Annotated in this window: 98 protein-coding genes, 4 tRNA genes and 6 pseudogenes (1 of these 108 only partly in view); 69 read left to right on the forward strand and 39 right to left on the reverse strand. The window is 44.3% G+C overall.

Annotation, left to right across the window (positions count from 1 at the left end):
- Nucleotides 1-1,843: the 5' portion of a tetracycline resistance ribosomal protection protein Tet(Q) gene (gene tet(Q) / locus EJL04_RS02020; protein WP_125103931.1), read on the reverse strand. Its footprint begins 83 nt before the window's first position; the window shows 1,843 of its 1,926 coding nt (coding positions 1-1,843); the start codon lies at nt 1,841-1,843; its stop codon lies off the left edge, out of view.
- A 409-nt stretch (nt 1,844-2,252) separates the two neighbouring features.
- Here tet(Q) and EJL04_RS02025 point away from each other — a divergent pair, with 409 nt between their 5' ends.
- From EJL04_RS02025 to EJL04_RS02080, 11 genes and pseudogenes are all read left to right on the forward strand, one after another.
- A complete protein-coding gene (locus EJL04_RS02025) occupies nt 2,253-3,509 on the forward strand; it encodes a transposase (RefSeq protein WP_071149385.1) in 1,257 nt (418 codons plus the stop codon).
- A gap of 72 nt (nt 3,510-3,581) precedes the next feature.
- Nucleotides 3,582-3,797: pseudogene (locus EJL04_RS16535) on the forward strand (helix-turn-helix transcriptional regulator).
- Nucleotides 3,794-5,428: an RNA-binding domain-containing protein gene (locus EJL04_RS02035; RefSeq protein ID WP_125103932.1), complete on the forward strand. Its 1,635-nt coding sequence runs from the start codon at nt 3,794-3,796 to the stop codon at nt 5,426-5,428. The pseudogene EJL04_RS16535 and the gene EJL04_RS02035 overlap by 4 nt, the downstream one beginning before the upstream one ends.
- Before the next feature lie 7 nt (nt 5,429-5,435).
- Nucleotides 5,436-6,566, forward strand: a complete 1,131-nt coding sequence (locus EJL04_RS16540) for an AraC family transcriptional regulator (RefSeq protein ID WP_077154754.1) — start codon at nt 5,436-5,438, stop codon at nt 6,564-6,566.
- Between the two features lie 167 nt (nt 6,567-6,733).
- Nucleotides 6,734-6,979 (forward strand): hypothetical protein, encoded by a 246-nt coding sequence (locus EJL04_RS02050; protein WP_077155865.1) that lies wholly within the window; start codon nt 6,734-6,736, stop codon nt 6,977-6,979.
- An 87-nt stretch (nt 6,980-7,066) separates the two neighbouring features.
- Nucleotides 7,067-8,293, forward strand: a complete 1,227-nt coding sequence (locus EJL04_RS02055) for an OmpA family protein (protein ID WP_125103933.1) — start codon at nt 7,067-7,069, stop codon at nt 8,291-8,293.
- Between the two features lie 56 nt (nt 8,294-8,349).
- On the forward strand, nt 8,350-9,207 hold the full coding sequence (locus EJL04_RS02060) for a FimB/Mfa2 family fimbrial subunit (RefSeq protein ID WP_241209928.1): 858 nt from the start codon (nt 8,350-8,352) through the stop codon (nt 9,205-9,207).
- A gap of 25 nt (nt 9,208-9,232) precedes the next feature.
- On the forward strand, nt 9,233-10,126 hold the full coding sequence (locus tag EJL04_RS02065; RefSeq protein WP_125103935.1) for a fimbrillin family protein: 894 nt from the start codon (nt 9,233-9,235) through the stop codon (nt 10,124-10,126).
- A 23-nt stretch (nt 10,127-10,149) separates the two neighbouring features.
- The gene (locus EJL04_RS02070) at nt 10,150-11,091 is read left to right on the forward strand and encodes a fimbrillin family protein (protein ID WP_125103936.1); all 942 of its coding nucleotides are present in this window, start codon (nt 10,150-10,152) and stop codon (nt 11,089-11,091) included.
- Between the two features lie 83 nt (nt 11,092-11,174).
- Entirely contained in the window at nt 11,175-12,086 is a 912-nt protein-coding gene (locus EJL04_RS02075; protein WP_071122457.1) for a fimbrillin family protein, read from the forward strand.
- 3 nt (nt 12,087-12,089) lie between these two features.
- Nucleotides 12,090-13,472 carry a leucine-rich repeat domain-containing protein gene (locus tag EJL04_RS02080; protein ID WP_077154750.1) on the forward strand — a complete coding sequence of 461 codons (1,383 nt, stop codon included), beginning with the start codon at nt 12,090-12,092 and terminating at the stop codon, nt 13,470-13,472.
- Nucleotides 13,473-14,215: 743 nt separating this feature from the next.
- On the opposite strand, the gene EJL04_RS02090 is transcribed toward EJL04_RS02080, so the two are convergent.
- From EJL04_RS02090 to EJL04_RS02100, 3 genes are all read right to left on the reverse strand, one after another.
- On the reverse strand, nt 14,216-14,644 hold the full coding sequence (locus EJL04_RS02090) for a hypothetical protein (RefSeq protein ID WP_071122454.1): 429 nt from the start codon (nt 14,642-14,644) through the stop codon (nt 14,216-14,218).
- A 118-nt stretch (nt 14,645-14,762) separates the two neighbouring features.
- A complete protein-coding gene (locus EJL04_RS02095; RefSeq protein WP_071122453.1) occupies nt 14,763-15,629 on the reverse strand; it encodes a hypothetical protein in 867 nt (288 codons plus the stop codon).
- A gap of 121 nt (nt 15,630-15,750) precedes the next feature.
- Entirely contained in the window at nt 15,751-16,389 is a 639-nt protein-coding gene (locus EJL04_RS02100) for a glucosaminidase domain-containing protein (protein WP_071122452.1), read from the reverse strand.
- 90 nt (nt 16,390-16,479) lie between these two features.
- On the opposite strand from EJL04_RS02100, the gene EJL04_RS02105 reads away from it, so the two are divergent.
- From EJL04_RS02105 to EJL04_RS02150, 10 genes are all read left to right on the forward strand, one after another.
- Complete coding sequence (locus tag EJL04_RS02105; RefSeq protein ID WP_071122451.1) at nt 16,480-17,256, forward strand: DUF4099 domain-containing protein; 777 nt, start codon at nt 16,480-16,482, stop codon at nt 17,254-17,256.
- A 12-nt stretch (nt 17,257-17,268) separates the two neighbouring features.
- Nucleotides 17,269-18,558: a MutS N-terminal domain-containing protein gene (locus EJL04_RS02110; RefSeq protein WP_071122450.1), complete on the forward strand. Its 1,290-nt coding sequence runs from the start codon at nt 17,269-17,271 to the stop codon at nt 18,556-18,558.
- A 53-nt stretch (nt 18,559-18,611) separates the two neighbouring features.
- Nucleotides 18,612-18,842 carry a hypothetical protein gene (locus tag EJL04_RS02115; protein ID WP_005938397.1) on the forward strand — a complete coding sequence of 77 codons (231 nt, stop codon included), beginning with the start codon at nt 18,612-18,614 and terminating at the stop codon, nt 18,840-18,842.
- Nucleotides 18,826-20,151, forward strand: coding sequence for an ArdC family protein (locus tag EJL04_RS02120; protein ID WP_071122449.1), 1,326 nt, complete (start codon nt 18,826-18,828; stop codon nt 20,149-20,151). Before EJL04_RS02115 ends, EJL04_RS02120 begins: the two co-directional genes overlap by 17 nt.
- Before the next feature lie 30 nt (nt 20,152-20,181).
- Nucleotides 20,182-21,366: a DUF3991 and TOPRIM domain-containing protein gene (locus EJL04_RS02125; RefSeq protein ID WP_071122448.1), complete on the forward strand. Its 1,185-nt coding sequence runs from the start codon at nt 20,182-20,184 to the stop codon at nt 21,364-21,366.
- Nucleotides 21,367-21,370: 4 nt separating this feature from the next.
- Nucleotides 21,371-22,111 carry a hypothetical protein gene (locus EJL04_RS02130; protein WP_071122447.1) on the forward strand — a complete coding sequence of 247 codons (741 nt, stop codon included), beginning with the start codon at nt 21,371-21,373 and terminating at the stop codon, nt 22,109-22,111.
- 124 nt (nt 22,112-22,235) lie between these two features.
- The gene (locus EJL04_RS02135; RefSeq protein WP_071122446.1) at nt 22,236-22,775 is read left to right on the forward strand and encodes a topoisomerase C-terminal repeat-containing protein; all 540 of its coding nucleotides are present in this window, start codon (nt 22,236-22,238) and stop codon (nt 22,773-22,775) included.
- Nucleotides 22,772-23,332: a hypothetical protein gene (locus EJL04_RS02140; RefSeq protein ID WP_071122445.1), complete on the forward strand. Its 561-nt coding sequence runs from the start codon at nt 22,772-22,774 to the stop codon at nt 23,330-23,332. Before EJL04_RS02135 ends, EJL04_RS02140 begins: the two co-directional genes overlap by 4 nt.
- The gene (locus EJL04_RS02145) at nt 23,329-23,997 is read left to right on the forward strand and encodes an Lcl C-terminal domain-containing protein (protein ID WP_071122444.1); all 669 of its coding nucleotides are present in this window, start codon (nt 23,329-23,331) and stop codon (nt 23,995-23,997) included. Before EJL04_RS02140 ends, EJL04_RS02145 begins: the two co-directional genes overlap by 4 nt.
- A gap of 27 nt (nt 23,998-24,024) precedes the next feature.
- Nucleotides 24,025-24,201: a histone H1 gene (locus EJL04_RS02150; RefSeq protein WP_071122443.1), complete on the forward strand. Its 177-nt coding sequence runs from the start codon at nt 24,025-24,027 to the stop codon at nt 24,199-24,201.
- A 94-nt stretch (nt 24,202-24,295) separates the two neighbouring features.
- Here the strand turns inward: EJL04_RS02150 and EJL04_RS02155 are convergent, their stop codons facing one another.
- Nucleotides 24,296-24,580 (reverse strand): hypothetical protein, encoded by a 285-nt coding sequence (locus EJL04_RS02155; protein WP_071122442.1) that lies wholly within the window; start codon nt 24,578-24,580, stop codon nt 24,296-24,298.
- Nucleotides 24,581-24,977: 397 nt separating this feature from the next.
- Between EJL04_RS02155 and EJL04_RS02165 the strand changes: the two genes are divergently transcribed.
- From EJL04_RS02165 to EJL04_RS02215, 11 genes are all read left to right on the forward strand, one after another.
- Nucleotides 24,978-25,280 (forward strand): hypothetical protein, encoded by a 303-nt coding sequence (locus EJL04_RS02165; protein WP_071122441.1) that lies wholly within the window; start codon nt 24,978-24,980, stop codon nt 25,278-25,280.
- Between the two features lie 32 nt (nt 25,281-25,312).
- Nucleotides 25,313-25,549, forward strand: a complete 237-nt coding sequence (locus tag EJL04_RS02170; protein WP_071122440.1) for a DUF6926 domain-containing protein — start codon at nt 25,313-25,315, stop codon at nt 25,547-25,549.
- A gap of 50 nt (nt 25,550-25,599) precedes the next feature.
- On the forward strand, nt 25,600-26,031 hold the full coding sequence (locus EJL04_RS02175; RefSeq protein WP_071122439.1) for a PcfK-like family protein: 432 nt from the start codon (nt 25,600-25,602) through the stop codon (nt 26,029-26,031).
- Complete coding sequence (locus tag EJL04_RS02180; protein ID WP_071122438.1) at nt 26,028-27,302, forward strand: PcfJ domain-containing protein; 1,275 nt, start codon at nt 26,028-26,030, stop codon at nt 27,300-27,302. The genes EJL04_RS02175 and EJL04_RS02180 overlap by 4 nt, the downstream gene beginning before the upstream one ends.
- A gap of 351 nt (nt 27,303-27,653) precedes the next feature.
- Nucleotides 27,654-28,418: a ParA family protein gene (locus EJL04_RS02185; protein WP_071122437.1), complete on the forward strand. Its 765-nt coding sequence runs from the start codon at nt 27,654-27,656 to the stop codon at nt 28,416-28,418.
- Nucleotides 28,419-28,495: 77 nt separating this feature from the next.
- Nucleotides 28,496-28,969 (forward strand): hypothetical protein, encoded by a 474-nt coding sequence (locus tag EJL04_RS02190; RefSeq protein ID WP_071122436.1) that lies wholly within the window; start codon nt 28,496-28,498, stop codon nt 28,967-28,969.
- A 273-nt stretch (nt 28,970-29,242) separates the two neighbouring features.
- On the forward strand, nt 29,243-30,277 hold the full coding sequence (locus tag EJL04_RS02195; protein WP_071122435.1) for a Fic family protein: 1,035 nt from the start codon (nt 29,243-29,245) through the stop codon (nt 30,275-30,277).
- Nucleotides 30,278-31,507: 1,230 nt separating this feature from the next.
- Nucleotides 31,508-31,822: a sulfide:quinone reductase gene (locus EJL04_RS02200; protein ID WP_070613100.1), complete on the forward strand. Its 315-nt coding sequence runs from the start codon at nt 31,508-31,510 to the stop codon at nt 31,820-31,822.
- A gap of 7 nt (nt 31,823-31,829) precedes the next feature.
- Entirely contained in the window at nt 31,830-31,997 is a 168-nt protein-coding gene (locus tag EJL04_RS02205) for a glyoxalase (RefSeq protein WP_070613098.1), read from the forward strand.
- Nucleotide 31,998: 1 nt separating this feature from the next.
- Nucleotides 31,999-32,361 carry a hypothetical protein gene (locus tag EJL04_RS02210; protein WP_032839926.1) on the forward strand — a complete coding sequence of 121 codons (363 nt, stop codon included), beginning with the start codon at nt 31,999-32,001 and terminating at the stop codon, nt 32,359-32,361.
- Nucleotides 32,362-32,438: 77 nt separating this feature from the next.
- A complete protein-coding gene (locus tag EJL04_RS02215; protein WP_071122433.1) occupies nt 32,439-32,816 on the forward strand; it encodes a hypothetical protein in 378 nt (125 codons plus the stop codon).
- A gap of 34 nt (nt 32,817-32,850) precedes the next feature.
- On the opposite strand, the gene EJL04_RS02220 is transcribed toward EJL04_RS02215, so the two are convergent.
- Nucleotides 32,851-33,108, reverse strand: a complete 258-nt coding sequence (locus tag EJL04_RS02220; RefSeq protein ID WP_032839925.1) for a helix-turn-helix domain-containing protein — start codon at nt 33,106-33,108, stop codon at nt 32,851-32,853.
- 444 nt (nt 33,109-33,552) lie between these two features.
- Here EJL04_RS02220 and EJL04_RS02225 point away from each other — a divergent pair.
- The 3 genes and pseudogenes from EJL04_RS02225 to EJL04_RS02235 all read left to right on the forward strand — a co-directional run.
- Nucleotides 33,553-34,098: pseudogene (locus tag EJL04_RS02225) on the forward strand (phosphoribosyltransferase); the annotation flags it as partial.
- A 7-nt stretch (nt 34,099-34,105) separates the two neighbouring features.
- Nucleotides 34,106-34,594: an SLOG family protein gene (locus tag EJL04_RS02230; RefSeq protein ID WP_071122432.1), complete on the forward strand. Its 489-nt coding sequence runs from the start codon at nt 34,106-34,108 to the stop codon at nt 34,592-34,594.
- 129 nt (nt 34,595-34,723) lie between these two features.
- Nucleotides 34,724-36,088, forward strand: a complete 1,365-nt coding sequence (locus tag EJL04_RS02235; protein ID WP_071122431.1) for an ATP-binding protein — start codon at nt 34,724-34,726, stop codon at nt 36,086-36,088.
- A gap of 150 nt (nt 36,089-36,238) precedes the next feature.
- On the opposite strand, the gene EJL04_RS02240 is transcribed toward EJL04_RS02235, so the two are convergent.
- From EJL04_RS02240 to EJL04_RS02255, 4 genes are read right to left on the reverse strand one after another with little or no spacing between them, the layout of a single operon-like run.
- Nucleotides 36,239-36,442, reverse strand: coding sequence for a helix-turn-helix domain-containing protein (locus EJL04_RS02240; protein WP_070613127.1), 204 nt, complete (start codon nt 36,440-36,442; stop codon nt 36,239-36,241).
- A gap of 43 nt (nt 36,443-36,485) precedes the next feature.
- Nucleotides 36,486-38,513 carry a bifunctional DNA primase/helicase gene (locus tag EJL04_RS02245; protein ID WP_071122430.1) on the reverse strand — a complete coding sequence of 676 codons (2,028 nt, stop codon included), beginning with the start codon at nt 38,511-38,513 and terminating at the stop codon, nt 36,486-36,488.
- Nucleotides 38,510-38,881 carry a DNA-binding protein gene (locus EJL04_RS02250; protein WP_070613087.1) on the reverse strand — a complete coding sequence of 124 codons (372 nt, stop codon included), beginning with the start codon at nt 38,879-38,881 and terminating at the stop codon, nt 38,510-38,512. The genes EJL04_RS02245 and EJL04_RS02250 overlap by 4 nt, the downstream gene beginning before the upstream one ends.
- 1 nt (nt 38,882) lies before the next feature.
- On the reverse strand, nt 38,883-39,383 hold the full coding sequence (locus EJL04_RS02255; protein ID WP_164511712.1) for a helix-turn-helix domain-containing protein: 501 nt from the start codon (nt 39,381-39,383) through the stop codon (nt 38,883-38,885).
- Nucleotides 39,384-40,046: 663 nt separating this feature from the next.
- On the opposite strand from EJL04_RS02255, the gene EJL04_RS02260 reads away from it, so the two are divergent.
- Nucleotides 40,047-40,502, forward strand: a complete 456-nt coding sequence (locus EJL04_RS02260) for a GNAT family N-acetyltransferase (RefSeq protein WP_125103937.1) — start codon at nt 40,047-40,049, stop codon at nt 40,500-40,502.
- Nucleotides 40,503-40,640: 138 nt separating this feature from the next.
- Here EJL04_RS02260 and EJL04_RS02265 read toward each other — a convergent pair whose 3' ends face one another.
- From EJL04_RS02265 to EJL04_RS16545, 5 genes and pseudogenes are all read right to left on the reverse strand, one after another.
- Nucleotides 40,641-41,693 (reverse strand): HNH endonuclease, encoded by a 1,053-nt coding sequence (locus EJL04_RS02265; protein WP_125103938.1) that lies wholly within the window; start codon nt 41,691-41,693, stop codon nt 40,641-40,643.
- On the reverse strand, nt 41,674-43,812 hold the full coding sequence (locus EJL04_RS02270; RefSeq protein ID WP_164511713.1) for an AAA family ATPase: 2,139 nt from the start codon (nt 43,810-43,812) through the stop codon (nt 41,674-41,676). Before EJL04_RS02270 ends, EJL04_RS02265 begins: the two co-directional genes overlap by 20 nt.
- A 191-nt stretch (nt 43,813-44,003) precedes the next feature.
- A pseudogene (locus tag EJL04_RS02275) lies at nt 44,004-44,249 on the reverse strand (TraQ conjugal transfer family protein); the annotation flags it as partial.
- On the reverse strand, nt 44,222-44,647 hold the full coding sequence (locus tag EJL04_RS02280; RefSeq protein ID WP_241209929.1) for a DUF2867 domain-containing protein: 426 nt from the start codon (nt 44,645-44,647) through the stop codon (nt 44,222-44,224). The pseudogene EJL04_RS02275 and the gene EJL04_RS02280, both read right to left, overlap by 28 nt.
- Before the next feature lie 21 nt (nt 44,648-44,668).
- Nucleotides 44,669-45,104 (reverse strand): annotated as a pseudogene (locus EJL04_RS16545) (hypothetical protein).
- Between the two features lie 271 nt (nt 45,105-45,375).
- Between EJL04_RS16545 and EJL04_RS02290 the strand changes: the two are divergent.
- From EJL04_RS02290 to fucP, 3 genes are all read left to right on the forward strand, one after another.
- On the forward strand, nt 45,376-46,092 hold the full coding sequence (locus tag EJL04_RS02290; protein ID WP_125103942.1) for a DUF169 domain-containing protein: 717 nt from the start codon (nt 45,376-45,378) through the stop codon (nt 46,090-46,092).
- The gene (locus tag EJL04_RS02295; RefSeq protein WP_125103943.1) at nt 46,089-46,766 is read left to right on the forward strand and encodes an AlkZ-related protein; all 678 of its coding nucleotides are present in this window, start codon (nt 46,089-46,091) and stop codon (nt 46,764-46,766) included. Before EJL04_RS02290 ends, EJL04_RS02295 begins: the two co-directional genes overlap by 4 nt.
- A 363-nt stretch (nt 46,767-47,129) precedes the next feature.
- Nucleotides 47,130-48,446 (forward strand): L-fucose:H+ symporter permease, encoded by a 1,317-nt coding sequence (gene fucP, locus EJL04_RS02300; RefSeq protein WP_125103944.1) that lies wholly within the window; start codon nt 47,130-47,132, stop codon nt 48,444-48,446.
- 737 nt (nt 48,447-49,183) lie between these two features.
- On the opposite strand, the gene EJL04_RS02305 is transcribed toward fucP, so the two are convergent.
- The gene (locus tag EJL04_RS02305) at nt 49,184-49,801 is read right to left on the reverse strand and encodes a TetR/AcrR family transcriptional regulator (protein WP_418874902.1); all 618 of its coding nucleotides are present in this window, start codon (nt 49,799-49,801) and stop codon (nt 49,184-49,186) included.
- Between the two features lie 386 nt (nt 49,802-50,187).
- A complete protein-coding gene (locus EJL04_RS02310; protein ID WP_125103946.1) occupies nt 50,188-51,225 on the reverse strand; it encodes a sugar kinase in 1,038 nt (345 codons plus the stop codon).
- Between the two features lie 371 nt (nt 51,226-51,596).
- Here EJL04_RS02310 and EJL04_RS02315 point away from each other — a divergent pair, with 371 nt between their 5' ends.
- On the forward strand, nt 51,597-52,430 hold the full coding sequence (locus EJL04_RS02315; RefSeq protein ID WP_125103947.1) for an AraC family transcriptional regulator: 834 nt from the start codon (nt 51,597-51,599) through the stop codon (nt 52,428-52,430).
- Between the two features lie 6 nt (nt 52,431-52,436).
- Here EJL04_RS02315 and ftsH read toward each other — a convergent pair whose 3' ends face one another.
- The 3 genes from ftsH to EJL04_RS02330 form a co-directional block, all read right to left on the reverse strand.
- Nucleotides 52,437-54,305: an ATP-dependent zinc metalloprotease FtsH gene (ftsH, locus tag EJL04_RS02320; RefSeq protein WP_125103948.1), complete on the reverse strand. Its 1,869-nt coding sequence runs from the start codon at nt 54,303-54,305 to the stop codon at nt 52,437-52,439.
- 494 nt (nt 54,306-54,799) lie between these two features.
- Nucleotides 54,800-57,256, reverse strand: coding sequence for an FAD-dependent oxidoreductase (locus EJL04_RS02325; RefSeq protein ID WP_125103949.1), 2,457 nt, complete (start codon nt 57,254-57,256; stop codon nt 54,800-54,802).
- 15 nt (nt 57,257-57,271) lie between these two features.
- Nucleotides 57,272-57,667, reverse strand: a complete 396-nt coding sequence (locus EJL04_RS02330) for a MarR family winged helix-turn-helix transcriptional regulator (protein ID WP_125103950.1) — start codon at nt 57,665-57,667, stop codon at nt 57,272-57,274.
- Between the two features lie 176 nt (nt 57,668-57,843).
- Here EJL04_RS02330 and EJL04_RS02335 point away from each other — a divergent pair, with 176 nt between their 5' ends.
- Nucleotides 57,844-58,032: a hypothetical protein gene (locus EJL04_RS02335; protein ID WP_125103951.1), complete on the forward strand. Its 189-nt coding sequence runs from the start codon at nt 57,844-57,846 to the stop codon at nt 58,030-58,032.
- Between the two features lie 294 nt (nt 58,033-58,326).
- On the opposite strand, the gene EJL04_RS02340 is transcribed toward EJL04_RS02335, so the two are convergent.
- On the reverse strand, nt 58,327-59,202 hold the full coding sequence (locus tag EJL04_RS02340) for a mechanosensitive ion channel family protein (RefSeq protein WP_021854783.1): 876 nt from the start codon (nt 59,200-59,202) through the stop codon (nt 58,327-58,329).
- Nucleotides 59,203-59,503: 301 nt separating this feature from the next.
- Between EJL04_RS02340 and EJL04_RS02345 the strand changes: the two genes are divergently transcribed.
- Entirely contained in the window at nt 59,504-59,950 is a 447-nt protein-coding gene (locus EJL04_RS02345) for a DUF4186 domain-containing protein (RefSeq protein ID WP_125103952.1), read from the forward strand.
- 154 nt (nt 59,951-60,104) lie between these two features.
- Here the strand turns inward: EJL04_RS02345 and EJL04_RS02350 are convergent, their stop codons facing one another.
- The gene (locus tag EJL04_RS02350; RefSeq protein WP_125103953.1) at nt 60,105-61,448 is read right to left on the reverse strand and encodes an NAD(P)-dependent oxidoreductase; all 1,344 of its coding nucleotides are present in this window, start codon (nt 61,446-61,448) and stop codon (nt 60,105-60,107) included.
- A gap of 235 nt (nt 61,449-61,683) precedes the next feature.
- Between EJL04_RS02350 and EJL04_RS02355 the strand changes: the two genes are divergently transcribed.
- The gene (locus EJL04_RS02355) at nt 61,684-63,084 is read left to right on the forward strand and encodes an exopolysaccharide biosynthesis polyprenyl glycosylphosphotransferase (protein WP_125103954.1); all 1,401 of its coding nucleotides are present in this window, start codon (nt 61,684-61,686) and stop codon (nt 63,082-63,084) included.
- A 429-nt stretch (nt 63,085-63,513) separates the two neighbouring features.
- Here EJL04_RS02355 and EJL04_RS02360 read toward each other — a convergent pair whose 3' ends face one another.
- Complete coding sequence (locus tag EJL04_RS02360) at nt 63,514-64,932, reverse strand: glycoside hydrolase family 28 protein (protein ID WP_125103955.1); 1,419 nt, start codon at nt 64,930-64,932, stop codon at nt 63,514-63,516.
- Nucleotides 64,933-65,348: 416 nt separating this feature from the next.
- Here EJL04_RS02360 and EJL04_RS02365 point away from each other — a divergent pair.
- Together EJL04_RS02365 and EJL04_RS02370 are read left to right on the forward strand one after the other, a co-directional pair.
- Nucleotides 65,349-65,421 (forward strand) — tRNA-Lys (locus EJL04_RS02365).
- A 217-nt stretch (nt 65,422-65,638) separates the two neighbouring features.
- Nucleotides 65,639-66,631, forward strand: a pseudogene (locus EJL04_RS02370) (ISAon1 family transposase).
- Between the two features lie 93 nt (nt 66,632-66,724).
- On the opposite strand, the gene EJL04_RS02375 reads toward EJL04_RS02370, so the two are convergent.
- Nucleotides 66,725-66,798: transfer RNA gene (locus EJL04_RS02375), tRNA-Arg, on the reverse strand.
- A 475-nt stretch (nt 66,799-67,273) separates the two neighbouring features.
- On the opposite strand from EJL04_RS02375, the gene EJL04_RS16300 reads away from it, so the two are divergent.
- Nucleotides 67,274-67,344 (forward strand) — tRNA-Cys (locus EJL04_RS16300).
- A gap of 308 nt (nt 67,345-67,652) precedes the next feature.
- Here the strand turns inward: EJL04_RS16300 and EJL04_RS02380 are convergent.
- The 6 genes from EJL04_RS02380 to sppA all read right to left on the reverse strand — a co-directional run bounded on the left by EJL04_RS02380 (nt 67,653) and on the right by sppA (nt 74,274).
- Nucleotides 67,653-67,725, reverse strand: a tRNA-Phe gene (locus EJL04_RS02380).
- 235 nt (nt 67,726-67,960) lie between these two features.
- The gene (locus EJL04_RS02385; protein WP_164511714.1) at nt 67,961-68,671 is read right to left on the reverse strand and encodes a porin family protein; all 711 of its coding nucleotides are present in this window, start codon (nt 68,669-68,671) and stop codon (nt 67,961-67,963) included.
- A gap of 702 nt (nt 68,672-69,373) precedes the next feature.
- Entirely contained in the window at nt 69,374-70,444 is a 1,071-nt protein-coding gene (thiL, locus tag EJL04_RS02390) for a thiamine-phosphate kinase (protein WP_125103957.1), read from the reverse strand.
- Between the two features lie 107 nt (nt 70,445-70,551).
- On the reverse strand, nt 70,552-71,361 hold the full coding sequence (locus EJL04_RS02395) for a purine-nucleoside phosphorylase (protein WP_082335186.1): 810 nt from the start codon (nt 71,359-71,361) through the stop codon (nt 70,552-70,554).
- Nucleotides 71,246-72,421, reverse strand: a complete 1,176-nt coding sequence (gene lpxK / locus EJL04_RS02400; RefSeq protein WP_125103958.1) for a tetraacyldisaccharide 4'-kinase — start codon at nt 72,419-72,421, stop codon at nt 71,246-71,248. Before lpxK ends, EJL04_RS02395 begins: the two co-directional genes overlap by 116 nt.
- A gap of 80 nt (nt 72,422-72,501) precedes the next feature.
- Nucleotides 72,502-74,274 (reverse strand): signal peptide peptidase SppA, encoded by a 1,773-nt coding sequence (gene sppA / locus EJL04_RS02405; RefSeq protein WP_021854017.1) that lies wholly within the window; start codon nt 74,272-74,274, stop codon nt 72,502-72,504.
- A gap of 196 nt (nt 74,275-74,470) precedes the next feature.
- On the opposite strand from sppA, the gene EJL04_RS02410 reads away from it, so the two are divergent.
- The 19 genes from EJL04_RS02410 (at nt 74,471) to EJL04_RS02505 (ending at nt 98,633) form a co-directional block, all read left to right on the forward strand.
- Nucleotides 74,471-75,208: an SDR family NAD(P)-dependent oxidoreductase gene (locus tag EJL04_RS02410; RefSeq protein ID WP_125105280.1), complete on the forward strand. Its 738-nt coding sequence runs from the start codon at nt 74,471-74,473 to the stop codon at nt 75,206-75,208.
- A 6-nt stretch (nt 75,209-75,214) separates the two neighbouring features.
- The gene (locus tag EJL04_RS02415; RefSeq protein WP_125103959.1) at nt 75,215-76,543 is read left to right on the forward strand and encodes a rhamnogalacturonidase; all 1,329 of its coding nucleotides are present in this window, start codon (nt 75,215-75,217) and stop codon (nt 76,541-76,543) included.
- 848 nt (nt 76,544-77,391) lie between these two features.
- Nucleotides 77,392-77,664 carry a co-chaperone GroES gene (locus tag EJL04_RS02425; protein WP_021854014.1) on the forward strand — a complete coding sequence of 91 codons (273 nt, stop codon included), beginning with the start codon at nt 77,392-77,394 and terminating at the stop codon, nt 77,662-77,664.
- A gap of 115 nt (nt 77,665-77,779) precedes the next feature.
- On the forward strand, nt 77,780-79,408 hold the full coding sequence (groL, locus tag EJL04_RS02430; protein ID WP_021854013.1) for a chaperonin GroEL: 1,629 nt from the start codon (nt 77,780-77,782) through the stop codon (nt 79,406-79,408).
- Between the two features lie 499 nt (nt 79,409-79,907).
- Nucleotides 79,908-80,099, forward strand: coding sequence for a hypothetical protein (locus EJL04_RS02435; RefSeq protein WP_021854012.1), 192 nt, complete (start codon nt 79,908-79,910; stop codon nt 80,097-80,099).
- Between the two features lie 4 nt (nt 80,100-80,103).
- Entirely contained in the window at nt 80,104-81,642 is a 1,539-nt protein-coding gene (locus tag EJL04_RS02440; protein ID WP_053398184.1) for a RapZ C-terminal domain-containing protein, read from the forward strand.
- Between the two features lie 27 nt (nt 81,643-81,669).
- Nucleotides 81,670-82,398, forward strand: coding sequence for a nucleotidyltransferase family protein (locus EJL04_RS02445; RefSeq protein ID WP_125105281.1), 729 nt, complete (start codon nt 81,670-81,672; stop codon nt 82,396-82,398).
- Nucleotides 82,399-82,402: 4 nt separating this feature from the next.
- Complete coding sequence (guaA, locus tag EJL04_RS02450) at nt 82,403-83,947, forward strand: glutamine-hydrolyzing GMP synthase (protein ID WP_053398132.1); 1,545 nt, start codon at nt 82,403-82,405, stop codon at nt 83,945-83,947.
- A 1,223-nt stretch (nt 83,948-85,170) separates the two neighbouring features.
- Nucleotides 85,171-85,524, forward strand: coding sequence for a hypothetical protein (locus EJL04_RS02455; protein WP_241209930.1), 354 nt, complete (start codon nt 85,171-85,173; stop codon nt 85,522-85,524).
- Between the two features lie 371 nt (nt 85,525-85,895).
- Nucleotides 85,896-87,761, forward strand: coding sequence for a dynamin family protein (locus EJL04_RS02460; protein ID WP_125103961.1), 1,866 nt, complete (start codon nt 85,896-85,898; stop codon nt 87,759-87,761).
- Nucleotides 87,751-88,158: a hypothetical protein gene (locus tag EJL04_RS02465; protein ID WP_021963909.1), complete on the forward strand. Its 408-nt coding sequence runs from the start codon at nt 87,751-87,753 to the stop codon at nt 88,156-88,158. Before EJL04_RS02460 ends, EJL04_RS02465 begins: the two co-directional genes overlap by 11 nt.
- A gap of 5 nt (nt 88,159-88,163) precedes the next feature.
- Nucleotides 88,164-88,475, forward strand: a complete 312-nt coding sequence (locus EJL04_RS02470) for a hypothetical protein (RefSeq protein ID WP_125103962.1) — start codon at nt 88,164-88,166, stop codon at nt 88,473-88,475.
- A gap of 109 nt (nt 88,476-88,584) precedes the next feature.
- Entirely contained in the window at nt 88,585-89,871 is a 1,287-nt protein-coding gene (locus EJL04_RS02475) for an IS1380-like element ISBf11 family transposase (RefSeq protein ID WP_125103963.1), read from the forward strand.
- On the forward strand, nt 89,868-91,979 hold the full coding sequence (locus EJL04_RS02480; RefSeq protein WP_125103964.1) for a dynamin family protein: 2,112 nt from the start codon (nt 89,868-89,870) through the stop codon (nt 91,977-91,979). Before EJL04_RS02475 ends, EJL04_RS02480 begins: the two co-directional genes overlap by 4 nt.
- A gap of 14 nt (nt 91,980-91,993) precedes the next feature.
- On the forward strand, nt 91,994-94,057 hold the full coding sequence (locus EJL04_RS02485) for a dynamin family protein (RefSeq protein WP_125103965.1): 2,064 nt from the start codon (nt 91,994-91,996) through the stop codon (nt 94,055-94,057).
- A gap of 76 nt (nt 94,058-94,133) precedes the next feature.
- The gene (locus tag EJL04_RS02490) at nt 94,134-94,610 is read left to right on the forward strand and encodes a DUF4112 domain-containing protein (protein ID WP_125103966.1); all 477 of its coding nucleotides are present in this window, start codon (nt 94,134-94,136) and stop codon (nt 94,608-94,610) included.
- 126 nt (nt 94,611-94,736) lie between these two features.
- Nucleotides 94,737-95,498: a hypothetical protein gene (locus tag EJL04_RS02495; protein ID WP_125103967.1), complete on the forward strand. Its 762-nt coding sequence runs from the start codon at nt 94,737-94,739 to the stop codon at nt 95,496-95,498.
- A gap of 456 nt (nt 95,499-95,954) precedes the next feature.
- Nucleotides 95,955-97,691: an ATP-binding protein gene (locus tag EJL04_RS02500; protein WP_125103968.1), complete on the forward strand. Its 1,737-nt coding sequence runs from the start codon at nt 95,955-95,957 to the stop codon at nt 97,689-97,691.
- A gap of 30 nt (nt 97,692-97,721) precedes the next feature.
- On the forward strand, nt 97,722-98,633 hold the full coding sequence (locus EJL04_RS02505; RefSeq protein WP_125103969.1) for a helix-turn-helix transcriptional regulator: 912 nt from the start codon (nt 97,722-97,724) through the stop codon (nt 98,631-98,633).
- A 134-nt stretch (nt 98,634-98,767) separates the two neighbouring features.
- Here the strand turns inward: EJL04_RS02505 and EJL04_RS02510 are convergent, their stop codons facing one another.
- From EJL04_RS02510 to EJL04_RS02520, 3 genes are all read right to left on the reverse strand, one after another.
- Nucleotides 98,768-99,205, reverse strand: a complete 438-nt coding sequence (locus EJL04_RS02510) for a DUF6515 family protein (protein ID WP_021853998.1) — start codon at nt 99,203-99,205, stop codon at nt 98,768-98,770.
- A 719-nt stretch (nt 99,206-99,924) separates the two neighbouring features.
- Nucleotides 99,925-101,586 (reverse strand): putative transporter, encoded by a 1,662-nt coding sequence (locus tag EJL04_RS02515; RefSeq protein ID WP_053398142.1) that lies wholly within the window; start codon nt 101,584-101,586, stop codon nt 99,925-99,927.
- Nucleotides 101,587-101,716: 130 nt separating this feature from the next.
- Nucleotides 101,717-103,162: a sodium:solute symporter gene (locus EJL04_RS02520; RefSeq protein ID WP_125103970.1), complete on the reverse strand. Its 1,446-nt coding sequence runs from the start codon at nt 103,160-103,162 to the stop codon at nt 101,717-101,719.
- A gap of 536 nt (nt 103,163-103,698) precedes the next feature.
- On the opposite strand from EJL04_RS02520, the pseudogene EJL04_RS16550 reads away from it, so the two are divergent.
- Nucleotides 103,699-103,912: pseudogene (locus tag EJL04_RS16550) on the forward strand (TrpB-like pyridoxal phosphate-dependent enzyme); the annotation flags it as partial.
- Between the two features lie 781 nt (nt 103,913-104,693).
- On the opposite strand, the gene EJL04_RS02525 reads toward EJL04_RS16550, so the two are convergent.
- The 5 genes from EJL04_RS02525 to EJL04_RS02545 form a co-directional block, all read right to left on the reverse strand.
- The gene (locus EJL04_RS02525) at nt 104,694-105,641 is read right to left on the reverse strand and encodes a DNA/RNA non-specific endonuclease (protein WP_125103971.1); all 948 of its coding nucleotides are present in this window, start codon (nt 105,639-105,641) and stop codon (nt 104,694-104,696) included.
- A 164-nt stretch (nt 105,642-105,805) separates the two neighbouring features.
- Nucleotides 105,806-106,057, reverse strand: a complete 252-nt coding sequence (locus tag EJL04_RS02530; RefSeq protein WP_021851667.1) for a type B 50S ribosomal protein L31 — start codon at nt 106,055-106,057, stop codon at nt 105,806-105,808.
- Between the two features lie 105 nt (nt 106,058-106,162).
- Complete coding sequence (locus EJL04_RS02535) at nt 106,163-107,815, reverse strand: choice-of-anchor J domain-containing protein (protein ID WP_053398145.1); 1,653 nt, start codon at nt 107,813-107,815, stop codon at nt 106,163-106,165.
- A 35-nt stretch (nt 107,816-107,850) separates the two neighbouring features.
- The gene (locus tag EJL04_RS02540) at nt 107,851-108,714 is read right to left on the reverse strand and encodes a DUF5689 domain-containing protein (protein WP_053398146.1); all 864 of its coding nucleotides are present in this window, start codon (nt 108,712-108,714) and stop codon (nt 107,851-107,853) included.
- 13 nt (nt 108,715-108,727) lie between these two features.
- On the reverse strand, nt 108,728-111,277 hold the full coding sequence (locus tag EJL04_RS02545) for a TonB-dependent receptor (protein ID WP_125103972.1): 2,550 nt from the start codon (nt 111,275-111,277) through the stop codon (nt 108,728-108,730).
- A gap of 914 nt (nt 111,278-112,191) precedes the next feature.
- On the opposite strand from EJL04_RS02545, the gene EJL04_RS02550 reads away from it, so the two are divergent.
- From EJL04_RS02550 to udk, 3 genes are all read left to right on the forward strand, one after another.
- On the forward strand, nt 112,192-113,241 hold the full coding sequence (locus tag EJL04_RS02550; protein WP_053398147.1) for an endonuclease/exonuclease/phosphatase family protein: 1,050 nt from the start codon (nt 112,192-112,194) through the stop codon (nt 113,239-113,241).
- Nucleotides 113,238-113,816: a uracil-DNA glycosylase family protein gene (locus tag EJL04_RS02555; protein WP_125103973.1), complete on the forward strand. Its 579-nt coding sequence runs from the start codon at nt 113,238-113,240 to the stop codon at nt 113,814-113,816. Before EJL04_RS02550 ends, EJL04_RS02555 begins: the two co-directional genes overlap by 4 nt.
- 87 nt (nt 113,817-113,903) lie before the next feature.
- Complete coding sequence (udk, locus tag EJL04_RS02560; RefSeq protein ID WP_021853986.1) at nt 113,904-114,515, forward strand: uridine kinase; 612 nt, start codon at nt 113,904-113,906, stop codon at nt 114,513-114,515.
- A 94-nt stretch (nt 114,516-114,609) separates the two neighbouring features.
- On the opposite strand, the gene EJL04_RS02565 is transcribed toward udk, so the two are convergent.
- Nucleotides 114,610-115,209, reverse strand: coding sequence for a DUF308 domain-containing protein (locus EJL04_RS02565; RefSeq protein WP_125103974.1), 600 nt, complete (start codon nt 115,207-115,209; stop codon nt 114,610-114,612).
- Nucleotides 115,210-115,343: the final 134 nt, after the last annotated feature.

Genomic DNA, 115,343 nt, shown 5'->3' on the forward strand with positions numbered 1-115,343 from the left:
TTGTTATTTGATACCCACACGGCTTAACCATAAAAGTGCCTAAGCCTTTAGTGTATGAACTTACTTCTGAGGCATAGTCTTTACTTGTATTTAATGGAACTTTCCCTTCAATAAGACACCACTCATTATTACAACTGATACCTTTAATCTCAGACATCATTTTTTGCAGATCTGTAATAGCTTTGGAACTTGCTACTTGTGGTATCTGTAACTCAAAATAGAGCATCGGTTCGAGAATATCCACTCCTGATTGTTGCAAAGCCAGCCTGAAGACATAAGGGGTCAGCTGTCTGAAATCAGCAGGTGTACTTACCGGGCTATAATACTCGGCTTGAGTAAAAGTTACTTTCAGATCTGTCACTTCCCATCCATGTAAACCAGATTGGCAAGACATACGAATCCCTTCAAAAACGGCATTTTGAAAAGAATGGTTCAGATAACCATAGGAGATGTCACTTTCGATTTGCAACCCTGCCCCTAACGGTAAGGGTTCAAGAGTCAGCCCTATTGTGGCCCAGTAAGGGTTGGGTGGTACTTCGATCTGAATAATCTTATTGACCTTTTTTATAGGTCGTTCTTTGTAGATAGTCTTGATCTCATCAAAATGGACCTTTACGGAAAATCGTTCTTCCAGCAATGTCTGTATGATTTCCTTTTGGGTCAAACCATATAACGAGATTTCCAATTCATCACTATATGAGTTTATGGAAAAGGACAAAGACGGGTCTTCAATCCACAATGTATTCAGAGCGGATATCACCTTGCTTCTCTCTTCGGGCTTATTTGGCCGGACGGAGGATTTGAGAGCGGGATGCTGATGAGATAATCCTTGAATCAAACAAGGTTTAGCACCTAAATAATCTCCGATTCGAAAATCTTCTATATCTTCTACAATCGCGATATCATTGGCACCCACTTCATCAACATTTATCTCTCTGCCCTGATAAATAGTCTTTAGATTTTTAATCTTGATGAATTTTTCCGAATCGTTGATTCTTACAACGTCTCGAAGTCTCAGACTTCCGTCAATTATTTTAAGAAAACTTCTTTTATGCCCTTTGGGGTCATGCTCTATCTTATAGAGATAAGCTGAAAGTCTGTTTGAGACTGATGCCGGAGGAAGTATAAAAGAAGAAATGGCGTCCAACAACTCATTGATACCGATATTGAACATTGCTGATCCATGTAGCACCGGATAGACTTTGGCTTTTGCCACAAGAGCGATTATCGTATTCCAATAATCAGCCGGTGAAATTTCGCTATCCGCCAAATATCGTTCTAATATATCGTCGTCATGGTTGCATACAAATTCTTTGTATTCTTCCTTTATATATGTTTGGGAGCAAACCGGATAAACCGATCCATCGACAACAGTTTGCATAAACAGGACATCTTGCGACAGATTTGTTTTTATATCCATATACAAACGCTCCAAATTCACACCGGCACGGTCAATCTTATTGATAAATATAATTGTCGGGATTTGCAGCTTTTGTAAAGTACTGAACAGCAACTTTGTCTGCGCTTGTATGCCTTCCTTTGCGGATAAGATGAGGACTGCACCATCAAGCATTTTGAATGTCCGCTCCACCTCTGCAATAAAATCCATGTGTCCCGGAGTGTCAATGATATTGCATTTCACACCATTCCAAACAATAGATGTCGTAGAAGCCCGAATAGTAATTCCTCTACGTTTTTCTATATCCATAGAGTCTGTTATGGTGTCACCTTTATCAACACTGCCGCGCTTTTCCGTTGCTCCGCAGGCAAATAGCAGATTTTCGGTTACGGAAGTTTTTCCTGCATCAATGTGAGCAAGAATTCCTAAATTTATAATGTTCATTTGATTAAGCAATAATATACTACAATAGATGCATTGCCGAAACGCACCTTTTAATACCTCCTCGTAGCATGTAGAAAACTACAGGATTCTTAACTCGTATTAATATGTATATTATTACTGCCGCATAATTGAACGCAAATTTACGAAAAAAAAGTTCCCTGACAAAAGCACAAAGAACTTTTTTAACAATACTTAGTTAATTTTTAGTTTAGAGACTCATTTATAATATATTACGTCATATATACAGCACCTCTGACAGGAACTTGTACACCTGTCAGACAACCATAAACAACGAATCTTAAAATAGATGGGAATAATAGCCTGAAAGACTGAAAATAAGCGTCTAAAAAAATTGGCCAAGTCGCTAAAAATTAGTAAATTAGCAGTTGCCAGACAAACCAATTTGCTAATGGAAATTCAGCCACTTGACCAGCTCACCAAGATCATCAATGATGCCCTTGATGGCACTGCAAAGTTACGCAAAAGTTTTAAAACTTTCTTCGTCATTACTTCAATTCTTTTCCTAAGCATGACGAAACGTAAGAACTTCACCCAAATGGCGCTGTCCAGCGACTGCTGCGAGAGCCGTTTCAGACAGAACTTCCGGAAGAAGTTTGACTGGGTGGGATATAACCTTGCGTACTGCAGGGAGAAACTCCAGCACAGGATTGCCATCGCCATCGACCCGAGCTACATTCCCAAGTCGGGAAAGCACACTCCCGGCACGGGATACTTCTGGAGTGGATGCGCATCTGCCGCGAAATGGGGGCTTGAGATTCTGGGCATAGCGCTTGTTGATGCCGATGAGCGTGATGCCGTACATCTCAGGGCTGTGCAGACGGTGGACATCGTGTCCAGAGGCCGTCCTCCCAAGTACCTTGCGGGAATGGATGATCCAAATTCACTGCTGGCATGGTATCTTAAGGTCATTGCCTCTCAGAAAGATGCACTTTGGAAAGTCTGCAAGACGGTAGTTGCTGATGCCTATTTCTCGAAGAAACCTTTTGTGGATGGTCTCATTGCTTTGGGATTCAACCTTATAAGCAGATTCAGGAGCGATGTAAGACTGCGTTATCTTTATGATGGTCCCAAGACCGGCAAGCGTGGAAGACCTAAGGTCTATGGTGACAGGGTGGACATCAGGAATCTCGACATGAATGCGTTTGTGAGTGAAGACATCACCTCGGATGACAAGGTGGTAACACTCTATTCTGCGGTTGTCTGGTCGGCAGGTCTCAAGCGCAAGGTCAAGGTGGTCATTGTTGACTGCCTCGAGCCAGGCAGGAAGACTCAGGAGAGGAAGGTGTTCTTCTCTACAGACACCTCGATGTCTGCCAGAGACATCATGGACATCTACCGAACCCGATTCCAGATTGAGTACCTTTACCGCGATGCAAAGCAGTTTACCGGACTCGCCCACTGCCAGTCACGGAAGAGGGAATCACTGGACTTTGCGTTCAACATGTCGCTCTCCTCTGTCAACGTGGCAAGGGCTTTTGCCCGGAGTTGCGGCGTGCATCTTTCTGTCTCCAATGTAAAGACGCTGATTCATAATGCGGATATGATACAGAGATTTATTCGTATGTCTGGAAAGCACCCACACAGGCTATTAAATACCAACGATTTCAAAGAACTCTTATATTATGGCGTCTCGGACGCTGCGTGATTATCCAAAATTTAACGAACTATTGTTAGAATAATTATTGTATTTTTGCATACGAATCATATCTATAAATATATGGCAAAAAAAGATGTAAACAGATTGAAGATAATGTTGGCAGTAACCAAGCACTCAAACAAATGGTTGGCAGAAATGTTGGGTAAAGACCAAGCAACCATTTCCAAATGGTGCACCAACACTTGACAACCAGACTTGGAAACCTTAATACGGATTTCTGATTTGCTGAAAGTGGATGTAAACGATTTATTGAACAAAGAATGTATCAAAGAATGATGGACGATATATTGAAACAGATAAAGGCAGGCGAGGTATCGGGAGTGCAGTTTAAGGAACGCATTCTCGACAAATATGATATTGCCTGTGAATTAGTGGCTTTTAGTAATTCACATGGTGGAAAGTTAGTAGTTGGTATAAAGGATAAAACAGGAGAGATCAATGCCTTGTCGTATTCTGAGGTACAAGAAACAACCAACATGTTGAGTGACATTGCTTCAGAAAACGTAGTGCCATCCATTCTGATAAACGTCGAAACTGTTGCCGTGGAAGACGGCTGTTTGGTAGTAGCAACAATCAAGGAAGGAGTCAACAAGCCTTATCATGACAATAAGGGTATCGTATGGGTGAAGAATGGTGCCGACAAGCGTAAAGTGTTCGATAATGCAGAACTTGCCGAGATGATGACCGATTGTGGCAGTTTTGCCCCTGACGAGGCAAGCATCAAAGGTGCTACTCTCAACGACCTTGATGCAACGACCATTAAGCTGTTTCTTGGCAACCGTTTTGAGAGAGTGTTGGAGAAGAAAGGCTTGACAGGTGACGCTTTTAATGAAGCATCACTTGATATGATTTGCTCTGCCATAGCTAAGGGACATGACTGTGAGAAGATACTTCGCAATCTGCGATTTATCCGTCCTGATGGTACCCTGACCGTTGCTGCCATGCTTCTGTTTGGCAAATACACCCAACGCTGGATGCCAATGATGACAGCCAAGTGTATCTGTTTTGCAGGCAACAGTGTCGGCAGCAAGGTTTTTCGTGACAAGGTGAATGATGCAGATATGGAGGGAAACCTGCTTCATCAGTATGAAACTATCATGGATTTCTTCACTCGTAATCTGCATAATGTGCAGGTGGGAGATGAATTCAACAGCATGGGTAAGTTGGAAATACCTTACACAAGCTTGGTTGAGTTCACGGTAAACAGCCTTGTGCATCGCTCGTTGAACATGAAAGCTCCTGTTCGCATTTTCATTTTCGACAATCGTGTTGAGATTCACAGTCCAGGTGCATTGCCTAACGGACTCACTATTGATGACATCAAGGCAGGAACTTCCATGCCTCGCAATATGTTCCTTTTTAACAATGCTATATACTTGCTGCCATACACTGGTGTAGGTAGCGGCATCACTCGTGCTCTGGACGAAGACATCAATGTCACATTTATGAATAATAACAAGGCACAGGAATTTGTCATCACGGTTTGGAGAGGAGAAAGTAACCAAGTCGGTAACGAAGTCCATGAAAAAAGTACCCAAGTCGAAGACCATGACACTGGATTTAGACACTCTGACACTGACTTAGCCACCGACCATGACACTTTTGTCGAAGACCATGACACTATACATAGTTACCATAACACTAACCATGACACTATACATAGTTACCATAACACTAACCATGACACTAAAATAGTGTCATTGACGAATAAACAGAAGGATATAGTAAACTTCTGTAGCGTGCCAAGAACAAGTAGGGAAATTTTGGAAAGAGCCGGTGTTGTCTATCATACAAAAAATATAGCCAAATACATCACCTCCCTTGTCGCAGCAGGATATTTGCAGATGACTAATCCGGATAATCCTACGGCAAGCAACCAGAAATACAAGAAAGTAAACATAAGATAAGAAAACTATGGATTCATTATTTCTACTTCAGTTTGCATGTTTCATCTTCATGCTCATCAATGCCTTCTTCGTGGCACTCTCTCATCTGCATGTAAAATGGGAGAACAAGCGGTATGAGCGTTCACGATGGATGATTGTTGTCGCCTTAATAGGATTGGCGATACAATATGCCGTGCAGATGCTTTTCGGATTCCGTGCTGCCGACGACAGTCTTGGGGCAATCGTCAATATTCTAATTTATACTCCCTGTTTTTCGCTTATCTCCATGGGAATCTACAACATAGAGACCACAAGTTCCAAACTCAGAAAGATGATATTGATGTGTAGTGGCATTTATGCTGCCATCATTGTGGTCTTTTGCGTGGGTATCAGTCTTCATCATAGCCTGTATATCAGAGAAGGGCTTTATTTGATGCTGACTCTGTTTTGCGTAAGTGTTTTCTATTGCATATACATGATTATTCAGGAGATGATTAGGCGTAAAAATATGTTGGAGACAATGGCGGCAACGGACTTGTTGCCTTACGTAAGATATTCGCGTGCAAGTGTAATCATTCTATGGCTCGCAGTTCTCGCTATGCCAGTTGCCATCTTTTCTACCACCTTATTATATATAGTAGGTCCTGCCGAATTGCTTGCCTTGTTGTTCTTCAATCTTACGTTTATTGCTCTTGGCAGCAGTTATATTCCAACAGAAGAGCTATTGGATAAAGAAGAGAACATTCAACGATGTGGGGGGGCGAAAGAAGAAAAACCTTTACAGCAATTGCCTGAGGATCGCAGAAACTTTATTCAAAACAGTCTTGACCAATGGTGTATGGATTTGGGCTATAAGGATTGTAATGTAAACATGTTGACGCTTTCTCGTACACTTTGTATATCAAAGAACGAATTGAGCCTGTTTTTCGATCAATGCCTGCACTCTAACTTCCGAATATGGCTCAGCGAGATACGTCTCAACGCTGCAAAAAAGATGATGTTGGAATATCCGGATTATAGCAACGACATCATTTCAGCCGAGTGTGGATTCTCTTGTCGCACTCATCTTTACCGGATCTTCAAGACAAAAGAAGACTGTTCTCCTACAGAATGGAGAGACTTCCACTCTACAAATGCAGCACAAAATGACTCAAATTGAGCATAACCATCATTTTGTAAAATTCCAAAGAAAAAGCAAAACTTTTATCGAAAAACAGCCAAAAAGGTGTCGCATTCCTACGAATGCGACACCTTTTTGGTAGGAATGCGACACATGAACAGGGAAAAAATGCACCTTCTTTCGTAGAAAAACTCTATATTTACAACATGAAAGAAGTAATAGAAACAATGCCAAGGATTGAATTAGCCCTGATCATCATCGGGGTGTTTGTACTCATATCATGTATTATCTTCGGATATGCCATGATACATGAGTACAGAATGTATCTTGAGAATCATTGGAAGGCTCGCTATAGCTTTCGTGACTTCATCAAGAGAGAACGTTTTTATATCTTTTTGCTGTTTGCATCCATATTTATCTTGCTGACAAACCTCTTGTATTTTCTGGAGTGAGTTTCGGTTAGAATGGATGATTTGGCTTTGTGGTGGATACTTGTCCTGTAATTGGAAATAGTTCCTTACTTTTACGATAAAAAATAAATGAGTGATATGATAAATTATTTGACAACAAAAAATCGGTTGCTGGTCGCAATGCTTGCATTTATTCTTCCATTTTCTTTTGCGAAAGCAGAAGTAAAAGAAGATGGAAAGGCAACTTCGCATGGCTGGTACGTCGGTATTGAGGGTGGAATGCCTTTCGGTTTCTCTACTTTCTCAAGTTTCGGACACGACAAGACGCATCTCGGTTGGGCTGCTGGTTTATATGGTGGCTATCGTTTCAACTCCATATTCTCGGCAGAGTTATCTGCCAAGTATGGAGAGATGAACTTGTCTGCACAAGACTGCTGCGTAGAACGTAACTATTGGTTGGGTAGCGACGGTGTGCTTTACAAGGCAGGTGTCTTAGGCATGGACAGTTGGGAATATGCCAATCTGAAAAGCCATGTCAGGATGGGACAATATGGGGCAAGAGTAAATATCAACCTCCTTGGGTTGTTCCCTCAAACAGCTGACAGCCGATGGGATTTGGCAGTTTCACCTCATATATATGCAGTAACTACCAAGGCTGACATCCGTACTATAGCCGATGATGCTAAGGTGATGAAAGGTTCTGCTAACTGGCATTTGGGTTATGGCGCAGACTTGCAGGTGGGTTATCAACTGACCTCATGTCTGAAATTGGGCATCTATTCCGGTTTGACTCGTCTTACTGGCGAACGTATGGATGGAATGCCAGAGCATCTGCATAAGAACAACTTTGTTTGGGAAAGTGGAGTAAGATTGGGGATAAACCTCTCTAAAAAGAAGAACAAGATAGCAGAAACTCCATCAGTTCCACAAAAGGAGGTTCTACAACAAAACCCAACTTCTTCGGAGAATGTCAATCAGAAAGAAACTGTGGATAAGGCAGAAACAAAAGTTGCTGAACAAGACATAAAAGAATCTGCAAAGGTGACTTTCCCTGTCATATATTTCACCTTCAATAGTATCGACATCCAACAAAATGAAGAGACTAAATTGAATGATATTCTCAAAACATTGAAAGAGAATCCGAACATGAAGGTGACGGTAACAGGTTGGAGTGACACAAAAGGCAGCGTGGCTGTCAATAAACGTATATCTCGCCAGCGTGCCGAAGCCGTAAAAACTTGGCTTGCGAAGAATGGCATAGAGGCAAATCGCATTACTGCCATAGGAAATGGTAGCGATGACACCCAAGATGCGGATAAGGCTCGCCGAGTAGAGACTAAAGACAATAATCAGTAACCCATAAAACAAGATAGAGAATGAAAGCAAAAAGAAGATTTAATATTTGGTTATGGGTGCTGTTATGCATCCCATGCCTGTTGGCAAGTTGCGACCATGATGTTCATTCTGATGAGGATGAAGGTGGTTTGTCAGTATCGCTCACTTGGGCAGATGAAGCCGACCAAGGTACGGAAGTGAAGGATGTGAAACTCTGGATATTCAATGCCGATGACGGCTCCTTAGTAGAGGAAAAACATTATGGCAGTGCGCAGGAGGTGGCAAGCCAACGCTTCGCTCTTTCTGAAGGGCATTATCAGATATTGGCTATTACCAATCTCATAGAGCCATTCTTCACCACTGACCAGACCAGGGCTTTGACTAATTGGAACAATATCCAGATAGGCTTGACCAATCCTAAGGATGTGAAGCATAATGCTTATTTCGGAGTTGCCGACGTGAAGATAGATAACAAGGAAGGCAGCTATGTGGTGCAAAACCCTATGAAGAGCGTGCTTTCAGAACTGACCGTCATCATTGAGAATGTGCCAAAAGGCACAGAAATGAGTGGCAAGGCATTAGATGCAGCCTGGTGTCTGTTCCCTACACAGAAGAATAGTGATGGAGAATATGGATTGCCGAGCATAAAGCCAACGGAAGTGGAAATGCCTACAATCTTGGCTACTGAGTCAACTTTGCAATCAGAAGTCATCCGGCTGATGCCGACCATACAGGGAAGCTCCACCTCTCATATTTATCTCCGACTACTGCTCCCTGACGGGACCTTGCAAGAGTATGACATCACCGCTCCTGCGATGAAGGTTGGGGGAAAATATGAGTTGCGACTCAACTACAACCAAATGCAGCCTAAGATGAATCTGGAAGCTACCATCAACGGTTGGACGAACCTCAACAATGAAGTAGAAATAAAATAATAATAACTTTTAAAATATTTATAATATGAAAAAGATGACTAAGTTTTTCGCTCTTGCACTCTTGGCTGGTGCAATGGTTTCATGCAGTACAGAAGATACCGCACCTTCTACCCAGAACGATAAGGTAGCCGTGCAGTTTACTGGTGGTATTAGCGTAAACACCCGTGCTGCTGGTGTAGCTTGGGCTGATGGTGACAGGATCGGTATCTTCATGATAGAAGCAGGCAAGACACTCTCTGCGGATGTAATCAAAGAGGGTGTTGACAATGTTTGCTATCAGTCAAATGGAAGTATAGCCTTTTCACCTGTTTCTGGTGGTAAGACTGTTTTCTTCCCGATAGATGGAGATGTGGACTTCTATTCTTACTATCCACAGACCACGGTCAACGATTACAGGGTAGCACTTGATGTAACAGACCAAACGAAACAAGAAACTATCGACTTCATGTATGCCAAGACAGAAGGCTGCAACAAAGCTACGCCACAGGTTGACTTGAAGTTCTTCCATAAGTTAAGCAATCTTGTTTTGGATGTTCAACCAGGTAACGGTCTCACGCAAGAAGACCTTAAGAAAATGACTGTGACAGTGAAAGGTCAGAATACCACAGCCACCTTCAATCTGGCAGATGGTACTATCTCTGGTGAAGGAGATCCTACGGACATCACGATGAAAACTACCGAAGCTGGTAAGCTGTATGAGGCAATCCTGCTCCCTACAGAAGAAGAAACCCGAGTGATAGAGTTTGACCTCAACAATGGTTACGACGCTCCTTTCGTATGGACAATGCCTGTAAAACTTGAGGGTGGAAAAAGATACCACTATACAGTAGTAAAATTGAGTCGTTCTGCCGTAGAGATTTCTGGAACCATTAAGCCTTGGACAGAGGCAGGAGACAATAATGAACATATAGCACAATAACAACACTTAAATAACAAGATAATATGAAGAAATTTAGATTCTTATACATCGCTGCCGCAGCATTGCTGTTTGCAGCTTGCGCTAACGATGAAGACGGTATCAGCAACAATGGTCCTGTTGCAGCTACAGTAAAGGCGGATATTTCCAACAATATCAAAACCCGTGGAACTGCAGACAACGACAGATGGACAGCAGGCGATGCCATTGGCGTATATGTCACATCATCTAGCTATACAACTGGAGACAACAAAAAGTATGTAACAACAAATGGGGATGGTACTTTTGAAGCTGCTGACAATAACAACATCATCTATTTCAAGGACAACAAAGAGACAACATTTAGTGCATACTATCCTTATAGCGAATCCTTAACTGATGGTAAAATGGATTGGAATATGGCTGAGGTAGAAGAAAACCAACCTTGTATGGCTGATGTACTTTTTGCCTCAGGGGCTACTGCAAGTAAAGCATCTCCAACTGTGAATTTTACAGATGCAGAACATCGCTTTAAGCATTGTATGAGTTTGGTTGAATTCAAAATTAAGCCAGGGCAGGGTGTCAAATATAACAATTATAAATTCAATAGCTTGAATATGAAAGGAATATTTACAAGCGGTAAATTTGACACAAGAACAGGTTCGGTTGAAACTGCTGGTGACAGAGCTACTCTTACTCGTGTTTTTAATGATGTACCTTTTGAAAGCGAAGAAAGTTTTGCTTATATCATGTTGCCGCAAAGCCTTGAAAGCAATAAAATGGATATAGAGATTTACTTGTTGTTGAATGATAGCGAAGTAAAATACACAACCCCTATAACACCATCCACCAATGGACAATTTGAAGGTGGCAAAAAATATACATACAACATAACTGTTAAAAATACTGGGATTACTATAGAAAATGCTAATATAGTTCCTTGGGAAAATGGTGATTCAAGTGATTTAGATGCAGATATAGCTTTGTAATGGTAAAGAAGGTACAAATAGGAAATACAGGGTTAGTGAGCTTGGCCGCTCACTAACTCACTAACAATAAAAAACTGAAGATTATGAAGACGATAAAACAAAGAATTTCCTATGCGGTAATGAGCCTTATGGCTATGGGCTTTACAGCATGTACGCAAAATGAAGATATGGCTCCTACGCTGAAAGGGCAGGAAATCAATGCCACTTTCTCGGTTGGAGGTATGCAGACTCGTGTCAATACATTGGGAGACGGTAAATTTTGGGAGAATAAAGATAAACTGAAAGTAGGGATATTTACTGATTTCGTTGCTGGTAGTACGGCTATTCTTTCTTTTAATAGTGCAACAAACGAATGGTCTCGCAGTGGAAGTTTTCGTTGGTTAGATGAAGTCGACAAACATTTTATATTAGCTGTATATCCATCATCGGATGATTATGATCCATTTCATTTGGTATATGAATTGCCAACAAATCAAAGCTCACCAAAAGATTTGAAGTCTGCCGATTTAATAAATGGTCATTGGTACGGTTCTCCTTATGGTTATGTAACGATTCCAATGAAGCATCGTATGTCTTTGGTTACAATCATGTATCATGTTGGTACTGCTGATTATCCTAATTTGGACATAAGTAGCCTAAAAATTTGCTCACCTTGCAGTGGGGCGTCTTTTAAATTGCCAGACGATAAAAATGAATGGAAAATGGACACTTCCAATTATCAAGAGGCTAAGTTGGTGGATGCCTGTAAGACAGAAGATGGTGAAGTGAAAACTTTCTCTGCCATCATAGTGCCTGGAACGGTGGGAACAGACAAGGAATTCTTAAAATTCTCAATAGGTGAGAAAAACTTTGTGTCAAAGCTAAAATCACAAACGGAGTTTGAAGAGGGTAAACGCTACATCTACAAACTCGATGTAGGAAAAGACAAAGTGGAACTGACCAGAATCAGCATAGATAATATGACTGGTTGGACAAATGAAGAAGAACTCAAATAAACAATGGAGGATATAACTATGTGCAAGATATTTCAATACATCATGCTGGCAGTCGTTACCATAGTAATGGCGTCATGCACAAGTGATATAGAAGAAACAACCGCAGCAACAGGCAAGAGCAACGTACAGTTAGTTGTAGGTGAATTTCCGGCATTCGGAGATTCACAGACTCGTACTATAGGTACACCTGATCCGGGCAAGACTTCATGGGCAGAAGGAGATGAGTTGCTTCTGGCGATGACAAGTAAGACTTTCGGGACTAAGTATGCTGCTTTTAAATATAATGGCAGTAGCTGGGAATTGGCAAGTGGAGAGCTGTCTTATAAAGAAGACGAAGTGCCAACCTTTCCTCATGTATATTATGCCCCTAATTACAAATGGGAATCAGGCAAATTAACTTTGAAAGAAGGTAAGGTTGCTGGAACGGATGAATATATCGAGGGAAAAGCCAATATCACCCCTAATGGTCAGGCTATAACCGTAGAATTTTCCAAGGCAACACGCAACTATTCACGATTGCGCATTGCGACAAATTATAGTGAGGACATTACTGTTACAGTTAGTAATTTTAGTCCAGGCAATACTGTTGCCCTAACAGACAACACCTATACCTTGACTCCAGACAATAACGGTAATGTCTATTTGTATGGTCATTTTTCTGTTCAAACCTCTATTGGTATAAAATTGAAAGAGTATTCTTTACTTAATTATACATTTAGAGAAAGTACGATTGATGGCAAAAGTTATGCTTTGGATGCAAATGTTGTCTTTGCAGACAACATGGAGGCTGAAGATCTTGGGAAAACTATTAAGGAGCAATTGGATGCAGGAAAAACGAATATTAAACTCATACTTGCTTCTGATGCAGGAGAGAATGTATTTGCCATAATTAAAGATGCTTTATATGGTGGAACAGCAGGTAGCATAAACCTTTCTTTAATAGGATGCAAGGAGATTCCGACAACAGGATTGAGTAATTGGGACGGCAAGTTAGATGCTTTAAAATCCATTTATTTACCAGATATTACAAGAATTGGAGTAGAAGGTTTAGCCTATTGTGTATTTTTGGAAGAAATAAATACTCCAAATGTAACTTCAATACACGAGAATGCTTTTGGGGGATGTACAAACTTACAAAAAATTACTTTTGGAGAGCTAACTGAAGTGAAAGGGCTATCTCATGACTATGACGGAATCCTTGACCCTGGGGTAAACACTGAACGTATAAATTTAGTTTTGTCAGAGAACCAAAAAGTTATGACAAAAAACAGGCAAGGAAATGAATATTTTTGGACTCCGACAAAAGAATATTATAAAGGGAGCGTTGAGTATGGCAGCACATCGTTTCTCGAATATAAATTCAATTCCGTGAGCTTTAAAAAATAAGTTCGTAGTTTTTAGTACTAGTCCACATTCTATTATGTAGAATTTGGTTGCTTTTATTAGAAATTACCTATACTGGTTTGCATTGTGTGCTCTTTTCTTAATCGGGAAACGACAAGGGTCTATATGCCACGATGATAGGTGGGCGTACAAACGCAATTTTACGGAATCCCCTGCGAGATCCATCCAGCGGTAGGCGCCTTGAAGGTCTGCCGTCACGGGCAATGTCTGGAACCACAACTCTGTTCCTTTGACACCGCCGGGGGACTGTGCACCCGCTGTCACAACTCCTGCACCGAATAGAAGTAGCATTAGTTGCTTCATCGCTTGTGTGATTAAGGTTAATGATGGGAAAGGTTACCGGCCTTTCCAATGGATTGTGTCCGCTGAAGAAGTAAGGTAGGTGCGGACGGAGCTATAAAAGAGAGAATTTGGTCCGGAATATGTTATCCGGTTGAAGACATCATTCCGATGCCGACAATGGGAGGTATAGCTCCAATGGCAAATATAAGATTTTCTTTTGTTGTTGTAAACAAAAAGAAAAATAAAATTCACTTTTAACTGCGAGACTGTATAATAAATCATAAATCTGCAACATTATGCGATGTATGCATCTTTATTAACTACATGATAGCATCTACAAAATTTTTATTAACCATCTCACATCAGGAATTCTCTTTGTAATGCGTTTTTGATTGAATAAATTACAAGAAAAGCAGAAAGAACACGCCTTCTTACTGATAAGATCAAAACTTTAATATCATTTGTTTCTCTTTTTTCAGTTCTTTATTGATGGTAGAAACAATACATTCGTTCAACATGTATTTAAGTTCTTTGCTGTCCTTGACATATTGTCCGCAAATATAGTAGACTTCCTTTATAGCTGCGTTTCTAAATTCTTTAATGATAGCACCCTCTGGGATGAGTCTTTCTGTTTGCCAGTAATCAAGAACCCAATTAACCATGGTTGCGCGAAGTTGTTTTCTGGTATCTACAGACAGTTTCTTGAAAGAAAGTTGTTCCACCATATCAGATTCACCTGGATTTATCGGACAATCATTGTTCGTGTCGTATTGCGGACCATATTGCATATAGTCCTGCCACATTCCTAAGTCTTTTTCGACTTCTACATAACAAGTCTTTAGGTTTCTCTTCTTATTTCTCTTTTTACCCATAGGATAAGTTGGATGTATTTTACAAAAGTAATCAAAGTTTGATTAACGTTGTAACATATATTTTCTCTAAATAAATCAAACAAATAACTTCCATTGTACAGATACAATGAACCTTTTCTTATTTGAATAAAATTCTGTATAGTTCATCTAATGACGAATTCTTTTTATCGGACTGTCTCTGCATTTCTTCCTGGAGTTTCACTAAGTGATCTGTTCCAGATTTACCGCTATACTTGTTTCGTTTCCCTTTGTCTGTCCGGGCAGCTTTCAAATACAAATGGGCAAACTCAATATGGCCTTTCATGTTGGTCGTGAGGCTTGCAAAGTTGGTAAACTCACAACCTACCACAATGCCGGAGAATATGGAAATAATCCGGGTAATGATTCTCCATTCCTTGTACAACAAGACATACAGCTCTTCTTTCTCCATCGGACTCATGTCACATAGCTGAATCCGATAACAACATAGCAGAAACGAATAACGTACATAGGCATTCTTGTATAGGGGAATTGGATTCTGTCTGATACATCCATGTAGTTCCTGTAATTGCTTACACACCGGTTGAATCAAATCGGAAATAACCACATGTTCCGAGAGTAGCAGCTGCAGAACAATGCAGCAAAACGACTTTTGCAGGCTGTCACCTTCCTGAAAGTTCCTCGCGGCATAATCCAGTAAGTCTGTGACATCCGCCGGTCTGAACATATAGTTCAGGTGTGAACGGATGAGAGGATGGGAGAAGATGTGGTTATAGCTGGCTCCTAAAAAACTGATAGTGTAATCATCGCTGAAAGCCACCTTTCTAAGATGAAGCAATGTCCCCCATATCATTTTTTTTTGAGTCTCTTCATTTGCACAAGCCATTGAAGACAGAAAGTTGTCCACGACCCAGGTTCCGGCCTGTAAACTTTCTTCCAGCCTACTTTTATAAATAGAGGCATTGTATATCTCAATCCCCTTTGACTGTATAAATTCTGATGCCATATCGCATAAACATATTAGAACTCAAAGGTATAGAGTATTCATGAGATTACATCGTCCATTTGCATTTTTAACGGCCCGTATTACGATTTTTATCGCTTCTCCATAGTCAGTTCAGGATTGCTCATAATTGACTTACTACTTTCATCACTTCACGCACATACCTTGGGTCTTCCGCATAGCCAATCTTGTGTAGCCACAGCAGGTAGTTTCCTCCTTTATACTTGTACTGCACCTTGGTGTAATAAGCCCTGACACTTTCCGTCCAGTGGTTGAACTCATAGTACTTCCCGGTTTTGGGATTCGTTAGTCCGAACAGGTTGTGCCGGTTCCGGCAGAGCGGTGAACGGAACCAGCTCGTTTCTAGTATGGCCTGTGCCAATACAATCTTTGGATGCCGGATGCCATTGCGAATGATTTCTTGGTAGAGATTGGGAATAGTGAGCGCAGGAAGTTCTTTTCGTTCAGAAACCTCAGTTTTTTCAGTTCCCTTATCAGACGCTTTTTCGTGGGACACCCTTGCGTAAACTTTTCGGGCATATAGCTCCGAAAGCAGTTTTACAGGCACCTCTGGGGCAAGGGAGTCCTTTTCTGCCTTTTTGCAAGACTCATAAGCGCCCAAACTCCTCTGTAGGGTATCAGGAACCACTTTTTGTTGCTTTTCAGGTAGGATTTCCGTCTCTTTTGTAATTGTATAGAACTGTGCCGATGCTGAAGCGGAACCAAGAATCAACAGCACGGCGGTCAGAATGATGTTGTGCATTTCTTTTCAATGATAGGGTTGCCAATACTTTTGCGGGTGTTCAAGGCGGTTCCGACCGCAAATATATCGTTTTACTTAAACAATACGAAAATGCACAACATCAATCATTCTGAAAGGCTGCCCTACGAGAAGTTGGCGGCATTGGGCATTGACCGGGAAAAGGCCGACAGTCTCCCTCAGGAAGTGAAGGAGAAGCTGGCATCCGGAGAGGTCACCCCGCTCATGCAGGTGTCCATCAGTGCCCGTAACGGAGACATCATCACGCTTCCCCTCAAACTTCAGCTGACCACCGACCAGCAAGGTAATCCGGCGCTTATGGCTTATCCTGTCCGTGCCGTACTGGAAAAGGAACGCAACCAAGTGTTGCGATTGTCCGACCAAGAAGCGGAGCGGTTGGGTAAAGGTGAAGTCATCCAGAAAGCCGTGGAAGTCAACGGTGAAAAGACCCAGCAGTATCTGCAACTCGACCCCGAAACCAAATCAATCTTCCATCGCCGTGTCACGGATGTTCAGTTGGAACAGAAGCTCAAGGACATGGAGAAGGTCAACGACATCGAACTGGGCATGCAGCAAAAGCAGCAGGTACGCGAGGGAAAACCCATTGAGCTGAATGTGGGTGGTGAGAAAGTGTCGGTCGGTGTCGATCTGAAAGAGCCTCAGGGTTTCAAGCTCATCCAAGGGGACTTGAAGGAGTGGGAGCGACAGCAGAAACTTCGCTACGACGAACAGCATCCCGAGTACCTGGGACTGGTGATGACGGACAAGAACCGCTGGGAATACCAAAAAGTGGTAGACAAGCAGTCACAGGAAAGAGCTTTGAAATTCGGTAATCAGAAGGAAAAACATTCCCAAGGACTCAAACTCTAAATCATTACCCTTATGGTCAAGAAGAAAAATGCCGAACAGGATGTAGGTCTGGTACGGATGTTCAACGACATGAAGAAGAAGCATCCCGATGCGCTGCTCCTCTTCCGTAACGGGAACTTCTACGAAATGTATAAGGAAGATGCACTCAAGGCATCGGTGATACTGGCGCTGAAGGTATCAGACAAGATTCTGCCGCTGGAGAATGACCCCATCAAACTCCTGACTTTTCCCCGTCATGAACTGGACAAGCATCTGCCCAAGCTGATTCGCTCCGGTCAGCGGGTCGCCATTTGCGAGGCGATAGACCAGCCGAAACTGATGAAGAAGCCCAGGGAAAAGACCGGGGAAGATTTGAAAAGCCAGGATAAAGTGAAAAAAGAAAACAACCTCAATCAGGAAACTATGGCGAAAAAGAAGAAAGAACAGGCTGTGCAGGAAGAGCCTACCAAGACAGTCAAGACGGCTGCAGAGGAGAAACCTGCCAAGGAAATGAAGAGTGAACAAGCAACCGAGCAGAAAGCGGAAGCCAAGCAGGAACGCAAGCCACGTGAACCGCAGATGATTACCGCCAACGGCGAGAAAGTCAGCCATGGCCATGCCTTCCAGAGCACTACCAATCCGGCAGACTGGTACTTCACCGCCAAGATGGACGGCGTACAGCTGAAACCGCAGAAGATGGACGCAGCGGATTTGGCCGCTTACCAGAAGAAGGAAATGACGGTGCCCCAGCTGATGGAACGCTATTATCCCACCAAGCTGATGCCGAAGGTATCGGAAGAAGCGTTCCAAATGCCGAAGCAGTTGTCCGGTCCGGATGGAGCCATCACCATCGACAAGTTCAATGTCTATAAGGAAAAGGACGAACAGCGACCGGACTACGGCAAGTATAAGTTCTATGTGCAGATGGGCGACACCAAGATGTCGGCAGTGGCTTCCCGTGAGGACTTGAATGCCTACTTCGACCGGGTGGTCAGTCCTACACAACTTGTGGAGAAGAACTTCGGGGAACGACTGCACCTGCAGTCAGCCTACGAGAAGTACCAGCTTCCCGAAGGAGTGGACCCCAAAGGAGTCCGTGTGGCCAAGGACCACTCCGACAACAAATGGAAGGTGTCGATGGACCTGGGCGACAAGGGCAAGACCAGCAAGCATGAACTCTCCTTTGATGACGGCTACTCGCTTTTCAAGGCAAAGACTGCCACCCGGGAACAGATTGCGGCCAAGTACCTCAATACGGAAATTTCCGGGATGCTTTCAGCTGTGACCAACAAGCTGGAGAAGTCGGCTTCCATGAAAATGTAACGCAATCAAAAGGAACAAACGAATATTCAAGAAACAATAAAAGACGAAAAGATATGACAGCTAAAAAGACACACGAGGAGTTGGTGGAACTCCTTCAGGCAGGTAAAATCGGTTTCCTCCGCTTTGTGATGGACGGGGACAGTGCAGAGGATTATCTGGAGTGGTGCCAGACCCACGGCACAGATCCTTCGGATGAATCCGCAGAGTTTTATGTTGAACAGACGGACATCGACCAGATGGACCGTCAGGTAATGGATGACGAAAGCTATGGCGTATGGAACTAACACATCCGGCAATGCCGGGCAGGTAGCCATCGACCGCTTTGCCGAAATGATGATTGCCCGTATGGAGCAGATGAAGGCCTCCGACTGGAAGAAAGGCTGGATTGGGGGCGCATCCGGATTTGCAGGTCTCCCGCAGAACGTGGGTGGCCGCAACTATTCGGGTTCCAATTCCTTCTTCCTCCAGCTGCAGACCGCTGCCCAAGGCTACCGGCTGCCGGTGTACCTCACCTTCAAGCAGGCGCACAACCTGAAAGCCCATGTACTGAAAGGCGAGAAAGCCTTTCCTGTGGTCTATTGGGACGTGCTGGTCAAGGACAAGAACGGCCATAAGGTCAGTTCGGATGAGTATAAGACCATGAGCAAGGAGGAGAAGAAAGGCATGGACGTCATTCCCTTCTTCAAGGCTTTCCCCGTGTACAACATCGACCAGACCAATCTGGCAGAGGTACAGCCCGAACGGGTGCAGAAACTCATGGAGAAGTTCAAGGTGCCCGAGCTTCGGGATAAGGAAGGCATGTATGTCCATGCCGCCCTCGACCGGATGATTGAGACGCAAGGCTGGCTCTGTCCCATACAGGCAGACAAACGGGTGGACGGAGCCTTCTATTCACCGGCCCAGGACATCGTGGTGCTACCCATGAAGGAGCAGTTCAACATCGGCGATACCCCCGAGGAAGTCTACAGGGGCGGCATGGAGTTCTATTCCACCATGCTGCATGAGATGTCACACTCCACCATGACACCTGAACGGCTCAACCGCGAGATGGGCGGACGCTTTGGAGACCCGAAATACGCCAAGGAGGAACTGGTAGCCGAACTGACCGCCGCCATGATCAGCCACTCCATGGGCTTCGATTCCAAGATAACGGACAACTCTGCAGCCTATCTGGATTCCTGGATTGGGGTGCTGAAGCAGGAACCGAAGTTCATCGTTTCCGTCATGGCGGACGTGAACAAGGCTTCGGACCTCATTCTGGACCAGGTGGACAAGCAGCGGCTGGCACTGAACGAGCAGCCCTACCTGACGAAGAACGACCCGTTTGCCCCGTTGGGTGAAGGCGAAGAAGTGCCGTTCAAGAATGCGGCCATCGTGAAGACGCGCAATGGGGATTATGCCATCCGTGCTTCCTACGATGGTGTGGAACTGGGGTTGAAGAAGGTATCGAAAGATACGGCGAAGACCTACTTCCAACTGACGGACTACAAGGACAAGGCAGCCTTCCTGAACATGACGGCGCACAAGACCTTCGAGCCGGAGATAGCCAATCTCAAACGCACGCAGGCCGTGGGTGCCAAGTTAAGCATCTGATTTTATGTAGAACCTTCAATTCCATGAACCATGACTGATTACAAGGTAAACTTCCAGGACCTCAAAGCCAAGGTAGGCATCGACGATGTAGCCTATGCGCTCGGGTACCGCCTGGACCGAAGGGCCGGTGTGGGCCGCTACATGGAGCTGGTGTTGGGGGACGGCAAGGAAAAGCGGGATGTGCTTGTGATCTGCCATCCCCAGGACAAGGCTTCCCAGCGGTTCTTCCGCCGTGACGGTTCCAAGGGGGATGTGGTCACACTCATCCGGGAGAACCTGAATGCCTTCAACGTGTCGGGCAAGGATGAATGGCAGAAGATAGCCAAGGTGCTGTCCCGCTTTGCCAATATGCCTGAGCCTGAATACCGCGATGACCGGGAGTATGTGCAGTCAGTCAGGTATCACGCCACCTTCGACAGCTCCAGGTATGAGGTGAAGCCGATAAATCCCGATAAGATTCCGGCCATCTTCCAACAAAGGGGATTGTCTGATGAAACGGTACGCACCTTTGCTCCGTTCATCCGACTCATCCGCGACAGGAAGAACGAGAACTTTGACGGCTACAATATCGGCTTCCCTTATATCAACGGAGAGAACAATCAGGTCCGGGGCTACGAACTGCGGGGGTACGGCGGTTACAAATCCAAGGCGGCCGGAAGTGATTCTTCCTCTTCCGCATGGGTGGCTGACTTGTCAGGTGGCTATCCGAATGTGGTGAAGAGTGTCTTCTTCTGTGAGTCGGCTTTCGATGCCTTGGCGTTTTACCAATGGAACCGGAAGCAGCTGACCAATGAAATTGCCCTGGTATCACTGGGCGGCACGTTCTCTGACGGACAAATCCGGCAGGTGCTGAACCGCTTTCCCGAAGCCCGCCCGTTTGACTGTTTCGACAATGACCTGCCCGGTCGTATCTACGGCTTGCGCATGATGGCGCTGGTAGAGAACATCCCCATGAAAATCAACCGAACCCGTGACAGTCTGGAAGTGGAAGCGAACGGACGTTCCTTCCGGCTTGATCCGGAGCGTCCCTTTCAGGTGCAGGTCAAGGAACACCTGTCGGTCAGATACGATATGGGACAATGGCTTCCTCCCAAGGCTTTCAAGGACTGGAACGACTGTCTGCTCAACAAACCGATGGAGGTGCGGCTGCATCCGACTAAACAGGACCAAATCAATAACCTGGCCGAACGCAGAAATGCAGGCCCTAAATTATAAACGTATGAATGCAAGACGATGGAAACGCTCCTTGTTAATCGCTGCTGTTGGCTTATTGATAGGTAAAACTCCGCTCTTTGCCCAACAGACTGACCCGGCGCTGACTTCTGCCGTACTGGGTCAGACCGCAGCCTTGAAGAAGATCCACAAGGACCGCAAAAAGACGCAGGAGAAAATCATTGCGGCGGAAGTGGCTGTTACCGCTTCGCTGGAGCGGATTCACCATGTGGAAGACAAGATGCTGGACTACCTCTCGAATGCGCAGGGTGCCATGCAGAACCTTTACCAGATTAAGCGTGCCGGGGAACTGGTGGCCAAGGAAATCCCGCAGAACTGCAGCCTGCTCCTCAAATCAGTGGGCGGCAATCTGAAGGGAACCGTTATTGCGGCCATGGTATCGGATGAACTGACGGATGCTGCCACACAGATGACGGCACTCTTTCCCTTCATGAAACAGCTGGTGACTTCGGGCAAGTATGACGTGACAGGAGATGACGGAAAGAACGAGAAGTACAAGGTGAACCTGCTGAACGCTTCGGAACGCTACTACATCGCCAACGAGGTGGTAAGCCGGCTGGAAGCCATCAACACCAACCTGTTTATCCTGGCCTGGCAGGTACGCACGCTCTCATGGAATGACCTCTGGTTCTCGCTCGATCCCGAAGGATGGGCCAACGTGATGTCCGGCAAGAACATCATCGGCGGTATCATCTCCGACTGGAACCAGGGCTATAGCCTGAAATAGTAAATAGGTAAACAAGTAAACAAACTTACTAATCACAAAGTAATCAAGTAAGGAAATAAGAAAGTAATCAAAGCAACAAGTAACAGAATCATATAGTAAACAAATCATCCAAAAACAAAAGCGTATGGAAAAGAAAATAATCGGTCGCTGTCCTTTGTGTGGCGGCAACGTGGTAAAGACCTGCAAGGGCTACCGCTGTGAGAACAACATCGCCGAACAGCCAACCTGTGTGCTGAATATCAACGGCATTATCGGCAACCGCAAGATGAGTGACGAGGAAATCGCAGAATTGTTGGAGCACCGCTTCATCCTGTTGGACGGCTTTGCTTCCAAGGATGGAAAGGCATTCCCTTCCGTGCTGGAACTGGCAGACAACGGCGCCATCAACATGCAGTCTGTCATCGGCAAGTGTCCGCATTGTGGCGGCGATATTCGGGTGGGTACGAGAGCCTTCAACTGCTCCAACTACAGCAACCAGCAGGCGCCGTGCAACTTTGCCATCTGGCGCAACATCGGTGGTCACCAGTTGAGTCTGACAGAAGCCAAGGAAATCTGTGAAAAAGAAATCACCTCCAACGAACTGGAGATGTACCGTGATGACGGCACCATCTACCGCAAGCGTCTCGGCCTTTCTCCGGATAAACTCCAAATTGTGAAGATATGAAACCGGGAATGAAACTCACTATCCTGCTGGTGACCGCCGTCTGCTTCTGGAGCGGCCTGTTTTACTTCGCCAGCTGTTCCGACCATCCCGAACAACGGGCGGTGGAAATCGCAGAGAGAGCCCTGAAGGCAACCGTCGATAATCCGGAGTCCATCCAAATCAAGGGCATCAGCAAGGCAGATTCTGTATTTGGCAAGGAATATGTCAATCCACACGAGAAGGCTGCATTATCCATGCACCTGATGCAGTACGGCCACAAGTTGATGGAAGAAACAGACTACTTCCAGAACCTCGACAAGGACGATGCCGCGATGAGTGATCAGGTCACCCGTCAGCTGGATGCCATGACCACGCTCCGGGCTTTGATAGCTTATGGAGAAATGGAAGAAGCGAAAGTTGGGAAAGAAAAGGTTGCGAAGCCGTTCAACGGATGGAAGGTCAAGATAGATTTTGAAGCCAAGACCTTAAAAGGAAAGCCTTACCACTCGGAATACTGGTTCATCCTCGATAAGGAAGCAGAAATTGTAGTCAAATCATTTGAAATACCGCTGCTATGAAAATCAGACAATTAGTATGTGCTATAATCACAGGAGTTGCCACGTTGTTCACCTCCTGCGAAGAATGTGAGCATGAAGGAGACAGATCTATTGCTTCTTCCCTCCAGGTTGGTGACGTAGTTTGTTCGGATGGCAGTGTGCTGTCCAAAGAAAAGTTCAGTTCCTCCCAAAAGGAGCCGGTGGCCATTGTCTATCATGTGAACCGGAATCCGGAGATCAAAGCTTTGGGCTATGCCGTTTCCATCCGGGATGTCGCATCGACAGCCTTTGCAGACAGTCTGGGTGTCGAACAGGAAACCTCGGCTTCATTGGAGAAGGAAGACGGTAACGAGAACACCCATGCCATGTACCGCAACGAGGAAGTGAAATCTCCCTTAGCCGTTTATGTCTTCGATATGTGGCGCTATGGTCAGTCCGCCTACATCCCTTCGGTGAAGCAGCTTACTTACCTCTATCAGCAAATTGGGTTGGTCAACCAACGGATAGAAGCGGTCGGTGGATTGCCCATCAGTCTGCAGCCCGGTGACTGCTGGCTGTGGACTTCCACCGAAGTGGAGGGACAAAGGGATAGCAAGGCCTGGCTCTTCTCGATGCAGTCGGGTACCATTCAAGAGACTCCGAAGGACCAGGCGCATAAGTTCAGACCCGTGATAAGTATCTATTAGATAGTGTAATCTCTAAATGCAAAGATTATGAATGAATTACTCGTACAACTCCAGATGAAGATGGAGGCATTCCAAAAGGATGCAGCCCTTCAAGCCGAAAAAGGAAACAAGGCAGCCGGCCAACGTGCCCGCTGTGTATCACTTGAAATGGAACCGCTGCTGAAGCAGTTCAGGAAACTTTCGTTGGCGGCTTCGAAAAGATAAAATCAAAAACTTTACGTGGTTGCCATTCATAGGCAATGAAAAAACAAGAGGTCCTGATGCCATTCATCCATGCGCATTAGGACCTTTTGTTGCATCAGTAAACCATGTCTTTCTGTCTCATTTCTTCCCGAATCAGTTCTGCTTCGGTATGGGTCAGCTGGGGAAGCTGTACTTGTTCCAGACTCTCTTGCTGGTAAGCCTTCACTTCGTTGATGAGCATTTGCCAGTCGTAAAGGAACTCCTGACTGCAACCGTGCTTCTGATAAATTTCTTTGGCGGCTTCCAGTATCTCTCCGGCACAGCTGTCATTCCCTTGGAACACAACAGCCGGAATCTCGTTGTGGAAGCAATCTCTCAATAAGCGTATCTGATCTTTCATTTGTGTAAGGTGATAAAGTCTGTTTTATACCATGCCTTCCTGAACCTTTGTTTTCAGGGCCTGCAAAGATAGTGAGATTTCGGAAAGATTAAAAGTTAAACATCCCTCTTTAACAGCCGGCAGATTCTTTCCTTAGTCAGGCATTTCCACTCCCGATGAATTTTCCGATACAAAGAAACGAAGGGTCGGTACGGCAGCAAATGGCGCTTTGCTTGGCTGCAAGGAAAGCAGCCGGCAGCCTTCCACAATTTGTGCCAAATTGGGTATTCCGTCTGCTTTCCCCTTGCCACATTTGCCTTCTGTCCCTTACACCCTTCGTAAGAAGAGGTATCGTAAAAATCACCCGGGAGTGAGAAGCCGAAAGGCTTCAAACCAAAGGGAAAAAATTAGTTCAGCTATGGCATACAAACTTAAAGACCGAAAAGAAAAGATGCTCTACAAGGGCAGTGTTTACGAACTCACCCTGCAGTGGGACAGAGAGAGTCTCCGCAAGTGCTTTTGTGGTATGCCTCCTTTCTATGCACACATCCGCAAGGACGGCAACAACTTCGCGCTCATTGACTGCTATTCCACCGGGGACGATTTCAGTGTGGAACCCATGCACTCGCTTTTTGAAGAGCCGGAATGGATAGTTCACTTCCTCAAGTCGGACATCAATACCATTCCACTGCAGAAACTGCTGGAACTGCTTCCCATCTGATTCACGGAATAACGAACTTAAAAGAAAACGCTATGGACACTCCCATTGAAGCCATTCCCACATGGGCACTCTGCTATCTGTTCAACTCGGATGCAACCGGACTGACGGATGAAGAAATCGCTCTGATTGACCAGTGGTACACGGAGAATAAAGTCATGGGTATCACTACCGCAACGGAACAAGAGGGAGAATGTTTCCCTTACTTCTCACATTGTCCGGCTTTCGGACTTCCTGCCGAAGTGGTGGACTGCCACGTTATGGTAGGCTGAATACAGCCGGTGACTGCTGATGATTATTTACGCTTAAACATTAGGAACATATGAAAGGAACTGACCATTTCAAGGAACTCATCAAGAACTATCTTGATAACCGAGCCAAGGAAGATGAACTCTTCCGTGCCAAGTATGAAACCACCACACGCACCATTGACGATGTGGTCAACTATATCTTCCATGCCGTACAGCAATCCGGCTGCTGCGGTCTCAGCGACATGGAGGTTTATGCCATGGCAGTCCATGCGATAGATGAGCCCGATTTGGAAATCGGCAAGCCGATGGACTGCAATGTTGTAGTGAATCATCACATTGAGCTGACCGAGGAGGAGAAGGCAGAACAACGAGCCATTGCACTCAAACGATACCAGGAGGAGGAAATGCGGAAATTGCAGCAACGCAACAGCCGACCCAAGGCAGCCAAACCGCAACCCAAACCCATTCAAGAACTCTCACTCTTTCAAGGCATGGAACTATGAAAGCAAGAACGAAAATAGAAAAACAGGTGGCAGTTTCCAATGAGAAGCTGACCGCCATAAGCCCCAAAGTGCTCACATGGGCAGTGCGGAAAGTGGCAGGACATGTCTGCTTCCGGACTTCCGCACACAAGTGTACATGTGGCGATTGTGGCAGGCACTTCGACTATGAGGGAAAAGGGAAGTCGGTATGCTGCCCTTATTGCGGTACTCGCTTACAGATAAAGGACACCCTCAAACGCACCATCAAGGAAGCCTATTATTTTTCTTCCCTCGAAGTAATAGACCATTTGCAGGTGCAACGGGTCTTCCGCTTGGAAACGACCTTTCGAAAAGGAATGCCTATGGAGGTAGTCTACTGGGAAGCATGCCGTCTGTGGCTCAATGCCGAAGGCAGGTTGGCTGTCACGGCAAGAGCAAGGACATTGAGCTATTATGTGGACTGCTTTGATTGGGCATCCGAAATCACTTTGAAGCGACCGAACGAAGTTCACTGGCTCATTGCAGACACCTATGTTTATCCGGACCATCGGCTGCTGCCCGAACTGAAACGCAACGGCATGAAAGGCAAGTTGCCCGACTGCCACCCGATGAAGCTGATGAAAGCCGTGCTGACGGACAGCCGGATGGAAACCATCCTCAAGTCAAAAGATTTACATGCCGTGTCTTATTTTGTAAACCGACCTTTGGAACTTGACCGATGCTGGCAGCCGTATAAGGTAGCCACCCGGCATCATTACCGCCCTTCGGACATGGGATTGTGGGCAGATACCATCCGCTTGCTGGAGCAGTGTGGCAAGGACATCTGTAACCCCAAGTATATCTGTCCGCAGAACCTCAGAGCCGAGCATGACTATTGGATGAACCGACACAACCAAATGGAGCAGAAACGTAAAAGCCAAGAGCAGATGCAGCGAGCCAAACGGAAGGAAGCCGAGTTCTACAAGGAGAAGTCACACTACTTCGGCATCACCATCACCGACAAAGACTTGGTGATTTCGGTACTCGATAGTCTGGAAGCCTTCCAAGCCGAGGGAAATGCCCTGCATCATTGTGTCTTCCAATGCGAATACTATGCCAAGGCGGACAGCTTGATATTATCGGCTCATGACAAGGAGGGAAACCGCATTGAAACAATTGAGTTTTCACTGACCGAGGGGAAAGTGATACAGAGCCGTGGGCTGTGCAATACGAACACTCCGCACCATGACCGGATTGTCCGGCTGGTCAATGCGCATGCCCATCAGATACTTGCAGCCAAACAGACAGCGTAGATTCCTTATATATGTTCCGCTCCGACTTCCGCCGTAAGGTATGGGTCGGAGTTTTTATATTTGGATAGTAGAAATAGTTGACGATGTTAAAATGAAATCTAATGCAAATATCTATTTGTTATATAATAGAGTTTACATGATAACATGTTTAATTACGCATTGAAGTTAAGTGTGTAAATCTATATTTTATTCCCTTTGAAAAAAAACGATGTAAATATGTGATATACAACATATAAAATAGCGTATTGTTTTTAATAAAATATAGGTAAACTAATTATGTAATAATAAAATAATATAGTATATTTGTAGTATAATAATATAGTAGTAAAGTAATATAGTAAACCTATAAAAATGGTAGCAAAAAATATAACAATAGCCATCGGCAATCAGAAAGGTGGAGTCGGCAAAACTACTTCTACCGCATGTATAGGTGCAGCACTTGCCCTGAGAGGAAAACGGGTGCTGCTCGTTGACCTGGATGCACAGCAGAACCTCACGTTCACGCTGACGCAGAACGAAGACCCGGAAACAAGTATCTATGATACGCTGGTCAAAGACCAACCGCTACCTATCGTACCCATCCGTGAAAACCTGGACCTTGTTCCAGCATCACTGGACTTGGCAAGAGCCGAAATAGACATGGCTACCATGATGGCAAGGGAAGGCATCCTTAAATCCTGTCTTGATGAACATAAGGAGAAGTATGACTACATCCTGATGGATTGCTCTCCCTCACTCGGTATCGTGACGACCAATGCGCTGGTGGCAGCGGACAAACTCTACATACCGCTCACTGCCGAAGCCTTGCCCTTGAAAGGCTTGACCATGCTGGATGATATAGTTCGGGAAGTGAAACGCAGGGTAAACCCAATGCTTGAATTAGGCGGTGTTTTCTTCACCAGGTTCAATAACCGGAAGTTGAACAGGGAAGTGATTTCCATGGTGGAAAAGCGGTACGGAGAGAAGGTTTTTCAGACGAAAATCCGGGAGAATATTTCCATAGCCGAAATGCCGCTGTCTGGTCAGACCATCTTTGAGTACGAACCGAAAAGCAACGGTGCAGCAGACTATCGAACACTGGCCGATGAAATAATCAGTCGGGAAGAAAATAGGTAAACTATATTACTAATCACAAAGGTTATTGGTAACATAGTAAGTTAATCAGCAAGTAAACAAGTAATAAAGTAAACAATATGAGTAAGAAGAATTTATCCTTATTGATGGATGGCTTCATGGGTGAAGCCATTCCATCTGACCCGGTACAGGAACAGCCTAAGGAACAGGCTGTTGAGCAAGCAGCAGAACAAGCGAAACAGCCGGCTGCTCAAACGGATAAGATGGATAGTCCGAAGGCAGCACCTGCAAAAGCATCTTCGAAGAAAGAAGCAACCGAAATGGAAGCTACCGATAAAATGAAGTCCAAACTGGAAGCCAAACGCAGGGAGAATGTGGGTCGCCCCAAGAAAGGCGAAACAGCCAAAAGTGGCAAGAAGCCCCATGAAATTCGAGCCACCTTTATCGTAGATCCGGATTTACTTCAAAAGGTGAAGTACATTTCTCTTGTGGAAGGTGCCTTATTGAAGGACGTTATTTCTGAAGCTCTGAACAACTATGTGGATAAATGGGAAACAGACAACCGAAAAATCCGCCTGCCAAAGAGGAAGTAGAAACTTCTGCTGTAGTTCTGTCATTGCAAGCGCCAGACAGCAATAACAGGACTGCTACGTTATTTGGGAATTGAGGTCTATAAATATTCCATCTGCAGCATCTCATTCAAGCTGATATTTTTCTATCGTTTGTTCATTTGCATTCTTGTGCTGATGATTTTAATTTAAATTTGAATCGGGACAAAACTATGATTTTAAAGACATAAAACAGGCCAATTTGACCCGATTTTCTACGAGAAAGCAGTATATTTGTCCCGATTAAGAATTTTAGATATGACAACAGAAACTGAAATATTACAATATTTGCACTATCATCCGCTTTCAAAACGTATGGAGATAGGACATGCTGTCACTACAGAGATAAGCGAACGTACCTTAAAGCGTGTCATTGCAGACTGTGTGGAAAAAGGGTATATCGAGGTGGTCGGTAAAGGACCGGCTACCAAATACAAACTCACTCCTCAAGCTCATGTGACCATGCCACTCAGTCTTGATACTTATTTTGACAAGGATATTGATGAACGCACGGTCCAGGAAAGTTTTAACTTTGACCTGATACGTGACATATTGCCGAATGTACGTTTGTTTACAGACGATGAGCTGGCGTTGTTGCATGAAGCACAGTCAAAATTTCGTTTGCACCTTTCGGAAATGACGGATATTGAATATCGTAAGGAGATGGAAAGGTTGGGTATAGACCTGTCATGGAAATCCTCACAAATCGAAGGTAATACTTATTCATTACTTGAAACGGAACGTCTGTTGAAAGAGAAACAGACCGCTAACGGAAAGACCAAAGAGGAAGCTGTGATGCTGCTTAACCATAAGGATGCTCTTGACTTTATCCTTGATGTACCGGATTATCTGAAAGAAATATCGTTAACTCGTATAGAGGAAATCCATGCGCTGCTTGTTAAGGAGCTGGGTGTCGAACGCCATATCCGTCTTAGGCGTGTCGGTATAACCGGAACAAATTATCAACCGCTTGATAATGAATTTCAAATCAGGGAAGCCCTTGAAGACAGTTGTCAGCTTATTAACGGCAAGAATGAAGTGTTTGAAAAGGCTTTGTTGGCTCTTGTGCTCCTTTCCTATATACAGGCATTTTCTGACGGCAACAAACGCACGGCACGCATCATAAGCAATGGAATTTTGATTGCCTACGGCTATTGTCCTATCTCATTCCGCAGTGTAGATTCAATTGACTATAAAAAAGCAATGCTGATGTTCTATGAACAGAACAATATTGCAGCATTCAAACAGATTTTCATTGATCAGTTCCTGTTTGCTGTAAAAACATATTTTTGAAATTACAGAAATCTATTGATTATTAAACGGAAATCTTACCTGATGCAGGCTGGAGCATAGCATGGTAGGTTTGTCGTTTTTTTGCATGTTTCATTCCATTGCCACAGAGAGAAGCAACAGGGTTTCACTTCGCTCCACTCAGTTGTTTCTCACAGTGTCAATGAGGTTGGAAAACATATCTATAAATGATAACTTGCTCGATGGTTCTACCGAACGCAGGCTGACGCTTGCAGAAGTAGAGCCATCGAATGGTTTATACAGTTAGCTCACAGATGTTGGTCACCACTTCGACTTTTCGTATTTCATGCGATGCCGGAAGTGACGACCTTTTGGGAGATGTGCCATCCGGTTTGCTCCGTGTCTTCGACATCAAGCAAAGCCCGGCTGATAGGCTTTTGCTACAAATGGAAGTTTCAGTCCATTGCCACAGAGAGAAGCAGCAGGGTTTCACTTCGCTCCACTCTGCTGTTTCTCACAGTGTCAATGAGGTTGGAAAACATATCTACCAATGATGACTTGCTCGATGGCTCTACCGAACGCAGGCTGACGCTTGCGGAAGTAGAGCCATCGAATGGTTTATGCAGTTAGCTCACAGATGTTGGTCACCACTTCCGACTATTCGTATTTCATGCGATGCCGGAAGTGACGACCTTTTTGGGAATGAATGTGCCATCTGGTTTGCTCCGTGTCTTCAACACCAAGCAAAGCTCGGCTGAGTGGCTTTGGCTGCGAATGGAACTCCAATCCGTTGCCATAGAGAGAACCTGCAAGGCTCCACTTCGCTTCACTTTGTAGGTTCTCACAACGGCAACGGTTTTCGGGTAGCTCATCTTCAAGATGGTCAGAATACTGGGTTACGCGGACTTTCTGAGGAATATATTTGAGATGACCTGTTAGAACTAATTCTTTCCCTTGGAATCCTAGTCGGGAAAGTCTTGAAAACCGTTGGAGCTTCTTGGTCCAACTCGTTTTATACGTGCAAAGGTACTGCGGACGGGAGAAACGTCAAGTGCCGCTGACGCTTTCGGACTGAGGACTTTCCGGCAGCCTTCCGCAATTTGTGCCAAATTGGGTATTCCGTAAAGTCCTCGGACCTCACACTTGCCTTTTTCTCCCTGTTGTCCGCAGTGAGGAACTGCACGAAAAAACGGTTTTCCCGACCAAGAAGCTCTAAAGGGCTTCACAAGAGGGAGAAGAATCGGAATCGCAACCATCTAAATTGTTTTAACTATGGATTATCCCGAATTATCCGGAGCTACCATCTCCGAACGTGACAAGGCTTTTGCACAAGAGTTCGCCAACTTTGTAAATGGCAGTATGTGTTCACCTGACCAGACTGGCAGGGAACTGACCAAAGCTCACCGCTACCTGCAACAGCAGATGTTCAAGGTGTTCCTCGGCTTCATGAAGCAGCTGGCACACAACTATCAGCAGGGAAGATACGATGACCGCAATGAGTGGGCATCACGGCTTTCTGCAGAAGCCTATCAACGGCTCATTGAGTGTGACTTGATTTTTGACCCCGAATTTCCAACCTCTAAATGACAGGACTATGGATGAATATGATTTTCCCGAATATGGCAGACAATGCGAGTTGATAACCCCTTGGCGAGGCTACCACCGAGGAACTATCGTAGCCCTCTCTGAACATGGTTTTGTGGTTCAGTTCAGCAGTGGTGCAGAAATAGATGTTTATAAAGACGAAATAATTTTGGATTGATATGTGCAGACTTATGACAACGCAGTTGGAGGAAGCCTTGAAAGGCTTTCCTCTCTATTCTCAGGACGGCAAGGGAAAGGACGCTATTTGCCGTGCCATCTTTGCGCTCGGTGGTGTGCGGTGGTTCATTCTTGAAGGTGAAAAAGAAGGAAACGACACTATCCTCTTCGGTATCGTCATCGGACTGATGGAGGACGAGTACGGCTACATTTCCTTGAATGAACTTTCGGACATTGAGTTGGATTTGACCAAACAAGGCTTCGGCAAGCTGCAAGTAAGGCAGCAGGAAAACTTCCATCCGGTGCCACTGAAAAAGTTGCGTGACAGCCGTTTGCAGGAGTTCCTTGCAAGAATGGGTTATTGAACGTATGATTTGTAACAAGAAAGTGACCTGCCATATCCATCACGGACTTGGCAGGTCTGTATGTAGCTTTATGTCTTATGAGAAATAAAAATGTATTCAGCATTGCAGCCTTGCTTGGCTGGACTGTTTCTGTAAAGTATGTAGATGGCAGTCTTTTCTTTGACTTCCATCGGAAAACCTTGAGCGGTGTTCCGTTTTCCTTCACCGCTGAAATGAAAGATAGAAAGTTGGAGAACCTTATCAAGGAGATTGAATCCTTTGTGGATGCCATTGATCCTGAGACTTGTGCCGGGGAATGGATGATTCAGTCAGGTGCTATGGCTCCTTCCCGGTATCAGCAGGCGGTAAACGACATGGATGCCATCCGGACTGATGCGTGGCTGCTGGCTTGCGAACTGAGGGAAGCTGACGGAAAGTCATTGCTGATAGGCTTGCCCTGGAACCAATGGAACTGACCCCCACATCCTGCTACTATTCAAAGACAGCCTTCTACCGAGATGTACTGTCTTTGAATTTGCGCCCTTTCTTGGGGAGACCTGCCGCTTTATAGGCAAGCAAGTCGCTTCCCTGAAATACGATGCCTCTTTTATCGGTATGGATCCGGATAAAAGGAAGCGGACGTTCCTCATGTCTGATGTAGTCATAGATGGTACACCGGTGGATGCCGAGGAAGATACAGGCTTCCTTCACAGAATATCTTTTTTCCGGGAGTATCACAATCGTTTGTATTTGCTGTATATAGTTCATAAGTATTCTTTTGGGTGTAAAGTTACTCATGCAGGTCCATTCTTGCAATAGGTAAAATCTTTGATAATGAGGGATATTGTGATGTTTTGAAAGACTTTGTATTACTCATTACTTGTTGCCAAGGTGAGTTCGGTCTTTCCTGAATGATTTATATGGGAATGACTTGCGATTTCTGTTTATGGGATGTATAAGTTCAGAAACAGGATTGGTATAGACGGTGACAGTTCTATTTTATCATCTCTGCCTGCGAGGATATTTTTTTGCAAAGGTATTGCTGTCATCACCAAACGTCAAATCCCTTGCAGAAAATCTTCCTCAAACAAGTTGAGCGTATTTTCTGCCCTGAATTTGCCTTATTGGGCTGCCAGCACTCTGATAAAAGCAAAAAATATCCCTTCGGACAAGCTGAAAAACAGCAAAACAGAAGGGAAAAAATCAGAGCGTATGGCACAGATTGACAATAACCTCAAGAAGCAGTTGGCAAAACCTCAGACATGGTTCTGCAAGTATTTTCCCAAGCGTATTCGCAACGTCGGTGAAAAGGAAATTGCCGACAGACAGATGGTGTACGATTTCAAAGACGGAAGAAGCTTTGAAGCGGTAGCGCAAATGACCGCAGCAAACATGCAGGAACAATACGGTGAATCCTGCAGGAATATTGTTTTCGTTCAAGTTCCGGCATCCACAAGTCCAAAGAACGAACTTCGTTACAAGGCTTTTTGTGAAAGGGTTTGTGAACTGACCGGAGCTATCAACGGCTATGAGCATGTAAGGGTAATCGGCGTACGGCTTGCCATTCATGAAAACCGAAAGATAGAAAAGGAAATCCGCAAAGTGCATATCATCGATTTTGATGAAGATTGGTTCAGTGGAAAATCCGTAGTGACATTTGATGATGTTATCACTCGCGGCATCACATGGGCTACCTATGCTGACCAGTTGGAGAATTTGGGCGCACATGTTATCGGGGGCATCTTCCTGGCTAAAACAACAGACAATGAAACAAAGATTTACGATAAAGGAGGCTTCCATAGCCTTTACAGGGCATCGGAATATTGCACCCGAACAGAAAGATAAGGTGAGAGAACGGCTCAGAAAGGCCGTTTCTCTTGCTTACAAGGAAGGAAAGTACCAATGTATCTGTGGGATGGCTTTGGGTTTCGACATGCTCGCAGCGGAGGAAGTTCTTTCCCTCAAAGCTCGCCTTCCTTATCTGCAACTGATAGCTGTTGTGCCGTTCAGAGGACAAAGCAGCCGTTGGGACTTGGCAGAACAGCAACGATATGACCATATACTTGTCAAGGCAGACAAGGTGATTGTGTTGAGTGATACCTATTATAAAGGATGTCTGCTCAGACGAAATGACTTCATGCTGCAGCATTCAAACTATGTGATTGCCTATTATGACGGAAAACAGAAAGGAGGGACTTATTATACTTGCCGTGAGGCTCGGAAGAGGGGGATGACTGTCGTCAATCTCTTTTAATGCCAAACATTTTGCTGATTCCGACAAAAACTGCTAAAAACATTTTGCTGATTTCGACAAAAACCGCCGAAAACATTTTGCTGATTTCGATATATTGTGTATTTTTGTAATCAAATAAACTCTCAGTATATGTCCGAAAAAATATTCAAACGCAAAATTTATGAAAGAATGCTCCAATGGAAGCAGGAAAGTGATGGACAGACTGCACTTTTGATAAAAGGTGCACGTCGAATCGGAAAATCAACCATTGCTGAGGAGTTCGCCCGTAGAGAGTATGACTCCTATATCAACATCGATTTTTCAATAGCTGATGCAGCAGTCAAAGAATTGTTCTCCCATATTTCAGATTTGGATTACTTTTTTCTGCGGATTCAGTCACTATTCAATGTTTCATTGCATGAACGAAAATCGGTTATCATTTTCGATGAAGTGCAACTGTATCCACCGGCCCGACAAGCCATCAAGCACTTGGTTAAGGACCGGAGGTATGACTATATTGAAACAGGGTCACTTCTTTCCATTAAAAAGAATGTGAAAGGAATCGTGATTCCGAGTGAAGAAACACGTATCTCTATGTACCCGTTGGATTTCGAAGAGTTTTTATGGGCTGTCAATAAATCCCAAACCTACGATTTGATTAGATACTCATACCAAAACTTAAAATCATTGGGTGATGCTGTCAATCGTGACCTTATGCGTAATTTTCGTCTTTACATGCTTATAGGTGGTATGCCGCAGGCCGTAAATGCTTATTTGGAATCGAATGATTTTTCAGCCATAGATGCGGTAAAGCGTAATATTCTCGAACTCTATATTGATGATTTCCGTAAAATAGACCCGACAGGACGTGCTTCACGCTTGTTTACTTCAATACCTGCAGAACTCTCCCGAAATTCGAAGCGTTATCAGGTGGGAAGCGTGATTGAGAATGCAACTGCCTCCAGACTGGGTGAGTTGCTGATGGATATGGCGGATTCGATGACAGTAAACTTTTCCTATCATGCAAATGACCCCAGTGTAGGTTTTTCCCTTCATGCCGATTATGATTGTTTCAAGTTGTTCCTTGCCGATACAGGACTGTTCGTTACACTCGCTTTTATGGATCGCGATTATACAGGAAATGTGATATACCAGAAACTTCTTTCGGATAAGCTTGCTGTGGATCTGGGGTATGTATATGAAAATGCGATAGCCCAGATGCTCAAGAGTGCCGGCAATGAATTATTCTACTATACTTTCCAGGAAGAAATAGTCAAGGACGAAGACGGAAACAAGACTGTCCGTAACTATGAGGTGGATTTCCTGCTTTCCCGCAAAGATAAGATATGTCCTATTGAAGTGAAGTCCTCCGGATACAAGTCCCATAAGTCGCTTGATGTTTTCCAGGAGAAATTTTCTTCAAGAATCCTGCAAAGGTATCTTCTCTACACAAAAGATGTAAGAAAAGACAAGGATATTTTCTGTTTGCCTGCATACATGACGGGATTGTTTTAGATGAAGACCCATGAGTCTGCTCACGGGTTATTTATAGATGACACAAAGCGGAATCCTTATCTGAAAACCAAAGATAGAATTTCGCTTTGTGTCTTTTTTCTGAAAACAGACTTGGACTGGTGTGGTGGGAGTCCAAGTCTGCCGGTTGTTTCAGAGGGTGCATAGGACATGCCAGCAATCAATGATGGATTGTCCGGAATACTTAGGCCGATAGACATTGCCCGGATTCAGCGGTTTGATATAGCCGCTTTCCCTGTATTTCCGGAGTGTCTTGTAGCTTATGCCCAGCTCGGCGCATACACGTTTGACGGAATAGACCCCGTTCGGGTCGCATGTAGGTTTCATTTCTCTCATAAGCATTAAATTGTTAGATTGACTATTCCCAATAGCGGAAGCATCAAGGCTGGTAGTTGTTCGAACTGTCCTGATTCAGCATACCGTTCGTTTTCATGTAGCTGATGTAGCTTTTGGCTGTCCTTTCCTTGATGTCCATCGCCTGCATCAGTTCGGTTACGAGTTCAGTGTACGTGATTTTCTTCCGGCTTCGGAAGATTTCTTTTATGATGCCCTGCAACTCTTCTTTTTTCCGTTTCTCCTTGTCTTCGGCCGGCTTTTCACCGGCAGATACGTGCATGTCCTTCTGTTTGTCCCATGTGAAAAGCAGCATGGGTACATCCAACGGACTGCCGTCACGGACTTTGATTGCCTTGACTACGGAATAGGCAGGATTCTCATCCTTCTCAATAGAGAGGATGGCTGCCGCTTTTCTCTGCAGCTCCGAGCCGATGTGCCCGCGCAGTTTTATTCCGTTGGGCACAAAATGCAGCACACAGATGATGCAGGTTTTGTAGATTCCGGCCAGGCGGTACACTTCATCCACAATGGCAATGCTTTCCGCTTCATCATTGGCCGAACGGATAAGGTCTGCAATGCCATCCAGTACAACGAGGTGGATTCCTCCGTGCCGGTGGTAATACAAATCCATGCTGTCACGGATCATGCTGATACGCTCTTTTCTTGACATAGGGGCCAGATAGAACGTATGGTAAAAATCCGGTGGTGCAGGTAATCCGATACGTTTGATTGTCTTGCTCAGATTCTTGAATAACTGAAACTCAGACTGCTCGGTATCATAGTGCAACACGGCCTTATCAGAGTAGTTTGGTGAAACTTCAAAGCCAAGCGTATCGATGTTTTGTGTGTCGTCAGCAAGTGTACCTGCAATCAGGGCTGATACGAAATTGCTTTTTCCGGTACCTTCACCACCTGTTATACATAGAAGGTTGTCGTAGGTACCAAGCGGTACCCCGTTGACGGAAACCACTGTTTTGGAAGATTCGGGAGGATTGTTGTAGTCCATTTCGCAAGATTTTAAAAGCATCATAGTTTGTGAGTAAAGCTTCTCCAGCATGGAGGTAATCAGTACCTGAAAGTCCGCTGCACTTTTTCCGGAAGCAAAGTAATCGGAAATATCCTTGTCTCCCTTTGCTCCGGATATAGGCAGTTCCATTCTGAGTACATGAAACGAGGACAATTCATCCATGCGTCTAGCAGATTCTTTCCGGCCTGTATCGTCCATATCGTACAGAAAGACAATATGACGGAACTTACGGTCAAACATCTCAATCAGTGAAGTGGGTATGGCGGCCGTTTCACTGTTGAAACAAACGGCATTGAATCCTTTGGAGGCAAGTGACATTACATCCTTTTCTCCTCCGGTGATAAAAACCATGTCCCCCTTGTTGGGTAGCTGTTCCAGACCGAAACAGTACACCTCAGGCATCTCTCCTCCATAAAAGAACCGCATATTCTGATTTCGAGGCCGGTATACCTTGGTAAATCCCATGCCCATGTAAGCAAACATGGGTTCTGTTGCAGATGAACTGATTTTATAAATTTTATCGGAACGGTTGTAGCCTTCAAATGACTTTAAGGAATGTACATTGTATCTTTCCAAAGTATCCGGCTTGATTCCATATTGCTGCCAGTATGCAAGTTCAGCAACTGAAAAGGGTTTAACCTCTGTATGGTAATCCTTCCTTATTGGATTGTCATTGTCATTCATAATGATACGTTTTTCTACTGCCTTTTTACGAGCAGGCATATCGTTGCTTCCTGTGTGGACTATGGTGATGTTCAGGTCCGATACAATACGGTTGATGATAGCGACAAAGTCTCTTTTCACGTCCAATCCGTAAAGCATGCCGACGAACCAGAAGCAGTCTCCCGAATATTCGTTATTTCCGAAATCCTTCATCTTGAACACTTGGGCATGCCGGTCATAATAGATATTGCATGAAGCAATCCGGTCTTCGTAGAGCGGATTCCTGAAATTTTTTCCGGGTCTCACCGGAAAGTTGATGTAATGTTTGAACACGGCAAGCCCGCGGCCTGTACGTTCCAGTATATCTTCCTTGTCTATCATTTGGTTTCAGTTGTGCATTTGTTCAGAAGAATCCCGTCTTTATAATCAGACAGTCGTTTGAGTGCTTCCTCCTTCGCCATACCCGGAATCTTTATGCGGAAACACTTTATTGCCATGAACAGGGAACTGTATGAAAAACGTACGCCACCGGTTTCGGTATATCTGAAACTGATGGAACCTCCTTTCCGCCATCTGTACAGCGTAGATTCTGAGATACAGAAGATGGTCATCAGATCCTTGGTGCTTATTTCCAAGGCATCGTCTATATCACGATACAACTCTGTTGTACGCTCCACGTAGCTTTCAATCCGGTTGAGCTGTTCAACCAGTTTCTGAAAAGCAATGCTGTCTATCGTTATCACTTCCATACTATTTGTTCTTTAGGTTCTTGATTTGCAGATTGTCTTTTCCCAATATGTCAAGGTATTCTTTCAGCTGTTGCGGGCTGGAAACGTTGATATTGAGGTTGATCCGGCAGTCTTCTTTACTGCGTCTTTCCTCTGGGGAAAGTAAATCGTACCAATTCATGTCCAAAGCCTTGCAAATGTTGTTGATTACATCAAATCTTGCCTTGGTTTTACCGGTCTCAATCTTTGAAATTACAGAGGCACTAATGCCCACTAAACCAGCTACATACTCTTGTGAAAAACCTTTCAATTCACGTTGCTTTCTTAGCATTGTTCCTATATTTTCCATAAATATAAAGTTAGTAGCTTCTAAGCGGCAATTATCTTTCCCAAACAAGCAAATTCTTGTCTCTTGGGCACAAAATATTTCCGTAGAAGCAAGTTCAACAAAAAATTCAGGGAAATAATATAAGAGACATAAAATCAACAGGAACAGTAGTGAATTGGCGTCAAAAAGTGCCATTAGCATCACTATAGGAGCTAATGGCACTAATTTACCTTCAACTATTTCCGAATAGGAGATAGTCAATAGGTAAGGCCTGTATAAACTATATTTTGAAAAGCATAAATGTCTCAAGAAAGCCTTTTCACAAACATCTACATGATTTCTTCGGCAAAGCCTTCCGAATAATACAGATATTGTATGGTTTCAAATGATTCGCCATAACCGGGAAATGACTGATATAAGTTTTTGGTAGTAAGATGTTGTTTGTGAATGTAGTCATTGGTGCAATGCCACACACAGTCTCCGTTAGTGCAAGGTGCAAGCCTATATATATAAATAGGCTCGCACCTTGCACTAAAAAGTGTAGCAGTGGAGTGGCTGAAAATATTTATTATAAAGCATTTGGCAATGTGTTCGTTTTTTAGTATCTTTGAACCGTGATAAAATGATGGCATAGGCATTCAAAAGGGTTTCAAAAAGCCTTCAGAAATGTGCTACAATTTTGCTACATTTGTTCTTTACCTTGATGTTATAACGCTGATATACAGAGAGAATAGGCTGACAAGTTCAGAAACCTGTCTCTCCGCCACTTGCAAAGATGCGAATCACATTTGTGGTTCGCATCTTTTGTTTGTGATTATTAGCAATGTATTAAATATAACGTGACTGTAGGAACTGAATATGATAAATATATATCCAGTCTTTCATAATAAAAAGCAATATCTAGATCTGCTGCTTCTTGCTGATGAGCAAGAGTACATGATTGATCGCTATCTTGAACGCGGGGATATGTTTGTATTGTCTGATAACAATGAGGTTAAAGCTTCATGCGTTATAACAGAAGAAGGCGCAGGTGTCTACGAAATTAAAAACATTGCAGTCTATCCACAGTTCCAGCGTCAGGGCTATGGAAAGAAGTTGATATCCTTTCTTCTTGAACATTATAAAGCTCAATGTCATACAATGCTTGTCGGAACAGGAGACTCTCCTATAACCATATCCTTCTACAAGAATTGCGGATTTGTGTATTCACATCGGATACCCAATTTTTTCATTGATAATTATGATCATCCGATTTTTGAAGATGGTAAACAATTAAAAGATATGATTTACTTAAAAATCAGTAAAAGTAGATAGTTGTATTTTATATAAAAGTTAGGCTAGTCAGAAAGTGGATATAATGATTATATTGTATGCAACTAATTCGGCACTAGCCGTACTTTCAAAATTATGTACTTTTACAGTTATAACCAATCGTTTTTGCATCATTATTTTTTAAACAGGCTCTATAATAACACCCATATCTTTTTCTATATCACGTATCAATTTAGTCAATGGACGACAATGAACATTCTTATCGTCAGAATACGTTCCAAACACAAAACGATGGAGTGCATCTTTACTATAAAGTTCGGGAAAATTCTTTATAAATAAATTCTTATATGTGTCATCATACGCTTTGCACCGCCAAATCGTCTCCTCTGCCACATCCTTTACCGCTGCATAGGTTGAATCTATCATAAAATCTTTTTCATGAGTTTTTGCCAATTGACAGTTCCTTAAATTATGTACATCAGACGGAATCAAGTGGATATTGATATATTGGAGATTAAATCTACGTTTCCTTAAATATAAATGAGGTTTTGCTAACAAATGAAATGGATGCAATTTATTAGAGTCAGTGGTATATAATCCAAAATCAGCGGTAGCAGTATTTTTGCCGTGATTACATGTTGGGCAACTAGGCTGCAAATTATAGAATGTTGTACATAAATAAGGATACTTTGACTTGGGGAAACGATGATCTAACTCATACAATCCCTTACTATGGTCAATGGTAAGAGCATACTGCATATTACAATATACGCAAGTTCTAATTCCCATAGCCTCAATGATGGGAACCATTATTGGACGAACTATCTTCTCATAGTGCATCGCATCAACTATCAACTCCCAGAATTTTTTCTTCTTTGGGCCTGGTCTTTTTCCACCAACTTGTTTATGATAAACAAGTTCTTTATCGAGTTTTACATGCTGAAATGAAACTCCTTCATATTTGTTTATATAGTCTTGAAAATGTTCAGGTTGAAGAACTAACAAGTTCTTTGTCTTGTCTACTGCATTGTCATAATCTTTAGCAATTTCTTCTACATATTCCTTATATTCATCGAGAACATTAGGAGAAAGGCGGTTATATACATTGTAAGTATCAAGCTTTACTTTTATGTTCCGCAACTTAGTCGGCACATCAAGTTGACATCCACGAAAAGCTTGCTCATACATTTGTGCATATTTCAGGATGTCATCGTCAATCAATATTCTGTCCATGATTAAATAGTGTCTCCTTATATGTTAGTAACGCTGTGAGCTGCTGCTTGAGGAACTTGTCTCCTATCAAGGCTATCTCCTGTTTTAGCTCCGCAATATTTCGATTAATCTTCTTTTTCCCATAGGATTCTATGTCTGCTAGTAACTTTTGCATTCTATCCAAAGCATAATCACCCATGAAGGTTTTATCCAAAAAGAAACTCTGGTGTAAAATGTCGTTTACGTTTGCGGCATAGGGATTAACAGATACATTATCATTCACACATTGTCCATTCTTCAGATACAGTATGTTTTGTTGCGGTATATCACTCAGGATAAAGGGTGAATGCGTCGCAATAATAATGCAAATAGAGCAATACTTGTTAAAACGGAACTTTGCAAGCATATCCCGCAAACGACTGATAAATTGTCTTTGGTACTCCGGATGAAAACAAATCTCCACTTCATCAAGCACAAGCATCATATTGCGGTAACGAACTCTGCGAGAATCTTGCACACTCATCAAGTTAATTATATGATATATAAAGGTGCCACAGGTATAAAGCAACTGTCGTTCTCCACTACTCATACGACTTAAACTTATAGTAGCCTCATCATCTTTCTTCAGTTTTATGTCAATACTAAAAAACGCTGGAGGTAGTATTTTTGTTAACTCGCGTAGGTTTGAGGGAGACTTCTTTATTAGACCATATACTTCCAATTTCTTTTGGTAATAATCAAAAGTAAAAGTGCTATTAAACTTTCGTTCAAACCCAGCGTCACACTTAATCAAATTGATAAAATTCTCTGCCTGTCGGAACTTTATTGTGATATGAGACTTGTCTTTCTTAATTGCAGCAACAAGACTACGAATCTGTTTGGAATAGTACTCTCCTCCTTGAAAATAGGATTCAAGATTACCGAAATCTTCATACTTATAGTAGGAAGGATATTTGGATGCAATAGAAAGCACTTTATAAACCATGTAGAGAGCAGCATCCCTAATGATGTTCTTTGTAAAGTCCAACTCATCTAATCCTAATTCACACAGAAGTAAATAAGCAATACTATCTCGATGGTCCTTATGCCATGATGCCACATCAGAAAATTCCATCCATTCTGAGTCATGACGGACCTTACCTAAATAGAGTTTTTTGAACTTTATTTCTACAGCCCAAGGGTCATAGGTGTAATCTACAGAAGCCAATTTATAATCGTCAATTACTTGAATACCTTTTTTCTTTGCCTGAATAAATATCGTAGAGAGCCGATACTGAGAAAGTCGATATTCCTTGTACGTGTCAATAACTCCCTCATCTCGGTAAGGATTCAAAACGATAGGACTAAGATATCCATCATTTTTATGGAAAATACTACGAATCCATACATCACCTTCTTCACGCTCAACTACTACTTTGCTAACCTGTTTCTTTCCACCTTTGCTCTGTTCCAACTTAGGGACGAACTCCTTGTAAGTCTTTTCATCAGAATAGTCCTGATCATTATATGACTGCATAGAGTAGTTCGTTACGATGGTGTAAAAGAATCGTCGTGAGACCTCTGCCATCCTGCGGAGTGGCGTAAGAATTGCAGCCTCTTCAACCACTTCGTTATGAATATCAAGTTCTTGAGTCAGAACTTTATAAGGTCCTTGGCTATTCAAGACCTCAAATTGTAGGTGCTGTTCGTAGCTATCATAGTGAAAATGCATAACATCACCATCTGCCACCAAGGTTCCGATGTGATCATCGAGCAGATAATAGAGAGTAGCATGCAATCCTTTTACATAAAAGAGTTTTTCAGCAGAAGAGTTCCGGTACATACCTAGCTCCAACATGAATGTAAAATTGTTGATGATGCGATAAAGTAATTCCAGGATTGAAGACTTACCACTACCATTTTGCCCTACGACTGCTTGTATATTAATATTTGGACCATAGAAATCATTAGGAACCTGACATTTAGGATTAAGTGCAATCTCTCCTTCTTGTGTCTGACACAAACGGTCATTGAAGAAATACAATCCACCTCGAAGGCATTTTTTCTGCGCACAATCATCCATTATTTTGAGTGCACATATAGAGAAGTCTTTTGCCTCGGGAACAGAACCACCATTGTGTTTCAAACGTTCAGTCTTCATATACTCATTATGATAACGAGACACTGTTGTAGATATTGGTTGTAGCATAAACTAAGTTACTTTATACCCGTTGGCGGAATTAAATTAATGCATATTTAACTATACCAACAAGTCTCTCATTTTTGTTGCACAAAATTACTAAAAAAATAAAGTCAAGCCAAAAATACCTTACTTTATTTCATTGAATTCAATTACAGCCCATTATTTTCGTTATTAAACGAGAACGAAAGTTGTTGCATCTGCCCGAAACTGTCAATATTATATATGTCTATCGTTTGCAGGTCGGTAGATGCCGATGTGTAGTAGATCCGGAACGTTTCTTTCTCCAGCGGGTACAGGTCATTGGGTAGGAACATTGTACCGTTATCCATTTCCTGTTTTTCTTTGCTGTAAGCCAAAAAATAGCGTATCAGGTAGTTTGTAGGCTGGCAGTTGCCCGTTTCAATAGCCATTTGCAAATAAAGATGTGGAAAGGACGGATGACAAAGAAATATATTTTGCCTAAAGAATTATGATATTTTACAAATGTCGTTATTCTAATGAGTTGAGAGTTTTTCTGTGTATTGGGGGCATCGCATTGCAACAATACATGAAAGTCTAAATGTTTGTCAGATTTTCCAAAGATTAGTTTATCTTCGTCCTCTTCTTTTATTAACTCTGTGAATCCGCCACTTCTTTTAATGCCAAAAGGTTTTACTATTTGGTCGCGCAGCTTGAGTAAATATTGTATAGGTTTAGGGTGGTGAACAAACATTAGGTTAAATAATTCTTTAGCATTTATCCAATGAGAATTTTTTACTATTGCCGTATAAGAGTCAGTATAATCAGCTTCCATTATCGTTTTAATTTGTGAGTTTCAGACTTGTTCTTTTACTTCAATTTTAATTTTGCAATTCTGCTCTCCTTGCAGAATCGAGCCGCAAAGCGTTACAGAGAAGGTTTTGTTGTTCCATAATGTATGTAGAACATAAAGGATGCTTTGCCTTGAACATTCGCAAAGCAAAGGTGTTGAGACATAACCTTTTTTGTGAAGCGCACAAGTACATTCTGTGAAATACAAATAGTAGGCTGCACTTTTCTCAATTGTTTCACATTTTACTCCCGGCAATTTGTCTGCATTATGAAAGAAAAGGTATATCGCCACTTGCGCTGTCATATAGATCTTTATAAACTTGCAGTGTACCACATTTAACACAGTTGCTTCCGCATTCTGCAAAAAAGGCCTTTCGCTGTTCAGTTGATAGCCTGGCTAATCCTTTTTCAAATCCTTTAAACCAATCTGACAATTCCATGATGATAACGTAAGTAAGTATACAAAGGTACGAAAATGAAATAATAAATGGATAAGTTGATAGAAGTATTTTTATATTGTCCGTTTTAATATAAAATTTATCTCTTGATTAACCTTTGAACTTGCATATTCTATTCCTTTAGTCTTTTCTGAGTCGCAAAGCTGTTATTCACAATCGCAAAAATATCTTACTTTCTTGCATCTTTTTGCCTTTCCCTTATCAAATTTCGCATTAAACTTATAACTTTGGGGAGAGTTAATGTTTGATGCTTATGATACAGAAATTCTTGCAGAGATATAGAGAGGCGTTTGGTGATGGCGTTCCGTTGCCTGTGGCCTTTGGATATAGCGATACGCCTGTTGAGGAGATAAGGAAAATACCGCGCTGCATGATTGGGGCGATACGCAATGTGTGCGACGGTCAGGCGCTGACGTTGAGCGTTGACAATGTGCTGTGCGGCGGCGGAAGTCTGTATACACGATTTGCACCGATGCAGGAACGCATACCGCGCTTTGTTTCGGAACAGGAACACTACAAGCAGACGCCCGAACAGGTTAAGGAATATGTGAACCGTCTGGGCATCAGTCTGACTGAAAAGCCGTATCTCAACTTTGTGCGTATGGATAAGCTCGCTTCATTAGATGACGCAGAAGGCATACTGTTCTTTGCCACGCCCGATGTGCTTTCAGGCTTGTGCAGCTGGGCTTTCTACGACAATGATGCCGACGATGCCGTATGCACACGCTTTGCTTCAGGTTGCTGCAGCATAGTGACATTTGCCGTAAACGAGAACAGGAAACAGGGGCGCAGCTGCTTTATCGGAATGTTAGACCCGTCAGCCCGTCCGCTTGTTCCTGCCAACGAACTGACATTTGTTATTCCGATGCACCGCTTTAATGAAATGATGCAGACGATGGAGCAATCGGCGCTATTCCAGAAAGCATACTCGATAGTAAGAAAACGTATTAACGGGGAGATTGGGAAATGAGACAAGAGCTTATACACACCTGTCCGGAACTTGTCGACTATATCAACGAGATAGGTTTTCTGCCTTTGCTCCGCATGGGCATTGCCGGCTGGTCGGCAGAAGATGCGGTGGACGAAGAATGTCAGTACACGCGCCTGCCTGACGGAGGATGGGAATGGCCTTTGTGGGAATGGAAAGGCTCTGTGCTGCGTGAAAGCCGTTGCGCCTATGGCAAGTTCTTCAAGCGTAAAGCTGCTTTCGTAAGCAGTGAGTGGTGGCCTGACTTCTGCAATTATCGCCGCAGCCTTTATCCGTATCCCGAAGAGGGTAGCGTAGAGGAGGCCGTTCTCGTAACACTGAAAAGCGAAGGGAGCCTTATCACACGCGAACTGCGCGCTGCATGCGGATTTACGGGGCCGAAGATGCGCAGCCGTTTCGATGCATATTTGACACGACTGGAAATGGGCTGCTATATTGTAACAGAAGACTTTATCTATCCGCGCGACAGACATGGGCGTGAATACGGCTGGGGATGGTCGCTGCTGACAACGCCCGAAAGTCTGTTTGGACGAGAAGCATGTAGCCCTGACCGCACGCCACAAGAATCATACGATAAGCTGCTTGAACATTTCAGAAAAATATTGCCGGATATGCCAGAAAAGACTTATAACAGTCTGCTCGGGATAAAGTCATGACATCTGCCGAATGTGCCTGCCGGGGCTGTATGTTCTCCGCCGCTTATCCTGCTTATGTTGCCAGGCGGCGTCATGTATCAGCTAAAAGTGAACAAAACGCAGTCATGATTTTGTCTGTAGCGTAAATTATTGTACATTTGCATTGCGCATGCACGAAACATGCTACTGACGACAAAAAATATGAGAACACAAGTGTTGATGGCGAAAGATGCATTCATCAGGCTGCATGCACATGCTTAGATGTATGGCGGCTTCATACAGTTGAGCGGTAATGACCGTGATTAAATGCCTTTGATGCCAACAAGGCCGACCGTCGCCCTGCACGACCTTCGGACAGATATATGCTTAAACATTGTAACTAATATGAAAACCGAAAAACAACATCTTTTGAAGAAAGACGGGATAAGCTATGTTGTTCCGTTCATACTGATTACGTCATGTTTTGCCCTGTGGGGCTTTGCCAACGACATAACAAACCCGATGGTAAAGGCCTTTTCAAAGATATTCAGGATGAGCGTTACTGACGGCGCCCTGGTTCAGGTAGCCTTCTATGGCGGCTATTTTGCCATGGCATTTCCCGCTGCAATCTTCATACGCAAATATTCTTATAAGGCAGGTGTTCTTTTAGGTCTGCTGCTTTATGCCGTAGGTGCGTTTATGTTCTTCCCGGCCAAGTACACAGGCTGCTATTATTCGTTCCTGCTGGCCTACTTCATACTTACCTGCGGCCTGTCGTTCCTTGAGACGAGCTGCAACCCTTACATCTTGTCGATGGGCACAGAGGAGACGGCTACAAGGCGCCTTAACCTTGCCCAGTCGTTCAATCCCATCGGGTCGCTGCTGGGCATGTATGTAGCAATGAACTTCATTCAGTCGCGCCTCAATCCGCTTGACTCCGATGCGCGCGAGCAGCTCAGCGAGGCCGAGTATGCCGTGGTGAGAGACTCCGACCTGAGCATTCTCATACAGCCTTACGTGATAATAGGCGTGGTGATTCTCTTTATGGTATTTCTGCTGATGATTGTGCGCATGCCGAAAAACGCAGAGAAGCAGGACGGCAACTTCATGTCTACCATCAGGCACATATTCCGCCTGCCTCATTATCGTGAGGGAGTGATAGCCCAGTTCTTTTATGTCGGTGCGCAGATTATGTGCTGGACGTTTATCATACAGTATGGTACTCATCTGCTCATGCAGACAGGTATGTCGGAGAAAGACGCCGAGGTGATGTCGCAGCATTACAACATCATAGCCATGGTAATCTTCTGCTGCAGCCGCTTCATCTGCACGTTCTTCCTTAAGTTCTTCAATGCCGGCGCCATGCTTGCCACGTTGGCCGTGGTGGCTGTATTTCTGCTTATAGGAGTGATATTTATGCAGAACATCTATGGCCTTTACTGTCTTGTAGGCGTTTCTGCCTGCATGTCACTGATGTTCCCCACGATCTACGGAATAGCCTTGTATGGATTGGGCGAGTCGGCCAAGTTTGGTGCCGCCGGACTTATCATGGCCATACTTGGCGGAAGCGTACTGCCTCCGTTGCAGGCTCTTATCATCGATCAGGGATATGTTATGGGGCTGCCGGCCGTCAACGTGTCGTTTGTGCTGCCGCTAATCTGTTTCCTTGTGATAATATGGTATGGTGTGCGCTCTTATTCGCGCATCGCTTCGCGTTCGTAAAAGGGAGCAAAATAATTCGCAATTAACAACTAAAAATTAAAAGTGAAAAACGCCTGACGGAAATGAAAAATTAAAAGTGAAGAGTGAAAAATCCAATAGCAAACGTAGTGCTTACAAGTAGAAACCACAATACATTTGGATTTTTCACTCTTCACTTTTAATTTTTCACTTTCGTAAGACGCACTACGTTGCTATTGTGCCGGCGGATCTGTGCTCCGCCGGAAGTGAGTATAAGGATTTTTTAATCCGATTACTTCCTATTTGCTATTACATCATGTAGACTTCATTTAAACATGCGGTATTTTAAGCGGATTGAAAATCCTGATAATATCTACCGGCAGATTGCAAATCAGCCGGCACAATAGCAACGTAGTGCTTGCGACAGAAGTCCTCAAAGCATTTGGATTTTTCACTCTTCACTTTTCACTTAGAAAATGCTCCTTTAACTACTCTAACTACCGAGAAACAAAAGGATCAAAGATCCTTATATTTGATTCCGGCGGAGCGCAGATCCGCCGGCACATTAGCCTTGTTGATTATTGTCACAAGCACTACGTTAGCATTTGGATTTTTCATTGTTCACTTTTAATTTTTCATTTCCGTCAGGCGTTTTTAACTTTTAATTTTTAATTGCGCTTTGACGCCTTCTCTTAACTTTTCACTTAGAAAATGCTCCTTTAACAATTCTAACTACCGAGAAACAAAAGCCTCCCCACAGGGGAGGTCTGGTGGGGCTTTCACTTTCGTGTCAGCAGCGAATACAGATATTTGAAGTTTTCTTTAAGTTCATTGGTGTCGAGGCCGTTAAGGAAGGCGTGTTCGTATGATATGCCGTAGAATACCTGCCTGAACATCCGTGCCGTTGTCGTAACGTCCACGTCGCTCCTTATCTCGCCCTTGTCCTTAGCCCTCTGTATCACCATTGACCACATCTCATAGTCCTTGCTGAAGATGTCTTCAATCTTCTGTCTTATGCCGGGATAATACATGCGGACCTGCGAAAGAAAGTGGATATAATAGAAGTTCGGGCAGCAGTCGTATGGGTTGTTGCCGTCGTTCACAAGACTTACAATTCCGTTCATTGCCTTCGACACTCCGGCCACATACTGATCTATAAATTCCGCCAGTGTGTCTGCCGGCTGGTCAAACTTGTTTACGGGGTTCTGCAGTTGTATGAAGAACTTGTCGGCCACGGCAACAAACAGGTCAAGCTTATGCGGAAAATAATACACTATTCCGGTCTTTGCAAGTCCGCAAGCCTTCGCCAGTGTGCTGATGCTTGCCTTTTCGTAGTTCATTTTCAGGAAAACCCTGAAAGCCTTGTCTATCACTTCTTCGCGGTTTGTTATCATAATCGTTTTTGTTTTCAGCTGCGAAGATACAATATTTTTTTAGTTTTCAGCTGTATGTTGTAATGCTTTTTATGGAGCAAATGGCCGATAAGGAATGTCTTTGGCCATGCATTGTTGCATATATGCTATTTGTCTTATTATCAGACACTTAACAACACCGTTGTAAAACGTGCCCTTTTAGCGTGCAATTTGCCGCCTTTTATGAGCTAAAAGACGGCAAATTACAATGCAAAAGGTATGCTTTTATATTTCAGGCCTTTTGCATGTGCTAAATAGGCGGCATATTCGTGATGTGGATAACAGGATTGTTATACAATTCCTTTTATGCAGGCAAACCTGCCGTCAGGTATATGTTCTGTCAGAACTTCTCTGCTATGCTCCGTTCTTATTTATCCGATGCTTTTTCCTGCATTCTCGTACACTTCTGTTATTTCCTCCTCGGTGGTGAGGTTGAAGTCGCCGGGTATGCTGTTCTTGATGGCAGATGCGGTGAGGGCGAAGTTGATGTCCTTCGGGCTGTCGTCGCCAAACTTCAGCAGGGCATGAATGTATGCAGCTATGAAGGCGTCGCCTGCACCCATAGGGTCGATGACGTTGTCTATGTCGTAGATGCGTGCAGGATAGATGTTGCCGTCTGACCAGAGAACGCCTGACAGTATGTGATGGTTGGCCGAAAGGGTGTTGCGCAGGGCAAGAATCATCTTGCGGCATTTGGGGAACATGTCTTTTGCCTTGCTGAAAAACTCTTTATGGCTTTGGATGTCGAAGGTGAAAGCTGGCGACGTGGCAGTAAATTTCGGCGGAGTGATGCCCGTGAGAAGTTGCCATTCGCCTTCGGTGCCGAACATTATGTCGCATTTCTTGGCCAGCGGAAGCAGTATGTCGTGGGCGCTCTTGCCGTATTTCCACAGATTCTTGCGGTAGTTTATGTCGAAAGATATTGCAAGGCCCTGTCTTTCTGCTTCGCACACGGCCTCTTCGGTAACGTCGGCAGCGCTTTGTGACAGGGCGCAGGATATGCCCGACCAATGGAAGACGGATGCATCGGCAAATGCGTCAGCCCAGTTGATTGTGCCTTTGGCAACGGTGGTCATTGACGAGTCGGCACGGTCGTAAACTACGCTCGAGCCGCGCATGGCTGCCGCATTCTCATAATAGTAGGTGCCGAGACGTATGCCGCCGCGGGTTACAAAGCGAGTGCCTACGTTGTATTTTCTGAGTTCGTTAAGGCAAGCCTGACCTAATTTGTTGTCGGGCAGGCGTGTAACATATTCGACATCATTGCCTAGCATGGCCAGCGACACGGCAACATTGGCCTCGCTGCCTCCGAAATATCCGTCCCATGTGCTTCCCTGTATGATGCGCAGCTTCTCCGGACGTGTCATGCGCAGCATAATTTCACCAAACGTAACTATTTTCTGTCTCATGTCAATTTTTGTTTGTCCTGTCTGTTTCTTCAGGCAAGTGGTGTTGTAGTTTGTTTATCTCTTTGCACGTTTGTCTAAAAAGCAGACTGCTGTTTTCAAGATGTAAAGATAGCTGTTTTTGTTTGTTGTCATAGCGGATGAATGTGAAAATAATGTGAATGTTTAGAATATTTATGACAAAATGCTTTTAGAAAGGCCTCTGCCCATAAGGCGGATTATGCGGCATGAAGGGTGACGTAAGTTAGTTTCTTATAGCCGGACAATAAAACAGCCATTATTTTTTGTTAAGTAAATAATTTCTGCGGTTATCGTTATTCTTTGTATTTTTGCAGGGTATAGACAGGCAGACAGTTGACTATAATTTTTTGTTTATGGAGATAATAATTCAGAACGACAGCTTAAGCCATAGAGAATGTTCTGTTCTGGGGCTTAATGAGGTCTTTGCTGAGGACTGTGAGAGGCAGGCCTTGCTGTTCGACGGCTTTATTTTCGGCGTCTGCCTTCGAGGTGAGGCGTCGGTGAGGATAAACGGAACAGTGTTTGATGTTGTGCCCGGCAAGGTGTTTGCCGTTTTGCCAAAGCATTTGTTCTCAGCCGTGTCATATTCAGCAGATATCGACGTAAGACTGATTTTTGTTCCTATTGACATTGTCTGTAAATTGCCGTTGTCGCCTAATTTTGACTCATTGAGGAACGCGGCGTCAAATCCCTGTGTCGACGGTGGAGAGTGGGCCGCTGATCTCGGGGCGCTGTGCGACATTATGATGAGGCATGACTATACTGTGGGTAAGGGCGAAGACATAATGATGTCGTTGGTATGCTCGGCAGCACTGATATTGTCTGATCTCTTTGAAGGCAGCGGCCATGACGTAAAGAAAACGCTGTCGAGACAAGAAGCTTTGGCAGGAAACTTTTTTGAACTGCTTTTCAGCCATTTCGAATCAGAACGTAGCGTGGCTTTTTATGCCGACAAGCTATGTGTAAGTCCAAAGTATCTTTCTGTTGCCGTAAGGAGCGTCAGCGGGTGTTCCGTACAGAAATGGATAAACGAGATTGTACTGGCCGAGGCCAAACGCTATCTGTGTACAACGGAAATGACAATACAGCAGATATCAGAAAAACTGCATTTTGCAAGTCCGTCTTCATTTGTCAGGTTTTTCAGGCAGCACACGCTGACAACTCCTTTGGCGTACAGGAAAGACTAATTATGATTATTGCAGTTTCTTGGCGTTGGTGTGCTTTCTGACAATTTGCATGAATTCGTCGCCCGTGATGGTTTCTTTTTCTATCAGGAAGCCAGCAGCCTCGTGCATTATTGTCATGTTGCCGGTTATTATTTCTTTTGCCTTTTGATGGGCTTTCTTAATCAGTTTCAGCACCTCGCGGTCTATTTCGGCTGCCGTGTCTGCCGAACATGTCAGCGAAGAGTCGCCGCCAAGATATGCGTTGCTGACGGTTTCGAGCGCCATCATGTCATATTGGTTGCTCATTCCGTATCGGGTAACCATGGCACGGGCCAGTTTCGTGGCTTGCTCAATGTCGTTAGACGCACCTGTTGTGACGGTATTCATGACTGTTTCCTCGGCAGCGCGTCCTCCGGTGAGCGTCACGATGCGGTTGAACATGTTTTCTTTGCTCAGCAGCACCTGTTCGCCTTCATCTACCTGCATAGTGTAGCCCAGGGCGCCCGACGTGCGCGGTATTATCGTTATTTTGTGAACCGGAGCCGAGTTTGTCTGCATTGCAGCCACCAGTGCATGTCCTATTTCATGATAAGCTATGATTTTCTTTTCGTCGGCAGATATCACCTTGTTCTTCTTCTGTGCTCCGGCAATTACTGTTTCGACGCTTTCTTCAAGATCAGACGTTGTTACACGTTTGCGGCCCATGCGCACGGCACGCAGTGCAGCCTCGTTGACGATGTTTGCCAGTTCGGCACCTGACGAGCCGGCAGTGGCTCTTGCAACAATGTCGAGATCAATTTCCTCGTGTCTTACATTAGCCAGATGCACCTTGAGTATGGCCTTCCTGCCTTCAAGGTCGGGCAATTCCATCTGTATGCGCCGGTCGAAGCGCCCCGGACGCAGCAGTGCCTTGTCGAGAGTTTCGGGCCTGTTGGTGGCAGCAAGGATTACCACACCACGCTTTCCGTCGAATCCGTCCATCTCCGTAAGCAGCTGGTTGAGGGTCTGTTCGCGCTCGTCGTTGCTCGAGAAACCGCTGTCGCGTCTTTTTCCTATAGCGTCAATCTCGTCAATGAATATTATGCATGGTGCCTTCTCGTTGGCCTGCTTGAACAGATCTCGCACCTTTGCTGCACCCATGCCCACGAACATCTGAACAAACTCAGATCCGGATATGGCGAAGAAAGGCACTTTTGCCTCACCGGCCACAGCACGTGCTATGAGTGTCTTGCCTGTTCCGGGAGGGCCTACAAGCAGCGCTCCTTTGGGCAGCGATGCTCCGATTTCGACATATTTACGCGGATTATGAAGAAAATCGACGATTTCCTTCAGAGTGTCTTTTGCCTCGTCTTGTCCGGCAACATCAGCGAAAGTTGTCTTTATGTCAGCATCGGCATATATCTTGGCTCCTCCGTTGCCGAACGACATGAAATTGCCGCCGTCGCCCATCCTGCTTCTGATGCTTCTGGCGGCCTGTCGCCATATGAGATAGAATATGATGCCGGGGAGAACCCACATGAGCAGGAAGTTGAGCAGAGGTGAGTTTTCCTGAGGTATAATTTCATTGAAAGAAATCTTGCCCGACTTGTTAGGACTCTTGGCCGACAGCAGCCTGTCTACCAATTTTGGGTCGTTGATCTCACCTGTCTGATAAGTTATTGTCTTGCCGTCGGTTTCTTTCGCCGTGAAGTAGATGTGGCTGCTCTTAATCATAACGTCCTTTACCTTTCCGCTGTCCACCTTTCCGACAAAAGTGCCGTAGTCGGTTTCGATTATGCGGCCACGTCCGAATTTAGGGAATATAAGGCCGTTGAGAAACAGCACAAGCAGAAAGCCCCACAGAAGTCCGTAGTATGGATTTGTCTTTTTCTGGTTCTGAGTGTTTGTCTTCTTCATAAAAACTGTTTTTTCCGGTTGCAAAGATAAATACATACGCTGCATGAACCGTTACCGGAAAAGAATAAAAAATGTGCAATATTTCACATAAATGAGGCGTATGAAGGTGTGTTGATGTATGTCTGGAATTTGTTGAGTGTTAAACCAAAACCAGATATTGGAATCAATAAGGATTGTAGTTTTATGTGGAATGTTTTGCAGCCTGTTTTCTCGAAACTGTGTCGGGTTGTTTAGATAAGTGGTAAATGGCAAGATGAAAATAGAAAACAAAGAGCGTGTTGAGAATATAAATGTACTTTTAAAAGTAAGACAAATGCGGACATATGGCCGACGTTGTCAGGTTATAAGGCATGTCTTGATGACATAAAAAATCCGAAGCTGACAGAGCCGGACGTGGCTGAGGCATGTTGCCTTGTGCTGTTAGCTTCGGATAATATGATGTTGCAGTACATTCAGGGCTACGGCCGGCGTGGCCCCGGATGCTGTTGTTATGTCTAGATGAAGAGGTTGACGCCTGCTTCTTCTGCCTTCTGCATGTAAGAGGCTACGCCGCCCACGGTTACGCCGTCGAGCAGTTCCTCCTTCTTTATGCCCATCATGTCCATTGTCATCTGGCATGCTATAAACTCGACGCCGTTGTCCATGGCCTGACGGATGAGCGACTCGAGCGAGTCGATGTTCTTCTTTTTCATTATTCCGCGTATCATTTTGCTGCCCATGCCCATCATGTTCATCTTTGACAGGGCAAGACTGTCGCTGCTCTTGGGGAGCATGTGGGCAAACATCTTCTCGGTGAGAGTCTTCTTTACGGCCGGGCCGTGCTTCTTCTTTATGACGTTGAGGCCCCAGAAGGTGAAGAAGATAGACACCTTGCTGCCTGTGGCGGCTGCGCCGTTGGCAAGGATGAATGTGGCTATGGCGCGGTCGAGGTTATCGCTGAAGCATATAAGGGTCTTGTTCTTGCCGGCAGGAGCGCATGCGGCGGCAGGCTTGTCGTCAGCTTGCTGCTTCCTGATGAGGACGGTGTGGCAGCCGTCGGTGCACGAAACTGAAAGGAAGGCGTTGCCCGTTGACTTACACCACGCCTTTGCGTCTGACGGGAAACCGGGGTCGGTGGCCTTTACCTCTATAGTCTCGCCGGGCTGCATGTCGTCGGTGGCCTGTTTCAGTTTAAGTATCGGACCGGGGCACTGCAGTCCGCAGGCATCAACGGTAAGCGTTGCACGGCTGTCGCTGCATTGACTGCCCGGAGTGCAACTGCACGAACAAGAAGAGTCGTCGCTGTCATCGTTGCCGTCGGCACACTGAAGGTCTTGTGTGGCCAGCTGATAAGTCTTGTAGCCGCCCGAAAGGTTGCGTACGTCGTAGCCGTTGGCCATAAGTATGCGTGCGGCGATGTAGCCTCTGAGACCTACGGCGCAGAACGTTACTACGGGCTTGCTCTTGTCTATCTCGCCCATGCGCTCGCGGATGTCGTCTACGGGAATGTTGACGGCCCCGCTGATTGTGCCGAGGCTGAATTCGGAAGGTGTACGGGTGTCGATAATCTGAACCTTGCTGCGGTCGAGACCGTCGATGTCGCGCCAGTAGATAACGGGCATCTTGCCGGATATGATGTTGGCGGCGGTGTAGCCAGCAATGGCTATCGGATCTTTGGCCGACGAGAATGGAGGAGCATAAGCCTGCTCAAGGCGGATAAGGTCGTAGATGGTGCCCTTGTGCTTGATGATTATGGCCAGCTGGTCGATGCGCTTGTCTACGCCTTCGTGTCCTACACACTGCGCGCCGTAGAGCGTGCCGTCTTCAGGATTGAAGGTGAGCTTGGTGGTGATGAAGAACGCACCGGGATAATAGTCGGCATGAGACATGCTTGTCGTAGTGCTGCTCTGATATTTGATGCCGAGTTGCTTCAGGCGCTTTGCAGGAAGGCCCGTAGAACCTACAACTACATCAAACACTTTAGCAATAGACGTACCGATGGCTCCTTCATATTCGGTTGTATTGCCAAACACCATGTTGTCTGCCACGATGCGTCCCTGACGGTTAGCCGGTCCGGCAAGATAGTTGAGCCATGGCTCGCCATATTCTGGATGCGGATATTCAATGGCGTCGCCTACGGCATATACGCCCTTGGCCGATGTCTCGAGATATTTGTCTACCTTGATGCCACGCGCGCCAAGCTCTATGCCGGCACTCTTGGCAAGCGACGTATTGGGACTTACGCCGATGGAGAGCAGCACGAGGTCGGTTACAATGCTCTTGCCCGACTTGAAGAACACGCGTATGCGTCCGTTGTCCTTCTCGAAGCGCTCAACGGCAGTGTTGAGATGAAGCGAAACACCCTGACTGAGCAGTTCGCGGTGGACATGAGAAGCTATGCTGAAGTCGACCGGTGCCATTACCTGCGGAGCCATCTCGACGATAGACACGCGGGCGCCAGCATGACTGAGATTCTCTGCCATCTCGAGTCCGATGAATCCTCCGCCTACAACAACGGCGCTCTTTACGCTGTGTTGCGTAAGATAGTCTTTTATGCGGAATGTGTCTTCAACGTTACGCAGGGTGAATATGCCCTCGGTGTCGATGCCGGGGAACGGAGGTCTGACGGGCGACGAGCCGGGCGAGAGCAGCAGGCGGTCGTAATGCTCGTCAATAACAGAGCCGTCGGGGCGGCGCAGCGTTACGGTCTTGGCCTTAGTGTCGATGCTTATGGCCTCAGTGTTGACGCGCACGTCGACGTTGAAGCGACGTCCGAACGACTCGGGTGTCTGCACAAACAGCTTGTTCTTGTCGGCAATGGTGCCGCCGATGTAGTAGGGCAGTCCGCAGTTGGCATATGAAATGTGCGGCCCCTTTTCAACCAATATTATCTCGGCCTTTTCGTCGGCCCTGCGAATGCGTGCGGCTGCGGTGGCTCCACCGGCAACTCCGCCAATGATGATGTGTCTCATGTCAGTGTGCTTGTTTTAATTATTATTGTTTGTTGTTATTTCTTCTTCGGTCATGCTTTCGGCTATCAGGCGTAGCTCTTCGGGCAGCGAAAACTGCGAGCAGTGTATGCGGTCGATAAGTTCGCGGCCCTTCTTGGTGAGGTGGAAACTCATGCAGCGGCTGTCGTGTGGGCACACGTTGCGCCTTATGTAAGCCTCCTTCTCGAGCGATGCAATCACCTTGGATGCGTTTGAGCGCGAGAGCTGAAGCTCGTCGGCTATCTCGCCCGAAAGCATCTTCTCTTTTTCAGACAGCACGCAGAGCAGCATGGCCTCGTTGAAGTTGAGGCCGAAGGCCTTCTGTAGCTGTAGCTCAAACTCGCTAATACAGCGGTATATCTTTCTTATCTTGCAGATGCAGTTGTTGTTCATGTCGATATTATTTTGCCGTTACATATTATGGTGAAAGATTTTTTAATTCTTATATTATTTCCATTGGAAAACATTGCAAATATAGATATTCGTTTGTTATAAAGATAATTTCCGATAGAAAATAATTTATTTTGTAACATTTATTTGCAAAATGGCCTGCCTTTTAACATTTTTCAATGGAAAATAAATATGTAATAGGCGGACGTGTATATGTCATAATCCATGCGGTGATATTGCCAGTGAGCAGTAGGGCAGGCAATGGTGTTGTGCGTTCAAGTCAGCAGAAGCTGGGCATAAAGATACTTGAGGCATGCGGATATGAGCATGGACGAAGGTTATGCATGAGGCCGCATGAAGAGGTATAATGGCTATGAAAACGACGCCACGGATGAAAGACCGCAAAACGGATTGTGAAAGGTGTCCTTTTGCATTGTAATATGCCGTCTTTCAGGATGCAAAAGGATACATATAAGAAAAAGGGCAGGAAGAAGAGTTGTGTGATGAGTTGAAAAATCAACTCGTCACACTGCATGTGTCTGAAAATAAATGACTTACATACGAATGTGACGAGTTGTGAGTTTTTTAAGAAAAATTTTATTTGTTTGATTGCCTGCCTGTGCGGTGCGTCTTGCCCGCATCATACCGCAAGGACATGGCCATTATGCCTTCATGATAATCTGGTTATAGTAAGGATACGGAATCTCTATCTTCTCGACGTCGAAACGCTCCTTGATAGCCCTCAGCAGGTCGCACTTCATGGCAAAGGCGTTGCCCGTGGTAGACGCCCACGCCCATGCACGCAGCGTTATGGCAGAGTCGCCAAGATTGATAACGCGTATGACAACCTGCGGCACATTGTTGGCTTTCTCCTCGTCGGTGCGATGGTCTATGAGCATCGGGTGCTTCATAATCTCGTCTCTCATCACGTCGATGGCATGGCCGAGGTCAGTGGTGTAAGACACGCCGACTTCTATAAAAGAGCACGTGGTGGTTTCGCCATAAGACGAATTGACTATGGTGCTTGAGTTAATCTTGTTGTTCGGAATGAGAATCATGCGGTTTTCGGCGTTCTGTATGACCGTATGGCGGAGCGTAATCTCCTTGACTGTTCCAACGATGACGTTGTCAACCTGGATAAAGTCGCCCACCTTAAACGGACGCGAAAAGATGATGAACAGTCCGCCTACGATGTTAGACAAGGCCTCCTGAGAAGCAAGGCCGACGGCCATGGCCATGATACCGGCACTGGCGAGGATTGAGTTGCTGACCTTCTCCATGCCCGGAATGAGCGACAGAAATGCAGCCACACCTATGATGTATACGGCGGTGGTGATTATCTGGCGGATAAAGCTTATCTTTGTCTCGTCGAAGACAATGCGGCCACGCTTTCTCTGCGAACGGTTGAACAGATACTTGATGAACGCATTGAGTATGCGCACGAACACGTAAATTAAGAAACCCTTGATTAAGAACACGACAATCCAGCGGATTGACAGTCCGAAGACTTCCATGTTTAGCATTTCATTGATATTCATGGCGTTATGATTTAGTTTTATTTATAATGATGTGTCATGTCCAGCCTTTGCACATTGCTGCCGGATATGTGCCCCCGACTGCATGTTGAAGCTTGGTATATGCAAAGATAAGAAATAAAAATATAAAAGATGAAATAATATGCATAAAATGTGCTACCTTTATTTACACATTTTATGCAGCACGGCCATTTCGCGTAGCTTTATGTCTTGCAGGTTAGAGGATATTCTGATTTTTTGTCGTATCTTTGTGCTTGCCGGCAGAACGTGATGCAGGTGGCTGTCGGCAGAAATAACATTTGATATGAGAAAACGTATTAATAATGGAAGAAAGCCTGTGGAAGGAAGTCTGTTTGGCGATGACGATTTTGAGCCTATCATGCCGGCCATAGACCTGAGTAAATACAATTTTGATGAAGTGTTCGGGCGGTTGGCGAAGTCGGACTTCAGGCGGCGCTTCCGGCTGAATGATGAGATGAAGTATTATGTAACGGAGAAGGGACTTGGGCGCATTGACATGCATGCAGCTGACATAATAAAAAAAAGACTTGCACCGGCCGTTATACCAAACGACGGAAAGCAGACACCGATGAAAGGACATCCCGTGTTCGTGGCACAACACGCAACAGGATGCTGCTGCCGGGGCTGCCTGTCAAAGTGGCACGGCATTGATGCGGGGCGTGAACTTACGGCCGCTGAGCAGGAGTATGTAGTGGCTTTGCTGCTGACCTGGATATCCAGACAATTATAACGGCATAAAGACTACACCGGAAGATTTTCTGCGGTGTGCTTTATGCCGTCATTTTCGATATAACGTTCCGCTACGAAACGTTTAAGTGCAGACAGGTTGTCTGCATGATGTTATCCCTAAACCTCAAAAAACTTATAAGGCATTAACTATTGTCTTAGTTCTTGTCGCCGGCCCAGTCCTTGGCGTTTATTGCCTCGAGGAGCTTGATGGCGTCTACATACTGAGCTATGCCGTCGGCAACGTTTTTGGCGTCGCGCATGGCAAGTACGACGGTAGAGGGGCGGTTTACAACGTCGCCTCCAGCAAACACACCCTTGCGGCTCGTCATTCCGCATGGAGTCTCGCGTGTTAGGACGTATCCGCTTTCGTCAACCTCAATGCCCTTGGTGGTCGACACTACGCGGCTGGCGGGCACGGAGCCGATGGCCATGAGCACCTTGTCGGCCTTTTCTGTGCGGCGCTCGCCGTTGTGCTCTATGACTACGCCGTTGAGAATGCCGTCCTTGTCGAGAATCTCCACAATCTTTGACTGCCAGTTAAACTTGACACCTTCTTCGACAGCTTCTTCGTATTCAGAGCGAAGGGCGCTCATCTCGTTCACCGTGCGGTGATAAACAATCTCGACATCCTTTGCACCCATGCGGATGGCCGTGCGGGCACCGTCCATGGCTGTGTTGCCGCAGCCGATGACAAACACACGGTCGCCTTCTTGTATGGGCACGTCTTCGCGTGCAATGTTTCCTTCGTTGTATAGACTCACCTTCCTTAAGAAGTATACAGCCTGACGTACGCCTTTGAGGTTTCGTCCGGGAATATTCGGTTTCTTCGGCTTTACTGTACCAGTGCCCATGAATATGGCGTCGAAGCCACGTTCAAAGAGCTGGTCGATGTTTATGTCGGTTCCAACTGTGGTGTTGCAGTGGAACACCACTCCAAGTTCTTCAATCTTTTTGATTTCGCGTCTTACTATCTCCTTCGGCAGTCGGTATTCAGGGATGCCGAACATGAGAACGCCGCCTGGTTCGGGTTCCATCTCGAATATCTCAACGTTGAAACCTTTGCGTGCCAGGTCGCCGGCAATGGTAAGTCCGGCAGGCCCTGAACCGATTACGGCTATGCGTCCGCGTGTCTTTGGCTGCAGGTTCTCGCGTATCAGGCCCATGCCGCCGTCGAAGTCGGCTATGAATCTTTCCAGCTTGCCAATATGTATCGCCTGTCCTTTCTTGCTCAGTACGCAATGTCCCTCGCACTGCTTCTCGTGCGGGCATACGCGTCCGCATACAGCCGGCAGGTTACTCTTGTCGTTGATTATCTTCATGGCGTTACCGAGATTACCTTTCGAAAGCTCGTGAATCCAGTCGGGAATGTCGTGGCTTATGGGGCATCCTTTCTTGCACTGCGGAACTTTGCAGTGAAGACAGCGCTTGGCCTCGTTTATGGCTTCGAGCATGGTATAGCTCTCGTTTACCTCGTGAAATAACTCTTTTTGTTCTTCCATTTGCTTTAAAGTAGTTTGAGTATTGTAAAATTATTTGCAAAGATAGTGTAATCTTTGACTTAAATAAAAAAATAGTGTGACGAAAATGAAAAAAGTCATCATAAAATGTTTTTACAAAATAAAATTTAGTATCTTTGCGTGCAATTTTTTGGTAAATATTATTTATTTGCGTCTTATATGGTGGTTGTGTAAATCGGCGAAAGACGTATATTTTATATAAAAACAATATTAGACTATGATCTCTGCATTTGACAAAACATTTAAATTAGGTATTCTCTTGTCAGTTATCGACTGGCTTACATTTAATGTAGTATTCTTGTTGTTCACGCTGTTTTCAGGAGCAGATACGAGCGGAGAATTTGTGGCTGATTTGTTAATGGCAAATGTCTCATATGTTGTTGCATTGCAGATTGTTACCATAAGCCTGCATCACAGACAGGCTCAGCCGGCAAAAGTGCTCAGCTATACTTCACGTACATCAGCTATATTCATAGTGCTGTATGCGGCAGTGTTGGGTATCATGGGATTTTCCGTACCGGGGCTTGCTTATTGTATCGAAATATCTCTACTTGTTTTTCTTGTTACAAGTATTGAGCAACTTTTACTTAGAACATACATTAAGCATAAGCGAAGTGTTGGCCGGAACAGAGTTGATACCATAATACTTGGTACAGGACAAATGGAACAGAAAATTGCTGACGTGATGACTAACGTCTGGAACGGATACATTCTTTTGGGATATTTTATCAAAACAGATTCTGACTCAATGACAAACAGCTCTACAGGTGAGGAACTTGCTTATCTGGGAGAGGAGAGCGAACTGCTGCCTTTTATAGAGAATAATCATGTTGACGAGCTCTATATCGGCGTAATGCCGGATAAGCTGAAAGAATATAAGGCTCTGATGAGGCTTTGTGAAAAGCATATGATCAGAACATATTATGTGCCTACCATATCTTACGGAGAGTTCCGCAGTGCAAAGGTTATGGAGTTTGGCGACATTTATGTCATGTCGCAGTATAACGAACCGCTGAAGGATATGCGCAACAGGATACAGAAACGTGTATTCGACTTTGTGGTTTCGCTGCTGTTTATATGCACATTGTTCCCGATAATATTGATAATTGTGGCGATAGTGTCAAAGATAACAATGCCCGGACCGTTGTTCTTTAAGCAGAAACGTACCGAATATGACGGAAAGGACTTCGTGTGCTATAAGTTCAGGAGCATGAAGGTAAACAAGGATTCTGATAAAGTACAGGCTGTCAAGGATGACCCGAGAGTGACTAAATGGGGCTTGCTGATGCGTCATACCAACATTGATGAGCTGCCTCAGTTTATAAATGTACTTAAAGGAAACATGAGCATTGTCGGTCCGCGTCCGCATATGCTTGCTCACACCGACTATTATTCCCAACTTATATCAGACTATATGATACGCCATTACGTAAAGCCCGGTATAACAGGATGGGCTCAGACTCATGGTGAGAGGGGAGAGACAAAGACAGTGGATGACATGAAGCGCCGTGTGGAAAAGGATATTTGGTATATTGAACATTGGAGTTTCTGGCTCGATATTCAGATAATATTAAAAACCGTTTCTGATGCCATTCATGGTGATGAAAAGGCTTATTAAAAGGATAAAAGTGCAGATTGCATTTAGGCTATATATAAACGGGGATGTCGCTTTGGGGCGCATCCCCGTTTGTTGTTGAAGTATTAGATGTATCTTGATTTTATGATAGATGTGATAAATTCGTTTGTCTGTGGAGCAGTAGCGTCCTTATCGCTGATTTTTCTTGTTTGGAGATGAGGGATAATGCGTTTGGATAAATTATACCTGATTGTTGCTATGACGCTGTGTCCATATTCTTGATTATCATGTTTTATGGTTGTCTTTCTGTGATTGTTTTTTGCGTATGGAGATATAATTCTGGAATAATAGTACTGTTGTCGTTTCCTGCTTTATCTTGGTGTTTACATTTTTAGCAGATCTGCGTTAATAAAAAAGGAGAAAACAGTTTTTACACCGCTTTCTCCCTTGCAAAATTTAACCCTCTATTTATTATTTATTATAGGTAAGGAACTTTGTGTTCGTGATTTTTACGTCAACGTTATTGTCAAAGTCCTTATCTTTTTTCGTGTAGAAGAATGTACAGTTGTCTATTGTAACGTCATGTACGCACTTCAAGCCCGGGAGTCCGTGTGCCGAAATGGCTGTTTTTGTGTTTCGGCATACGACGTTTGATATATGTATGTCTCCAAAGTCAGGTGCAAAAGGTGCGTCGGTGTAGGTGGCTGTTTCAGCCTTGTCTTCTTTTACGCTGTATTTCTTGTCGATATAAGTGCACTCAAATACAATTGCTTCATCTTTGATGTCCGTCATGAAGATGTCGCTGATATACAGCCCTTCAACCTTTCCGCCGCGTCCTATGCCGCTCTTGAAGCGCAGACCTGTGTCAGTGCCGCTGAAGCGGTTGTTGCGTACAACAATGTTCTTTATGCCTCCGGTGAACTCGGAGCCTATGACAAAGCCGCCATGAGCATGGAACACCGCATTGTTCTCGATGAGAATGTTCTCACATGGTCCATATTTAAGACCAGACTCTCCGGCTCCCGCCTTCATGCATATTCCGTCGTCTCCGGCGTCGATGGTGTTGTTGACAATCAGGACATTCTTGCAGCTGCTGATGTCGAGAGCATCGCCGTTCTGGGCGTTCCACGGGCATCTTATTGTAACGTTGTCAACTATCACGTTGTTGCAGCGTGTAGGGATGAGGTGGAACTTGGGCGAGTTCTGAAGTGTAACGTCTTTTACGAGCACATTCTCGCAGTCGGTTATTCTGATGAGGTGTGTGCGCATCTTTTCCTGTGCCTCGGGTGTGGCTGCTATGTTTTCGTAATGCTTGAGGTTGAACGGAAACCACAGTTTGCCTCCTTCTGTCTCTGTGCCTCCCATATAGAGAAACTCTTTCCACTCAGCGTCGCTTACTTTAGAACGCTTTACAGGACGCCAGAATGCGCCGTTGCCGTCGATTACGCCTTCGCCAGTTATGCTGATGTTCTTACGCTTGCTTGCGCTTATCAGTGGAGTGCATTTGTCGTCTTTCTTGCCGTTTTCTTCTTTTATAAACAGGCTCTTTTCGGGTGAAGCCATTATTATGGCGTTTTTCTCTATGTGCAGATCAATGTTGTCCTTAAGCGAAATCATTCCCGTCAGCCATATTCCGGCAGGCACCACAAGATGCCCTCCTCCCTGCTTGTTCAGTGCGCTTATTGCTTTTCTGAAAGCTTCTGTATTAAGAGTTACGCCGTCTCCTACGCCTCCGAAGTCTTTAAGATTAACTGTGTTTGCCGGTATGACCGGTGCAGTTGCTTTAGGCATTTCAACCGGAAGGTTTTGGTAATAAGTGTCGTAGTCACTTGCCTGGGCAAAGTTTAATGCAAGCATAAATGCTACGCATAGAGATAAAACTTTTTTCATTTTGATTAGTTAATAAGTTTATTTTTACTTTAGTATTTAATATTCCAATTTGTTTAATATGTTCATGTCCGGGTGTTTTGTTCCCGTTCATGTATGGGCTGTTCAAATAATTATGTATATACGTTGATGTCGTTTGATTATTTTTATAGTTTGCGGTAAATTTTTTGCAAATGTAATGCAAGTTGGAGACATTTCCAAATAATAAATATTCTAACATGATAATTTTATGTGTTTTTAAATTTTACAAAAAATATTGTCTATGTGTTTTTACGGGTAAATTATGGGCAAAATAGGGAGATTTTGGGCAAAAATAAAATTTTTAGTAAAAAAGTTGCTGAAAAATTTGGTGGTAATAAAAATAATGCCTACCTTTGCACTCGCAATTGAGAAACAAACACCAATCAATTGTTAAGGACGCGCTTGTAGCTCAGTTGGTAGAGCATCTGACTCTTAATCAGAGGGTCCAGGGTTCGAGCCCCTGCAGGCGTACAAAGAGACACTTTCGAGTGTCTCTTTTTTTGTTTGTGCATATTGTGTTTTTATTTAAAAACTGCTAATCCGATAAATAGTGGAGCAGTAGAAATGGGGCAGTAGAAATTTAATGGGGATTTTTGTTGCTATTCCATATAAATTCCGACCTTTGCAATATGTAAACGAATCAATTGGACGTTACTCAAAAGAGTTTGGGCTTTTTTAAAAGAAACGTATGGAGGCATCCCAGGTGACTTGCCGTACGCTTGAAACATTTTATCATATAAATGCACATACTTTTGAGAAATAGTACAAAGAAACATTATGTGGTTACTGTGAGTGGGATGAACCGGATAATGCCGACAAATGGCTGCTGTTTCCTGAAAACATAGGTCCCCGCCTCGCAATAGACGAATCCTCCCTGTCTAATGACGAACTGTATGCGTTTGTTACCAACCGTGACCGCCATGCCCTTGAAGGAAGCCTTGTGGCGGTCGTTGCCGGAACAAAATCTGAGGCTATAATACAGACTTTAAAACAGATTGATAAAGCGGAACGTATGAAGGTTGAGGAGGTCACTCTTGATCTTTCAGACTCGATGCGCAAAATAGTTTCTGTAGCCTTTCCTAATGCCAAACGGGTAATAGACCGTTTTCACATACAGAAACTGGCTGGTGATGCTGTACAGGAAATTCGCGTGGCACATCGTTGGGATGCACTGCAACGGAGCAACGAGGAAATGGAAGAATGCAAACTGTCGGGTAAAACCTATGTGCCATTTCGTTTCCCCAACGGAGACACACGCTCCGAACTGCTTATCAGAAGTCGTTATCTGCTGTTTAAATCAGCAGACAAATGGACAGAAAGACAAAAAGAAAGGGCCGGAATCCTATTTGACGAATACCCGGATATTAAAGTTGCTTACGGACTGTCGCACTCACTAAGAATGATATTTTCCAAAAACACAATCAAAGATGCCGCAAGGCTCAGTATGGCAAAATGGTATGATAAAGTGGAACGTGCAGGCATGAAGCAATTTAATGTGATTGCTGCAACCTTTTATGAACATTATGATGAAATATTGAACTTTTATAACAATCGTTCCACGAATGCAGCTGCTGAATCATTCAATGCTAAAATCAAACTCTTCAGAGCTAATCTCCATGGAGTGATAGATAAAAAGTTTTTCCTCTTTAGAATAGCAAAGCTCTATGGATACTCTCATTAAATTTCTACTGCCTCGGGCTTTTTGATTTCTGTGGTCCGGTTTTAAAGTTTGTATACAAATAAAAAAGTCATCTCAGTATTGAGATGACTTTTGTGATCCCGACAGGATTCAAACCTGTAACCTTCTGATCCGTAGTCAGATGCTCTATTCAGTTGAGCCACGGGACCATTTCTTAAATGCGATGCAAAGGTACGCATATTTTTTAATACAGCAAAATTTTTTCGGATTTTTTTATCAGATTGTTTTGATTTTATTGAATATTGCCTTTATAATGCAGAAAAGATGATTTAAAACAATAAAATATGATGACTTGTTTGCTTAATTTGCCAGACAATGAAATGTGTGGAGTGTGGATTTATGGGGTGTTATATATTAATAATATTGTACCATTTACTTCATATTTGTTTTTTATATAAAATTATGTTGAAAGTGTTTTTTGCTTTTTTAGTTATGTGGTATACATACTAAGATGGTGTTCCTTCTTTGTTGTAATTTATAGCTTCTATTGATTCGCCTTGCTGTATTATGGAAGAGCGGGATTGGATAAATTATGGTATATGATATTTTTTTTAAAGAAATATTCTTGAAAATTTGCACGTATAAGAAAAATGTATTACCTTTGCAGCGCAAAAAGCGAGAAATGGTACCTTGGCCGATCGGTTAGGTAACGGTCTGCAAAACCGTGTAGAGCAGTTCGACTCTGCTAGGTACCTCTTAAAAGGCAACATTCATGTGAATGTTGCTTTTTTTATATATTTACGATTTGTTTGGTGCTGCCGAAATTTCTACTGCCCCATAAAAAGTTTTTTCTCTTTAGAATCGCAAAGCTCTACGGATACCCCATTAAATTTCTGCTGCCCCATGATGTCAATGTTGATTGTTACGTGTTGTAATTGTTTTTCGTTAAATATTTGAGTCTGTGAGAATCGTGCTAATTTAATTTTGCTGTATACAATAAGGTGTGGGGTATATAAAAGAAAAACCCTGACGCTTAAACGTACAGGGCTAATGAAAGGAGGAGTGGTACCACCAGGAATCGAACCGGGGACACAAGGATTTTCAGTCCTTTGCTCTACCAACTGAGCTATGGCACCATCGTTGTTCTTTTTTGCGATGCAAAGGTACGCAAAAGTTTTAAAATAAAAGATTCATTACGTGATAAAAGTACTCTTTTTAACTTATTTTTGGAAATTAGCTTATAAAAACGAATAAAACATGCATAATTGTGCAGAATACACCTTTATGCATGTTTTATTTTGCGTATTTATTGCATTAAAGCAGTTGTGCGCTGTGTGATGATTTTATTTGTTTAGCTGCACTTTTTCTGTATTATAAAGTGAAACCATAGCCTACTGTCAGCGAGAAACTGCGGTTGCGTATGTTATCGACGTAATATTTATATGGGTTTTTCAGGCCGAACAAGTATCTCAGGTCGATGCTTATATTGTTGTATTCGTAAGCAACTCCTACAGGGATGCCGATGTCGAAGCGTTTGAATATTCCGGTTGTAGTGTTGCTTGCCTCTCCTGATTGTTCCGCGTCAGGTATATATTGACCGTTTTCAACAGTTCCGTTCTCGTAGTCGTTGCTTCCTTTTGCTGACAGAAGATATCCCGCCTGCACTCCGGCTTTTATCGAGAAGCCGCTGTTGCCGAAATAGTAGATGGCCATTACGGGTATTGTGAGATAGTGGAGCGTCTGTTTTGAGTTTGTTACCTTGCCGTAGCTTTGTTCGTTTATATAGGTATGGTCTGAATATTTTGTGCCGTACATTGAGTAGAGCAGGCCTGCGCTGAAGCCAAAGTCGTTGTTTTTAAATCTGTGTCTTACTTCGGCTCCTGCCGTTATGCCAAATTTATATTTTGGCTTAAGCTCATCGCCCTGTCCGTTTCCTGCGTCAGTGAGGATTATGTCGTTGTTCATCTTAGACAAGGTGAGTCCGAACATAGGGAAAATCTTTGTTTCGCCTCCTGCTGTTTGTGCTGTTGAGTTTTGTGTCATCGTCAACAGCACGAGCATTATTATTACCAGTTTTTTCATGTTATTAAGTTTTTTCTGATATAACGTTTTTTGCATTTTTTTATTGTTACTTTCCGTTCATATTTAACCCCAATCCGTCATTATACTGCACATAGCTTTATCTATTTTTCAGCCAATCTTTTTGTTACTATTGGCTGAAAAAGTTTTTTGTAGAAACTCATCACTCGTCACATTCGCATGTAATTTGTTGATATTCAGTTGCTTGCGGCGTGATGAGTTGTCGTGCAAACTCATCACACAAAGATTTAGCTGTTCTTTTTTGTTCTGATTTTGGTTGATTTATGCCTGATGTGATGAGTTTGCACGACAACTCGTCACGCCATAATGCTTTGATTTGCAGTGCCTTATGCCGTGTTGTGACGAGTGATGAGTTTCTGCAAAAAAACTTTTTTGTTCATTCATTCCGTGGTGGGTTTCTTTTCATCTTTCTTTTTGCTTTGTATCGGATGCGTGTCTATATCCGTCTGAAAGCATATCTTTTGCATCATGAAAGGTCTTGTTTTGTCATACAAAAGCATGCCTTTCGTAAAGCAACTTGATGCCTTCTGCTTGGGCTTAACGTGATGGAGCATGCTGGTTATGTGATTTGATGCCATCACTGATCTTAGCTTTTGTGTTAGTCTTCAGTAGTAACTGTTTTAATAAAAAATGTTCAGACTGCCGGCAGCCTGAACATTCCTGTATGATGAATAATTTATTGTCTTAGTCTTTTAAGGGATTCCAGCCCTGAGCTTTCAGCTCAAACTCGTTGTTGTCGCGGCTTACGAGCATGTGGCCCAGTTCTTTCTTTGTGATATGCCCTATGAGCTTCACGTCTTTCATGTCCTCAATCTTCTCATGGTCGCCTATGGGCACGGTGAACAGCAGCTCGTAGTCTTCGCCGCCGTTGAGCGCACACGTAGTTACGTTCATGTTCATCTCCTCAGCCATCACAGCCGTCTGATAGTCAATGGGGATGTTCTTTTCGTAAATTCGGCACCCGCAGTTGCTCTGGTTGCAGATGTGCAGCAGTTCGCTGCTCAGTCCGTCGCTTATGTCCATCATGGCCGTGGGGTGTATGTTGCGCTCGCGCAGTGCTTGCAGAATGTCGCCTCTTGCCTCCGGCTTTAGCTGGCGCTGCAGCAGATATTCCTTTCCGGCAAAGTCAGGCTGAAAGTGGGCCAGCTCTTCGAGCGCACGCTTGTCGTTCTTCTTACTTGCCTCGTTCACCTGCTGATAGTAGACGCTCTTTTCGCGCTCTAGCAGTTGCAGGCCCATGTATGCCGCGCCGAGGTCGCCGCTGACGCATATCAGGTCGGTGTCCTTAGCGCCGTTTCTGTATACGATGTCCTCCTTTGCACATTCGCCGATGCACGTTATGCTTATGGCCAGTCCGGTGTACGACGACGTTGTGTCGCCTCCCACAATGTCTACGTTCCATTTTTCGCAGGCCATGCGCAGGCCGCTGTAGAACATCTCCATGTCCTCAACTGTGAAGCGTTTGCTCAGCGCAATGCTTACAATGAGCTGGCGCGGTGTGCCGTTCATGGCGAATATGTCGCTTATGTTCACCATTGCCGACTTGTAGCCAAGGTGCTGCAGGTCGATGTATGTAAGGTCGAAGTGGACACCTTCCATAAGCATGTCTGTCGTAACGAGCACTTCCTTGTCGGGATAGTGCATCACGGCGCAGTCGTCGCCTACGCCGTATATTGTCGATTCGTTTTTGGGGGCATGTCCGTCTGTGAGGTGACGGATAAGTCCGAATTCGCCAAGTTTCGCAATGTCTGTCATTCTGCTTTTAGTTTTTTTTCTTTGTTATATTTCGATTTAAGGAGCTAAGAATACGCCTTGAGGCAACATTCTTAACTCCTTGTATCCTATAATCCGGCCGGCACAGGTTATGCACGGTTGATCATCTCTCTCATTATTTCGGTCATCAGCGGCTGAGCCTTGTTGGCTGCAATCTGCACCTCCTCATGGCTTACCTCAACCGGTGTGTCCTCGAGTCCGAGGTCGGTGATGATGCTTATGCCGAATGTCTTTATGCCGCAGTGATGTGCCACGATAACTTCAGGCACCGTACTCATGCCTACGGCGTCTCCGCCAAGGCGGTGATACATCTTATATTCTGCCGGAGTCTCAAACGTAGGACCCTGCACGCCCACATAAACGCCGTGAACCACGCGTATGCCCTTTTCGGCGGCAATGGCGTCGGCCTCTGCTATGAGCTTCTTGTCGTAAGTCTCGTGCATGTCCGGGAAGCGCGGGCCTGTGGGGAAGTTCTTTCCGCGCAGCGGATGCTCCGGGAAGAAGTTGATGTGGTCTGTGATTATCATCAGGTCGCCGATTTTGAACTCAGGGTTCATGCCTCCCGAAGCGTTGCTTACAAAGAGAGTCTTTATGCCGAGTTCGTACATTATGCGTATCGGGAACGTAACTTCCTTCATGTTGTAGCCTTCATAATAGTGGAAACGTCCTTCCATAGCCATTATGTCAACGTTGCCGAGCTTGCCGAAAATCAGTTTGCCGGCGTGTCCCTCCACCGTAGAAACGGGGAAGTTAGGTATTTCAGAGTAAGGAAACTCGTAGCTGTCAGTGATTTCTGAAGCTAATTGTCCTAGGCCTGTTCCCAGAATTATTGCCGTTTTTGGGCTTGTTGTCATCCTTTGCTTTAGCCAGGATGCTGTTTCTTGAATTTTTTCGTACATAACCAATTATTTTTTCGTTAAATTCCTCTTCCTGACCGAGCATGAACTTTATTCTTATGGGCAGCATGTATAGATTTTGCCTTACCTCTTCAGAAAGTCCGTCCATTCCGGCCAGTCTCGAGTTGTCTTTTTCTGTAGTGATTATTATTTTGGGCGACGGCATCTTGTCGAACGCCTCGTTTATCCGTTCAATGTCCCTTCCGGTAAACTGATGGTGGTCGCCGAATGTCAGCGGCACAACGTTGCCGGCGTAAGGCTTCAGGTCGTAAATCATCTGTTTTGGCGACGCTATGCCTGTGAGCAGCAACACGTTCTCCTTATTCTTTCTGATGCTGTCGAGCGTCTTTGTCCTGCTGCCGAACACGGCCTTAAGGTCTTCATACTCGAGAGTGGAGAAGAACAGCTGCTGATATGGAAACAGGTTCATTGCCTTTATTATCACGCGATACTCCATGGGCTTTAGGTCCTTGGGGCATTTTGTTATAATAACGATGTCGGCCCTTGCCTTTCCGCTTAGCGGTTCGCGCAGTCGGCCGGCAGGCAGCAGTTTGTCGTAGATGATGAGCCTGTGATAGTCAACGAGCAGAATGTTGATTCCCGGTTTTACATATCTGTGCTGAAAGGCGTCGTCGAGCAGTATCACGTCGGTGTCTTTCGTCTCTTCGTCGCCGGTTATGCGGTCAATGCCGTGACATCTGTTTTTGTCTACAGCCACGTATATGTCCTTGAATTTCTGCTTCATCTGGTAGGGCTCGTCGCCAATCTTTCTCATCTCGGTGTCCTCCTTAGCCAGCACGTAACCCTTGCTCTTGCGCTTGTATCCGCGGCTCAGCACGGCCACCTTGCCCTTGTCTTTGAGCAGGCGGATGAGATATTCCACGTGGGGCGTCTTGCCCGAGCCACCCACGGTGATGTTTCCTACCGATATTACCGGAATGTCGAAGCTGCGGCTTTTAAGAATGCCGAGCTCAAAAAGCTGGTTGCGCAGCCTTACGCCCAGGCCGTAGAGCCAGCTCAGCGGAAGCATCCATTCGTTTATCTTTATAAAGTCGCCTTCCATTCCTTTACTGAATTCATTATATTGTTTGTCGTTATATGCAGCAGGCGCGCCGGCAGCTGTGCCTGTGGCGCCTGCTTTGTTTATCTGATGTTAAGTATGAACGGCACGCGTGCCTGCACGGCGTTCTGCCTGTTCATGCTTCTGATGAGCATGAACGGCTCGTAGTATTCGCCAAGGGTTAGGCGCAGCTGATTGTCGATGTAGCTGCCCTGCGATGCCTTGTTGAGCAGTTGCTCCATCCAGTCGCTCTTTCCGGGATAAGGAGCCGTGTGATATTCCTTCAGGTTTGCCAGACTTGCAGCCTTTGCTACAGCCTCGTTGAGGCCTCCGAGCTGGTCTACCAGCTTATGCTTGTATGCATCCTGTCCGAGCCATACATGGCCCTGAGCCACTTTCTCTACCTGTGCTATGCTCAGCTTGCGGCCTTCTGCCACACGTGAGCGGAACAGCTTGTAGCCGCGGTCGATATAGTTCTCGATGTATGCCATCTCCTCTTCGTTGAAAGGACGTGCAGGTGTGCCCAGACCGCTGTTCTTGTTGGTCTTCACCTCGTCGAACTTAACGCCGAGTTTCTGCGTGAGCAGTCCGCTGAAGTCGGGGAACATGCCGAATATGCCGATGCTGCCGGTCAGCGTTGTGGGCTCAGCCACAATCCAGTTGGCGCCGCTGCTGATATAGTAGCCGCCCGATGCAGCCATGCCGCCCATAGACACAACCACGGGCTTCTTCTTTTTCAGCATTTCAACATAGTGCCATATCTGTTCTGAGGCATAAGCGCTTCCGCCTCCCGAGTTGATGCGCAGCACCACGGCCTTTACGTTATCGTCGTCGGCCAGAGCCTGCAGGTCTTCGCAAACCTTCTTGCCCACGATGTTGTGGCCTTGGCTCATCATGCCTGTCTCCTCGCTGTCAACAATGTTTCCGTAAGCATAGTATACAGCAATCTCGTCTCCTTTGCTGCTGTTGTCAGTCAGAAGTTTCATCTCTGCCAGTCCTGCCGTGTTGATGTTGTCGTCGGCATCCTTTTTCATGAGCTTGTTTATTTCGGCCTTTATGCCGTCTGTGTATATAAGCTTGTCCACCATCTTGCGCTTGACAAACTCTTTCGGATCGTCGAAGGTTATCAGTCTGTCGGCATAGGCGTTAAGCGAGTCGACGCTGATCTTTCTGCTTTCAGACACATCTTTGCAGATGGTCTGCCATATTCCGCTAATATAAGCCGTAACCTGTTCGCGGTTGGCGTCGCTCATCTTGTCGGCAGTGAACATTTCGGGAGCGCTCTTATATGTGCCCACTTTAGCCAGCTGCATCTTCACGCCAAACTTTGCCAGCATGTCTTTCAGGAATATCGGCTGCGAAGCCAGACCGTGCCAGTCTATCTGTCCGCTCGGATTCAGGAATATTTTGTCGGCAACCGATGCGATATAGTAGGTGCCCTGTGTGTATACGTCGCCGTAAGCCACAATCCATTTTCCGCTCTTCTTGAAGTCTTTCAGCGCGTTGCGTATGGCCTGCATCGACGCGTAAGAGTCGGCACCGAACATTCCTGCCTCAATATATATACCTTTAATCTTGTCGTTGTTCTTGGCCTTTTTAATGGCATCGAGTATGTCGTCGAGTCCCATGTTTCCAACCGTACTTCCGCTCAGCTGGTCCATGATGCTTTCTTCAGAGCGTTCGTTGAGCACTCCCGACAGGTTGAGCACCATTACCGTGTTGTCGCTCACGTCCTTTGCTGAACTTTCAGAGGCAATCATGCCTGCGATACACATCACTCCGAGCACGCCTGTTAGCAGGGTGAAAACTATCAAGCCGACAACCGTGGCGGCCATGTATTTAAAAAAGTCCTTCATAAAATATGCTTTACGTTTAAAAATTTCAGAAAAATGTTTTTATTCAATGTCGTGAGGCATGCTCCATGGCGGAATATGTTGCGCCGTGTGCCGCATTGCCACTTACCAACTGCAAATATAAGCAATTTTATTTTATTTTGTCTGAAAACGTATGCAAAGTTTGACAGAATCGTCAAATATTATTATTTTCGCACTGATGAAACGAGCTGTTATTATAGGTGCTTCTTCGGGCATAGGGCGCGAAGTTAGCAAGATATTGCTGGCAGAAGGCTGGATTATCGGCATTGCTGCAAGGCGTGAAGACAAGTTGCTCGAGATTAAAGAGCTTAATCCTGCCATGGTGGAGGTGTGCGCCATGGACGTTACCGACAAGGAGGCGCCGCGCAGGCTGCTCGACCTTGTGGGGCGTATGGGCGGAGTGAATCTTTTTGTCTACTGCTCAGGTGTAGGACATCAGAATCCGCGGCTTGACGCAGACACCGAGCTTGACACGGTAGGCGTCAACGTGTTCGGATTTACGCAGATGGTCGACACGATGTTTAACTATATGGCTGACAATCTTGGAGGCGACATAGCCGTGGTTTCTTCAATAGCCGGCACAAAGGGACTTGGCGCGGCACCGTCGTACAGCGCGTCGAAGGCATATCAGAACACGTACATTCAGGCGCTCGAACAGTTGTCCAACATGCGCCGTCTGCATATAAGATTTACTGACATCAGGCCGGGATTTGTCGACACCCCGCTGCTGTCGGGCAGCGGCAGCTATCCAATGCTGATGGACAAGACGTACGTTGCACGTGAGATTGTGAAGGCCGTAACGGCCCACAGGCATGTTAAGATTATCGACTGGCGCTACAGCATTCTCGTGTTCTTCTGGAGGCTGATACCGCGCAGGCTGTGGCGGAGGATGAACGTCACCAACAAGAAATTATAATTAGTCATGAAATTCTTTCAGCAGATATTGACTGTAGTGCTTGCCCTTATGTCCTTTACGGCCAGCGCAGGAGCCTCGGGCGACAGCTTTCCCGACGGAACGGACATTCCGGCATGGTTTAACGATACGTCGCGTATAGACATTGATACACTCGGACGCAAGTATGTCATAACATCATATGGCGTGAAAAACGACTCGACTTTGTTGCAGACTGAGGCAATACAGCGCGTCATCGACCTTGCAGCGGCAGAGGGCGGGGGAGTGATAGTAGTGCCCGAAGGTACGTTTCTCAGTGGTTCGCTGTTTTTCAGACAAGGCACCCATCTGCATATTTGCCGTGGCGGAGTGATTAAAGGCGTTGATGCAATAAAATATTATCCGCTTGTCAAGACCCGAATGGAGGGGCAGACGCTCAACTATTTTGCAGCTCTGATAAACGCCGATGGATTAGATGGCTTCACCATTACCGGCCCGGGAACGATAAACGGCAACGGACTGCGCTTCTGGGAGGAGTTTTGGATCAGGCGCAAGTTTAATCCCGACTGCACCAATCTTGAGGCTCTGCGTCCGCGTCTTGTATATCTGTCGCATTGCGCCAACGTTCAGGTGCAGGACGTAAGACTGATAAACAGTGCTTTCTGGACAAATCATCTTTACCGCTGTCACCATGTTAAATACATCGGATGCTATATCTTTGCACCAACTTCGGGCGTAAAGGCGCCAAGCAGCGACGCCGTTGACATAGACAACTGTCATGACATACTGATAAGCGGATGCTATATGAGCGTCAACGACGATGCCGTAGTGCTGAAGGGAGGCAAGGGAACGTTTGCCGATAAAGATCCTGACAATGGTCCTAACCATAACGTCATCGTGCAGGACTGCACTTATGGCAAGGTGCACGGCTGCCTGACGCTCGGAAGCGAGAGCCTGCACAACCGCAACATCGTTATGCGACGCTGCACATTCAATGATGCCAACCGTGTTCTGTGGCTAAAGATGCGCCCCGACACGCCGCAGCATTATGAGTATGTAAGCCTTGAAAAGTTGAGCGGACGTTGCGGAAGTTTCCTTGTCGTTCGTCCTTGGACACAATTCTATAAGCCCGAACAGCGCGACGACATGCCGATGTCTGTTTGCAACAATATATCAGTAAGCAATGTTGACGCTACGTGTGATAACTTTTTTGACGTAGGAACGTCAGACAAATATCGGCTGACAGACTTCTCGTTTGTCAACTGCAATATCACTGACAGCTCCAATTCTTTTGATAAAAGCGTGATAGAAAATACCAAGATAAAGAATCTTGTTATAAACGGAAAAAAGCAGAAATGACGTCTAGTCTTATTTCGTTATGTTGAAATACAACATGTAAGTAGTTAACCGGAATTGCTTACATGTTGATTTTGTATAACCTCACAGAATCGCGTTGCTCAAAAAGATAAAATATTTTCGGCTGAAAATTACGGCTTTTTGTGTGCATTCGTAATGTCTTGAATAGCTTTGTGTTATGAGAGATTTTCGATAAATGTGCATTGATTTTGTCTTAAAACTGCCGTAAATTAAGGCTTTTCGGCCTTATGGATAAGTGTGTTTTGTGTTGTAAAAGCATAGCTTTGGCAATGTAAAAGACCAGTTTTTGAAATACAAGTGCATGTCTTTTGCTGTGAAATCCTTGTTTTGTTGCCGTTTTGATGCCTGTATGTGCCGCCTGAATTTCTATTTCATTAAATTTTACTGACATTTTCTTTATGTCATAATGTCGCCTGTTAGACAATAATTCAAGCATTTTGAATGTTCGTCAGACTGCATGTCTTGTAGCTGGATATAAGTCTGAAACGGCATAAGTTGAAAATATCGTGTGCATAAAGATGTATTCAGAGATAATCTCTGTGGTATTGACGGCAAAACACCTTTGTCTTTTTTCTAACGGCTGCGCCTTCCGTGTAGCGTCATTTTAAAGCACGTTATACATATTTATATATAAGGACATGTGGAATTGTCTCTTTTTTGTGACTATCTTGGCAGTGTGTCATCAATGTGTTATGACTGACACGTTTGTCATACACTGACAACCAAAGACTGACATTTTGGCTTTTGGCACGCTTTTCGCTATTGTGTTTGCGGATGCTCAAAGCATCGGTAATATAAAACGTATAAATAACAGTTTAAATATAAAGATTATGAACATTAAACCATTAGCAGACAGAGTGCTGGTACTTCCTGCACCGGCAGAAGAGAAAATCGGTGGTATCATTATTCCTGATACAGCAAAAGAAAAACCTTTGCACGGCACTATCGTTGCTGCTGGCACAGGCACTAAGGATGAGGAAATGATTCTTAAAGAAGGTGATGAGGTTCTTTACGGCAAATATTCAGGCACAGAGCTTGAGTATGACGGCGTTAAGTATCTTATGATGCGCCAGAGCGACGTTCTCGCTGTTATAGTAAAATAATATATTCAGATCAATAATTTAAAAACAACCCTATGAGGCCACCGGCACGCAGGTAGGCATTATGACTACGGACAATGTGCCATAAATGTGACCTTCATATAAAAATAAAATCATCATGGCTAAAGAAATAAAATTCGATACAGACGCCCGCGAACTCTTGAAGAGAGGCGTTGACCAGTTGGCAAATGCAGTGAAAGTAACACTCGGTCCTAAAGGCCGCAACGTTGTTATTGAGAAAAAATTCGGTGCTCCGCAGATAACAAAAGACGGTGTAACCGTAGCAAAGGAAGTTGAGCTTGAGGACCGCTTTGAGAACACTGGCGCACAGCTTGTTAAGAGCGTTGCAAGCAAGACTGGCGACGATGCAGGTGACGGTACAACAACAGCAACTATCCTTACACAGGCTATTGTTACTGAAGGACTGAAGAACGTTACAGCAGGTGCAAACCCGATGGACCTGAAGCGTGGTATCGACAAGGCTGTTGCTGCCGTTGTTGAATATATCAAGAACAACGCTGAGAAGGTTGACGACAACTATGACAAGATTGAGCAGGTTGCTACTGTCAGTGCAAACAACGATCCTGAAATAGGTAAGTTGCTGGCTGACGCTATGCGCAAGGTATCTAAGGACGGCGTTATCACTATCGAGGAGAGCAAGAGCCGCGACACACACATCGGTGTTGTTGAGGGTATGCAGTTCGACCGTGGTTATCTGAGCGGATATTTCGTAACAGACGCTGACAAGATGGAGTGTGTAATGGAGAATCCTTACATCCTTATCTACGACAAGAAGATCAGCAACCTGAAAGATTTCTTGCCTATCCTGCAGCCTGCTGCCGAGAGCGGACGTCCGTTGCTCGTTATTGCAGAAGATGTTGACTCTGAGGCTCTTACAACATTGGTTGTAAACCGTCTGCGCAGCAACCTGAAGATTTGTGCTGTTAAGGCTCCTGGCTTTGGCGACCGCCGCAAGGCTATGCTCGAGGATATCGCCGTACTGACAGGCGGACTCGTAATCAGCGAGGACAAGGGCTTGAAGCTTGAGCAGGCTACTCTCGAAATGCTTGGTACTTGCGACAAGATCGTAGTTTCTAAGGACAACACAACTATCGTAAACGGTGCTGGCGAGAAGCAGCTCATAGCTGACCGCGTTGCTCAGATAAAGAACGAGATAGCAAACACAACAAGCAGCTACGACAAAGAGAAACTGCAGGAGCGTCTGGCTAAGTTGGCCGGTGGTGTGGCAGTGCTCTACGTTGGTGCAAACAGCGAGGTTGAGATGAAAGAGAAGAAAGACCGCGTTGACGATGCTCTCTGCGCTACACGTGCAGCTATCGAGGAAGGTGTTGTTGCCGGAGGCGGTACAACATACATCCGCGCTCTTGAAGGTCTGAAGAACCTGAAGGGTGACAACGCAGACGAGCAGACTGGTATCAACATCGTTGAGCGTGCAATCGAGGAGCCTCTCCGTCAGATTGTTGCCAACGCAGGCGGCGAAGGTGCTGTTGTTGTTCAGAAGGTTAAGGAAGGCGAAGGCGACTTCGGTTACAACGCACGTACAGATGTTTATGAGGATATGCGTAAGGCCGGTGTCATCGATCCTGCCAAGGTTGCCCGCGTAGCTCTTGAGAACGCAGCTTCAATAGCAGGCATGTTCCTCACAACAGAGTGCCTGATCGTTGACAAACCTGAGGATAAGCCTCAGATGCCTATGGGCGCTCCCGGAATGGGCGGAATGATGTAATTTGTAAACTACAAATAACAAAATGGGAGGCTGCTTAACGGGCAGCCTCTTTTTTTTTCGGTATAGATGTTTTTTTGCGCAATTTTTTTGAAAAATGTTTTGTCACGAATTATAAAATGTCTATATTTGCATGTCAACAGATAGATACGTTATGGATAAAGATCCTAAAGTAGATATTTTTTTGATTTGTTTTAGTAGATTAGTTTTTAAGTAGTTTGTTTTTTGAAAATCGCTTGTCGTGAGGACATGCGATTTTTTTTATGTCCTTACGTTTGTCAAAAATAAACACCATTATTTCATATTGTCTTTGATTTTGCTTATCTTTGCACCGAATGTTATTCGGCTATAGCATCTTAGCCCCGTTTGTTGAGGCTGCGTGATGGTTGTCGGGCAAGTTTTCGCCGTTGGGCGGGCCGATGTCCTGATGCACTTTCAGCCCTGTAGATTAGTTTGGCATAAGCTGATGGCCGGGTTAGTTTCGAGTCAAGAAAAATACTTTATGGACATTAAGGATTTTAAAATAAAGAAGTCGCAGTGGCTTATTTTCATCGTACTTTCTGCCGGACTGATGTATATTACGGAGTCGTGGCTGATGTCTCTTGGCATAATACTGCTGCTCATGGTGCTGGATTTTGTCCTGGCCGAGTTTATCGGAAAGAAGCGGGGCAAGAAGGATGATAAAATGTTTTGACGTCATGCAGAAACTTATAGAACTATATAGACAATGGCACGGCTCTGAGCCGGTGAGCACAGAGAAGCTGCCGCAGGCCGGAAGCAACCGCGAATATTACAGAATGACAGGCGACGACGGCAGTTCGGTGATAGGTGCAATAGGCACAAGCCGCGACGAGAATCACGCTTTTATATATCTTTCGGGCCATTTCCGCAAGCGCCAGCTGCCCGTACCCCGTATATTGTCAGTGTCAGACGATGAGCTGAGATATCTGCAGGAAGACCTCGGACGTGTGTCGCTGTTCAGTGCAATCAGCGGCGGACGTGAAGCCGGAGGACGATACAACCAAAAGGAGAAGCAGTTGCTGATAAACACGATAAAGGAACTGCCGAACATACAGATACGCGGCGCCCGCGGCCTCGACTGGTCTAACTGTTATCCGCAGCCGGAGTTTGACGAGAACAGCGTGCTCTTCGACCTCAATTATTTTAAGTATTGTTTCTTAAAGCCTGCCGAGCTCGATTTCCACGAGCTTAAGCTTGAAGCCAACTTCAGGCTTTTTGCAAAAGACCTCGTTGCAGAAAAGACAGACAGCTTTATGTATCGCGACTTTCAGGCGCGCAACATAATGCTCGACGCTTCAGGACGTCCGTATTTTATCGACTATCAGGGCGGACGCAAGGGACCTTTCTATTACGATCTTGCCTCATTCCTTTGGCAGGCTTCGGCAAAATACCCTCATAAGCTGCGCCGCGAGCTGATATACGAATATTATAATTCTCTGAAAAATTATACCGAAGTGCCTTCTGTAAGACACTTTGCCGAGCGCCTTAGCCTGTTCGTGCTTTTCCGTACGCTTCAGGTGCTTGGTGCATACGGCTTCAGAGGATTCTTTGAGCGCAAGAAGCATTTCATTGACAGCATACCGCCAGCAATGCAGAACCTGCGCGAGCTGCTTAAGCTTAACGTGTTTACATATCCTTATCTTATGGATGTGCTGAAGAGGCTCACGGAGCTTCCGCGTTTTGCAACTCTCGAAGAGCCGGCATTGAGCCGTGCAGACGGATTTAAGATATCAGACAGCAAGGTGTTCGCGGCACATCCTTCAGATGGTCCGGCCACATTCTCAAAATATGACAACAAAGGTCCGCTTGTGGTACGCGTCTATAGTTTCTCTTATCACAAGGGAATACCTGAAGATGAGTCGGGCAACGGCGGTGGTTATGTGTTCGACTGCCGCAGCACCCATAATCCCGGGCGGTATGAGCCGTACAAGAAACTTACGGGACTTGACGAACCTGTTATACGTTTCCTTGAGGACGACGGAGAGATACTGACATTCCTCGACAGCGTGTATAAACTTGCCGATGCTCATGTGCGCCGCTATATCCAGCGCGGATTCACGAGCCTGATGTTCTGTTTCGGATGTACGGGCGGACAGCACCGCAGCGTCTATTCGGCACAGCATCTGGCAGAACATATCAACAAGAAGTTCGGCATAGAGGTACACATCATTCACAGAGAACAAAACATAACACAGACGCTTGAGGCGTTGAAATGAAATAAAAACTCAAAAAATATGCTGAAGATGCAGGCTATGATATTTGCAGCCGGACTGGGCACAAGGCTCAAACCGCTTACCGACACCATGCCGAAAGCACTTGTCAGAGTAGGTGGCAAGCCGCTGATAGAGCGCGTTATTGAAAAGCTGAAAGATGCCGGAGCCGACCGCATTGTGGTCAACGTTCATCATTTTGCGTCGCAGATTGTCGGTTATCTTAAAGACAACGATAACTTCGGCACAGACATCAAGGTGTCTGACGAGACAGACAAGCTGCTCGACACGGGCGGAGGCATAAAGAAAGCCGCGCCGCTGTTCGACAGCGACAAACCTGTGCTGATACACAATGTAGACATATTGAGCAACGTTGACCTCGCACATCTGTACGCCATGCACGGCGACAGCGCCGCGACGCTCGTGGTAAGCAGCCGCAAGACTAAGCGCTATCTGCTCTTTGACGACGACATGAGGCTGAAAGGATGGACAAACATTGAGACGGGCGAGGTAAGAAGTCCATACCCTGACTTGAATGTTGCCGACTGCCGCATGCTTGCGTTCTCGGGCATACATGTCATCTCGCCGTCTATGTTCGGCCTTATGGACGAATTCCCCGACAAGTTCGGCATAATAGACTTTTATCTAAAAGTGTGTGACAAGGTGGTGATAAAGGGATACGACAAAACCGACTTGAGGCTTATGGACGTAGGAAAACTTGACACACTTGCAGAAGCAGAAAATTTTATAAACCAATTATAATAATATGCAACAGAAAATTATTATTCTCGATTTTGGTTCACAAACCACACAGCTGATAGGCCGTAGAGTGCGTGAGCTCGACACGTTTTGCGAAATCTTGCCTTACAACAAGTTTCCGAAAGACGACAGCGACGTTATCGGTGTGATTCTGAGCGGATCGCCTTATTCTGTTCATGATGAAGAGGCTTTCAAGGTAGACCTCAGTCAGTTTGTAGGCAAATATCCTGTGCTCGGCATCTGCTACGGAGCGCAGTTTATTGCCAACTCTAACGGCGGAAAGGTTGAAAAGACCGGCACACGCGAGTATGGACGTGCCAACTTGAGGACATTCGATGCCGACAATGCTCTTTTTAAGGGCTTCGAAGAGAACTCTCAGGTATGGATGAGCCACGGCGACACCATCACCGCAATACCAGCCGACTGCCATGTGATTGCTTCAACAGCCGACGTTAAGTATGCCGCTTATGCAAGCGACACCAACCCATTGTGGGCTGTTCAGTTCCACCCCGAAGTGTTCCACACAACACAGGGCAAGCTGTTGCTCAAGAACTTTGTTGTTGACATTTGCGGAAGCAAGCAGCAGTGGAGCCCCGCTTCATTCGTAGATTCTACGGTGAGCGAGCTTAAGGAGCAGTTGGGCAACGACCGCGTAATCCTCGGTCTGAGCGGCGGTGTAGACTCTTCGGTTTGTGCTACATTGCTTAACCGTGCCATCGGAAAGAACCTTACATGTATCTTCGTTGATCACGGAATGTTGCGCAAGAACGAGTTTCAGAAGGTTATGGAGGCATATCAGGGACTCGGACTCAACGTTATCGGCGTTGACGCAAGTGAGAAGTTCTTCAAAGATCTTGAAGGCGTTACCGACCCTGAGCAGAAGCGCAAGATTATAGGCCGCGACTTTGTTGAGGTGTTCAATGCCGAGGCAAAGAAGATTACTGATGCCAAGTGGCTTGCACAGGGCACAATCTATCCTGACCGCATTGAGAGTCTGAGCATAACAGGTATGGTTATCAAGAGTCATCACAACGTTGGCGGACTGCCGGAGGAGATGCATCTGCAGCTCTGCGAGCCGCTGAAGTGGCTGTTTAAGGACGAAGTGCGCCGCGTAGGCTACGAGCTTGGCATGCCCGAGCGCCTCATCAAGCGTCATCCGTTCCCCGGACCGGGTCTTGCAGTTCGTATTCTCGGCGACATCACACGCGAGAAGGTACGCATACTTCAGGATGCTGACGACATCTATATCGAGGCTATGCACAACTATATCTGTGAAGACGGCGAATGTCTTTACGACAAGGTTTGGCAGGCAGGAACGGTGCTTCTCTCTACGATACGCAGCGTGGGAGTCATGGGCGACGAGCGCACTTACGAGCATCCTGTGGCTTTGCGTGCCGTAACGAGCACAGACGCCATGACAGCCGACTGGGCACATCTGCCTTACGACTTTATGGCTAAGGTTTCTAACGAGATTATCAATAAGGTGAAAGGCGTCAACCGCGTTTGCTATGACATCTCGTCAAAGCCGCCTTCGACAATCGAGTGGGAGTAAGTATGGATGACAGAACAGGCTCTTTGCGCGGCATCGTCTGCGCATCATTATAGTTAACCTGCAAGGGCAAATGCTATATGACGCATTTGCCCTTGTTGCGTAATATAGGTAGACTTGTGATATTGGTGCTAACATGCATGGCTATTCGTTTTGTCTGGCAATGTCAAAAGTCTGTTTTTATTGTTATAAGCCATATAATCTTTTTGAAAGAAACTCATCACTCGTCACATTGCGGTTTAACACGCTGACCATCAATGAGATATGGCGTGATGAGTTGATTTTCTCACTCATCACGCTTGGCTGTTTGGGGCTTAATGTGCCTTTTCCTGATTTAGGTTGACCCTGAATGTGATGAGTTATAAATGTAACTCATCACAGCGTAAGCACCTTATTATCAGTAGCTTATGTGTAGATGTGACGAGTGATGAGTTTTTATGAAAAATAGTTCTATTGCTTTTCCATGTTATGATAAATGCATTTGGCTTATGTCACGTCAGCCTACAGGCTTTTCTTCTCATTCCATGCAAAAGCATACCTTTTGTGTGCCGAAAGGCGTCCTTTTGATACCCGAAAGATGCCCTTTTATAAAGTCAAATGTCGTTAGTTTCAGTCCATTATGTAATATTATTAATTGCCGGTTATCGGCAGAATTATGGCATTATCATCAAACATATGCTCTATGTTGGCATAACATTGCCCTATATTTGTTTGAAAAATAGAAAATGAAAGAGGACGGCACAAGTTTTCAGACAAAAGGTTTGAATGTTGATGAAAAATTAATATCTTTGCCTTTGACATATTGTGTGCAGAAAAATGCGCACAGACAGAAGTACTTGTGTACACGCACAGACAGTGACGTTCAGGGAGTAGAATCTGGCAGTTCAATCCTGATAGTAATGAATGATTGTCTGAGCGAGTTCACACCATGCTATTGGTGTGGATTCCTCTTTCATGTTTTCTTTATTATCGGGTTTTGCCAGAACCTTACTCTCAGAAAGCGTGGGGGAGTGAGTTCACACCGCTTTTTGTAAACTGAAGACGTAACTTGATGGTTGGTTGCATGGCGGCTGATTATTTGTTGTAACGTGTTACATAATGCAAAAACACAAGAACACTCTTGGGTTAATAATTGTGAAGTGAACCATTGTGAACTTGATTTGCAGATTTAAATGCTCTATTTTTGTTAAATAAATATTGAAGGACACAAATTTGATAAGATAATAATGAAAAACAAAATACCGACTATATCTATAACCGCTATATGTCTTTTGGCATTAATCGTATTGTCATCCGGTATTCAGTCGGAGAAAGGAGGAAAAATGCAGCAGAAATATTATTATTGTGAGTATTGTGGTCATCGCTTTCCGTCAGTGCGCCTGCTGACTTCAGCCCCGTGTGTCCGCCATCCCGACGGCCCGAACAAAGGTCGTCACAAACTGTATGAAGGCACGGAGAAGAGCGAATACACATGTAAATATTGCGGGAAAAAGTTCCCGTCGATAATGATGATGACAGCAGCACCGTGCGTAAATCATCCAAAAGGTCCGAATAAGGGCAACCACTCTCCGGTGCTGTGAAAATAACATGGCTCTTTAGTTTTACTGAAATTTCCGTTCAAGTTATTGACCTTATGCTTTAGTATGGCATATCATAGGCGTATCTTTGGAATTGAAAATTAATGTATAACGTAAAAAATAAAGATTATGTTAAGAGGATTTATAAAATTTCATTGCACCGAGTGTGGTAATAACTTCATCGGTCCGGATATAGAATATGCTGCAACCATATTTTCAATGCCACTGCGATGTCCAAAATGCCAAAGTATCAGGACTTTGCCAAAGCATTGTTTATCTTGGCCCATAATTAAGCAGTCTTATCTTAAGCTTTATAAGAGTATTTGGGAGAGATATGAGAATAAGTAAGTGTCAATATATTAATGATTTAAAATATGGATATACAAAAATTAATTCAAATTGCTGAAGATTTAAATCTTCATGATAAAGTGCAAGAGTTAAAGTTTTATGTTGAAAGACTTAGTTCTCCAGATAAAGATTTAATCCTTCCATTGGTTGGAGAGTTTTCGTCAGGTAAAACGACATTAATAAATTCTCTTTTAGACAATCCTAATTTGGAAACAGCATCTCGTGCAACAACGGCTTCTATATTTGAAATTCATTTTGGAGCGGATGAATGTTACGCTGAAATCCATAAAGAGGATGGATATATAGATTCGGTAAAAGATGTAATAGGTATTAAGAATGAAGACTTAAAACAAGTTGATGTGGTAAAAGTCTATGATACTTCAACAAAAATAGGTGCTTCTACAATACTTGTTGATACTCCGGGATTATCTTCAAATGATCCTGCTCACCGCATAGCACTTTCTTCTTACTTACCCAATGCGGATGCCATATTACTTCTGACGGACGTAAATCAGCAAATTACGCGTTCTTTGATGGATTTTATAGGTTCTTCTAAATTAGCAAATAAACCTATATATTTAATTGTAACAAAATGTGATACTAAAACGCAGAATGAAGTTGAAAATGCAATATCATATATAAAGAAAAATATAGATTTTACTTTTGAAAGAATTGTTCCTGTATCAGTTGTTACAGGACAGATGTCTCAGTTTGACGAACTTATAAATAATATACAAAATAATAAAAATGCTATTGTTGAGAAGTCAATAAATGAGCGTATTAAAAATGTTGCAAAAGAAATGTCTTTAGTTGTAAGCGATCTTCTTAAACAGGGAAATTCAACGAGTGACATAGATGCAGCAATTCAAGAAGAAGAGAAAAAATTAAAAAAAATCAATCATAATATAGATTCTTTGATATCTGAAGCTGAAGACAGGGTTGAAGATAGAGTTAAGCATGCTTTGTCACAATTTTCAAAAACTATATTTTCTCAAGTTGATGATATAATCAAGACTCAGGGGCGGGATTGTAGTGATTCTGTTAATTCTGTTGTTAATAGTACTGCTGTAATGTTAATGCAGAATTTTCAAAAGGATGTCATGTCTGATATTTTGTCTTTAGCTCGTATGCGTCAGAACGGAATGGAAGAAGTACCTATGGGTGTTTTGGAAACTGTTAATATGACAGAAAATGCGTTTAATGGATTTTCATCAGGTGTTGATCTTTCTAACGTGGGACATAAATTTGATAAAAAAATTGGGTATGGAGTCATTGGCGCTTTGACTGTTGCGGCTGTTGTTGTTACGGCTGGAGCAGCCGCTGCTGCTGGAGGTGCAGCTGCAGCAGGGACGGCTACTGGTACTGCAGTGGAAGGAACTATAGCAACAGGCACAGTGATTGCTGCTGATGCAGCAACTGATGTTGCAGCGACTGCGTATACAGCAAATAAAATTAATAAGTTGTCAAAAATGGCTAAGGTTGCAGAAAAGGCAAAGGTTGCTAAACAATATATTGATGATTTTAATGAAAATTTTGATACAGTTAAGAAATATGATCAAAACATTGGAGAAAAGTCAGGTATGAATCGCGGTATTATAGAGACTTCTGTTGGCTGGGTTACAGAATTTTTCGCAAAACCGGCACGACAACGTGCCGTTAACAATTATATTGATGGTACTCTTATTCCAGAGTTTCGGCTACAAATACAATCAGTATCAAGTAATCTTCTTCGTGAAATTACGTCTCTTCTTCGTCAGGAAGCTGCAAATAGTTGTGGCAATATTCGTGCTAATCTTCAGTCTCTAAAATCCGCTTTGAATGAAAAAAAAGAAGAATATGCACAAAAGATAAAAACATATAAACAATATATAATTCAACTCAATGAAATCTAATATGGTTATTAATTTATTAATAGGAGCTGCCGTCGGATTTGTTGGTGGTTACATTGTAAGAAAACAACTTACAAAAAATGAAGCATATAATGAGAGTGGAAATTCTTATAGGACATTACTTCAAGAAGCTCAGAGAGAAATTCAAACTTTGAAAAATCGTGTAAGTAATCTGCAAAATGAAAATGAGTCTTTGATAAATGAACTTAAATCATTGAAGATAAAGATTCGTAATGCAGATGATGCATCTGATGACCAAGCTGATAGACTTATGGACTTAAATCGTAGGATAGAAACACTAAAACGCGAAAAAGAAATAACGGAAGAAAAGCTTCAAGAAAGCAAAGACCTTTATACTTCTGCAATGCAAGAAATAGAGCGTTTGAAAAGTAAAATGTGATTTTTATGGATATAGTAGTTATTATAATTTCAGCCGCATTGGCAATGCTATTTGGTGGTATTGCCATGTGGCTTTTATTGCGAAAAAGAATATCGGCATCTTCAGCAGATTTAGCATCTTCAGAAGAGTTAAAAGTTGATTTCTCTGAAGATGATACAAATGTTGATAAACAGATAGTTCAACTTAGAAAGGAATTATCACATAAATCAGATGAGTTAGAATTACTTTTACAGAAAGAAAAATCCCTTCAACATAAGTTAGAAGAAAAGAACAAGGAACTTTCATATCTACCTAAATTCCGCAGCATTTTAGTTTAACTTATTTTATAAGTACCTGAGCAACAAAAAGTTGCTCAGGATTTTGCTATGTCAGATTTTTCACCTATCTTAGTGTTGCAAATCAAAATATGTATCAAACCCGACAGACATGGCAAAGGTAGCAATAAAATCTGAGAAACTCTCTCCTTTTGGAGGAATTTTTTCAATAATGGAGCAATTTGACTCCAATCTCTCATCTGTAATCGACTCAACCCTCGGTATGAGATGCAGGCTGTATGGTTATCAATACAGCGAAATCATCCGTTCGCTTATGAGCGTTTATTTCTGTGGCGGCTCATGCATAGAGGATGTCACCACTCATCTGATGTACCACCTCTCGCTTCATCCGACACTTCGCACATGCAGTGCCGACACGATTCTCAGAGCCATAAAGGAACTGACCCAGGATAACATTTCCTACACATCCGACACTGGCAAGACCTACGACTTCAACACGGCAGACAAGCTGAATACACTGCTCCTCAATTGCCTATTGTCCACAGGGCAACTGAAAGAGGGCGAGGGGTATGACGTTGACTTCGACCACCAGTTCATAGAGGCTGAGAAGTATGATGCGAAGCCTACATACAAGAAGTTCCTTGGTTATCACCCTGGCGTGGCGGTTATTGGCGACTTGATTGTCGGCATTGAGAACAGCGACGGCAACACAAATGTCCGTTTCCACCAGAAGGACACGCTGAAGAGGTTCTTTGAAAGGTTTGAACAGAACAAGCTTATTATCAACCGTTTCAGAGCTGATTGCGGCTCGTGTTCTGAAGAGATAGTGGAAGAGATTGCTAAACACTGCAAGACCTTCTATATCCGTGCCAACCGATGCAGTTCGCTCTACAATGACATCTTAGCCCTCAGAGGTTGGAAGAAAGTGGAATTGGGCGGCATTGCGTTTGAGCTGGCCTCCATTCTCATCGAGAAATGGAAAGGGAAGGCATACCGTCTTGTGATTCAAAGACAGAAGCGGATAGACGGCGAACTCGACCTGTGGGAAGGAGAATACACCTACCGCTGCATCCTTACAAATGACTACGAGTCTTCCGAGAAAGAGATTGTCGAATTCTATAACCTCCGTGGAGGGAAGGAACGCATCTTCGATGACATGAATAACGGATTCGGCTGGAACAGGCTTCCAAAATCCTTCATGGGAGAAAACACGGTGTTTCTTCTGCTTACGGCACTCATACGCAACTTCTATAAATTCATCATGGCGAGGCTTGACGTGAAGAGGTTCGGACTCAAAGCAACAAGCCGCATCAAGGCGTTTGTCTTCAAGTTCATCTCTGTGCCAGCCAAATGGGTCAGGACATCAAGGCAGTATGTGCTGAATATCTATTCATGCAACAACGCTTATGCTGATGTGTTCCAGAATGACTTTGGATGACACCGACAACTTATGGTCGTGATTTTGCGTATTGCCTCAAGTCGCATGGTGGGGTAAGGGGATTTAATGCGTCTTTGTGGCGATTTTTGCTGCGTTGCACCCTCTTTTGCCACAGTGTCGCTACCTTTTTGACCTCTGTGTCATCTTATGAGGGCGGTTGCGGATTTGAGGATCTAAAAACTAATTTGGAAGTTTTTAGGAATTCTTCTGATCAGAATGAGAGTGAAGTTTTGTCTCTTTTAAAAAAAGATTTATCTAATAAGGAGAAGCAACTCGAAGATAAAGAAGAAGAAATAGAAGATTTAGAAGATGAAATATCATCTATTAAGAAAAAGTTGAATAAACTTAAAGGAGAAAAAGATGATGTTGAAGAGAAGTTGTCCGAAATCGAGAAACAGTTAAAATCCATGCAGCAAACTCTTGAAGCGACAGAGATAGAAAGGGATGACTTAAAAAATGAAAACAACCAGAATGTTGAATCAATAGAATTTGTTAATGCAATTATTGGGGCAAAAGATAGTGATGATCGAGATGCTTTGGAGTATGCTGCAAAAGTCCAAAAGGTTGAGGACATTGTAAATGATCAATATATACCTTTACTGAAACAATATTTTAAAGATTGTAATGATGTAGCTGAAGCTGATAGTGTAAAGGTAAAGGAACTTGTTTTAAAATGGGGAAATCTTCAACGAAAGTCATGGCTTAAAGGTAAAAAGGTCATTGCTTTTATTGGAGAATTTTCAGCAGGTAAAACATCAATTGTAAATAGAATTTTATCTCAAGATGATCCTGATTGCCCAAAATTGCCGGTAAGCAGTAAAGCAACTACTGCTATTGCAACTTATATTTCTTATGGTGCGACATTCTTGTCTCAATTTACAGATCAAAATGGAAATCTAAAGTTAATAGAGAAATCCATGTTTGAAAAAGTGAATAAGGACATACTTGCACGTGTGAATGTAAGTCCAATAATCCGTCATTTTGTTATGAAGTATAACAATGTAAATTTAAAGGGCTTGAGTATTCTTGATACGCCTGGATTTTCTAGTAATGATGAGAAGGATAAGGATCGTACTTTAGATGTGGTTAATGAAGCAGATGCATTGTTTTGGGTTATGGATGCAAATTCTGGAGAGATTAATAGAACGTCCCTTAAAATCATATCTGATAATCTGAAAGACCTTCCTTTGTATGTTATTATTAATAAAGCAGACACAAAATCTCCGGGAGAGCTTGATAAGCTTGAAAAACATATTCGTCAGACTATGGAACGATCAGGTATAAAAGTTCGAGGTTATTTGAGATTTTCACAGAAGGCAGAACTTGAAGAGCTTATGAGTATTGTTAAGACTTTGCCAGATGTTCGGATTGGAAATGACATAGGTCGTATATGTTTGTTTCTAAAAGAAAAAATTGATCAAATCTCAGATGAAATAAAAAGAATAAAACATGATATACATGAGCAAGAGAACTCTTTATCTATTTTTGATGATGAAATTGAAAGTAAATTATCAGAACAATGTGAGGCTGCAAAGAGAATAAAAGATATTCCGGAACTTAAATCACCTTGGTTCAGTGAAGATTATTATAAAATGGATCAATATGATTATGAAGAGTTAAAAGAATTATGTGGTTCTGTATATGATGGAAGTCATGAACTAGAAGATTATTTTGATTTAAAAACTAATTGTCAAAAAAAATATAATAAAAACAAAAATATAAATAGCGAACTTAAAGAACAAAAATCAGATATTGAAAAAGTTTTTGATCAACTATTGAAGGCCATAAAAAATCTTGATGAAAATCTTTATAGAGAAATAGAAGACGATTTGAAATACGGACAAGGCTATAAGAGAGATAATATGAAGTCGAATTCTAATGTATCAGATAATTCAAAAAAAATATCTGAAGACAATGAAAATCAAAAAAAGCAAGATCCTCAAACTGTTATAACATCAGGAGAAAATGTTAAAGACTATATGTTCAAAGCAGAAACGCTTATGAAGAAAGGCAAAAAGGATGAAGCTATATTTTGGTATACAATGGCAGCACAAGCTGGCAACAAAGATGCTCAGAAACAATGTGAAAAATATAATGTGAAATACTAATTTTTATATAGCATATGGAAAATAATCAAAATAATCTTTTTACTGCTTTCCAGCAGAAGAAAAAGCAGGTATGTTTGTTGGCTGATGCGGCTTTAAAAGCTGGCTGGCTTGATAAAACATCATATAATGAAATCATTTCAAAAATAAATGAAGATATTCTCACCATTGGTGTAATCGGACAAATGAAATGTGGAAAATCTACATTTCTAAATTCATTTTTATTTGGTGAACAACTTCTTCCTGCTGCAACAACTCCGATGACAGCTGCTTTATCTGTAATAACGTATGGCGATAAAAAAAGCATTGAAGTGGAATTTTATTCTGTTGATGAATGGGAAGAACTAAAAACGTTTGCAATGCGAGATGTAAAGGAATGTAATGATTCTCAGACACTATCATCGATAAAGGCTGCTAAAGAATTATATGAAAAATCATTCGTAATTTCTTCAGAATTACCAAATTTGCTTGGTACAATAAAATGTGATGATTTAAAGAATCTTGTAGAGTATGTAGGTGCTGATGGAAAATATGTCTCTATTGTTAAATCTGTAAGGATTACTCTTCCTGAAAAATGGTTGAAAGGCGTTGAAATTGTTGATACTCCAGGATTTAATGATCCTGTCGTTTCTAGAGAGGAACGAACTAAAGAATTTTTAAAACGTGCCGATGTTGTTTTGATGATGCTTTATGCAGGAAGAGCTTTTGATTCGACAGACCGTGATATACTTTTTGATAAAGTCAGAAAAGTAGGTGTTGGTAAAATTATACTTGCTGTTAATAAATATGATATCCAAATCGTTCAGGGAGAATCTCCTGATCAGATAAAAGGATTTATTACAGATGAACTTAGAAAAGCTGTTCGTCAGAGTAATGATGAGTCTGTTTCTGAACTATTAAAGGATGTTGAACCTATTTTGATTTCTGCACAAATGGCGCTTTTGGCTAAGATGCCAATGTCTGAAATAAATAAAGATGCAGATTTAAATTATCATTATAATGACGCATGTAATAATTTTGAAGTTACTACACAGTCGCAGTTGTTAAAATTAAGTCGGATATCCGATTTGGAAGATAAAGTTAGGGACGTTATTTCAAATCAGAAGGAAAAAATTCTTATTGACAAACCCGTAAATCTGATATTTCAGAAAGCAAGAAATACTTTGGATAATTATAAAACGCAATTAGTGGAGCTTCGTCAGCGTAAATCAAATTTGGAAATGCCTGATGAAGAACTTGAAACTAAAATTGCAAATCTACAAAAGGTACAACGTAGGATAGAACGAAAAATAGAGAATGCAGAATCGGATTTATCTGATGAATATGACGAAATATCTACAAAAGTCTTTCGTGATATTCAAGATAAAGTTGATGAAGTAAGAAATGAATGCGAACGTATAATTGAACAGAACAAAAAGGACGCTTTGATTCGTAAATTGACTGCACGTATTGAAAGATTACGTGAGCGTGAAATTCCTCGTTTATTAAAAGATTCAGGTACAAAGATAAAGAAGTCATTAAATAATAACTTAAATCAACTTTCAGAAGATATAGAAAGTGTCATAGAAAAATATATTGATGATTCAGACGAGTTAGTTGAACAATTTCGTCGTACTCTTATGAAAGGTTTAGATGTTGATCTTTCGGGTAGAATAATGAATGGAAATATAGGTAATGATAATAATGTTTCAGAAGACGATGGTGCTTCTTTTGGAGATATTATAATAGGTGTATTTGCAATGCCTGTAGTATTGCCATTCGTTGGTATTGCTAGTTTGTTTGATTCTCGTAGAGATGAGGCTCGTAAAATAAGTGATGATTTCTTTTCATCTATTGATTGGGATGATATAAAATGTAAATTTAATTTAGGAAAGAGTAAATTTATAAAAACACTTAATGGCGATGCTGCTCGTTCTATAATTGAGCATTTAAAAACTCAAGCAGAGGAGGTCTTGGCAAATAAGGTACAAAAAGAAGACGAACTAGCTGCTGTTAAAGAAAAGATCTCTAGCATTGAAGGCAATGAGAAAAAGTTAAATGAAGAAGTTGAAAAACTTAAAGTAATTATTTCTAATTTATAAAATTCCTATTTGTAAATTGATTTGATTATTCGCAAGAAAATTAAAATATGTTTTGGAACGATTGTTGTAATATAAAATGAACAAAGATTTAGTTGAAATAAAGTCATCCAGGTCATACCAACTTGCAGAAAGGATTGCGCGGTTGATGGATAAATATTATCTTGATGCTGTGTTAGGCTTTTTGCTTGAAGGATTTGGTGACTTGCTCACACAGTTGCTTACGCTGCCTTACATTTATGTCAGTGCAGTTAAGATACGGTCGGTGCCTCTGACATTGGCGGTGATTTATAATGCGCTGTGCGATATTGCGATGGGACTTATTCCATTTTATATCGGTGATGTCATTGACGTGTTCAACAAGTCGTTTGTCCGAAATTTTAAACTGATTGTTGGGTTTGTTGAAGGCGACAAAAAGGTTATAAGTGAGATAAACCGCAAGGCGGTGAGGATGGCTGTTCTCATAGTTATGCTGTGCGTAATTATTTATTTCCTTGTGTTGCTGACAATAAAGGTGATGACATGGTTTTGGCACGTTATTGCCGGGCTGTTTTAGTTAAACTGAAAATAGAATAAGCCATATGATTTAGAATGGAAACATGGGGAGATTTTAATAGAATTTTTTTTGACCATTTTAATTTCAGTATGTCTCATAAGTTAATTCAAATATGATTTATAGAAAATGAATTATAAGCAATTTGAAGATAATATTTTTGCCGAATGGCGGAAGCGTTCTGTCGCCAACGGTGATGGCTGCGAACTAGCACCTGACGGACTGCTTTATCGTGGACGGTTTGTTTATAAAGACGGCTATTGGAGCCGTGAACCGGGCAATGAGAATTCTATATGGGAGCGTGCCAAGAGGCGTGTGTTGATACTGACCAAAGACCTTAATGATGAGGAAGCGTGGGACATACGTGCGGAGACAGGACGCAACAACTTCTCTGGCGAAAATAATGTTGTGGTTTCTGCACCGTTCTATAAGAACCTCATGCGCTGGGTTTACGGATTGCTGACGATCGATGCCAACGGACATGCCAAGAAGTTTGCTGAAATAGACAGACAAGATGTTTATCAGCCCTTTTACGACCGGGCACCCGTTGCCCGTGTAAACTGCAAAAAACAAGTAGGTAAGAGCAGCATTGAAACTTCTGTGTTGAAGTCGTATATGGAGCGTTATAAAGACTTGCTGGTGAAACAGATTTCTGCTTATGATGCAAACATACTTTTGTGTTGTGGCGCTTCTGGGGCAATAAAGGATTTTGTCGCAGAGAATTATCTTACAGACTTGATGAAACTGAATAACTGGATATATTATTCGCCACAAACCCGTAAGATGGTTATTGACAGCTGGCATCCAACCTATACAGGTGATACGCACGAAAAAATGTATTCAGACATGATGTCGGGCGTTGAGGAAGCGTGGAGCCGGATTAAGCTTTAAGTTATAAAAGTAATATTATCATGAGACTTGTCTGTCAGTGTTTCAGATTGTATGTTGTTGACAGTGTGTACAACACCTTACTTTCCGAAATGCTGACAGATTTTTTTGATGCCGAGCTACGGCATTATGTAAATTACGACAGAGATTTTTGAAATAAGAAAATCTTGAAAGACAATATGTTACAATATAGCAAATTCTTTAGGTGTCACTGCAGCGGTCGGCGCAGCATGTTGATGTAATCTTGGTGATATCGAACATGTAAAAGTAGAAAATATTTTGGTTGTGCTTTATTTTGGCATAGCTAATGGCAATCTTTGCATCCGTAAAACATAATTGTGTGGCTTGGATGTACACGGAAAGGCTGCTAAATAGGTAGCTTTGTCTGAAAAAGGCGGAACAGACACCAGGCTCATACAGTTTGGAGATGATAAAGTAAAAACATAAAGGATACATAAGATGGGAGAATTAAACGTGAAAACAGAAACAAGCGAACAGACAGAAAAGACAGAGAAGAAAGAAAAGCTGACATTGATGGTGGCCATGGATAATATTGTGGAGTTCTCTGAAGGTTCAAACCTGAGTGATGAGTTTTATGAGAAAGCAAAACCTTATATCAGTTATGTGTGCCGTAAATTGTCCGTGAACAAAGTACAAGCCGTGCTGCTGTCTCTGTTTGTAGACAACTGCTGGGACAGAGATGTCGAACTCCGAACTTTGGCAGAATATCTGAAATGCCGTATGGTAAGGATGATAAACTACAGCACTGAGATTGACGAGCTTTTAAAAAGAAAGATGATACGCATAAAAAACAGACGTGGTGAAACAACATACGCCATGGGGCCTGATGTGATAGATGCGTTTAAGCATAATGAGGCATTTGTGCCGGTTGAGCCTAAGCTTCTTACATGCGATGAGTTGTTTTGTGAGATTTACAGTCTGTTTGAATCTCGTGTTTATGATTATTTGCCGTATGAAGAATTTATTTCAGAATTATTCAGTTTGCTTGAAACAAACAGAAATCTCGAGTTTGTAAAGCAGTTGCGTACCTATAAACTTATCTGCGACCATACTGTAAATGACGAAGGCATAATATTTGTTTTCTGGACAAGTCGTTTAGTTTGTGACAACGATTACAACATGGACACGCAAAGTTTTGGAGACTTATTCAAGAATAGGGCTATTGCAAATAAGCTGAAGGGTAAGCTCTCTCGAGGCGAAAGCATGCTGCAAAAGAACGGACTGATTCAATTCTGTAATGAAGACGGACTGGTCAACCACGAGAAATATAACCTGACGGTAAAGGCTAAACAGGAGTTTCTGTCAGAGCTGAACATGAATTTGAACGCTACGACCAGATTCAAAGAACTGATAAAGCATGAAGACATAACGGAGTGCAAGATGTACTATAACAAACGCGAAAGCCGTCAGGTCGAACAGCTGAAAGAGTTGCTCACCGAAGAAAGATACACCAAAGTGTGCAGCGAATTAAAGAGAGTAGGCATGCGCTCAGGCTTTACGTGCTTGTTTTATGGCGCACCTGGAACGGGAAAGACTGAAACTGTTATGCAGCTGGCAAAGGCAACACACCGTGATGTGATACAGGTGAATTATGCTGAACTGAAAAGTTGCTGGGTTGGCGAGAGCGAGAAGAATGTGAAAAACCTTTTTGATCGTTACCGCGCGTTGGTAAACTCCTCAGATGTAACACCAATCCTGCTTTTTAATGAGGCCGACGCTCTGATTGGCATCAGGCAGAAAGGTGCCGACAGGGCTGTGGAAAAGATGGAGAACTCAATACAGAACATAATTCTTCAGGAGCTTGAACAGCTCGAGGGTATATTTATAGCCACGACGAATCTTACGGAGAATCTGGACAAAGCCTTTGAGCGCCGTTTCCTTTATAAGATAGAGTTCGAAAAGCCGAGCATTGTGGCACGATGCGGCATCTGGAAGAGCATGATACCGGTAATCAGTGACGAAGATATATGCTATCTGGCTTATCATTATGATTTTAGCGGCGGGCAGATTGAGAACGTTGCGCGCAAGCAGGCCATAGACCTCATTCTCTATGGAAAAGAGAAAATGAGTCTGGAATATATAAAGGAGAAATGTGATGAGGAACTGATACACAAAAATCCGATGCCGAGAGTAGGATTCATTAGTGATGCAGGAATATCACGAAAGACATCGTAATATAAATTGACATTTAAATAAAAATAAAATATGACACAAGATCTTTTTGACAAATACATCTGGCTGGTTGATACCATCTACCGTGCCCGGAACATAACCTTCGAGGAGATAAACGAGCGGTGGCTGCGCTCGCAGCTAAGCGAAGGCGTAGACCTGCCTCTGCGCACGTTTCATAACTGGCGCAAAGCCATAGAGAAAGTGTTTGACATAAACATTGAATGCGACCGCCGGCACGGCTACTATTATTATATTGAGAATGCCGAGGACATGGAGCGGGGCGGCATACGCAACTGGCTGCTCAATACGTTTGCGGTGAACAATCTTATAAATGAGAGCCATCATCTGAAGCGGCGCATATTGTTTGAGGAAATACCGTCGGGCCGGGATTATCTTGCACCGGTGATAGAGGCTATGCGCGACAGCCTGAAGATAGAGATAAGCCATAAGGGATACTTTGACGGCGAGGCTAAGATTTATACCATAAGTCCTTATTGCGTCAAAGTGTTCAGGCAGCGGTGGTATGTCGTGGGACTATGCGACGAGCGCAATGCCGTAAGGACATTCTCGCTCGACAGGATATTAAGGCTTGACACCACAGACAATAAGTTTACATATCCAAAGGACTTCGACCCTGAAGCATGGTTCTCAAGCTGTTTCGGAATAATAACCGAAGACATCAAGTCGGAACGGGTACGCATCAAGGTGTACGGCCGTCAGCGTATGTATTTGCGTTCGCTTAGACTTCACTCTTCGCAGACCGAGACAGAAACATATTCAGACTATTCCGTATTTGAATATTACATAAAGCCGACGTTCGATTTCCGTCAGGAACTGCTTTCACGCGGCGGGGCGGTCGAGGTGTTGTCGCCCGGATGGTTTCGCGACGAGATGGCTGACGAAGTGGCAGACATGGCAGTGGCCTACGGGCTGATAAAAAAATAGCAGCATATTTATGAAAACAAAAGTATGAACGCGCATGGGGTTGTTGCAGCGTTCATACTTTCTTTTTATATTCAAAATTAAAGCATTATTTAGGGTTTCCAGGTTTATATCATTTTAGATTTGGAATTTATTTTTTATAAGAAACCTACAATTTTGAACTTAAATGCTCCGTTAGAAGTAATTTTCTCGTAAACCACTCCGCCGAATGCATAGCCTATTCTGCCGTGCGGACGCTTAACCGTTACATAGCCGGTGGGCAGACTTGGCACAATCATTCCGATTGACGGTTTTACCACAACGTATGTGCCGCCCCTGTCGCAATAGTAACGTCCGTGTGAGTAGATGTACGGCCTGTGGTTATGATGTATCACCACTCCAGGCGGGCGTCCGTGCGGCGGCGGAGCAGGGCGCTTCTTGTGATGATATTTTTTATGTGGCGGTGCCTTGTGGTGATGTTTCTTATGGTGTTTGGGCTGAGTTATATACGATGTCTCAGTCAGTGTAGAGGCTCCTGTTGTTGCGCATGTGAGCGTCAGAAGCATTAGCAGCGATAATAGTCTGAATCTTCTCATAGCGTAGTCTCCTTTTATTTTGTTGTTATTATTTCTTTTTTGCCGGTCGAAGCCTCTGTCTCCAGTATGCTCAGGCATTGCTTTTAATTATTTTTCTGTTGCAAAGATAGGCATTAAATATCTGCCGGCAGAATTGTTTTCCCTACAAGTGGTTAGGGATTTCCCTAAGTTTGATATGGATTTCGGTGTTTTGTGTGCATTTCCCTATGACAGTGTTTTATCCGTTATATATAGCAAAATGTTATTTGATTTATGTCCGGATTTTACGGCAAAATAGAAATACATTGAATGTAAAACACATTTCTCTGATAAAGAATATTTACAAAGCAAGAAATAACGTATGCTTTTTCATCGTAAACGATATGGTTCTGACTCGAAAGTGGCCGCTTTTTGAGTGCCAAAACGGTTGTTTTTAACTCTGTTTTATGGGCTTTTGGGGGCGTTGTTTATCAAATTTTATTGCACACAATGCTGTAGATTCTCTGTAAAATGCTGTTGACAGTGCAGTTGCGTTTGCACACTTATTTCAGCGTATTTGCGGACAAAATATTTTATTTTTAAAATAACGCAGTTCTGGAGCGTCTGCGTTTTTCAGATAGTAAGGGTATATAAAGAAATTGCAGCAAAGTGAAAATCCTTCTTTGCTGCAATTTTTATGTTAGTAGCGGTGCATGTCATTGTGCCAGCATACCGCTTTTACCATATTTATTTGGTTTGTCCTATACAAGGAACATCACCAGCACTTGGGCTATGACCACACGGACAAACATGCCCAGCGGATAAACCGACGTATAGCTGATAGAGGCAGAGTCGCCTTTCAGCGTGTCGTTGGCATAGCTTAGGGCCATCGGGTTGGCCATAGAGCCGCATAGGATGCCGCATATAGTGCCGAAGTCATATTTGCGTGTAAGCAGTGCGGCTGCTCCTATTATCAGCACCGGTACCACTGTCAGTGCGAAGCCTATGCCTATCCACAGCAGACCTTCGGGGCGCACCACGGTTTCGAAGAACTGATAGCCGGCTTCAAGGCCGAGGCAGGCAAGATAGAGAGACAGGCCCAGCTTGCGCAGCATGAGCGATGCCGACGGCGTGGTGTAGCTTATGAAGTGGGCACGAGAGCCGAGCGAGCCTACCAGTATGCCCATGATGATTGGGCCTCCGGCTATGCCGAGTCTTACGGGGGCGCTCATGCCGGGCAGGCTGAGCGGTATGGTGCCGAGAGCCAGACCGAGCATTATGCCCAGGAATATGGCCGCAAGATTGGGCTCATTGAGCGTCTGTACGGCGTTGCCCAAAAATCCTTCCACGTGGTTTATGTCCTCTGGTGCGCCAACAACTGTTACGCGGTCGCCATACTGCAGCCTGATGTCGTCGGTGGCCAGCAGCTTTATGTCGCCTCTCTGTATGCGGCTGACGTTCACTCCGTAAGTGTCGCGCAGGTGCAGCTGTCCGAGGTGCTTGCCGTTGAGCACACGGCGTGACAGCACTATGACGCGGCTTTCCACCTGGGCGTCTATGGCGTTCCAGTCTATTTTCTTTTTGTTCCAGTCGGTTTCAATCTTCTTTCCCAGCAGAATCTCTATCGACGGAATCTCGTCGGCCATGGTGACTACCAGCACATTGTCGTTGATGTGCAGTTGGGTGTTGGCTAGCGGCATTATCACCTCGCCGTTGCGCCAGATGCGTGAAATGATAAACTTGATATGCGATTTCTGCGATATTTGTGAAAGCGTCTTGCCTTCTAGGGCCGGATTGATAACGACAAACTGCGCCACGTATGTGTTGTCTTCCTCCATGGATATGCGCGGCTCAAGGTCGGCCGGCTTAACAAGCAGCTTTCTGATCAGTATCATTGCCAATATTACGCCCACTACGCCCAGCGGATAAGTAACGGCGCATCCCAGGGCAGCCCCTCCGCTAGGTTGTCCTGCAGCCTCGAGTGCCTGTTGTGCAGCTCCGAGTGCGGGCGTGTTGGTTGTCGCTCCGCACAGTATGCCGACCATGTCGGGCAGGCTGACGGGCAGGACAAGGCAGAGGCCGAGGGCCATGACGGTGCCTATGACTATGACGCCAAGGCTCCACAGGTTGGCGGCTATGCCCTCGTGGCGCAGCAGTCCGAAGAAGTTGGGGCCTACGTAGAGCCCAAGTGTATAAACAAACACGGTAAGTCCGAATGTCTCGGCAAAGTCGAGCATGCTCTTGTCGGCGCTGAGCTGGAAGTGTCCGGCCACGATGCCTACGAAAAATACAAAGGCAACGCCGAGTGATATGCCTTTGACGTGGAGCTTGCCCAATGCCAGTCCGGCCGCTATGATTAGCGACAGCAGTACCATTGTCTGCAGGGCAGAGTGTGTGGTGAAAAGTCCGTTAATCCATTCCATGATATTACCTGGAAAAATTTTTACCTTAAAACTGATTTGCGGTGCAAAAATACAAAACAAATTTAATAAGCAGGCGCATAATCATGATAAAAAGATGTTTCGTGCCTGCAGATTGTTCTTTTATGTCTCTTTATCTTATGTCTTTGCCTGCATCCTGATTTTTGCCGATTCCGCTTATCCATAGTCCGCAGAAGGTTATGAACCCGTTGAGAAGCAGCAGTTCGTAACCGAATTTATATCCCGTAGCAGCCGGCACGATGTAGTTGGCGGCAAGACATATCAGAGGTGATGCCACGGCGATATACGGCGCGGCTGTGTCGCTCGCCTTTCTTTTGGTGAGCAGACCGAAGGCAAACAGACCGAGCAGAGGGCCGTAGGTGTAGGAGCAGAGGATGAATATGGCGTCGATCACGCTTGTTGAGTTTATCATCCTGAACAGTAGTATGAACACTGCAAATATCACAGCTATGGCCACATGCACGCGGCGGCGCAGGCCAACGTCGGCCGGACGCTCCTTAATGTCGACGCAATAGCTCGTGGTGAGAGCCGTAAGCGACGAGTCGACTGTGCTGGCTGAAGCTGCCACAATGCCAATGATGAACAGCACCACCACGACAGAACCCAGCTCGCCCGTGGCGGCAAACATGGGCAGCAGTTCGTCTGGACTGTCGGGCAGGGGCATGCCTTTGCGTCCGGCAAGCATCATGAGCAGTACGCCGAGAGAGAGAAACAGCAGATTGACGGGCACGAACGCAAAGCCGTAAGTGCACATGTCCTTGCGTGCCTCGGCAAGAGTCTTGCACGTAAGGTTCTTCTGCATCATGTTCTGGTTAAGTCCTGTCATGACAATCACGATGAAAGCTCCGCTGACAAGCTGTTTCCAGAAGTTTTGTGTCGTCATCCAGTCGTCAAACACAAACATGCGGCTGTGGCTGTCGGCAACAACAGCCTTTGCAGCCTCGCTTAAGTTCATGTCGAGTTCTCCGGCCACCTTTATTATTATCAGCACCAGCGCACCTAGCATGCATGCCGTTTGCACAGTGTCGGTCCATACCAGAGTCTTTATTCCGCCTTTGTGAGTATAGAGCCATATAAGGAACATCAGCACGGGCACGGTGACGGCAAATGGCACATTATAGGCATCGAGCACAAAGCGCTGCAGGATGATGCACACAACGTAGAATTTCACTGCCACGGCCGTTAGGTCAGACAGAATGAAAAATGCGGCTCCCGTCTTGTACGACCGCGTCCCGAGGCGTTCGCGCAGGTACGAATATATTGTGGTAAGATTTAGTCTGTAGTATACAGGCAGCAGGATGAAGGCTATGGCAAAATATCCCAGTATGAATCCGATGCACGTCTGCATGTAGGTCATGTCCATGTGCATCGCCATGCCCGGCACGGAAACGAAACTGGCACCGGACACCGATGCGCCAATCATGCCGAAGGCAACCATGTACCATGGCGATTTGCGGTTGGCGCGATAGAATGTTTCATTGTCGGCCTTACGCGATGTTAGCCGGCTTATGCCGAAGAGAACGGCAAAATAAATCAAGACAGTAATCAGAATAAGCATAATGCAAAGGTAGTGTTTTTTTGTAAACAACAAAGATACTTCAGTGTTTTATTTGTAACCGGCAGAGCTTGTTCGCAGTTAATTTTGTCACAAAAATCCGTTTATCGGCCTTTTTTGCCGTTATATAATAAGGTATGGAATCATATTGTAAGTTTTTTGAATAAATTATTTGAAATTTTCTTGTTTTTTATAAAGAAAAATATTAAATTTGTCGTCGTAAGATGTTGAGAGTAACAAACGGAAATATAAATTGAGATATAAAGGGGCATAAGAGGTCTATGCTGCAAGAAAACGAGATGCCACACATGGTGGTATAATATCTAGATAGACGTGGTTGGCAAACCGCTGCAGCCTCTTAATCTGGCAACAAAAGAGCCATTGAAAAACTTTTCTCGTGTTCTGTGAATAGTGTTGCAGATAGAAGTTTGACAATAAGCATGCATGGATGGACATCCCCGACGAGGTGCTCGATATGCGTAAATATTAACGTTCAGCACCACTTGAGGATATGCGCTTGAAAAGGCGCTCGATATTCGGCTCCTGATATCTGCCACGCCATGGCGGCAAACATACGTGAGGCAGCTAAGTGCAGATAGAGGAGAACAGAAGGTGATATTGCTTAATCTAAGCGGCCACGGCCTAACAGACATGACTGCTTATGATCAGTATTTCAACGGAGACCTGATTAACTGTTCGTTGTCCGATGACGATATTAAGAAAAACATAAATGCTCTTGATTCCATAGGCTGAAATGCTTAAATATTGTCCGGTCATACGGATTGATGAAAATGACTTGATGATTATTTATAATATGGTTGATGGAATATAGAGACAAAGTTGATGGATGTTGAAATTTAGGTTGATATAAATTATTGGGAATAAGTTGTGTATAGCCGAATCTTGCAGTGATGCAAGCGGCACAGTGTCTTTATATTCAGTTGTAGTAAGGAGGGACTTGCATAAAAACATTTATGGCGAGACGGGTGCTGATAAACAAAACACGGATTTACCATACAATGTAATTTTACTCATAGTCACAATTATGCAGTTGTTAGTCATTATGTTTTTTTGCATACTCTCTTTACAATGATAATAAATGGAAAATGATTGATTTTCAGATGTAACACTCGGCTCAAATCCAATTCTGATTTGAGCCGATTTTTGTTTTATTGAATCTGTATCAGCCGCGATAATACTGCAACTATATTTGAATTTGCTCTTAAATTGGCAAGATGTTTCTTGTCTGTATATATTGTTCTGATTGACAATAAGTAATGACGGAATAAAAATATATGTTGATGATAATGTCATTATGGATACATTGGTAGGATAAACTCGCAGAGTCGTAAATATCGAATGCGATTATTGGCTATTGTGTCTATTTTAGGTCGTTTGGGTGTTATTCACGTTTGTATTTTCATGCTATATCTAAGCCAAATCAGTCTTGACATGATGAATGTGAAGAGCCATATCAATCTCTGCATTTTGGAGTGATGATATGACTCTTCAGATATTTAAATGATGTAATCGGTTATTTCAGTCCCCATGCTTTAATGGCTATGCTGCTTTCCACCTTGTTCTCCGTATCGTCAGGCAGATTGCAGAAGAAGTCGATGCCCGTAAGTTCTTCGAGCCGGTCTATCGTAACTGCATATAGTGAAAGCGGGTCGTCTGTCCGCCATTCGTCTTTTTTCTGTTCGGCCCAGAATCCTATAGCTCTATAGCCCTCGCTGTTTTTTAGAAGGCATGCCATGAAGAAATATTTTGGTACGATAAGTTTACCCTGTATTCTTGAAATTATCTGGTCTTCATTGTCTATTGTTCCTCCTTTACAGACGTATAGCGTATCAGTCTTTGCTCTGGGAGTCCATGAACGTACCTGATCCTCCATTCTTACCCATAGGCCTTCGCCTTGATCCTGACCGCTGTTTGTGTAGCCGTTAAATTTGTGATATTGCGGCTGCATGTTGGTCATGTAGAAAGTTTGGTAGTTTGCATCATAAGAAAATTTCCTGTCGGCGTTAGGGCAGATGTGCCCATGTTCATACCCGGAGCCATAATAATAGTCTTCAGCCCAATAATACTCTGAGTCGAGGCTGGGGTCGTTATGATAGCTGTCAGTCACACGGCTGTAATTTCCGGTGTAGCCTTGGTGCATCTGATAGCACGACCAGCGCTGCGATTTCTTGCTACAGTCCCATTCGACACAATAGTTGATTTCGTCTTTGTCATATTGTTTATCGCCTTTGGTCCTGTATATGAGAACTATGCTGTTGCCTCCTTTCAGGCGTGGAAATTCAAGTCGGGTGACAGCATTGTCTGTGGTAATCTCATTCTTATTGAGATTTATCTCTTCTTTTCCGCTCCCTCCGTTGTCGTTGTCGTCATTGCTGCATGAGACTGTCAGCAGAATAAATGACGGCAGAATTATTGCGAGTTTGAGCAGGGCTGTTTTGCTAAAAATACTTTTTACAGACATAAATTTACTAATAACTATGATGGTATGATAATGAACAATCCGCATAAGCCAGCAAGAAAAAGATGCGGAAAGAGTAGAAATGTCTTTAGACAAAAAGTGCGCTTAAACGTATATGCAACTACGCCCAAACGCACTTTGTATGTTAATCGAAATATGGTAATCTATTATTTGCGAGCTTTACCATAGCGGCTCATGAACTTGTCTACGCGACCAGCTGAGTCAACGAGCTTGCTCTTACCTGTATAGAACGGGTGAGATGTGCTTGAAATTTCGACTTTTACCACCGGGTAAGTTTCGCCTTCAAATTCTACTGTCTCTGTAGTCTTGCATGTAGAACGTGTAAGGAACATATCGCCGTTGGACATATCCTTAAATACGACGGGGCGATAGTTTTCTGGATGAATACCTTTTTTCATTTTGTTCTTAAATATTGTTGTTAAAAATATAATTACACATTACAGGCTGCAAAAATACGAAGATTTCCGCAGCCTGCCAAATGTTTTGGTAATAATTTTTATAAATTATTTTATAATGACTGTTCCTCCCATGCTCAAGGTGAAGTCGTCGATGAGGACATCTCCGCCAGGATTCTTAGAGTTCATAATCACTACGCAATATGTTCCGTCTGCATCAATAGTAAAGGTGTGTGTAACTTTTACCCATTCGCTGCTTGTAATGTCATTTGTGTAGTCGCCATAGAAATAGTTGCCTACTTTTCCGTCTGTAACAGGTACGTATCCCGGACGTACTGATGCTCCTGCAGATGTGGCAGCCTTGGCATAGAATGTCATTGTGTATTCACCGGCTTTGAGCTCTATTTCTTTGTATGATATACGCTTGTTGTATTTTGAATCTCCGGCAACTTTTACTGAATATGAACCGCTGTGAGCGTCTGTACTCATAGAGAGTGTTGCATTTCCGGCTGTAGATGTTGTCGACCAGTTGTTGGGAAGACCTGACACCCATGCCTCAAAGTCGCCATTGGGAGCTGTAAGATCGCCTGTGTCTCCGCCCGGCTGCTCTTCTACTGAACCGTCTTTTACAGAAAGTTTCTTAACTTCCCATGTTGATGACTGCTGGTCGTTGCATGTATGGCGCAGTGCTATAACAACCTTGCTTCCAATATACTCAGCAGGAATGTTGACGCTCTTTTCCATAAAAGTGAAGCTTGTGCCTAAGCCGTTTGTGTCATATTCGAGCATCTTCCATGTTGCAGTCTTTACGTCGCCGTTGTAATCTTTGCTTATAACGATAGAGTTGTTGGCGTTGATGTCACCCTTCTCATAGTTGATGGCATGATTAATGGTGATATATGCCTCTGTTGTGCTTGTAAGGTCGATTACAGGGCTTACGAGATATGTAACACCTGCCTGGTTCTCTTTAGAGCCGTCTCCGTTGAAATCCTGGAAACCTGTAACCATGGCGCTTGAGTAGTCGTTATACCATTTAAGGCTTCCGCTTGCAGACTGTGATGTAAATGAACCAAGTGAAGAAGAGAAATCCTGGTCGATATATGTGCCGTCAGGAGTTTCGCTGCCGCCTTCTTCAGGTGCCTTGCCTTCCTGAACCTTGATGCTCTTAACCTCCCATGTTGATGACTGGCTTTCTGAGCAGGTGTGGCGCAGTGCGATAACAACCTTGCTTCCCATGTATGATGCAGGGATGTTTACGCTCTTCTCGCAGAATTCGAAACCTGAGTTCAGACCGTCTGTATTGTAGCTTAACGGCTCCCATGTGGCTGTGTTTACGTCGCCTGAATAATCCTTGCTTATCAGGATAGTGTTGTTTGTATTGATGTCGCCTCGTTCGTAGTTAAGCGCATGGTTGATGGTTATGTATGCGTTTTCAACACCAGTGAGGTCGATTTCGGGGCCAACAAGATATGTAACTCCGGCCTGGTTCTCTTTCTGACCGTCGCCATTGAAGTCCTGGAATCCTGTAACCATAGCGCTTGAATAGTCGTTGTACCATTTGAGCGAGCCACTTGCTGATACAGATGTGAAGCTGCCTAACGAGTTGGTGAAGCTTTGGTCGAGCAGTACGCCCTCAGGCAAAACTACCTCACCACCGCCGCCTGCGTTGGGATCGTCATAAGGAGCGGGAACGTCTTCGCAACTTGTGAATGAGAATGCTGCCATAGCGAGGGCAAGCACTGAAAATAATATCTTTTTCATAACTGTTGTTCTTTTATTGTTTTGTTAAATGTTTTTTATTCTGATATTTTGAAGTCTGAGTCAGAACGCATCAGTATCTGCCATGTGTTGCTGTAGCGTGTGAAGATACCTGTTATGTCAAGTTTCTCCTGTGGCATTACTGTTCCGGCAAAGTCGGCATACGTGCTTGAGCGTACTACGAATTCGTTTGAAGAGAATCCTTCTATTGGACGGCTTACGCCGTTGCCGCCGTCTTTCTCTGATTCAGGTGCAAAAGTCTTCACGCCGTCGGCATCTTTGAGTCTTACACCCTTTACAACCATGAGGCGTCCGCAGTTCTCTTTCATGTAGCTGGCATCTTTTGCCTTGCTGATGTCAAACTCGAGAGTGTCTATCTTTGACGCATCAGCTGCGCCCATCAGCTTGAAGTGCTGTTGCCATACAGTCTTGTTCATTCTGCTCGGGAATGTCTTTCCGCTGGCATTAGTATACGGAGTGCCGATTTGCGGCTGGTAGCCGTAGGTTCCGATATAGAGGTCTTTCAGGTTTACAAGTATTTCCTGACCTACAGGCAGAAATCCGAAGAGTCCGCCCTGAGAGATGCAGATAAGTATTGCTCCTGTGCCGTCGTCGACAGCCACTTCGCTATAGATGTTTCCGCCAATGTCGTTTCCTGTTACGCGGGCCTTTATCTGCAGGTCGTCTGTTATGCGCGCCGTGTCGTTCTGGTTGGCCAGGGTTGATGCATATTTGGCTTTTAGGTCGGCAATAGATATTACGTTTGTCTCCTGTATGTCGTTATTGCCGTAGGGCGCGGTGTCTCCTGTCGGGTCGCTCCAGTCTTCGTCCATGCATGATGTAACTGAAAGTCCGAGGGCCAGCGTGAGCATTATCAGTTTTATATATTTAATTTTTTTCATCGTCTTTTGATTTTTAGAATCTGTAAGTAATGTTCAGCATGCCGTTAGTCCCGTAAGCATAGAATTTCATCGGGTTCTTAGAGAAGCGGTATGCGCGGATGTTGCCAGAGCTTGTGTAGTCGCTTCTGCTCTGCTCATATCCTCCGGTGCAGAGGTTCTGGTTGTTCAGGATGTTTGTAACCATGAGGTTGATAGAGAGCGATCCACGTTTCAGATAGATGCTTCGGCCGATTGATCCGTCGAGCATGAATCCGCCGTGGCCCTGTGCCTGCTCTAATGCAGATGCGCGCACGTTGCCTTCATTGTCGTAGATGTCGCCTACAGCCTCCTGACGTGCGTTGAGTGTGCTCTCGTATCTGTAGCATGGAGAATAAGAGAGGTAGATGCGGTCGTAGTAGTTGCAGCTGAGGTCGAGATACCATCCGCCGCTGTGATAGCTCAAGCCGAGGCTTGCTGCTGTGAGCGGTGTGCCAGAGTCGCGCATGCCTTTGTTGTATACTATTTCGTCGGTGTAGAGCGCGCTTGTTGAGTTCATGTAGCGTACATGAGCGTTGTTCTTGATTTTGGCGTCGCTGATAGTACCGATAAGCTTGATGTCGAATGCGCTTGTAACCTTGAACTTAAGTCCGGCTTCAACTCCGTAATACTCTTTCTTCATGTCTGTCAGAGATACGTATGAGAACGAGTTGATATCGTCGAAGTAGAAGTTCTGCCAGTCGGTTACGTTTGTCAGATAGCTATAATAAGCGTTGATGTTGGCATGCAGCCATGATGTCTGCAGCTGATAGCCGATTTCGGTGCTGAACACGCGCTCGTTCTTGAGGTTGAGCACGAAGTCGTTGTTGATTTCAGGAGATGCAAACGCATTTCTTGCCTGAGGTGCGCGGTGCTCATATCCGGCTCCGAAGGTCAGCGTGTTGCCGCGTCCGAGATTGAAGCTTGTGCCGAGTTTGAATCCTCCGTCGAGGAACTGGGCTGTCTTGCTCTTGCCGTAAGAATTGTTGGCTGCCATACCATTACGCATTCTACCGTCGCGCTGCATGCTGGTGTATCCCAGTTTTGCTGCTATGGTGTAATGCATAATGCCGAAGTTCTCGCTGTAGCTCGACCATATTTTGCCGTTGTTTACGAGCAGGTTGTAGTCGTAGCCGAATCTGTCGCCCTCTCTTACCACACCGTTGCGGTTGTTAAGGTCGTACTGTATTTCGTCGGCGTTGCGGTCGTATGTTCCCAGGGCGTATGTGTTTATGTTGTGATATGTGGTAGCTCCGAGCAGGTCTTCCATCGTCTGATAGTGCATGCCTTTGTTTGTAGATGCGATGATACCTAAGTTGAGCTGACTGTTCTTGCTGAGCTGCTTGTTCAGCGTTGACGCGAGTGATACTGTCAGCGCGTCGTTGTGCTTGGCCTGGATGTAGTACATGGCGTCGGCTCCCTGTGCTGAAACCTGGCGGTTAGAATAGTACAGGCGGTCCCAGTTTATCTGGCGGTTGGCCTTCGACGAAGTCCAGTAGTTGTATGCCGTGTTCCAGTCTGCCAGGCATTGCTCTGTGCGGTTGGTGGCGTCGGTCTCGTCCCATACGTCATAGTAGCTGCTCGGCATGTTCTTCCAGTAGTTGGGGTGTGGGTTGTCAGCATTGTTGTAGTTGAGCTTTGTGCTCTTATACATGCTGTATTTTCCCATGAGCGACGTGGTAAGCTTTGTCTCGTCGTCAATCTTCCAGTCCCATGTCAGCAATGCTGTAGGGGCAAAGTCTGTCACGATGCGCGAGTTGCGCTTCTTGCCGTTCTGATATCCCCAGTAAGGGTTATAGTAGCGGTCGTTTGCCAGCCAGTACATCTCGTCAGTACCTGCACCCTGTGATGCACGCTCCGTGGGGTTGCCCCATGTTACTAACGAGAGCGAATGTGCGCCGTCGCCGAACACCTTCTGCACGCCGAGGAAGTAAGAGAGCGAGTTGTAGAATGTTCCCTCAACATATCCCTCGTTGGCCCAGCGGTAAGTCACGTTGCCAGAGAAGGCCCATCCCTTGCTGTTGAGTCCTGAGTTGAATGTGTACATTCCGCGCAGGGTGTAGTTGCGGTTTGCGCCGCTCAGCGTCAGCCTGTGGCCTGTGGGCATGGCAGCCGGGCGGAAGTTATAGTTGTTTGCACCGCCCATTGACGGCATGGCAAAGTTGTTGCTCTCAAAGGGCAATGAGAATTCCATATTGCGTGTCTGCTGGTTGAGTCCGCCTACGACCGAATAGCGGAACTGTCCAGACTCGATGTCGTTCATCGGTACGCCGTTAATGTAGATGTCGTTGAATTTCTGGTCGAATGCACGGTAGCGGAAACGCATAGGTGAGAACAGATATCCAACCTCGCTTGCATAGATGTTTGAGTTAGAGTTCACTATGGTTACGTTTTGTGACATGTCATCGTCTTCGCCCAATTGTGCCTCCGTGAATGTGAATGCCGACTCACTCAAGACGGCACCCCTTTGCCCTATGGAATCGCTTTGCGCATGCAGCAAAGGCGTATAGCATAAAGCAATCACTGCTAATTTCAGCTTTTTTTGCATAATAATGGTTTTAGGTAATAAACTTTTGGCAAAGATAATTTTTTTTAGATAAACATCAAAAATAAAACAAAAAATAATCTTTTTGCTTGCTTCTTTTTGTGTTAAATTTAATCAGAGTGTAATATCTCCACGTTCATTGGCCTTGAATAGCCCGTTTTTACTAGCTTTATGCAACTTTAACGAGCGGTGTTCTTGCAGTTTGCTTTTTTGTTCTATTTTTCGCATGCCACGGTTTTTATGCAGTTTTAGCCTGCGTTTTTTCCAATGGTGTTTTGTATTCTTTCGTGCAGTTTTTTGTCCGTGTATTATAGTTGGCAAAATGCCGTTTTGCAAAAGGTGGTCTTTTGGCTTCCGAAAGACCACCTTTTACATTGCAATATGCCACCTTTTGCAGCCTAAAAGGATACCTTTTATAATGCTGTTTGTAACTTATTGTATGTCAGTGTGTTATCTCTTTGTGTGTGAGCGCCGTGCGCACGGCTGTCTTTGTCCGGCTTTTGGCTTGTGCGTATGTGCAGTTCGGCCAGCGTGTTCCATGCAGATTTTGAGTTGTGTTGAGGCTTGCCGTGATTTTGCCGGGTGCGTCAGTCTTGGGCCGATGCGTTGTTTTGGGCCGATGCGGGCTTTAAGTTGCAATATGGGCACATGCTGGCGTGCTGTGATGTATCCTTCAGGTTTCTCCCGGTTGGCGCTGATGTGGGTTTTGGGCGCAGTGTGTCATTATTGTTACTTGTTTTCTACAAATTTGTTTCAAAATCCGGATAATCAAAAAATAAAGTATCTAATTTTTTGAATTATCTTTAAGTTGCATTATCTTTGCAAAAATAACCACCACCTCCGAAAAGCCATGCTTTCAGCATTGTCATGGGGGATAAATCAGAAAATTGTATTGAAGAAACAATGATTTTTATATTATGAAAAAGTTTAATCTGTTAATTGTTTTGTCTCTCTGGCTTGTTGCCGTGAGCAGTTTTGCACAGAAAAAATACTCAGTGTATGCCGTAGGTTTCTACAATCAGGAAAACCTTTTCGACACATGTCATGATGAAGGCAAGAAAGACTATGAGTATCTGCCCACAGGTTCGTCGCGCTGGAACGGTCTTAAGTATTCGCATAAGTTGCGCAATATGGCCAAGGTGCTGGCCGATATGGGCACCGACGTGCTGCCTGACGTGGGATGTGCTGTGATAGGACTGTCTGAGGTTGAAAACGCCAATGTGCTCAACGACCTTACGGCGCAGGAGCCTCTTCGCGCGCGTGGATATAAATATGTACATATTGAAGGACCCGACAGCCGCGGTATCGACTGTGCGCTGCTCTACAATCCGTCTATGTTCACAGTCAATAAGTCTACGCTGCTGCCATACATTCCCGACGAGACCATGCCTGCCAACTTCCGCACGCGCGGATTCCTCACCGTTACCGGCGAGCTTGCAGGCGAGCCTGTTACGGTCATCGTGTGCCACTGGCCGAGCCGTTTCTCAGGATCTTCATATCGTGAGAGGGCTGCACAGCTCGTCAAGAACATCAAGGATTCGCTCGTCAGCGAGAATCCGGCAATGAAGGTGCTCGTTATGGGCGACATGAACGACGACCCGACAAACAAGAGCATGAAAGACATATTGGGAGCAAAGGCCGAAGTGAAGGACGTAAAGGACGGCGACATGTATAATCCGTGGTATAACATCCTGACCAAGCAGGGCGTGGGCACGCTCTCATATCAGGGCTCATGGAATCTTTTCGACCAGATAGTGCTTACGCCAAACATGCTTAACCGCGACGGCAAGAAAGACTTCTCGACACTGAAGTTCTGGAAGAATCAGATATTCCGCCGTGACTATCTCTTCAACAATGAAGGAAAATACAAGGGCACGCCTAAGCGTACACACGGAGGAGGCATCTGGCTCGACGGATACAGCGACCACCTGCCTGTTGTTGTTTACTTGGTAAAAGAGCAGAAATGAGCGTAACAGAAGAACATCCGCTAAGGCCTTTTCTGCCTGAAAACACACGGTTGCTGATGCTCGGCAGTTTTCCGCCGGCACGCAACCGTTGGTGTATGGATTTCTTTTATCCCAACTTCATCAATGACATGTGGCGCATATTCGGCCATATATTCTTCGGCGACAAATTGCATTTTGTAGACAGTGAGGCGAAGACTTTCCGACGTGAGGACATCATCAGTTTCCTTAACGAAAAGGGCATAGGTCTCTACGACACGGCGTGCAAGGTGTGCCGCACAAAGAATACGGCATCAGACAAAGACCTTGAGATTGTTGAAGCCACCGACCTCGGCTCGCTGCTGGCCTCCATACCAACATGTCGCGCCGTGATAACCACGGGACAGAAGGCCACAGACACATTTGCCTCTTACTTCGGAATAAAGCAGCCGAAGGTGGGCGAGGGCGTCGGCTTTTCTGCCTTAGGCCGCAGTCTGACGCTATACCGCATGCCGAGTAGTTCGCGCGCATATCCGATGAAGATTGAGCGTAAGGCCGAATATTATGAAAAAGCCTTCAGGCAACTTGGCCTTATTTAAGCAATAAAGTTATTAACCATAAATCCGCAGGGCATATCTACCTTATTAAATATAAGACAACTGCCTGCGACTAAAAACATATAGAGTATGACCATTATTGGAATAGCCGGTGGAACAGGTTCGGGCAAGACCACCGTTGTGAGAAAGATAGCCGAGGCGCTGCCGCCGCATCATGTGGTTGTGGTTCCGCTCGACTCATATTATAACGACACGTCGCACATGACCGAGGAGGAGCGTCATGCCATAAACTTTGACCATCCGGACGCTTTCGACTGGAAACTGCTTATCAAGCAGGTAAACGAACTGAGAAACGGACAGGCCGTTGAGCAGCCTACATATTCGTATATCAAGTGTAACCGACTGAAAGAGACGCTGCACGTTGAGCCGAAACCGGTGATAATCATTGAAGGTATCATGACTCTGCTCAACAAGAAACTGCGCGACATGATGGACCTGAAGATATTTGTTGACACCGACTCGGATGAGCGTCTGATACGCAACATACAGCGCGACGTACTCGAACGCGGGCGCACCGTAGACATGGTTATCAGCCGTTATCTCGAAGTTCTTAAGCCCATGCACGAACAGTTTATCGAGCCTACAAAGAAGTATGCCGACCTCATAATTCCGCAGGGTGGAGAGAATCATAAGGGAATAAACATCCTTTGTAAATACATAGAAAGTCTTGTAAACGTTTAATGCCTCTTCATTGTAGCGTTGACGGCATTAGACATCATTCTTATAACAAAACAATAAAGGCTGCCCGACATTGTCACGGCAGCCTTTATTGTTATTAGTCTTTGTCCTTTATTGTCAGATTTGTCTCGATGCGCTTGCGCTCACGGTGAATCTTAAATGCGTTGACACATTCTGTTGCGCCGTACAGCAGCAGGCACCATCCTATGATAAGCAGCGGCAGCGATGCCGTTTCCATTGGCTTAATCAGCACAAGCAGGCCAGTGAGGAATATCACCGATGGGCATATCCAGAACCACAGTGGCACGCGGAACATCCTTTTGGCATTGACCAGAACCATAAACTGGTTTATGGCTCCGAGGATGATTATGGCTCCGAGAAAGTACATCAGCGACTTGACAAACAGACCGGGCACTATGGTCAGTATCAGACCGAGCAGCACGCTGCCTATTCCTACAATAGGGAATGTAGGCTTGCCCGTTACAATAAGTCGTCCCTGAGCGTCGTAAATTTCAGTGTCTGATGCGTGCGTCCTGGCGTTCAGATATACCGCACACGATATTGCACCCGACACGAGGAACAGCAGTCCGATGGCAATGGTTATGCCTTTCACGGTGTTGTCGGGGTTGTTTATCAGCAGTATGCCGATAATTATTGCGCATATAGCGCGAAAAACAGAACTTTGCAATACTTTCATGTCTGTAGATTTTATTTAGATTTTCTTTTATATATAGTCCTTAAGGATTATTATTGTCATGCAGCCATTATGCCGTTTTATTCTTCCTGCCGGCCATGCGGCATTCTGGCTGTAAGTTCTTTGCTCTTTCTTAC

Source organism: Prevotella marseillensis (assembly GCF_900625065.1).
Classification (GTDB): Bacteria; Bacteroidota; Bacteroidia; order Bacteroidales; family Bacteroidaceae; genus Prevotella; species Prevotella rara.

Excerpts from the sequence above, each read along its gene's own strand:
- EJL04_RS02445 (WP_125105281.1), top strand. The coding sequence starts at position 81,670 with ATGCAGGCTATGATATTTGCAGCCGGACTGGGCACAAGGCTCAAACCG.
- EJL04_RS02135 (WP_071122446.1), top strand. The coding sequence starts at position 22,236 with ATGGAAAAGAAAATAATCGGTCGCTGTCCTTTGTGTGGCGGCAACGTG.
- EJL04_RS02055 (WP_125103933.1), top strand. The coding sequence starts at position 7,067 with ATGAGTGATATGATAAATTATTTGACAACAAAAAATCGGTTGCTGGTC.
- EJL04_RS02385 (WP_164511714.1), bottom strand. The coding sequence starts at position 68,671 with ATGAAAAAACTGGTAATAATAATGCTCGTGCTGTTGACGATGACACAA.
- EJL04_RS02410 (WP_125105280.1), top strand. The coding sequence starts at position 74,471 with ATGAAACGAGCTGTTATTATAGGTGCTTCTTCGGGCATAGGGCGCGAA.
- EJL04_RS02470 (WP_125103962.1), top strand. The coding sequence starts at position 88,164 with ATGGATATAGTAGTTATTATAATTTCAGCCGCATTGGCAATGCTATTT.
- EJL04_RS02255 (WP_164511712.1), bottom strand. The coding sequence starts at position 39,383 with ATGGCACTTTTTGACGCCAATTCACTACTGTTCCTGTTGATTTTATGT.
- EJL04_RS02465 (WP_021963909.1), top strand. The coding sequence starts at position 87,751 with ATGAAATCTAATATGGTTATTAATTTATTAATAGGAGCTGCCGTCGGA.
- EJL04_RS02220 (WP_032839925.1), bottom strand. The coding sequence starts at position 33,108 with ATGAACTATATACAGCAAATACAAACGATTGTGATACTCCCGGAAAAA.
- EJL04_RS02565 (WP_125103974.1), bottom strand. The coding sequence starts at position 115,209 with ATGAAAGTATTGCAAAGTTCTGTTTTTCGCGCTATATGCGCAATAATT.
- EJL04_RS02075 (WP_071122457.1), top strand. The coding sequence starts at position 11,175 with ATGAAGACGATAAAACAAAGAATTTCCTATGCGGTAATGAGCCTTATG.
- EJL04_RS02140 (WP_071122445.1), top strand. The coding sequence starts at position 22,772 with ATGAAACCGGGAATGAAACTCACTATCCTGCTGGTGACCGCCGTCTGC.
- EJL04_RS02295 (WP_125103943.1), top strand. The coding sequence starts at position 46,089 with ATGAGACAAGAGCTTATACACACCTGTCCGGAACTTGTCGACTATATC.
- EJL04_RS02175 (WP_071122439.1), top strand. The coding sequence starts at position 25,600 with ATGAAAGGAACTGACCATTTCAAGGAACTCATCAAGAACTATCTTGAT.
- EJL04_RS02250 (WP_070613087.1), bottom strand. The coding sequence starts at position 38,881 with ATGGAAGTGATAACGATAGACAGCATTGCTTTTCAGAAACTGGTTGAA.
- EJL04_RS02545 (WP_125103972.1), bottom strand. The coding sequence starts at position 111,277 with ATGCAAAAAAAGCTGAAATTAGCAGTGATTGCTTTATGCTATACGCCT.
- EJL04_RS02170 (WP_071122440.1), top strand. The coding sequence starts at position 25,313 with ATGGACACTCCCATTGAAGCCATTCCCACATGGGCACTCTGCTATCTG.
- EJL04_RS02070 (WP_125103936.1), top strand. The coding sequence starts at position 10,150 with ATGAAGAAATTTAGATTCTTATACATCGCTGCCGCAGCATTGCTGTTT.
- EJL04_RS02165 (WP_071122441.1), top strand. The coding sequence starts at position 24,978 with ATGGCATACAAACTTAAAGACCGAAAAGAAAAGATGCTCTACAAGGGC.
- EJL04_RS02495 (WP_125103967.1), top strand. The coding sequence starts at position 94,737 with ATGAATTATAAGCAATTTGAAGATAATATTTTTGCCGAATGGCGGAAG.
- EJL04_RS02090 (WP_071122454.1), bottom strand. The coding sequence starts at position 14,644 with ATGGGTAAAAAGAGAAATAAGAAGAGAAACCTAAAGACTTGTTATGTA.
- EJL04_RS02265 (WP_125103938.1), bottom strand. The coding sequence starts at position 41,693 with ATGGACAGAATATTGATTGACGATGACATCCTGAAATATGCACAAATG.
- EJL04_RS02270 (WP_164511713.1), bottom strand. The coding sequence starts at position 43,812 with ATGAAGACTGAACGTTTGAAACACAATGGTGGTTCTGTTCCCGAGGCA.
- EJL04_RS02455 (WP_241209930.1), top strand. The coding sequence starts at position 85,171 with ATGAAAAACAAAATACCGACTATATCTATAACCGCTATATGTCTTTTG.
- EJL04_RS02330 (WP_125103950.1), bottom strand. The coding sequence starts at position 57,667 with ATGAACAACAACTGCATCTGCAAGATAAGAAAGATATACCGCTGTATT.
- EJL04_RS16540 (WP_077154754.1), top strand. The coding sequence starts at position 5,436 with ATGGATTCATTATTTCTACTTCAGTTTGCATGTTTCATCTTCATGCTC.
- EJL04_RS02520 (WP_125103970.1), bottom strand. The coding sequence starts at position 103,162 with ATGCTTATTCTGATTACTGTCTTGATTTATTTTGCCGTTCTCTTCGGC.
- EJL04_RS02205 (WP_070613098.1), top strand. The coding sequence starts at position 31,830 with ATGGATGAATATGATTTTCCCGAATATGGCAGACAATGCGAGTTGATA.
- EJL04_RS02115 (WP_005938397.1), top strand. The coding sequence starts at position 18,612 with ATGACAGCTAAAAAGACACACGAGGAGTTGGTGGAACTCCTTCAGGCA.
- EJL04_RS02190 (WP_071122436.1), top strand. The coding sequence starts at position 28,496 with ATGAGTAAGAAGAATTTATCCTTATTGATGGATGGCTTCATGGGTGAA.
- EJL04_RS02145 (WP_071122444.1), top strand. The coding sequence starts at position 23,329 with ATGAAAATCAGACAATTAGTATGTGCTATAATCACAGGAGTTGCCACG.
- EJL04_RS02505 (WP_125103969.1), top strand. The coding sequence starts at position 97,722 with ATGACACAAGATCTTTTTGACAAATACATCTGGCTGGTTGATACCATC.
- guaA (WP_053398132.1), top strand. The coding sequence starts at position 82,403 with ATGCAACAGAAAATTATTATTCTCGATTTTGGTTCACAAACCACACAG.
- EJL04_RS02155 (WP_071122442.1), bottom strand. The coding sequence starts at position 24,580 with ATGAAAGATCAGATACGCTTATTGAGAGATTGCTTCCACAACGAGATT.
- EJL04_RS02035 (WP_125103932.1), top strand. The coding sequence starts at position 3,794 with ATGATGGACGATATATTGAAACAGATAAAGGCAGGCGAGGTATCGGGA.
- EJL04_RS02435 (WP_021854012.1), top strand. The coding sequence starts at position 79,908 with ATGGACATTAAGGATTTTAAAATAAAGAAGTCGCAGTGGCTTATTTTC.
- lpxK (WP_125103958.1), bottom strand. The coding sequence starts at position 72,421 with ATGGAAGGCGACTTTATAAAGATAAACGAATGGATGCTTCCGCTGAGC.
- EJL04_RS02460 (WP_125103961.1), top strand. The coding sequence starts at position 85,896 with ATGGATATACAAAAATTAATTCAAATTGCTGAAGATTTAAATCTTCAT.
- EJL04_RS02550 (WP_053398147.1), top strand. The coding sequence starts at position 112,192 with ATGAAAAAGTTTAATCTGTTAATTGTTTTGTCTCTCTGGCTTGTTGCC.
- EJL04_RS02425 (WP_021854014.1), top strand. The coding sequence starts at position 77,392 with ATGAACATTAAACCATTAGCAGACAGAGTGCTGGTACTTCCTGCACCG.
- EJL04_RS02310 (WP_125103946.1), bottom strand. The coding sequence starts at position 51,225 with ATGAGACAGAAAATAGTTACGTTTGGTGAAATTATGCTGCGCATGACA.
- EJL04_RS02180 (WP_071122438.1), top strand. The coding sequence starts at position 26,028 with ATGAAAGCAAGAACGAAAATAGAAAAACAGGTGGCAGTTTCCAATGAG.
- EJL04_RS02210 (WP_032839926.1), top strand. The coding sequence starts at position 31,999 with ATGTGCAGACTTATGACAACGCAGTTGGAGGAAGCCTTGAAAGGCTTT.
- EJL04_RS02415 (WP_125103959.1), top strand. The coding sequence starts at position 75,215 with ATGAAATTCTTTCAGCAGATATTGACTGTAGTGCTTGCCCTTATGTCC.
- EJL04_RS02325 (WP_125103949.1), bottom strand. The coding sequence starts at position 57,256 with ATGAGACACATCATCATTGGCGGAGTTGCCGGTGGAGCCACCGCAGCC.
- udk (WP_021853986.1), top strand. The coding sequence starts at position 113,904 with ATGACCATTATTGGAATAGCCGGTGGAACAGGTTCGGGCAAGACCACC.
- EJL04_RS02280 (WP_241209929.1), bottom strand. The coding sequence starts at position 44,647 with ATGGAAGCTGATTATACTGACTCTTATACGGCAATAGTAAAAAATTCT.
- EJL04_RS02230 (WP_071122432.1), top strand. The coding sequence starts at position 34,106 with ATGAAACAAAGATTTACGATAAAGGAGGCTTCCATAGCCTTTACAGGG.
- sppA (WP_021854017.1), bottom strand. The coding sequence starts at position 74,274 with ATGAAGGACTTTTTTAAATACATGGCCGCCACGGTTGTCGGCTTGATA.
- EJL04_RS02555 (WP_125103973.1), top strand. The coding sequence starts at position 113,238 with ATGAGCGTAACAGAAGAACATCCGCTAAGGCCTTTTCTGCCTGAAAAC.
- EJL04_RS02535 (WP_053398145.1), bottom strand. The coding sequence starts at position 107,815 with ATGAAAAAGATATTATTTTCAGTGCTTGCCCTCGCTATGGCAGCATTC.
- EJL04_RS02105 (WP_071122451.1), top strand. The coding sequence starts at position 16,480 with ATGCACAACATCAATCATTCTGAAAGGCTGCCCTACGAGAAGTTGGCG.
- EJL04_RS02195 (WP_071122435.1), top strand. The coding sequence starts at position 29,243 with ATGACAACAGAAACTGAAATATTACAATATTTGCACTATCATCCGCTT.
- EJL04_RS02235 (WP_071122431.1), top strand. The coding sequence starts at position 34,724 with ATGTCCGAAAAAATATTCAAACGCAAAATTTATGAAAGAATGCTCCAA.
- ftsH (WP_125103948.1), bottom strand. The coding sequence starts at position 54,305 with ATGAAGAAGACAAACACTCAGAACCAGAAAAAGACAAATCCATACTAC.
- EJL04_RS02215 (WP_071122433.1), top strand. The coding sequence starts at position 32,439 with ATGAGAAATAAAAATGTATTCAGCATTGCAGCCTTGCTTGGCTGGACT.
- EJL04_RS02515 (WP_053398142.1), bottom strand. The coding sequence starts at position 101,586 with ATGGAATGGATTAACGGACTTTTCACCACACACTCTGCCCTGCAGACA.
- EJL04_RS02260 (WP_125103937.1), top strand. The coding sequence starts at position 40,047 with ATGATAAATATATATCCAGTCTTTCATAATAAAAAGCAATATCTAGAT.
- EJL04_RS02185 (WP_071122437.1), top strand. The coding sequence starts at position 27,654 with ATGGTAGCAAAAAATATAACAATAGCCATCGGCAATCAGAAAGGTGGA.
- fucP (WP_125103944.1), top strand. The coding sequence starts at position 47,130 with ATGAAAACCGAAAAACAACATCTTTTGAAGAAAGACGGGATAAGCTAT.
- groL (WP_021854013.1), top strand. The coding sequence starts at position 77,780 with ATGGCTAAAGAAATAAAATTCGATACAGACGCCCGCGAACTCTTGAAG.
- EJL04_RS02490 (WP_125103966.1), top strand. The coding sequence starts at position 94,134 with ATGAACAAAGATTTAGTTGAAATAAAGTCATCCAGGTCATACCAACTT.
- EJL04_RS02110 (WP_071122450.1), top strand. The coding sequence starts at position 17,269 with ATGGTCAAGAAGAAAAATGCCGAACAGGATGTAGGTCTGGTACGGATG.
- EJL04_RS02150 (WP_071122443.1), top strand. The coding sequence starts at position 24,025 with ATGAATGAATTACTCGTACAACTCCAGATGAAGATGGAGGCATTCCAA.
- EJL04_RS02290 (WP_125103942.1), top strand. The coding sequence starts at position 45,376 with ATGATACAGAAATTCTTGCAGAGATATAGAGAGGCGTTTGGTGATGGC.
- EJL04_RS02125 (WP_071122448.1), top strand. The coding sequence starts at position 20,182 with ATGACTGATTACAAGGTAAACTTCCAGGACCTCAAAGCCAAGGTAGGC.
- EJL04_RS02485 (WP_125103965.1), top strand. The coding sequence starts at position 91,994 with ATGGAAAATAATCAAAATAATCTTTTTACTGCTTTCCAGCAGAAGAAA.
- EJL04_RS02355 (WP_125103954.1), top strand. The coding sequence starts at position 61,684 with ATGATCTCTGCATTTGACAAAACATTTAAATTAGGTATTCTCTTGTCA.
- EJL04_RS02525 (WP_125103971.1), bottom strand. The coding sequence starts at position 105,641 with ATGTCTGTAAAAAGTATTTTTAGCAAAACAGCCCTGCTCAAACTCGCA.
- EJL04_RS02475 (WP_125103963.1), top strand. The coding sequence starts at position 88,585 with ATGGCAAAGGTAGCAATAAAATCTGAGAAACTCTCTCCTTTTGGAGGA.
- EJL04_RS02510 (WP_021853998.1), bottom strand. The coding sequence starts at position 99,205 with ATGAGAAGATTCAGACTATTATCGCTGCTAATGCTTCTGACGCTCACA.
- EJL04_RS02245 (WP_071122430.1), bottom strand. The coding sequence starts at position 38,513 with ATGATAGACAAGGAAGATATACTGGAACGTACAGGCCGCGGGCTTGCC.
- EJL04_RS02065 (WP_125103935.1), top strand. The coding sequence starts at position 9,233 with ATGAAAAAGATGACTAAGTTTTTCGCTCTTGCACTCTTGGCTGGTGCA.
- EJL04_RS02080 (WP_077154750.1), top strand. The coding sequence starts at position 12,090 with ATGGAGGATATAACTATGTGCAAGATATTTCAATACATCATGCTGGCA.
- EJL04_RS02120 (WP_071122449.1), top strand. The coding sequence starts at position 18,826 with ATGGCGTATGGAACTAACACATCCGGCAATGCCGGGCAGGTAGCCATC.
- EJL04_RS02530 (WP_021851667.1), bottom strand. The coding sequence starts at position 106,057 with ATGAAAAAAGGTATTCATCCAGAAAACTATCGCCCCGTCGTATTTAAG.
- EJL04_RS02345 (WP_125103952.1), top strand. The coding sequence starts at position 59,504 with ATGAGAAAACGTATTAATAATGGAAGAAAGCCTGTGGAAGGAAGTCTG.
- EJL04_RS02335 (WP_125103951.1), top strand. The coding sequence starts at position 57,844 with ATGGAAAATAAATATGTAATAGGCGGACGTGTATATGTCATAATCCAT.
- EJL04_RS02340 (WP_021854783.1), bottom strand. The coding sequence starts at position 59,202 with ATGAATATCAATGAAATGCTAAACATGGAAGTCTTCGGACTGTCAATC.
- EJL04_RS02315 (WP_125103947.1), top strand. The coding sequence starts at position 51,597 with ATGGAGATAATAATTCAGAACGACAGCTTAAGCCATAGAGAATGTTCT.
- EJL04_RS02100 (WP_071122452.1), bottom strand. The coding sequence starts at position 16,389 with ATGCACAACATCATTCTGACCGCCGTGCTGTTGATTCTTGGTTCCGCT.
- EJL04_RS02540 (WP_053398146.1), bottom strand. The coding sequence starts at position 108,714 with ATGAAAAAAATTAAATATATAAAACTGATAATGCTCACGCTGGCCCTC.
- EJL04_RS02130 (WP_071122447.1), top strand. The coding sequence starts at position 21,371 with ATGAATGCAAGACGATGGAAACGCTCCTTGTTAATCGCTGCTGTTGGC.
- EJL04_RS02200 (WP_070613100.1), top strand. The coding sequence starts at position 31,508 with ATGGATTATCCCGAATTATCCGGAGCTACCATCTCCGAACGTGACAAG.
- EJL04_RS02480 (WP_125103964.1), top strand. The coding sequence starts at position 89,868 with ATGACACCGACAACTTATGGTCGTGATTTTGCGTATTGCCTCAAGTCG.
- EJL04_RS02240 (WP_070613127.1), bottom strand. The coding sequence starts at position 36,442 with ATGAGAGAAATGAAACCTACATGCGACCCGAACGGGGTCTATTCCGTC.
- thiL (WP_125103957.1), bottom strand. The coding sequence starts at position 70,444 with ATGACAGACATTGCGAAACTTGGCGAATTCGGACTTATCCGTCACCTC.
- EJL04_RS02050 (WP_077155865.1), top strand. The coding sequence starts at position 6,734 with ATGAAAGAAGTAATAGAAACAATGCCAAGGATTGAATTAGCCCTGATC.
- EJL04_RS02350 (WP_125103953.1), bottom strand. The coding sequence starts at position 61,448 with ATGGAAGAACAAAAAGAGTTATTTCACGAGGTAAACGAGAGCTATACC.
- EJL04_RS02395 (WP_082335186.1), bottom strand. The coding sequence starts at position 71,361 with ATGTACGAAAAAATTCAAGAAACAGCATCCTGGCTAAAGCAAAGGATG.
- EJL04_RS02500 (WP_125103968.1), top strand. The coding sequence starts at position 95,955 with ATGGGAGAATTAAACGTGAAAACAGAAACAAGCGAACAGACAGAAAAG.
- EJL04_RS02025 (WP_071149385.1), top strand. The coding sequence starts at position 2,253 with ATGGAAATTCAGCCACTTGACCAGCTCACCAAGATCATCAATGATGCC.
- EJL04_RS02360 (WP_125103955.1), bottom strand. The coding sequence starts at position 64,932 with ATGAAAAAAGTTTTATCTCTATGCGTAGCATTTATGCTTGCATTAAAC.
- EJL04_RS02440 (WP_053398184.1), top strand. The coding sequence starts at position 80,104 with ATGCAGAAACTTATAGAACTATATAGACAATGGCACGGCTCTGAGCCG.
- EJL04_RS02095 (WP_071122453.1), bottom strand. The coding sequence starts at position 15,629 with ATGGCATCAGAATTTATACAGTCAAAGGGGATTGAGATATACAATGCC.